The 114,350-nt window shown below is 47.0% G+C and carries 110 protein-coding genes and 4 tRNA genes (2 of these 114 running past the window's edge); 79 read left to right on the top strand and 35 right to left on the bottom strand.

What is annotated here, in order from left to right; all coding sequences use genetic code 11:
* From ACO08K_RS06710 to ACO08K_RS06695, 4 genes are all read left to right on the top strand, one after another.
* Nucleotides 1-805 carry the 3' portion of an acyclic terpene utilization AtuA family protein gene (locus tag ACO08K_RS06710; RefSeq protein WP_421795616.1) on the top strand. The gene continues 521 nt to the left of window position 1, outside the view, so only the last 805 of its 1,326 coding nucleotides appear in the window; its start codon lies off the left edge, out of view; it ends in the stop codon at nt 803-805.
* Nucleotides 806-1,092: 287 nt separating this feature from the next.
* Entirely contained in the window at nt 1,093-1,392 is a 300-nt protein-coding gene (locus tag ACO08K_RS06705; RefSeq protein ID WP_421795615.1) for an AtuA-related protein, read from the top strand.
* Between the two features lie 24 nt (nt 1,393-1,416).
* The gene (locus tag ACO08K_RS06700) at nt 1,417-2,109 is read left to right on the top strand and encodes a galactosamine-6-phosphate isomerase (protein ID WP_421795614.1); all 693 of its coding nucleotides are present in this window, start codon (nt 1,417-1,419) and stop codon (nt 2,107-2,109) included.
* Between the two features lie 207 nt (nt 2,110-2,316).
* A complete protein-coding gene (locus ACO08K_RS06695) occupies nt 2,317-2,838 on the top strand; it encodes a YfiT family bacillithiol transferase (RefSeq protein WP_421795613.1) in 522 nt (173 codons plus the stop codon).
* Between the two features lie 116 nt (nt 2,839-2,954).
* Here the strand turns inward: ACO08K_RS06695 and ACO08K_RS06690 are convergent, their stop codons facing one another.
* Nucleotides 2,955-3,377 carry a hypothetical protein gene (locus tag ACO08K_RS06690; RefSeq protein ID WP_421795612.1) on the bottom strand — a complete coding sequence of 141 codons (423 nt, stop codon included), beginning with the start codon at nt 3,375-3,377 and terminating at the stop codon, nt 2,955-2,957.
* Nucleotides 3,378-3,504: 127 nt separating this feature from the next.
* Nucleotides 3,505-4,242, bottom strand: a complete 738-nt coding sequence (locus ACO08K_RS06685; RefSeq protein ID WP_421795611.1) for a hypothetical protein — start codon at nt 4,240-4,242, stop codon at nt 3,505-3,507.
* A gap of 294 nt (nt 4,243-4,536) precedes the next feature.
* Here ACO08K_RS06685 and ACO08K_RS06680 point away from each other — a divergent pair, with 294 nt between their 5' ends.
* The 3 genes from ACO08K_RS06680 (at nt 4,537) to ACO08K_RS06670 (ending at nt 8,902) form a co-directional block, all read left to right on the top strand.
* Nucleotides 4,537-6,018 (top strand): magnesium chelatase, encoded by a 1,482-nt coding sequence (locus tag ACO08K_RS06680; RefSeq protein WP_421795610.1) that lies wholly within the window; start codon nt 4,537-4,539, stop codon nt 6,016-6,018.
* Nucleotides 6,019-6,433: 415 nt separating this feature from the next.
* Nucleotides 6,434-7,873 (top strand): nuclear transport factor 2 family protein, encoded by a 1,440-nt coding sequence (locus ACO08K_RS06675; RefSeq protein ID WP_421795609.1) that lies wholly within the window; start codon nt 6,434-6,436, stop codon nt 7,871-7,873.
* Between the two features lie 258 nt (nt 7,874-8,131).
* A complete protein-coding gene (locus tag ACO08K_RS06670) occupies nt 8,132-8,902 on the top strand; it encodes a hypothetical protein (protein WP_421795608.1) in 771 nt (256 codons plus the stop codon).
* Between the two features lie 117 nt (nt 8,903-9,019).
* On the opposite strand, the gene ACO08K_RS06665 is transcribed toward ACO08K_RS06670, so the two are convergent.
* Nucleotides 9,020-9,091: transfer RNA gene (locus ACO08K_RS06665), tRNA-Arg, on the bottom strand.
* 247 nt (nt 9,092-9,338) lie between these two features.
* Between ACO08K_RS06665 and ACO08K_RS06660 the strand changes: the two genes are divergently transcribed.
* From ACO08K_RS06660 to ACO08K_RS06640, 5 genes are all read left to right on the top strand, one after another.
* Nucleotides 9,339-10,088 (top strand): DUF1080 domain-containing protein, encoded by a 750-nt coding sequence (locus ACO08K_RS06660; RefSeq protein ID WP_320027524.1) that lies wholly within the window; start codon nt 9,339-9,341, stop codon nt 10,086-10,088.
* A 212-nt stretch (nt 10,089-10,300) separates the two neighbouring features.
* Complete coding sequence (locus tag ACO08K_RS06655; RefSeq protein WP_421795607.1) at nt 10,301-10,888, top strand: c-type cytochrome; 588 nt, start codon at nt 10,301-10,303, stop codon at nt 10,886-10,888.
* Between the two features lie 265 nt (nt 10,889-11,153).
* Entirely contained in the window at nt 11,154-11,729 is a 576-nt protein-coding gene (locus tag ACO08K_RS06650; RefSeq protein ID WP_421795606.1) for a DUF6992 family protein, read from the top strand.
* 137 nt (nt 11,730-11,866) lie between these two features.
* Nucleotides 11,867-12,385: a glycine-rich domain-containing protein gene (locus tag ACO08K_RS06645; protein ID WP_421795605.1), complete on the top strand. Its 519-nt coding sequence runs from the start codon at nt 11,867-11,869 to the stop codon at nt 12,383-12,385.
* Between the two features lie 132 nt (nt 12,386-12,517).
* The gene (locus tag ACO08K_RS06640) at nt 12,518-13,342 is read left to right on the top strand and encodes a hypothetical protein (RefSeq protein WP_421795604.1); all 825 of its coding nucleotides are present in this window, start codon (nt 12,518-12,520) and stop codon (nt 13,340-13,342) included.
* Here the strand turns inward: ACO08K_RS06640 and ACO08K_RS06635 are convergent.
* Complete coding sequence (locus ACO08K_RS06635; protein WP_421795603.1) at nt 13,339-15,222, bottom strand: helix-turn-helix domain-containing protein; 1,884 nt, start codon at nt 15,220-15,222, stop codon at nt 13,339-13,341. The two genes, ACO08K_RS06640 and ACO08K_RS06635, sit on opposite strands and share 4 nt — an antisense overlap.
* A gap of 196 nt (nt 15,223-15,418) precedes the next feature.
* Here ACO08K_RS06635 and ACO08K_RS06630 point away from each other — a divergent pair, with 196 nt between their 5' ends.
* The 3 genes from ACO08K_RS06630 (at nt 15,419) to ACO08K_RS06620 (ending at nt 18,182) form a co-directional block, all read left to right on the top strand.
* A complete protein-coding gene (locus ACO08K_RS06630; RefSeq protein WP_421795602.1) occupies nt 15,419-15,907 on the top strand; it encodes a hypothetical protein in 489 nt (162 codons plus the stop codon).
* Between the two features lie 35 nt (nt 15,908-15,942).
* The gene (locus tag ACO08K_RS06625) at nt 15,943-17,334 is read left to right on the top strand and encodes a phosphatase PAP2 family protein (RefSeq protein WP_421795601.1); all 1,392 of its coding nucleotides are present in this window, start codon (nt 15,943-15,945) and stop codon (nt 17,332-17,334) included.
* A gap of 131 nt (nt 17,335-17,465) precedes the next feature.
* Complete coding sequence (locus tag ACO08K_RS06620; RefSeq protein ID WP_421795600.1) at nt 17,466-18,182, top strand: Crp/Fnr family transcriptional regulator; 717 nt, start codon at nt 17,466-17,468, stop codon at nt 18,180-18,182.
* Nucleotides 18,183-18,318: 136 nt separating this feature from the next.
* Here ACO08K_RS06620 and ACO08K_RS06615 read toward each other — a convergent pair whose 3' ends face one another.
* The 3 genes from ACO08K_RS06615 to ACO08K_RS06605 form a co-directional block, all read right to left on the bottom strand.
* Nucleotides 18,319-20,907, bottom strand: coding sequence for a M14 family metallopeptidase (locus tag ACO08K_RS06615; protein WP_421795599.1), 2,589 nt, complete (start codon nt 20,905-20,907; stop codon nt 18,319-18,321).
* A gap of 203 nt (nt 20,908-21,110) precedes the next feature.
* Nucleotides 21,111-21,464 carry a hypothetical protein gene (locus ACO08K_RS06610; RefSeq protein WP_421795598.1) on the bottom strand — a complete coding sequence of 118 codons (354 nt, stop codon included), beginning with the start codon at nt 21,462-21,464 and terminating at the stop codon, nt 21,111-21,113.
* 218 nt (nt 21,465-21,682) lie between these two features.
* Nucleotides 21,683-22,366 carry a hypothetical protein gene (locus ACO08K_RS06605; RefSeq protein ID WP_421795597.1) on the bottom strand — a complete coding sequence of 228 codons (684 nt, stop codon included), beginning with the start codon at nt 22,364-22,366 and terminating at the stop codon, nt 21,683-21,685.
* A 121-nt stretch (nt 22,367-22,487) separates the two neighbouring features.
* On the opposite strand from ACO08K_RS06605, the gene ACO08K_RS06600 reads away from it, so the two are divergent.
* The 3 genes from ACO08K_RS06600 to ACO08K_RS06590 all read left to right on the top strand — a co-directional run bounded on the left by ACO08K_RS06600 (nt 22,488) and on the right by ACO08K_RS06590 (nt 27,100).
* On the top strand, nt 22,488-23,480 hold the full coding sequence (locus ACO08K_RS06600; RefSeq protein WP_421795596.1) for a DUF2279 domain-containing protein: 993 nt from the start codon (nt 22,488-22,490) through the stop codon (nt 23,478-23,480).
* A gap of 143 nt (nt 23,481-23,623) precedes the next feature.
* On the top strand, nt 23,624-25,660 hold the full coding sequence (locus tag ACO08K_RS06595) for a glycoside hydrolase family 65 protein (protein ID WP_421798296.1): 2,037 nt from the start codon (nt 23,624-23,626) through the stop codon (nt 25,658-25,660).
* A 105-nt stretch (nt 25,661-25,765) separates the two neighbouring features.
* Nucleotides 25,766-27,100 (top strand): vanadium-dependent haloperoxidase, encoded by a 1,335-nt coding sequence (locus ACO08K_RS06590; RefSeq protein WP_421795595.1) that lies wholly within the window; start codon nt 25,766-25,768, stop codon nt 27,098-27,100.
* A gap of 100 nt (nt 27,101-27,200) precedes the next feature.
* Here ACO08K_RS06590 and ACO08K_RS06585 read toward each other — a convergent pair whose 3' ends face one another.
* A complete protein-coding gene (locus ACO08K_RS06585) occupies nt 27,201-27,947 on the bottom strand; it encodes an acyl-[acyl-carrier-protein] thioesterase (RefSeq protein WP_421795594.1) in 747 nt (248 codons plus the stop codon).
* Nucleotides 27,948-27,979: 32 nt separating this feature from the next.
* Complete coding sequence (locus ACO08K_RS06580) at nt 27,980-33,457, bottom strand: T9SS type A sorting domain-containing protein (RefSeq protein WP_421795593.1); 5,478 nt, start codon at nt 33,455-33,457, stop codon at nt 27,980-27,982.
* Between the two features lie 306 nt (nt 33,458-33,763).
* Between ACO08K_RS06580 and rpsL the strand changes: the two genes are divergently transcribed.
* The 40 genes from rpsL (at nt 33,764) to ACO08K_RS06380 (ending at nt 60,752) form a co-directional block, all read left to right on the top strand.
* The gene (gene rpsL, locus ACO08K_RS06575) at nt 33,764-34,138 is read left to right on the top strand and encodes a 30S ribosomal protein S12 (protein ID WP_013767110.1); all 375 of its coding nucleotides are present in this window, start codon (nt 33,764-33,766) and stop codon (nt 34,136-34,138) included.
* Nucleotides 34,139-34,172: 34 nt separating this feature from the next.
* The gene (gene rpsG, locus ACO08K_RS06570; protein WP_421795592.1) at nt 34,173-34,640 is read left to right on the top strand and encodes a 30S ribosomal protein S7; all 468 of its coding nucleotides are present in this window, start codon (nt 34,173-34,175) and stop codon (nt 34,638-34,640) included.
* A gap of 42 nt (nt 34,641-34,682) precedes the next feature.
* Nucleotides 34,683-36,812 carry an elongation factor G gene (gene fusA, locus ACO08K_RS06565; RefSeq protein ID WP_421795591.1) on the top strand — a complete coding sequence of 710 codons (2,130 nt, stop codon included), beginning with the start codon at nt 34,683-34,685 and terminating at the stop codon, nt 36,810-36,812.
* Nucleotides 36,813-36,960: 148 nt separating this feature from the next.
* The gene (gene rpsJ, locus ACO08K_RS06560) at nt 36,961-37,269 is read left to right on the top strand and encodes a 30S ribosomal protein S10 (RefSeq protein ID WP_013767113.1); all 309 of its coding nucleotides are present in this window, start codon (nt 36,961-36,963) and stop codon (nt 37,267-37,269) included.
* Between the two features lie 76 nt (nt 37,270-37,345).
* On the top strand, nt 37,346-37,972 hold the full coding sequence (rplC, locus tag ACO08K_RS06555) for a 50S ribosomal protein L3 (protein WP_421795590.1): 627 nt from the start codon (nt 37,346-37,348) through the stop codon (nt 37,970-37,972).
* Between the two features lie 37 nt (nt 37,973-38,009).
* Nucleotides 38,010-38,633: a 50S ribosomal protein L4 gene (gene rplD / locus ACO08K_RS06550; protein ID WP_421795589.1), complete on the top strand. Its 624-nt coding sequence runs from the start codon at nt 38,010-38,012 to the stop codon at nt 38,631-38,633.
* Between the two features lie 34 nt (nt 38,634-38,667).
* Nucleotides 38,668-38,967 (top strand): 50S ribosomal protein L23, encoded by a 300-nt coding sequence (gene rplW / locus ACO08K_RS06545; protein WP_421795588.1) that lies wholly within the window; start codon nt 38,668-38,670, stop codon nt 38,965-38,967.
* A 108-nt stretch (nt 38,968-39,075) separates the two neighbouring features.
* Nucleotides 39,076-39,909 (top strand): 50S ribosomal protein L2, encoded by an 834-nt coding sequence (rplB, locus tag ACO08K_RS06540; RefSeq protein WP_421795587.1) that lies wholly within the window; start codon nt 39,076-39,078, stop codon nt 39,907-39,909.
* Nucleotides 39,910-40,002: 93 nt separating this feature from the next.
* Complete coding sequence (gene rpsS, locus ACO08K_RS06535; protein ID WP_421795586.1) at nt 40,003-40,272, top strand: 30S ribosomal protein S19; 270 nt, start codon at nt 40,003-40,005, stop codon at nt 40,270-40,272.
* A gap of 6 nt (nt 40,273-40,278) precedes the next feature.
* Nucleotides 40,279-40,677 carry a 50S ribosomal protein L22 gene (rplV, locus tag ACO08K_RS06530; protein ID WP_421795585.1) on the top strand — a complete coding sequence of 133 codons (399 nt, stop codon included), beginning with the start codon at nt 40,279-40,281 and terminating at the stop codon, nt 40,675-40,677.
* Nucleotides 40,678-40,697: 20 nt separating this feature from the next.
* Nucleotides 40,698-41,585 (top strand): 30S ribosomal protein S3, encoded by an 888-nt coding sequence (rpsC, locus tag ACO08K_RS06525; RefSeq protein WP_421795584.1) that lies wholly within the window; start codon nt 40,698-40,700, stop codon nt 41,583-41,585.
* A 288-nt stretch (nt 41,586-41,873) separates the two neighbouring features.
* Entirely contained in the window at nt 41,874-42,293 is a 420-nt protein-coding gene (gene rplP / locus ACO08K_RS06520) for a 50S ribosomal protein L16 (RefSeq protein ID WP_421795583.1), read from the top strand.
* Between the two features lie 115 nt (nt 42,294-42,408).
* On the top strand, nt 42,409-42,669 hold the full coding sequence (rpmC, locus tag ACO08K_RS06515) for a 50S ribosomal protein L29 (protein WP_421795582.1): 261 nt from the start codon (nt 42,409-42,411) through the stop codon (nt 42,667-42,669).
* Nucleotides 42,670-42,674: 5 nt separating this feature from the next.
* Entirely contained in the window at nt 42,675-42,929 is a 255-nt protein-coding gene (gene rpsQ / locus ACO08K_RS06510) for a 30S ribosomal protein S17 (protein ID WP_421795581.1), read from the top strand.
* Nucleotides 42,930-43,050: 121 nt separating this feature from the next.
* Complete coding sequence (gene rplN, locus ACO08K_RS06505) at nt 43,051-43,416, top strand: 50S ribosomal protein L14 (protein WP_373552937.1); 366 nt, start codon at nt 43,051-43,053, stop codon at nt 43,414-43,416.
* Between the two features lie 35 nt (nt 43,417-43,451).
* A complete protein-coding gene (gene rplX / locus ACO08K_RS06500; protein WP_421795580.1) occupies nt 43,452-43,805 on the top strand; it encodes a 50S ribosomal protein L24 in 354 nt (117 codons plus the stop codon).
* Nucleotides 43,805-44,365 (top strand): 50S ribosomal protein L5, encoded by a 561-nt coding sequence (rplE, locus tag ACO08K_RS06495; protein WP_421795579.1) that lies wholly within the window; start codon nt 43,805-43,807, stop codon nt 44,363-44,365. Before rplX ends, rplE begins: the two co-directional genes overlap by 1 nt.
* Nucleotides 44,366-44,371: 6 nt before the next feature.
* Nucleotides 44,372-44,641 (top strand): 30S ribosomal protein S14, encoded by a 270-nt coding sequence (rpsN, locus tag ACO08K_RS06490; protein ID WP_013767127.1) that lies wholly within the window; start codon nt 44,372-44,374, stop codon nt 44,639-44,641.
* 100 nt (nt 44,642-44,741) lie between these two features.
* A complete protein-coding gene (gene rpsH, locus ACO08K_RS06485; protein ID WP_421795578.1) occupies nt 44,742-45,152 on the top strand; it encodes a 30S ribosomal protein S8 in 411 nt (136 codons plus the stop codon).
* 22 nt (nt 45,153-45,174) lie between these two features.
* On the top strand, nt 45,175-45,732 hold the full coding sequence (gene rplF, locus ACO08K_RS06480; RefSeq protein WP_421795577.1) for a 50S ribosomal protein L6: 558 nt from the start codon (nt 45,175-45,177) through the stop codon (nt 45,730-45,732).
* A gap of 142 nt (nt 45,733-45,874) precedes the next feature.
* Nucleotides 45,875-46,228 carry a 50S ribosomal protein L18 gene (gene rplR, locus ACO08K_RS06475; RefSeq protein ID WP_421795576.1) on the top strand — a complete coding sequence of 118 codons (354 nt, stop codon included), beginning with the start codon at nt 45,875-45,877 and terminating at the stop codon, nt 46,226-46,228.
* Nucleotides 46,229-46,250: 22 nt separating this feature from the next.
* On the top strand, nt 46,251-46,769 hold the full coding sequence (gene rpsE / locus ACO08K_RS06470) for a 30S ribosomal protein S5 (RefSeq protein WP_421795575.1): 519 nt from the start codon (nt 46,251-46,253) through the stop codon (nt 46,767-46,769).
* 50 nt (nt 46,770-46,819) lie between these two features.
* The gene (gene rpmD / locus ACO08K_RS06465) at nt 46,820-47,005 is read left to right on the top strand and encodes a 50S ribosomal protein L30 (RefSeq protein ID WP_421795574.1); all 186 of its coding nucleotides are present in this window, start codon (nt 46,820-46,822) and stop codon (nt 47,003-47,005) included.
* A gap of 88 nt (nt 47,006-47,093) precedes the next feature.
* Complete coding sequence (gene rplO, locus ACO08K_RS06460; protein ID WP_421795573.1) at nt 47,094-47,540, top strand: 50S ribosomal protein L15; 447 nt, start codon at nt 47,094-47,096, stop codon at nt 47,538-47,540.
* Nucleotides 47,541-47,549: 9 nt separating this feature from the next.
* Complete coding sequence (secY, locus tag ACO08K_RS06455) at nt 47,550-48,917, top strand: preprotein translocase subunit SecY (protein ID WP_421795572.1); 1,368 nt, start codon at nt 47,550-47,552, stop codon at nt 48,915-48,917.
* 122 nt (nt 48,918-49,039) lie between these two features.
* Nucleotides 49,040-49,873 (top strand): type I methionyl aminopeptidase, encoded by an 834-nt coding sequence (gene map, locus ACO08K_RS06450; protein WP_421795571.1) that lies wholly within the window; start codon nt 49,040-49,042, stop codon nt 49,871-49,873.
* 91 nt (nt 49,874-49,964) lie between these two features.
* Entirely contained in the window at nt 49,965-50,183 is a 219-nt protein-coding gene (gene infA, locus ACO08K_RS06445) for a translation initiation factor IF-1 (RefSeq protein ID WP_013767136.1), read from the top strand.
* A gap of 42 nt (nt 50,184-50,225) precedes the next feature.
* Complete coding sequence (rpmJ, locus tag ACO08K_RS06440) at nt 50,226-50,342, top strand: 50S ribosomal protein L36 (protein WP_044234117.1); 117 nt, start codon at nt 50,226-50,228, stop codon at nt 50,340-50,342.
* Nucleotides 50,343-50,377: 35 nt separating this feature from the next.
* A complete protein-coding gene (gene rpsM / locus ACO08K_RS06435) occupies nt 50,378-50,755 on the top strand; it encodes a 30S ribosomal protein S13 (protein ID WP_421795570.1) in 378 nt (125 codons plus the stop codon).
* A 120-nt stretch (nt 50,756-50,875) separates the two neighbouring features.
* Nucleotides 50,876-51,265 (top strand): 30S ribosomal protein S11, encoded by a 390-nt coding sequence (gene rpsK / locus ACO08K_RS06430; protein WP_013767138.1) that lies wholly within the window; start codon nt 50,876-50,878, stop codon nt 51,263-51,265.
* A gap of 22 nt (nt 51,266-51,287) precedes the next feature.
* Nucleotides 51,288-51,902: a 30S ribosomal protein S4 gene (rpsD, locus tag ACO08K_RS06425; protein WP_421795569.1), complete on the top strand. Its 615-nt coding sequence runs from the start codon at nt 51,288-51,290 to the stop codon at nt 51,900-51,902.
* Nucleotides 51,903-52,077: 175 nt separating this feature from the next.
* On the top strand, nt 52,078-53,076 hold the full coding sequence (locus ACO08K_RS06420) for a DNA-directed RNA polymerase subunit alpha (RefSeq protein ID WP_421795568.1): 999 nt from the start codon (nt 52,078-52,080) through the stop codon (nt 53,074-53,076).
* Between the two features lie 222 nt (nt 53,077-53,298).
* The gene (rplQ, locus tag ACO08K_RS06415; RefSeq protein ID WP_421795567.1) at nt 53,299-53,820 is read left to right on the top strand and encodes a 50S ribosomal protein L17; all 522 of its coding nucleotides are present in this window, start codon (nt 53,299-53,301) and stop codon (nt 53,818-53,820) included.
* Between the two features lie 231 nt (nt 53,821-54,051).
* Nucleotides 54,052-55,167, top strand: a complete 1,116-nt coding sequence (gene carA, locus ACO08K_RS06410) for a glutamine-hydrolyzing carbamoyl-phosphate synthase small subunit (RefSeq protein ID WP_421795566.1) — start codon at nt 54,052-54,054, stop codon at nt 55,165-55,167.
* A 99-nt stretch (nt 55,168-55,266) separates the two neighbouring features.
* Entirely contained in the window at nt 55,267-56,556 is a 1,290-nt protein-coding gene (eno, locus tag ACO08K_RS06405; protein ID WP_421795565.1) for a phosphopyruvate hydratase, read from the top strand.
* A 74-nt stretch (nt 56,557-56,630) separates the two neighbouring features.
* Nucleotides 56,631-56,939 (top strand): FtsB family cell division protein, encoded by a 309-nt coding sequence (locus ACO08K_RS06400; RefSeq protein ID WP_421795564.1) that lies wholly within the window; start codon nt 56,631-56,633, stop codon nt 56,937-56,939.
* 106 nt (nt 56,940-57,045) lie between these two features.
* On the top strand, nt 57,046-57,918 hold the full coding sequence (gene sucD / locus ACO08K_RS06395) for a succinate--CoA ligase subunit alpha (RefSeq protein WP_421795563.1): 873 nt from the start codon (nt 57,046-57,048) through the stop codon (nt 57,916-57,918).
* Nucleotides 57,919-58,082: 164 nt separating this feature from the next.
* Nucleotides 58,083-59,300 (top strand): TCR/Tet family MFS transporter, encoded by a 1,218-nt coding sequence (locus ACO08K_RS06390; RefSeq protein WP_421795562.1) that lies wholly within the window; start codon nt 58,083-58,085, stop codon nt 59,298-59,300.
* Between the two features lie 14 nt (nt 59,301-59,314).
* Nucleotides 59,315-60,271 carry a glycosyltransferase family 2 protein gene (locus ACO08K_RS06385; protein WP_421795561.1) on the top strand — a complete coding sequence of 319 codons (957 nt, stop codon included), beginning with the start codon at nt 59,315-59,317 and terminating at the stop codon, nt 60,269-60,271.
* Nucleotides 60,272-60,350: 79 nt separating this feature from the next.
* The gene (locus ACO08K_RS06380) at nt 60,351-60,752 is read left to right on the top strand and encodes an SET domain-containing protein (RefSeq protein ID WP_421795560.1); all 402 of its coding nucleotides are present in this window, start codon (nt 60,351-60,353) and stop codon (nt 60,750-60,752) included.
* Nucleotides 60,753-60,764: 12 nt separating this feature from the next.
* Here the strand turns inward: ACO08K_RS06380 and ACO08K_RS06375 are convergent, their stop codons facing one another.
* Together ACO08K_RS06375 and ACO08K_RS06370 are read right to left on the bottom strand one after the other, a co-directional pair.
* The gene (locus ACO08K_RS06375; RefSeq protein ID WP_421795559.1) at nt 60,765-62,288 is read right to left on the bottom strand and encodes a hypothetical protein; all 1,524 of its coding nucleotides are present in this window, start codon (nt 62,286-62,288) and stop codon (nt 60,765-60,767) included.
* Between the two features lie 478 nt (nt 62,289-62,766).
* Nucleotides 62,767-63,810: a UDP-glucose--hexose-1-phosphate uridylyltransferase gene (locus ACO08K_RS06370; protein WP_421795558.1), complete on the bottom strand. Its 1,044-nt coding sequence runs from the start codon at nt 63,808-63,810 to the stop codon at nt 62,767-62,769.
* Nucleotides 63,811-64,044: 234 nt separating this feature from the next.
* Between ACO08K_RS06370 and ACO08K_RS06365 the strand changes: the two genes are divergently transcribed.
* Complete coding sequence (locus tag ACO08K_RS06365) at nt 64,045-65,217, top strand: glycosidase (protein ID WP_421795557.1); 1,173 nt, start codon at nt 64,045-64,047, stop codon at nt 65,215-65,217.
* A 102-nt stretch (nt 65,218-65,319) separates the two neighbouring features.
* Nucleotides 65,320-66,519 (top strand): AGE family epimerase/isomerase, encoded by a 1,200-nt coding sequence (locus tag ACO08K_RS06360; protein ID WP_421795556.1) that lies wholly within the window; start codon nt 65,320-65,322, stop codon nt 66,517-66,519.
* 77 nt (nt 66,520-66,596) lie between these two features.
* Here the strand turns inward: ACO08K_RS06360 and ACO08K_RS06355 are convergent, their stop codons facing one another.
* From ACO08K_RS06355 to ACO08K_RS06345, 3 genes are all read right to left on the bottom strand, one after another.
* Nucleotides 66,597-67,262: a hypothetical protein gene (locus ACO08K_RS06355; RefSeq protein ID WP_421795555.1), complete on the bottom strand. Its 666-nt coding sequence runs from the start codon at nt 67,260-67,262 to the stop codon at nt 66,597-66,599.
* A 10-nt stretch (nt 67,263-67,272) separates the two neighbouring features.
* The gene (locus tag ACO08K_RS06350; RefSeq protein ID WP_421795554.1) at nt 67,273-68,250 is read right to left on the bottom strand and encodes an SH3 domain-containing protein; all 978 of its coding nucleotides are present in this window, start codon (nt 68,248-68,250) and stop codon (nt 67,273-67,275) included.
* Nucleotides 68,251-68,524: 274 nt separating this feature from the next.
* Entirely contained in the window at nt 68,525-69,391 is an 867-nt protein-coding gene (locus ACO08K_RS06345) for a sigma-70 family RNA polymerase sigma factor (protein ID WP_421795553.1), read from the bottom strand.
* Nucleotides 69,392-69,797: 406 nt separating this feature from the next.
* Here ACO08K_RS06345 and ACO08K_RS06340 point away from each other — a divergent pair, with 406 nt between their 5' ends.
* Entirely contained in the window at nt 69,798-70,760 is a 963-nt protein-coding gene (locus tag ACO08K_RS06340; protein ID WP_421795552.1) for a polysaccharide deacetylase family protein, read from the top strand.
* Between the two features lie 296 nt (nt 70,761-71,056).
* On the opposite strand, the gene ACO08K_RS06335 is transcribed toward ACO08K_RS06340, so the two are convergent.
* The 5 genes from ACO08K_RS06335 to ACO08K_RS06315 all read right to left on the bottom strand — a co-directional run bounded on the left by ACO08K_RS06335 (nt 71,057) and on the right by ACO08K_RS06315 (nt 78,280).
* Nucleotides 71,057-73,375 carry a polyribonucleotide nucleotidyltransferase gene (locus tag ACO08K_RS06335; protein ID WP_421795551.1) on the bottom strand — a complete coding sequence of 773 codons (2,319 nt, stop codon included), beginning with the start codon at nt 73,373-73,375 and terminating at the stop codon, nt 71,057-71,059.
* Between the two features lie 236 nt (nt 73,376-73,611).
* Complete coding sequence (gene rpsO, locus ACO08K_RS06330) at nt 73,612-73,887, bottom strand: 30S ribosomal protein S15 (RefSeq protein ID WP_421795550.1); 276 nt, start codon at nt 73,885-73,887, stop codon at nt 73,612-73,614.
* Between the two features lie 181 nt (nt 73,888-74,068).
* Nucleotides 74,069-76,183 carry a glycoside hydrolase family 97 protein gene (locus ACO08K_RS06325; protein ID WP_421795549.1) on the bottom strand — a complete coding sequence of 705 codons (2,115 nt, stop codon included), beginning with the start codon at nt 76,181-76,183 and terminating at the stop codon, nt 74,069-74,071.
* Nucleotides 76,184-76,257: 74 nt separating this feature from the next.
* Entirely contained in the window at nt 76,258-77,568 is a 1,311-nt protein-coding gene (locus ACO08K_RS06320; RefSeq protein WP_421795548.1) for a hypothetical protein, read from the bottom strand.
* Entirely contained in the window at nt 77,561-78,280 is a 720-nt protein-coding gene (locus tag ACO08K_RS06315) for a class I SAM-dependent methyltransferase (protein ID WP_421795547.1), read from the bottom strand. The genes ACO08K_RS06320 and ACO08K_RS06315 overlap by 8 nt, the downstream gene beginning before the upstream one ends.
* A 135-nt stretch (nt 78,281-78,415) precedes the next feature.
* On the opposite strand from ACO08K_RS06315, the gene ACO08K_RS06310 reads away from it, so the two are divergent.
* On the top strand, nt 78,416-81,475 hold the full coding sequence (locus ACO08K_RS06310) for a WD40/YVTN/BNR-like repeat-containing protein (protein WP_421795546.1): 3,060 nt from the start codon (nt 78,416-78,418) through the stop codon (nt 81,473-81,475).
* A gap of 69 nt (nt 81,476-81,544) precedes the next feature.
* Here the strand turns inward: ACO08K_RS06310 and ACO08K_RS06305 are convergent.
* Both ACO08K_RS06305 and ACO08K_RS06300 read right to left on the bottom strand, forming a co-directional pair.
* A tRNA-Glu gene (locus ACO08K_RS06305) sits at nt 81,545-81,616 on the bottom strand.
* A 62-nt stretch (nt 81,617-81,678) separates the two neighbouring features.
* A tRNA-Glu gene (locus tag ACO08K_RS06300) sits at nt 81,679-81,750 on the bottom strand.
* Between the two features lie 348 nt (nt 81,751-82,098).
* Here ACO08K_RS06300 and gap point away from each other — a divergent pair.
* Together gap and ACO08K_RS06290 are read left to right on the top strand one after the other, a co-directional pair.
* Entirely contained in the window at nt 82,099-83,085 is a 987-nt protein-coding gene (gene gap, locus ACO08K_RS06295) for a type I glyceraldehyde-3-phosphate dehydrogenase (protein WP_320027419.1), read from the top strand.
* Between the two features lie 125 nt (nt 83,086-83,210).
* Nucleotides 83,211-84,419: a phosphoglycerate kinase gene (locus ACO08K_RS06290; protein ID WP_421795545.1), complete on the top strand. Its 1,209-nt coding sequence runs from the start codon at nt 83,211-83,213 to the stop codon at nt 84,417-84,419.
* 35 nt (nt 84,420-84,454) lie between these two features.
* On the opposite strand, the gene ACO08K_RS06285 is transcribed toward ACO08K_RS06290, so the two are convergent.
* On the bottom strand, nt 84,455-84,934 hold the full coding sequence (locus tag ACO08K_RS06285) for a hypothetical protein (RefSeq protein WP_421795544.1): 480 nt from the start codon (nt 84,932-84,934) through the stop codon (nt 84,455-84,457).
* A gap of 74 nt (nt 84,935-85,008) precedes the next feature.
* Between ACO08K_RS06285 and ACO08K_RS06280 the strand changes: the two genes are divergently transcribed.
* The 4 genes from ACO08K_RS06280 to ACO08K_RS06265 all read left to right on the top strand — a co-directional run bounded on the left by ACO08K_RS06280 (nt 85,009) and on the right by ACO08K_RS06265 (nt 90,460).
* Nucleotides 85,009-86,187, top strand: coding sequence for a glycosyltransferase family 2 protein (locus ACO08K_RS06280; RefSeq protein ID WP_421795543.1), 1,179 nt, complete (start codon nt 85,009-85,011; stop codon nt 86,185-86,187).
* A gap of 40 nt (nt 86,188-86,227) precedes the next feature.
* Nucleotides 86,228-87,172 (top strand): peptidase, encoded by a 945-nt coding sequence (locus tag ACO08K_RS06275; RefSeq protein WP_421795542.1) that lies wholly within the window; start codon nt 86,228-86,230, stop codon nt 87,170-87,172.
* Complete coding sequence (locus ACO08K_RS06270) at nt 87,169-88,332, top strand: hypothetical protein (protein ID WP_421795541.1); 1,164 nt, start codon at nt 87,169-87,171, stop codon at nt 88,330-88,332. The genes ACO08K_RS06275 and ACO08K_RS06270 overlap by 4 nt, the downstream gene beginning before the upstream one ends.
* 85 nt (nt 88,333-88,417) lie before the next feature.
* Complete coding sequence (locus ACO08K_RS06265) at nt 88,418-90,460, top strand: OPT family oligopeptide transporter (protein WP_421795540.1); 2,043 nt, start codon at nt 88,418-88,420, stop codon at nt 90,458-90,460.
* Between the two features lie 105 nt (nt 90,461-90,565).
* Here the strand turns inward: ACO08K_RS06265 and ACO08K_RS06260 are convergent, their stop codons facing one another.
* Together ACO08K_RS06260 and ACO08K_RS06255 are read right to left on the bottom strand one after the other, a co-directional pair.
* On the bottom strand, nt 90,566-91,276 hold the full coding sequence (locus ACO08K_RS06260; RefSeq protein ID WP_421795539.1) for a hypothetical protein: 711 nt from the start codon (nt 91,274-91,276) through the stop codon (nt 90,566-90,568).
* Between the two features lie 124 nt (nt 91,277-91,400).
* The gene (locus tag ACO08K_RS06255) at nt 91,401-93,794 is read right to left on the bottom strand and encodes a glycoside hydrolase family 95 protein (protein WP_421795538.1); all 2,394 of its coding nucleotides are present in this window, start codon (nt 93,792-93,794) and stop codon (nt 91,401-91,403) included.
* Between the two features lie 133 nt (nt 93,795-93,927).
* Between ACO08K_RS06255 and ACO08K_RS06250 the strand changes: the two genes are divergently transcribed.
* The 3 genes from ACO08K_RS06250 to ACO08K_RS06240 all read left to right on the top strand — a co-directional run bounded on the left by ACO08K_RS06250 (nt 93,928) and on the right by ACO08K_RS06240 (nt 96,443).
* Nucleotides 93,928-94,386: an RDD family protein gene (locus ACO08K_RS06250; RefSeq protein ID WP_421795537.1), complete on the top strand. Its 459-nt coding sequence runs from the start codon at nt 93,928-93,930 to the stop codon at nt 94,384-94,386.
* A gap of 279 nt (nt 94,387-94,665) precedes the next feature.
* Nucleotides 94,666-95,877: an ROK family protein gene (locus tag ACO08K_RS06245; RefSeq protein WP_421795536.1), complete on the top strand. Its 1,212-nt coding sequence runs from the start codon at nt 94,666-94,668 to the stop codon at nt 95,875-95,877.
* Between the two features lie 128 nt (nt 95,878-96,005).
* Nucleotides 96,006-96,443, top strand: coding sequence for a CBS domain-containing protein (locus tag ACO08K_RS06240; protein WP_421795535.1), 438 nt, complete (start codon nt 96,006-96,008; stop codon nt 96,441-96,443).
* Between the two features lie 95 nt (nt 96,444-96,538).
* Here the strand turns inward: ACO08K_RS06240 and ACO08K_RS06235 are convergent, their stop codons facing one another.
* Nucleotides 96,539-97,066, bottom strand: a complete 528-nt coding sequence (locus tag ACO08K_RS06235; RefSeq protein WP_421795534.1) for a YceI family protein — start codon at nt 97,064-97,066, stop codon at nt 96,539-96,541.
* A 151-nt stretch (nt 97,067-97,217) separates the two neighbouring features.
* Between ACO08K_RS06235 and ACO08K_RS06230 the strand changes: the two genes are divergently transcribed.
* Nucleotides 97,218-97,568 (top strand): ArsC family reductase, encoded by a 351-nt coding sequence (locus ACO08K_RS06230; protein ID WP_421795533.1) that lies wholly within the window; start codon nt 97,218-97,220, stop codon nt 97,566-97,568.
* 2 nt (nt 97,569-97,570) lie between these two features.
* Here ACO08K_RS06230 and ACO08K_RS06225 read toward each other — a convergent pair whose 3' ends face one another.
* From ACO08K_RS06225 to tsaD, 3 genes are all read right to left on the bottom strand, one after another.
* Nucleotides 97,571-97,819: a hypothetical protein gene (locus tag ACO08K_RS06225; RefSeq protein ID WP_421795532.1), complete on the bottom strand. Its 249-nt coding sequence runs from the start codon at nt 97,817-97,819 to the stop codon at nt 97,571-97,573.
* A gap of 22 nt (nt 97,820-97,841) precedes the next feature.
* Complete coding sequence (locus tag ACO08K_RS06220) at nt 97,842-98,333, bottom strand: hypothetical protein (RefSeq protein ID WP_421795531.1); 492 nt, start codon at nt 98,331-98,333, stop codon at nt 97,842-97,844.
* 136 nt (nt 98,334-98,469) lie between these two features.
* Nucleotides 98,470-99,486 carry a tRNA (adenosine(37)-N6)-threonylcarbamoyltransferase complex transferase subunit TsaD gene (tsaD, locus tag ACO08K_RS06215; RefSeq protein WP_421795530.1) on the bottom strand — a complete coding sequence of 339 codons (1,017 nt, stop codon included), beginning with the start codon at nt 99,484-99,486 and terminating at the stop codon, nt 98,470-98,472.
* Nucleotides 99,487-99,603: 117 nt separating this feature from the next.
* Between tsaD and ACO08K_RS06210 the strand changes: the two genes are divergently transcribed.
* From ACO08K_RS06210 to ACO08K_RS06180, 7 genes are all read left to right on the top strand, one after another.
* Nucleotides 99,604-99,993: a bactofilin family protein gene (locus ACO08K_RS06210; protein WP_421795529.1), complete on the top strand. Its 390-nt coding sequence runs from the start codon at nt 99,604-99,606 to the stop codon at nt 99,991-99,993.
* A 22-nt stretch (nt 99,994-100,015) separates the two neighbouring features.
* Entirely contained in the window at nt 100,016-100,858 is an 843-nt protein-coding gene (locus tag ACO08K_RS06205) for a DUF3822 family protein (protein WP_421795528.1), read from the top strand.
* A 59-nt stretch (nt 100,859-100,917) separates the two neighbouring features.
* Nucleotides 100,918-101,490 (top strand): RsmD family RNA methyltransferase, encoded by a 573-nt coding sequence (locus ACO08K_RS06200; protein WP_421795527.1) that lies wholly within the window; start codon nt 100,918-100,920, stop codon nt 101,488-101,490.
* Nucleotides 101,491-101,539: 49 nt separating this feature from the next.
* Nucleotides 101,540-101,974: a hypothetical protein gene (locus ACO08K_RS06195; RefSeq protein ID WP_421795526.1), complete on the top strand. Its 435-nt coding sequence runs from the start codon at nt 101,540-101,542 to the stop codon at nt 101,972-101,974.
* Between the two features lie 223 nt (nt 101,975-102,197).
* Nucleotides 102,198-103,307 carry a hypothetical protein gene (locus tag ACO08K_RS06190; protein ID WP_421795525.1) on the top strand — a complete coding sequence of 370 codons (1,110 nt, stop codon included), beginning with the start codon at nt 102,198-102,200 and terminating at the stop codon, nt 103,305-103,307.
* Between the two features lie 62 nt (nt 103,308-103,369).
* Nucleotides 103,370-104,398 (top strand): hypothetical protein, encoded by a 1,029-nt coding sequence (locus ACO08K_RS06185; protein ID WP_421795524.1) that lies wholly within the window; start codon nt 103,370-103,372, stop codon nt 104,396-104,398.
* A gap of 509 nt (nt 104,399-104,907) precedes the next feature.
* Nucleotides 104,908-105,135 (top strand): hypothetical protein, encoded by a 228-nt coding sequence (locus ACO08K_RS06180; RefSeq protein WP_421795523.1) that lies wholly within the window; start codon nt 104,908-104,910, stop codon nt 105,133-105,135.
* 250 nt (nt 105,136-105,385) lie between these two features.
* On the opposite strand, the gene ACO08K_RS06175 is transcribed toward ACO08K_RS06180, so the two are convergent.
* From ACO08K_RS06175 to ACO08K_RS06145, 7 genes are all read right to left on the bottom strand, one after another.
* Nucleotides 105,386-108,139: a M14 family metallopeptidase gene (locus ACO08K_RS06175; protein ID WP_421795522.1), complete on the bottom strand. Its 2,754-nt coding sequence runs from the start codon at nt 108,137-108,139 to the stop codon at nt 105,386-105,388.
* Between the two features lie 150 nt (nt 108,140-108,289).
* Nucleotides 108,290-109,765 carry a S41 family peptidase gene (locus tag ACO08K_RS06170; RefSeq protein WP_421795521.1) on the bottom strand — a complete coding sequence of 492 codons (1,476 nt, stop codon included), beginning with the start codon at nt 109,763-109,765 and terminating at the stop codon, nt 108,290-108,292.
* A 259-nt stretch (nt 109,766-110,024) separates the two neighbouring features.
* A tRNA-Ser gene (locus ACO08K_RS06165) sits at nt 110,025-110,109 on the bottom strand.
* Nucleotides 110,110-110,182: 73 nt separating this feature from the next.
* Nucleotides 110,183-110,953, bottom strand: a complete 771-nt coding sequence (locus ACO08K_RS06160; protein WP_421795520.1) for a TatD family hydrolase — start codon at nt 110,951-110,953, stop codon at nt 110,183-110,185.
* 139 nt (nt 110,954-111,092) lie between these two features.
* The gene (locus ACO08K_RS06155) at nt 111,093-111,941 is read right to left on the bottom strand and encodes an HAD-IIA family hydrolase (RefSeq protein ID WP_421795519.1); all 849 of its coding nucleotides are present in this window, start codon (nt 111,939-111,941) and stop codon (nt 111,093-111,095) included.
* A gap of 6 nt (nt 111,942-111,947) precedes the next feature.
* Complete coding sequence (locus ACO08K_RS06150) at nt 111,948-112,988, bottom strand: hypothetical protein (RefSeq protein ID WP_421795518.1); 1,041 nt, start codon at nt 112,986-112,988, stop codon at nt 111,948-111,950.
* 109 nt (nt 112,989-113,097) lie between these two features.
* Nucleotides 113,098-114,350: the 3' portion of a glutamine synthetase family protein gene (locus ACO08K_RS06145; protein WP_421795517.1), read on the bottom strand. It continues 103 nt past the right edge of the window; the window shows 1,253 of its 1,356 coding nt (coding positions 104-1,356); its start codon lies beyond the right edge, outside the window — the gene reads right to left on this strand; the stop codon is at nt 113,098-113,100.

Below are 114,350 nucleotides of genomic sequence, written 5' to 3'. Positions count from 1 at the left end.
GTTTCTGGCGCCAATGATTCATGAATTTGGCTGGAAAACGGATGATTATGATTTGCTGGGCAAAGGGACAGTCATTGGCCATTTGCTGGAATGTGCGGGGCATATCACTGGGGGGTATTTTGCTGATCCACTAAAAAAACCAGTGCCAGGGATGGCTGAATTGGGACACCCTTTTGCCGATGTGTTTCCGGATGGTTCCGCCGTGATCAGCAAAGTGGAAGGCACTGGCGGCGTGGTTAATTTACAAACCGCGAAGGAACAACTCCTTTACGAAGTCATTAACCCTTATGAATATTACACCCCCGATGTCATTGCGGATTTTACCACGGTTTACCTCAGTGAATCCGGACTGGATCAGGTGAGTGTGCGTGGAGGTAGCGGAAAAAACAAACCAGCGACCTACAAAGTGAGTGTGGGCTACAAAGCCTTTTTCCTGGGTGAGGGGGAAATTTCCTACGCTGGTTCGGCGGCTCTAGAACGTGCGGAATTGGCGGGAGAAATTTTGACTCAGCGGCTGAAAGATCAGTTTCCCGACCTGCGCATTGATTTCATTGGCAGTAGCTCGGTGCACCGTGGCAATTTTGGACATTCGGCAGCGCCTTATGAGATCAGGGTACGGGTGGCGGCTAAAGCAGCTTCGGCCAGTCAGGCCGCTTTGATTGGAGAAGAGGTGGAAGCCTTGTATACCAATGGCCCGGCGGGTGGGGGAGGAGTGCGCAAAGGAGTGAATGAGGTGATTGGCATTGTGTCGGTTTTATTGGATCGGGGAGTGGTGGAACACAAAGTTAGTATTTTTACAATATAAGCTTTATGCGAGTTCTGAGCTGTTGGATTTTTTTACCGCAGAGTTTTATAGAGTGCCCGCAGAGTTTCGCGGAGTTTTTAGTTTTTAGGAGTTTTGCCACCTTTGGTGGCTGGAGGTCCGACACTATTAAATTTTGTTTGTTTGTAATAGTGTTCATTCAAGTCGGCTCTGAGTAATCTTAGCCACCAAAGGTGGCCTAAACTCCGCGAAACTCTGCGGGCACTCTGTAAAACTCTGCGGTAAAAAATGTTGCTTTGGTCGCATTTCAGTACTATTAACTTTAACCTATGAAACTCTACAACATCGCCCACAGCCGTGCCGGCGACAAAGGAAATACCCTCACCCTGTCCCTGATCCCGTATCAAGAGACGGATTACGATATGCTCTGCAACCAAGTTACTGCAGAGCGGGTCAAAGCCCACATGAAAGATATCGTCGTTGGGGAAATCACCCGCTACGAGTTGCCCAATATTCACTCCTTGCTGTTTGTCTGCCAACAGGCCTTAATGGGGGGGGTGACTACTTCGTTAGCAATGGATACGCATGGCAAGGCATTGAGTTATGCACTATTGGAAATGGAGATTTAATCAGTTTGGGAAAAAACCACCCTTATGCACATTCAACGTTTTGACTCAGAAACAGCCCTTGCCGCCGCCGTCAGCCAAGTCATCATCCAGGCCATTCAAAAGAAACCAAATCTGTTGCTTTGTGCGGCTACGGGTAATACACCAACTTTAACCTACCAAGCGCTGGTAGCCCAAAAATCCCTTTTCTCTGCTGACCAATTGCGCATTTTTAAACTGGATGAGTGGGGTGGCGTTCCCATGGAGCATCCGGGAACTTGTGAGTCCTACCTTCAGGAACACTTGATTCAACCTTTAAACATTCCTGCGGATCGTTATTTTTCCATCCAAAGCAATCCCGCTGATCCAGAACAAGAGTGCGCCAGGGTTCAACAATTGTTGCAACAGGAAGGGCCAATCGATTTGTGTGTGTTGGGACTGGGAGTCAATGGGCACCTGGCTTTTAATGAACCTGGCGCCTTTTTGCAGCCGCATTGTCACATTGCCCAACTTACGGATGATTCACTGGGGCACAGCATGGCTAAAGACATGCGTGATGTGAAATTGTATGGCCTCACCCTGGGAATGAGTGATGTTTTGGCGGCCAGGGAAATTGTATTGCTCATTACTGGGCCAGCAAAAGTGGAGATCACCCAACGCTTGTTGGAGGCAAAAATCAGCAGTCAGTTGCCTGCTTCCTTTTTGTGGTTGCATTCCAATGTGAAAGTTTTAATTCAGTGATTGGGGTGCATGACAATATTTAGGCAATGCAAAAATGACGGATGATGCCGGATTGTAGAGACGCACGGCCGTGCGTCTCTACCGTGCGTTGCCTCAAAATTGCCATGTATTCCAATGATTTTTCTATAGCTCTTGCTTTATTGCTTTATTTTTTAAAATTTTGAAGTCCCATCTGTAATTGATAACACCCAAACATACACTCAAACTATGTCTACAGACCTAACTTCTCTGCAGTACCCGGTTGGCAAATTTGTCAAGCCGGAAACGGTTACACCCGCCATGATTGAAGAATGGATTGCCTACCTCGAAAAATTCCCGCAGGTATTTCGCCAAACCGCCGAATCTTTAAGTGAAACACAGTTGGATAGCCCCTATCGGCCCGATGGCTGGACGGGGCGACAAGTAGTGCACCACATCGCCGATAGCCACATGAATGCCTACATTCGCTTCAAGTTGTCCTTGACCGAAGATTTTCCGACCATCAAACCTTACATGGAAGACCGCTGGGCGACCTTGCCGGATTCAAAATTGCCAATCGAGGTGTCTTTGCGGATACTGGAAGATGTCCACACCCGCTGGGTCTGTGTTTTAAAGGACATCAAAGATTGGGAAAATCAGGGCTATTATCATCCTGAATTTGGAACAGTGAAAAACCCCTTGGGGAAGGTATTGGCGCTGTACCATTGGCACAGTCGGCACCATTTGGGGCATTTGGAATTGTTGAAATAAAGGGCACAAAGCATTTTTAAGCACAAAGGACACAAAGGCAGCACAAAGGACACAAAGTTAGATGTTGACGACGCTTTGTGTTTGTGCGGTCTTTGTGTTCTTTGCGCTTAAACCATTTAAGTCCAGGCCTGACCGATGGTCACCTTGATCTCCGGGGTAATCTTGATTTTCATACGAACAATCAGCGGATCATTCAGTGGGTTTCCGGTACTGCGGTACAGGGAATAAGTACTTTTGATAGTGGTAAAAACGGATACCATCGCGGCACTACCTTTGTTTTCTTTCAGGATTTCATCCAGTCTTTCAAGTGAAAAATCTTCGTGTTTGCCGCGCATTTCCACTTCCAGGGACGGGCTCAGGGCTACCGTCAAGGAAAAGTTGACCATTTCCAGTCCATACGCTTGCATGCGGGGAAAAATGCGCAGCCATTCTTCAATCATTTGGTAGCCACGTTCTTTGGCGTTTTCGCCCAGGTTACCTGCTTGTTCCATGATGGCATCGGAGGCCTCTTGGAATGCTTTTTTCAGTCGGTCGATCATGGTTGATGGTTGAGGGGTTTAGATGTGGAGGAGTTGAGAAGTTGAGGTTACCCCGAGCGACTTAGATAAGATTCTTGTCAAAATCGCTCGCGGTAACCTCAACTCCTCAACTCCTCAACCTCTAAACTTAAAAACTTATTTGTCCTTCCAATTTGGCTTTACCTTCCATGATGTCCAGCATGGAGTTTTCAACGGTTACGGTATTGCCGTCAATTTTGGCGTTGGCCATTTTGACTTTTTTCACCCGATTGGGGAGGTTGTAGATGGTGGTGTACTTGGCAGTGCCCAGGAACATCTTCATCATCTCCATATCTTCACCACTTGGCTGGTTTTCGGCTTTGGGCGTAGGGAGACGAGTGAGCGATTTTTTGGCCAGTTTAAAAGCCACACCGGCAGGCGTCAAACCTTCAGTCGGCATTCCACCCATTTCACCGGCCCCTTCTTTCATGACCGTACCCAGATTTTTGTAGAAAAACTCAATGTCTTCCATTTTGTCAAAATCCAGGCTCATTTGCATGACCAGCTTTTTCTCGGATTCGCTCATTTTCATGGTCATTTTGGCTTTGTCCCAAAACTTGGCATCTCCGGTTTGTGCCTTAAGGTCGGCGGGCATGTCCTTGAAGTAGATGGTGGTGTCTTTTTCCATCTTGTCCATACCGAGTTTTTTCTGGGCCTCTGCATCGGCCCCAGCCTGGTTCATCAAGTCTTTGAGCGAACCCAATTGTAGGATTGAACTCATGTCGATGGTGATGGAGTACAATCCTTTGCCACTTTTATTAAGGGTCAGTTCCTCAATGACGTTGATGCAACCCGATAATAAAAGTGAAACAGAGAGCAGCAATCCAAAGACTACTAGTTTTTTCATGTCAGTTTGTGTTTAATGGTGGTGAGCTACCACTTTTGTTTTTGGCAATTTAGTAACGCAGAAAAATTAACTTCCCGATTTTGGTTTTGAATAGGAAGTCGAACGCTTCATTTCAAGTGAGCTTCCTATTCAAAAGCCTCAAAAAAAATCGGGAAGTAATTTTTTGCGTCATAGAAGGTTTAAAATTAAAGTTTTTGCAGCAGAAATGTCGATAGTTTAGACTGAGGTCAAAACTATATCGATTTTCAATCGTTTTCTTTTCTTCTAACAAGCTTTTTAAACGCTTCCGCACAGATGAATTCCATTACTACACTAGGTGCCTTAAAGGCCAGCAATTATCGTGCAAAATCGGTAAAAGAAGAACTCCGGGCCAACCTGATCGACAAAATCAAAAAACGGGAAACAGTTTTTGAAGGGGTGATTGGTTTCGAGGATACGGTTTTGCCCGACATCGAACGGGCAGTGCTTTCCCGGCACAATATTTTGTTGTTGGGTTTGCGTGGCCAGGCCAAAACCCGGATTGCCCGCCTACTGGTCAATCTCCTGGACGAGTACATTCCCGTAGTTGCCGGAAGTGAACTGAACGACGATCCACTGAATCCCATCTCGCGTTACGCCCTGGATTTGATCGCTGAAATGGGCGACGATACGCCCGTGGAGTGGTTGCACCGCAGCGCACGCTATGTGGAAAAATTGGCTACACCCGACGTAAGTGTGGCCGACCTGATTGGGGATGTAGACCCCATCAAGGCTGCTACCTTGAAAATGGCCTACTCAGATGAGCGCGTGATCCACTTCGGGCTGGTCCCAAGGGCGCACCGCAGCATTTTTGTGATCAACGAATTGCCGGATTTGCAGGCGCGGATCCAGGTTTCCTTGTTCAATATTTTGCAGGAGGGCGACATCCAGATCCGGGGTTTCAAACTGCGTTTGCCGCTTGACATTCAGTTTCTGTTTACGGCCAACCCTGAGGACTATACCAACCGGGGCAGCATCATTACGCCGCTGAAAGACCGGATTGAAAGTCAAATCCTGACCCACTATCCGAAAACCATCGAAATCGCCCGTAGCATCACCCAGCAAGAAGCCCGTCTGACCGCGGAGCAACGCGCCCAGGTGTATGTGCCAGATTTGCTGCAAATTTTGCTGGAGCAGATTGCTTTTGAAGCGCGGGACAGCGAATTTGTGGATTCAAAGAGTGGGGTTTCCGCTCGTTTGACCATCTCGGGTTATGAAAACCTGGTCAGCACGGCCGAACGCCGCTTGTTGATCAACCGGGAAAATAAAACCATCGCCCGCCTCACCGATTTTTGGGGTGTGGTACCCGCCATTACCGGGAAAGTCGAGTTGGTATACGAAGGTGAACAGGAAGGCCCTTACCTGGTGGCCATCAATCTGCTGGGTAAATCATTGAAAAAGTTGTTTCTCGACCATTTCCCTGACCCGGACAAACTGCGTAAAGGCCGCGATCGCGATCCATACGGCGTGATGCGCGCCTGGTTCAGCGGCGGCAACGCGGTAAACCTGTTCAACGACATGAGCGACAAGGACTACCGGGCTGCATTGGATGGGGTAGCTGGTCTACGCAAATTTGTAGAGTCAAACCTCGAACAAGTACAAGGCGACGAGCTGTACTTGTACATGGAATTGGTGCTGCATGGCCTGGCCGAATTCCAGGTGATCAGCAAGGATATGTTGGAAGCGAAGTTGTCGTTCCGGGATACCTTGGCGGATATGCTGGGTTCGGATGATTTGTTTGATGAAGATGATGAATAAATAGAGGGTAGGGCGCCAGTTCAGGGAGTATGACCAAGGACTGGCGTCCCACATGTATATCAGTCAAAATTTCGCAATAGATTTACTTAAACGCTAAGTAGGATTTAATAGATCAAACATTTTAGTCAATAGTGTTGAAATTCAATATTTTAATAAAAATAAAGCCTGAATATTGTCAGCTTATCTGTGTCATATATGGTTATATTTGATGCTATAATTTTCAATAGAATAATGTAAATTTGCTATACTAGAGAAAAACAAACCCCTGATCATAATCATAGCAGATAAAATAAAATTCAATTCATTTATTCTCATTTCCAGCCAACCGTGCGGGATTAGAACGTCTGGCATCTTGCCAAACAGATACGACTTTGTATTACCTCCATTTTATCATCCATTAATTTTTACTTCACACATGAATGCATTAATGTCCCCTCAACAAAGAACGCCCTATGCTTTGTACATTCATTTGAATGAGTATGAAAATATCTGGGGCAATGATTCAAATTCTCTCATGCGGGCCTTGTATTGCGCGGAGCTGTTGTTGCAGCAAAACGCCCGTATGAATGAATCGGACCCCCGACCTTACATTGACAAAGAAAAAAAGCGTTCGATTTTTAAAGAAACCATGCTCGCCTTTGTGCGGGATACCGCCTGCCTGCGCAAGCTGATGCAGTGGCCAGCCCTGAACGACGCGGAAAAACAAGACATTGAGGCGAAAATAGCCGTACTGCGGGCAGAAAACAAGTATGGTCAGGAAGATACTTTGTTTGCCAGTGTCCATTTAATCGCGGAAAGTTGGTTCACCGTAGTTCATGACATCCTCAAAAAGTGCTACGATCAACTGAGCTCCCGGCAGACTGCCGATTTTTTGAAGCTGGTTGCCCGGATCATTGACTCGCAGCAGCAGTTTGTGCGGATTCTAGAGTACATGTCGCACCGCGACTACCATCGCCTGCGCATCAATTTGAGGGATGCAAGTGGCGCACAATCCCGCCGCATCTACGAGGTGCCAGCCCTGGCCAGAAAGGTGTTCGAGGGCTTTTGGGCGCAGCTCAAAAAGATCGGCATACCGCCCCTGATGGTTCTAGACAATCAGCATGAACATGTTGGTCTGTATCGCTTGCTCTCCGCCTTTCAAGACCTCACGCGCAGCTTCCAGGCCTTTTTGTTTAATCATTATTTGATGGTGGGCAAAATACTGGGTGCCTCCAGTTTGGGTTCCCTCGGTGCCCAGGTGAACGGTCTGGTGGGGCATGCCGCAAATTCGATTTTTCCGGAGTTGGATCAGTTGTTTTTTGACTACACTCAGATCACCAACTTCCGGTACGGCCATATGAGCGGCAATGTCGTGATGGAAAAGGAATTGCAGTGGCAGGTGGCCGATTACCGCCCCTACGAAGCAAGCCACGAGCTGGAGCCAGAGCGGGTGAAGGAGGTGATCGCTCAATACTTTAGGTGCATTGAAACGCAGGATATCCGTGGCTGGGTGCTGCTGTTTCATCCCGAAGAAGGGCAAATGTGCGATGCGCCGGGCAGCAGGCCGTTTAAGGGCAGCCAGAAGCTTGCCATTTTTATGAAGAATTTTTACAAGGCCTTCCAGTCGGTTGTGCCACAAATACTGGACTTGACCATCGAAAAAAATACGGCGATCTGCCACTGGAAAATGAACGCCCGCACCTACAACGATACTTTGCTCAGCTTCTCCGGGGTGGAAACCTTTCGACTCAACCCCCAGTACCAGATCATGTACGCACTAGCCGATTACGACGCCGAAGCATTGGCTGCTGATTTGTTGATGGGTACCGCCGGGATGGATTATCCAAAACCGGTGCAGTTTGAGCTGTACCATTGAGGTGTGGAGTGATGGGGGTGACGCTGATCAGGCTGGTGGGTTTGGTCAGCGTTGCTGTTTTGGGGGTGGAATGAGTTTAAAAAAACACAAAAAATTTTCTAAAATAAAAATAACAAACTTTATATTGTGGTCTAATTTGCTTTTATGGCCAATAACTAAGACCGGATATTCAAAGAAAACATCGAATCCCTCTTGTTGCCTTTGTTGAATAAACTATTGGGACTCAAACCGCCAAAACTTGCGCCTATTGATGCGAAAATGCAGGTCACTCAAGAAGCAGAAATGGACCACATCCGCAGAGTGGTACACGACGACCCAGAACAGGACTATGGACTGCAAATTGAATTTCACATTACGGACGAAGATCTGCGCAAGCGAAACCTGCTGCATTATGCGCTTTTTCACCACATCACTGGCTTATCATTGAGGCAAATAGTAATCTATGGCGGCACTTTATCCAATCCGAATCACATCCACCAAAACCAATTGACGCTTAGTGGGCTTGACTTGGAATACGAAGTAATTGTCCTCAAGCAGATTCCAAAGGAGCAGTTCCTACATTCGGAAATTCCAGAAGAGGTAGTATTGGCCATTCTTTGTGACTTTGGAGAAGACGCCCCTGCAAAAGTGGTAAGGGATATATTGCACTGCCTGAAACGAATCCTACGCAAGTCCAATCGAATCAAAAAGTTTCAAAAACAATTGTTAATTTTATCACGTTTAAGAAAAATGGAACTTATCGTAAAAACCGAAGTGGAAGCCATGACGATTCACTATGACATCGAAACTGACGGCCTTTTTTTGAAAGGTATCGAAGAAGGCATCGAGAAGGGTATCGAACTGGAAAAACAATTATTCGTACACAAACTCTGGTCACTCCAGGAGTTTTCCCTGGAGAAAATAGCCCTGCTGGTAGATGTCAGCCCCGAAAGACTGCTAGAAATGCTGCTTGCCCACCTACAAGCAGAAGGACAAACCGAGGCCGAGGCGGTACGGACGATTGAGGCTTATCGGGAGAGGGTTGGGTAGGTTTTTGGGTGACAAATAATAAACGCATTGGTTATGGAGATAATGTAAACATTGCCCAAGCAAATGTGGTGGTCTACCAGCGAACCAATAAAACAACGATCTATCCAAATCAATTTGTGGTCCCAACAGGAATCGAACCTGTATCTAGAGTTTAGGAAACTCCTATTCTATCCGTTGAACTATGAGACCCATTCAAAACGCCTGAGCAAAAGTAGAAAATACTTCAAAAACCCAGGATAAGATTTTTTCAAAAAGCTGGGCTTTAGCTTAGGAACAGTTCCGCAATCGTGGTAGTTCCCCGTACGTTTATCTTTGGCAGTTGCAGGAATAGCGGATTTTTGTTAATCTAGCAGCTCGAAAGACTTTATGCAAACAAGGTTGCAGCACATAAAGTCTAATTATAAACAAACGTCATAGAACTCAAAAAACAACAACAATGACCAGACTTTTTTCAATGCTAGTTTGTTTCCTGGGGCTGAGTGTAGTGGCCCTGGCTCAAATTGCGCCAAACCAACAGCCTAAGCCTGAGCTTACCGAAGTATGGGAACCAGAGCCCCGCGTGGTGACACCTGGCGCAATGGCCAAACCACCATCAGATGCCATTGTTTTATTTGACGGCAAAAACCTGGATGAGTGGGTCGCTGCTGCGGACGGCAAACCTGCGGGCTGGAAAACCGACGGTACTGCCATGACCGTAGTCAAAGGTACTGGCGCTATTCGTACCAAAAAAGAATTTGGCGACATCCAGTTGCACATCGAATTTCGCCCACCAGCAGTGGTGGAAGGTAATGGCCAGGGACGTGGCAACAGCGGGGTCTTTTTGCAAGGCCGCTACGAGTTGCAGGTTTTGGACAGCTACAAAAACCGCACCTACTCCAATGGCCAGGCTGGCTCGATTTACAAACAATCCATGCCATTGGTGAACGCCTGTTTGCCTCCAGGTGAGTGGCAAACCTACGACGTAATTTACACTGCCCCTCGCTTCAACGCAGATGGCATCAAAATTACTCCGGCGTACATTACCGTAATCCAAAACGGTGTGCTGGTGCAAAACCATACCGAAATCCGCGGCACCACCGAATACATCGGCATGCCCAAAAACGTGGCCCACGGCAAAGGCCCACTGGAATTGCAGGATCACGGCAACCCAACCAGTTTCCGCAACGTGTGGGTCCGCGAACTGTAGGGATAACCCTGTGTGGTTATCCCTACGGCAACCACACAGGATTGCCGCCACGTTGTTTCTCCTGCGCAAGGGCAACCACGTAGGGTTGCCCCAACGATAGCCCGGAAATGGCATCCAATTCATTTTGGATGCCATTTCCATTTTTCCAAAAAAATTCCCCTGCCTGCCACCTCCCTCCGCTCCCCGCTGTCTAACCCCCAAAACACCTAAAAATGAAACCGTACTCAATTGTACTGCTGCTTTGCGCCAGCCTACTTGCGCTATTGTGGTGCACCCCCGACGTCAAAACTGACCTGGTAGAAGTCAAAGCGCCCACCCAGGCCGAACTGGTCAAACGAGGTGAATACCTGGTGTCCATCAGTGGTTGTGACGATTGCCACACGCCCAAAGTGATGGGACCAAACGGACCAGAATTGGACATGAAGCGCCGCCTTTCCGGCCACCCACGCGAAATGCCCTTGCCCAAAGTGACCAATCCAGAAATGGCCAAACCCGGCGAATGGGTTTTGTTTGGCCCGATGTTGACGGCTGCTGTTGGCCCGTGGGGGACTTCCTTTGCGGCCAACCTTACCCCCGATGACACCGGGATCGGCAGCTGGGATTACAAGCAATTTGAAAAGTGTATCCGCGAAGGCAAATCCAAAGGGATGGACGGTACCCGCCCGTTGTTGCCACCAATGCCTTGGTTCAACTTTGCGAAGATGAGTGATGAGGATTTACAGGCGGTATTTGCGTATTTGAAGTCTTTGCCAGCGGTGAATAACGCGGTACCGAATCCGATTCCGCCAGGGAAGAGTTGAGGAATAACCAAAGCGACACATTTTAGCACAAAGGACACCAAGGGGGGCACAAAGAGCACAAAGAATTCGTCAACGTCTAACTTTGTGCCCTTTGTGCCTTCCATTGTGTCCTTTGTGCTAAAAAATGCCGCTTTTGTTTTTGACCAAACAAAATCATTTATGGTCTTTCTAATAAAGCCCTCAGTACCAACAAAATCATTGTGATTTACTACGAAAAATCACTGCAAGAACTTTGCGGCCGCCCGATTTTTGCCTCAAAAAGCACATGAAACTCCACCATACCCGCTACCTCATCTCTGCTTTTACCACTCCACTCCACTTGAATGAACCCTTTGATGAAATCGTGGATTTCGACCGTCGGTTTCGGGGTATCCTGCGCCGCCATTTGGCCATTCTGGCCTGGTGGAGCATTTTGAACATCCTGTTTGGCCTCCTGGCCTTGTTGTTTCTGCACGGTCAATTGTACTATTTTGCGATGATGAACATGGTTTGGGGGCTGATCAACTTGCTTGTCGCCATGCTGATTTTTTACCATGCTGTTTTTCGCCACTTTCAAAAAGGCAATGCTTTTGAACGTTTTGAGGCCCAACGGCACGTGGAAAAGATTCTTTTGCTCAATATAGGCCTGGATTTTGCCTATTGTTTCATTGGCTTGTTGCTGCGTGACCATGGCCTGATTGATGGAATAAATCTCCCTGATTTATGGTGTGGATTTGGCTGGGCGGTAATTGTGCAAGGGATTTTTTTGTTCAGTCAGGATGTGTGGGTATATCGATTACACGCGGCCAATTTTGAGAAAGCAGCACCGTTTTTGCGGGAAGTAATCATGGAGGAAGATTAATCGATAAGCATTTTCATCGGGTAATTACTATCATATCCCTTTAATCCGATCATTTTAATCGAAAATAACTTAGACTTAAAGTGCAATTCTAGCATAAAGCGAGCCAATCGACGTAGTTTTAGGGTAAACTCGTGCCAATGAATCCAGTTCAGCAAGCCTTATGGGAAAAAATCCTGCACTTTGAACTCAACGACCCGCAGTCTGCGTTCCCTTTTGTGCAGCGCCTCGCTTTGGAGAATGGCTGGAAATTGGACTTTGCCTTTCGGGCCATTCTGGAATACAAGCGATTTATGTACCTCTGTTGTGTAGCACCTAGCCCCATGACGCCCTCCGATGAGGTGGATCAGGTGTGGCATTTGCACTTGATTTACACCCGTTCTTATTGGCACGATTTCTGCCGTGACACCCTGCAGCGCGAGATCCACCATGGCCCCACCAAAGGGGGAAAGACCGAGGACACCAAATACAACGACTGTTACAGCAATACCCTGAAATTGTACGAAGAGCACTTTACACAAGTGCCACCCGCCGATTTGTGGCCACCTGCTGAAATCCGTTTTGCACCACTGAATTTTCGTCGAATCAATTTGAATCAATATTGGCTACTCCCTAAGAAGCCGTTTGAGTTGATGTCGCGAAAGCGAAAAGGAGGCTAATTGAAGTCAAATGAGGCACGAAAAGCGGAGTTTAGCAGCGCTAAATGAGCATTTTCGGAACGAAATTTGACTTCAATTAGACCCTTTGCAGCTCGCGACATCAACTCAAACAGCTTCTACAATCTTCAAAAAATGATACCAGACATCAAACAACTTTCGCCCGCTGAACTGCTCTTTTTGCAACAACCCAACCGCCTGTATGGCCGACAAATGATGCGGGTAACCCTCCTTGACTTGATCATGAAGGAGGTCTTACAAGTTCATAGTGTAGAACCCGGGGCGGCAAAACCCGTTTATTATTTGACCACCGGGCCGTATTTTGTCCAATACCCACCACTGGTGCACGAAGAGCCATTTTTACTGCCCTTTCAAACCGGAGAGCAAAAAGTGGAAATGACTTTGCTGATCAACTTGGTGGCTCAAAAAACAAAATCCTATTACGGCTACCAATACAATTTTGTGCGTAAAACGCCCAAGATTCAATCCATTATGCCGGCCAGTTTTTGGAATGCCTTTCACAGCTTTCCGCTGACTACCGAAGGCAAAGAGTTGCGCAGAGACCTTAAACAACGCCTCTTGGAAGGCCAGCAAACCGTAGCCGCTTCCTTGAAGCAAGACCAATCAGATTTGGCCCAATTGCCCGCCTTATTGGGTTCTGGACTTCTGCTGATCGGTAGTTTAGAGCAAACCCTCAGAGGCGGGACTTATACCGAAAGTTGGTTGAATGAACTCACCAGCGCTTACGAACCCCTGGGCCGATTGTTCAACCGGGAAGACAAGGATGGAGGTATAATTGGTGGCTGTGGGGCATTTGCAGGCGTAAGCGACTCCTTTGGCGGTTGTGGCAGTGGTGGCTGTAGCGGCAGCGGATGCAGCGGCGGCTCTGGTTGCAGTGGAGGAAGTGGCTGTGGTGGCGGCGGCGGTTGCGGAGGAGGAGGTGGTTGTGGTGGAGGTTAAGCCTTCACCGATTGAAAAAATTCACTCGGCGATTGGTTGGTGATTTTTTTAAAAGAACGATTAAACGCCGTTTTGGAATTGAACCCTACCTCAAAAGCAATGCTCAACAAGGTGTAATGCTGGAAATGGGGATCTTCCATCCGGCGTTTGAATTCCTCAATCCGATAGGTGTTGATGAAATCAAAAAAGTTGACATCGTAGCCCTCGTTGATCACTTTGGACAACAAATAGGGCGGCATTTTGAGCATACTGGCCAATTCATTGAGGGTGAGTTTGGGGTTGGTAAAGGGTTTGTGTTGGGTCATGTAGGCCTCCAGTTGCTGCTTGAGGCGTTGCAAATTTTCGTCGCTGAGTTCTTCACTCTTTTTCTCGCTCAAATGGCCCGCTTTCACCTCTTCTATGGGAATTTCCGGAATGGTATTGAACAGGGAAACGGGTTGGGCCACTTTAAAAATCTCCGGTTGATGAATGGCAAAATAACCCAGAAGGTGGGGAATGATGGAAAAAATCAGCCAGATCAGATCCGCACTTTTTTCGGTAAACAACCAAATTTCATTGTTGCTGAGAAAACCAATCCCGGCAACCACCAAGGTGAAAGCCCAAAGCAATAAACAAACGCCCATGATGATCAAGACGGTGAGCAAAAAATGTAGGTTTTCCTCGAAAGAATAACTGCGTTGAGACTGTTTGCGGTAGCCCTGAATGGCATGTAGTGAGAGGTAGGTATAAAATGCGTTGGAAAACCAGCCGAAAACGGCCACCGCATTTACAGCCCACCAGCCCTGGGCATCGTGGCTCACTACATCTACTTTGAGGGCGGCTACTTCCGCCAAGAAGAAAGGCGTATAGGCAAAAATTTGCAACGAACTGGGAATAAAATGCAGCAATACCCGGGCAGAAAATTGATCACTTTGGAACAGTAGTCGCCGCACGTACAGGTAAAAAGCTGGAGGGTAGGCCAGCAGCAAAAAGTCAGGCACAAACTGCAAAAAAGGAAAAATTTGCGCAATGTCCCGCTGATTGCCCAGGGTACGAATCAAGAGAATGGAGGATACAAAAAACAGCAAAAAGACCAGCCAGCGATTGGCCTTGCGGTTAAAATCCTGAATGGTGGGGATGGCCAAAACCAGCAAAAAGCCTTGCAAGGCGGCAAACAATATGATGATGTCGTACCAGGCAAAAGCCAACAAATTGCCCGACCCGGATAGGTCTTCCCAGGTGGCAATTTCAAACTCGAGGGGTTGATTGGCCTTGATTTGACTGCGGAACAAAACCCGGTTGGGCCGCATGCGCCCATTTTCCTGCCCTTCTACCGAAGCCCAGGTGCCGCGGGTGAACTTGAATTCAATGCGCTCCAGTTCGGTGGAAAAATTGACGCGGTAAGTACCATTGGGCTGGCGGTACAGGCGATGTGCTTCATCGCGTGGATTCCAGTTGTTGAAGTTACCGACAAGGTAGAGGGTGGCATCGTGGGGCGTGTTGGTCGGGATTTGTTTGATGACCATTTGGTAAAAAGCCCGTTTTTCCCAGCCCACTACCTCGATTTGGACAAGTTGTTGCTGTGGCGAAAAATCGTACTTGCGGCTGGGCATAAAGGTACCCGTGGAATCTCCTTCTACGTAGGCCCAACTTCCCTGGGTGATCTTGTACTCAAAATGTAGGAGTTCCTGATCCAGTTCAATGTAATACAGCTTAGGGGATTGTTGGCTGAGCTTGAATACGGGGTCTCCCGGATTCCAATTGTTGAAACTTGCGGCCAAATACAAACCTGACTCCGGCAAGGGTAGGGGAGCACTAACCCTCACCTCAAGGCGGATTTTGCCGTACACAAAAGCACTACAACTCAGCAATAGAAGGGTTAGGAAGCCTACTCTTTTCATAGTTGGGACTGTTGAGCGAAAGATAGGGAATTGTTGGGGCAATTAAAATACTCACATTACGTAGGCTGACAATAAAAAAATGCAATGTTTGACTTTTGTCAAACATTATCTCCCGGGATCTTCCAATCTTTGTTTTACCTCCCTTACGAAGCAATTTGCATTAAAAAATCAATTGTATTTTCTGGATCAATTTCCCATGAAGAAGTACGCTAACTCCATGGTAGCCATTGCTTTGCTAGGCACCATGCTCACACTCTTTGCTTGTACTACGAGCAACCCAAAAGAAGCTTTGTTGCAACAGGCTCTGGCCCTGGAGCAGCGCCATTGCCAACTCAATGCCAGTATCGACAGCTTGTGGGATGCTACCGCGGCTCAACTCAAAAGCGCCATGCCTGCTGATTTTCCAGCCATTGATCGGGATATCTTTTTAAAAGCCCGCAATGCCAACCACATTCGTATGTTCATGTCCTTCAAACAGTTGGATTCCAAGTGTCAAGCACTGGTCAATCAGGCCGGGCAATACGATGAGGTGCTAGCTGCCAAAGTCTACCACCTAATGGCGGAGAAGCAACAATTCGAAGCGCAAAAAAATCAATTCCTACAACAATTGGCCAAAAAAGACCTGGCGGGCAGTCAGGCTTTTGCCCAAAAAATCCGTGAGGCTACTACATACACTTGCTTGTAATTTTTTTCTCTAACTCTATAAAAATTAATCATCTCATGCAAAAAATGCCACACGCTTTTGCAAAATGGTTCGTCATGGCCGTTTTGGGGCTGGCCTTGTTTTCAGCCTGCCAACGCGAGAATGAACCCTCCATTTTACCGTTAACCGAGCTTACCGAGTCTTATGACCACGAAGTGGTGCTCAAATGGAACAACCTCTTGTTGGAAGTTGAACGTTTTACGCCGGGGTATTTGCCTCCGGTTTCTGCACGGTCTTTTGCCTACATCGGCTTGGCCGTTTACGAAACAGCAGTACCTGGAATGCCGGATTACAAGTCTTTGGGTAACTATTACAGCGGGTTGAAGTTGCCTGGGATAGATGCCAGCAAAAGTTACCACTACCCCGCAGCATTGAACAGCGCTTATGCTACGATGATTGAAAAGTTGTACCCCACGGTTCCTGCTGCCCAACTCTCTCAGGTGATTGCATTGGAAAACTACTTCAACAAAAAGTACGAAGCCGAACTCAGCCCTGAATTGTACGGGAACTCCACGGCCTGGGGCAAATCGGTAGCCAATGCGGTGTATACCTGGTCACAAACAGATCCTGCAGGCCATGATGGCTACAAACACAACACTGACCCCAACTACGTGCCACCCAGTGGCCCCGGACTTTGGCAGCCTACCTATCCCAATTATGGCGCCGCATTGTTGCCACATTGGGGGGATGTGCGGACTTTTGCTGCTACCAACGACGACAAATGTAAAGCCCCCCTTCCCTACAGCAAGGATGAGAGCAGCGAGTTTTACACCCAGGCCAAGGAAACCGAAAACAAGGTGAACCTGATCCGAAAAGGGCAAAACTACGAGGACAAGTGGATCGCCGAGTTTTGGAGCGACGATTGTGCGGCGCTCACCTTTAGCCCAGCCGGTCGCTGGATTGCCATTGCCAACCAGGCTATGGAAAGCGCCGATGCCAACCTTGAAAAAGCAGTAGTTGTAACCGCGAAAGTAGGCATGGCCGTATGTGATGCGGGGATACGAGCCTGGGGCGAAAAATACCGATACAATACCCTTCGCCCGGTTGATTACATTCAGGGCGAAATGGGGCACAAGCAGTGGAATTCAATCATGTGCCCCGATGGCGCAGGGCAGTTTTTTACTCCGGCTTTTCCAACTTATCCTTCCGGGCACGGCACTTTTGGTGCGGCGGCGGCAGAGGTGCTAACGGCTGAGTTTGGCAACAATTTTGCCATGACCGACCAATGCCACAGAAACCGGGTAGAATTCATTGGCACACCCCGCTCATTCCATAGTTTTTATGAAATGGCGCAGGAAAATGCCTATTCCCGTTTGCCAATCGGTGTGCATTTCCGCATGGATTCAGAAGCTGCGCTGGATTTAGGGTTTAAGGTGGGCCGCCGGGTCAATAAGTTGCCTTGGAAATAGCCCTTGAAGTGATTTTTGATCAGTTTTAATAGATACCCTTGGTATGAGTCACCACCATTGTTTGGGGTGACTCATTTTTTGTTTACCTTTAGAAATTAACCATCAGTTTTAGAAAAACGCAACCGAATGTGATGACTGATCAGAACCTGCGCATGGCCCGGGTTACTCAGCCCTACCTTTTTCAGAATCATTTTATTTTGACCGATCTCCCGGTTAAAGACCTGGCGGTATTGCAGGAACAAGTCATACCTGAGGCCAAAAAACGCGGCGAGGTGCTGTTTCGACAAGGGGGCTACCCCAAAGGTGCCTTCTGGCTGATCAGCGGGAAAGCCAAAATATTCCAGGAAACCTCGGATGGTCAGCGCCAAACTCATTACATCTATTCCAACGGCGACCTCATCGCTTACCGCCAACTCATTGCCGAAGAAGTCCATCCCGTATCTGCTACCTTGTTGGAGGATTCCACGGTAGGCTTTATTTCCGCCGAAGTTTTTCGGGGGCTGCTGAACAACTCCCCTTTTTTTGCCCGCAATATCCTCACTGCCTTGGCGCGGGAATTCACTGTGTGGATGAACCGGATGACGGTTTTTACCCAATTTTCGGTGCGCAATCGAATCATCCTGGCCTTGCTCATCCTGCACGAGCAATACCGTTTGTCGGGCTCGCCATCTGGAGTCGTTACCATGACCAGGAGTGAACTAGCCGAGTACGTAGGCGCATCATTAGAAACGGTTGTGCGCGGCTTGAATCATTTGAAAGGACAGGACTTGGTGCGGATTCATGGGCGGCGGATTGTGCTGCCGAATTTGACTGGTTTACTGGAGATTTTGCACTTGGAGGAAAATTGAGAGAATACGCCAAACGTTATGAAATAATGCGAATAACTACTAAGGTGCTTCTTGAGTGTCCTAGGTTTCTTAGGTGGTGAAAAGAAAAAAAATTCTCACCACCTAAGAATCCTAAGGCACTATAGGTCCACCTTAGTTACTCCCTCCGCTCCGACTCCAATCCTGCCCCACTCACCAAATTCCCGAAAAACACCGCATTCAGGAACAAACGATTTGTCCCATACCAATGCGCCCGGAAATTTGGATTGTCCGCCATATAAATCACCCGACCAGCGCCAGAACCACTCACCACAATCCCGGCAGTACCTTTCACAATATCTGTATACTTGTGGTTCAGGTAACCAGCCATCAATGGGTTGGCGGTGTAAACCAGCGGAGAAGCATAAGGATTTTTTGATTTTTCCATAAAAACCTCACCATCCCGGAATACCGGTATTTTGCTGCGCTTCAAACCAAAAGCCAGGGGGTGGCTCAGGTCCAATTCCGCCTCAAAAATCGTCCCAGGAATTTCCTGCGCACCCAGGTCATCGGCGATTTCACCATAAGGGCGGCGGCCAGTCGCGGCATCCGCATTTTTGAATTCCTTCATGGCTGTGAAGCCGATTCCCTGGCTCTTCAACCAGGTCACCGCGCGTTGGATGCCGATGATGGTACCACCTGCACTGACCCATTCTTTCAACTTGCTCACGCCACCCGCGCTGATCGTTTGGAAAGTGCCATCTCCCAGCACAATCACGTTGTAACGGCTGAGGTTGGAGCGGGCAATGTCATCGGCTTCTACTTTGGATACGACCATGTCGAAACGGGTATCCAACAGGTGCCAGGCTTCGCCCGCGGTGTTGGGCCCCATACCTTCACCCACCACAATCATCACCTTGGGTTGGCGCAGGGTAAGGAAATTGTTGCTCCCCAAATCGATGCCTTCGGTTGTGAAGCCCGTGTTAACCGCATCGATGGGCACATTTAGTTCTTTGACAATCGCCGTTACCCATTCGTGGATTTCAGCCGGGGTAGCGCTTTGATTTTGTACCGGAATCATCACCGTGCCCATATCGTACTTTTTACCCTGCAAGGTGATGGGCTGCATGCCAACCTTGGTGCGCAAGCCCTTGCTTTGCAAAAACTGCAATGCCCGTGGCGCGTAATAGTCCTCCCATGGCAGCATATAGGCGTAGTTGCTTTGTGCGGGTGGGGTGACAGGTGTACGTTCAGGTTTGGGACCCGTTATTTTTGCTCCCATTACATTGCCTGCGGTACCTTTTTTAGGCAAAGCAGCATAAGGCACATTGAAGGCCAGGGGCAAAGCCCAACTGGAAATGTCGTAAAAAATGCTGTCTTCAAAAGAGGTGGTGGTTTCAAAAATGCCCCGGATCAGGCGGTATTGTTTTTGTTCCAAAGGCACCACAAAGGCCTGATTGGGCTCAAAAGTTTTGCCATCTACAGTGATTTTACTACCCAAATGATACAGCTCGATATCCTGACGGCGAATGATTTCAAACAAGCGGTCGGTACGCGCCTGATCGTGGGGGTCGCCGAACACAAAACCCATGCGGCTGTCATTGCGGGCTTCCTGTATAGCTGATTGGAAGAAGTTTTTTTGGTGCTCCAACAACTCCTGCCTGAGCTCTACCGCCGCTTTTTGAGTAGACAAGGCAGTGCGCACCTGATTGCGAATGGTGAACGGAAAAGTGAGCAGACCATTAGCCGTTTCTTGCACATGGCCACGTGAACTGGCTTGTTCAAACAAGATTCCGATACAACCTTGGGCGTCGGGAAAAGTGGAACCCTTACCGTAATAAAAGTCGTCGTAGCCTTCCTGCGAAAAATACAAAGACCCAATCTCATCCAGGTATTTGGTGTGGTATTGACCAATTTTGATGGTCAACTCCTGGTTTTGTTTAGGGGTAATGGGATTGACCCGTGAAGGTACTCCTGGCATAAAGAAGAAAGAGGAGTTGGAACCCATTTCGTGGTGATCGGTCAGGATGTTGGGTTTCCATTCGTGAAAAATCTTGGCTCTACCCCGTGATTCAGGATGTGCCCCGGATAGCCAGTCGCGGTTGAGGTCAAACCAGTAGTGGTTGAAACGACCACCAGGCCAGACTTCGCTGTACTCCCTATCCTGAGGGTCAGCAGTGAGGTGGCGATTGCGGTGTTGGTTGGCCCAGGTAGAAAAACGGTGGAAACCATCGGGGTTGAAACAGGGATCAAAAATGATGATCACGTCGTTGAGCAGTTTTTCTATTTCCGGACCTTGTCCTGCTGCCAGGTAATAGGCCACCAAAGGGGCAGCGTTGCCCCCGCTAGACTCGTTGCCGTGGATGGAAAAACCCTGGTAAATCACCAATGGGGCTGTTTTTAAATCAACCCGATCGGATTCTGCCGGGTTGCTGACTTGCAGGTGTTTGGCCTTTAAATCTGCCAGATTTTGGTGATTGCGTTCGGAAGTAATCGCAATGTAAACCAAAGGGCGACCTTCATAGGTGCGGGCGAATTCCGTGAGTTTGAAACGGGGCGAAAGCTCGGCCAATTTGCGCATGTAGGCCAATTGTTGATCGTGGCTGATGTGCCATTCTCCGATCTGATACCCCAGATAGGCTTCAGGGGTGGGAATTTTAGGGTCGTAAGTAATCTGTGGAAGGTAATACGACAAGGGTTGTTTGTCCTGCGCAAAACCCAGGTATGAATACAGCAAACCCAGGATAAGTATCCATTTTTTGCTCATAATTTGGTTTGTTTAGAGGTTTTAAGATGAAAAAAAAGCGGCTAGTTTATCGCACACAAACTAACCGCTTCCAAAAACCAAAAATAACAAAACTCAAATGAGCAACATGGAATACTTAATGATTCAATAATGTCTGAGGGCTTTATGAAGATGATGAACCGCTCTTAGGCGACAGATAACTTGCTGCGCCAAAGCTCAATTCATCAATCAGCCGCAATTTTGGAACACAAAATCGAATGTTGATCCACAACCAACACCTGGCGCAGGCTGCCATTGCCTTGCTTCACGCGGAGGATGTAACGGCCTTTGGGCAGCTCATTCAAATTCAGGCGTGCGCTGTAGCCATTGTGGTCATTGATTACTTGTTCGTGGAAGGTTTCACGGCTGTCGAGGCTTTCCAGCGTGAGTACAGTCTTTTCCTTTTGTAAATTGGCCAGTTGAACAACGAGGGCGCGTTCATCCACTCGGGTGCTCAATAGTACATTCTCAATCGGCGGAGTAGCAAGCAGTTGCAGCATAGGCAAAGCTAGCGCTAAGGACATTAATAGACGCTTCATAATATCAGGTTTAAATGTTAAAAAGGGCAACGCCAAGGGTGAATTGGCGTTGCCATGTCGGGTAAACTTCTTATCAGCAAAGACGAGTGAGGAGGGAAAAGAGTTGCTCGAAAAAGTGTTAAAATTGGCTTTGCTAGATGAAAAGCCATTTTTTGGTGACCAAATGGCCAAATTTTGGTATGAAATTGTAAGAGCTGGTTTTGGGCTTTTCCAAATCCCTACTTTTTGACGAGCTCAAAGCGAAAACGCATCGACAACACCGTAGTTGAACTCAAAGGATTGCCCCGTTGGATGTCGTAAACATGCTCATAGCTGCCTTCTTCTACCATGCCATAGTAGTCCAGTTCTTTTTTGTCCAGCTCTTCGGCTTCGAGAACTTTCCCCAAGGTACAATTCATGATGCCCGCCATTTTTTCTGCTTTGCTGCGGGCTTTGGTGTACAGCTTTTCAAATAGGTTGACTTCATCATTTTGAACAGGAGGGTAGACTTTATCCCCAATATTGCCTTCCACATAAGTCAATTGCCGCAACAGAACCAACAGGTTGTCGAGCTCAGTTTTGTTTGCTACCTTGATTTTAAAAATTGAAAAAGTCATGTCTTCCTGAGTGATGGCGTAATTGTCATCCCGATTTATGGTGTATTTTACTTTATTGGTTTCCAGAAATTGTTTGAGCTGCGTTTCATTTTCTTTGATGCGAGAGCGCATAACTTTGCGCTGGGCGTCAAAATCGCGATCAAGGTCGTATTCTCCACTTTCAGGATTTACCCGCAGGTGGTATTCCATTGAAATAGGCTGGCGTTCCAGGGATTCACTTACTTTTACATCCAAATAGGTGGGTGATTGAGCATTGAGCCCGCTCACACAAGCAAAAAGGCAGAGCGACAGGATCAGTTTTTTCATGTTGCGTTAGGTATTGATGAGATTTGAAAAGACGTTTATTTTGCAGACGTTTAAGCATTGAAACTGTATAAACGAACTTTTGTACCAAAATTAATAAACAAGTACCCAAAAAATTACACTCATGCGAATTACCCTGATGCTAATTTTTTGTCTGGCGATCATCAATGGTTTTTCGCAGGAAAAAAAGGCATGGCAATGGCTGGAACCGGCCGATACTTTTAATGCGAAACGCGCCCGTTTGTTGGGAATTGGTGGAGCGGCAGCTTACGGTGTTGCATCGGTTGGGCTGTATTCCATTTGGTACCGGGATTACGAACTTGGACCTTTCCATTTTTTCAACGACAAATTTGGCAACAACGACGAATGGGAAAAGGTGGACAAAGCCGGGCACGTCATCACCGCTTATGCAGAAAGTTACCTGGCTTTTCAGGGCATGCGCTGGGCAGGGGTGAAGCACAAACCTGCGGTATGGATCGGCGCCGGTGTAGGTACTATTTTGCAGGGCACCGTTGAGGTAATGGATGGTTTTTCGGCGGGCTGGGGTTTTTCCAAAATGGACTTTTTGGCCAATACCATCGGAGTCACCGCATTTGCAACCCAGGAACTCTTGTGGAAAGAACAACGCATGATGCTCAAGGTGTCGAATACCCGGCCCAATTACCCCAGTACTTTGATTCCAGGTAGAAATGGGGGCCCACCTCTAACTGTGCGTCAAATTGCCCATGGCCTTTATGGAGACAATTACCTGGAGGCTTTTATCAAAGACTACAATGGCATGACCGTTTGGGCTTCGATCAATCCATCCTCTTTTTTAAACCTTCCCGAAACCAGTCGTTTCCCCCGCTGGCTCAATGTAGCGGTTGGCTTCGGAGCGGATGGCGTATTTGGCGCCTACGGCAACGTGTATACCAATGCCAATGATAGCTATGGCCTAACCAATATCCCTCGGGAAAAGGAGTATTACCTCTCTTTCGATGTTGATTTGCGTCGGATTCGGACCCGCAGCCCGCTATTGCGTACGGTTTTCCAAGGCTTATCCTTTATCAAAATACCTGCTCCAACGCTGGAAATGAGTTCGATAGGCAAGCCAAAGTTTCATTTTTTTTATTGGTAAAAAATGTCGTGGGACCAGCAACAGGAGTTACTTCTCGACAAGGTGATTAAAATTACCCTAGTCAGCTAAAGGATTTATTTTAGATTTGCTGATTCCCGAATTTTAGCCCAATTAATTTTTTATGGGCCCAATAAAATGAAATGATGAAACGATTAGCACTTTTTTTGTTCTGCACTGGACTCGGTCACCTGGCCTGGTCCCAAAATCTGGCCGATTCGCCTTGGCATGTTCAAGCCCGAGACATTAATCCAAGCAAATACTTTGGTGTAACTGTCGCCAACGGGATGGTCGGTTTGGTCTCTTCGCCTGAGCCCATGCGCGTCAAAGACGTGGTGCTCAACGGAGTATACGATTATTATCAGCGGGGCAGGGTGTCCAACATCCTCAAGACCTTCAACCACATCAACATGAACCTGGATGTGGATGGCCGCCGGATGGGTCGCGCCGACATCAGCAATTACCAGCAAACCTTGGACATGCAAAAGGCGGAGCTGAGCACTACTTTTGAAGTGGGGGACAAGCTTAGCGTCAAACACACTTTGATGTCCTTGCGCCACTTGCCTTTTACCGCCATGAGCATCGTGGAATTTCGGGCCAAAAAGGACGTCACCATCACCCCGATGAGTGTCATCGAAGCGCCTGATCACCTCAGCGATGTCCGCAATTACTACAGCGAAATCGACCGGCCCCACGTCACCATTCCTTTGATGACCTCTGTGGCCAACAGCCCAAGTGGCAAACTCAAGGTGGCAGCATCCACCAGTTTTGTTTTTGAGGAAGCCCACGGACAGGAGCCCCGAATCATCCATGAGGACTGGGACTACAACATGCACCTGGCGAAGTTTTCAAAAAAACTCAAAGCAGGTGAAACCTATCGTTTTGCCCTGGTGGGTTCAGCGGTATCCTCCGCCCATTTTCAGGACCCTCAAAACGAAGCGGAACGCCTCACCATTTTTGCTAAACTGGAAGGGACTGCCCGTTTGCTGAAACGCCATGAAGCAGAATGGGCCAAATTGTGGGAAAGCGACATCATCATCGAAGGAGACCTGGAATCCCAACGGGCAGTGCGCTTTGCCGTATATCACCTCTATTCCTTTGCGCGGGAGGGGACTGCCTACAGCCTTTCGCCAATGGGTTTGTCGGGTTTGGGCTACAACGGACACGTATTTTGGGATACCGAATTGTGGATGTATCCTCCTGTGTTGATGTTGCAACCAAGCATCGCCCGTTCTTTGCTTGATTACCGCTTTGAACGCCTGGAAGCGGCCAAACGCAACGCTTTTTCACACGGTTACAAAGGGGCAATGTACCCTTGGGAGTCCAGCGCGGATGGATCCGAAGACACACCTGTGTGGGCACTTACTGGCCCTTTTCAGCACCACATCACTGGGGATATCGCCTGGGCCAACTGGAAATACTACCAGGTGACCAAAGACAAACTCTGGTTGCGCGAACGGGGTTGGCCAGTGATCAAGGCTGCTGCCGAGTTTTGGGCCAGTCGGGTAGAACGCAATGGCCCTGGCAAATACGACATCAACAACGTCATCGGTGCCAACGAATGGCAGGAGAACATCGACAATAATGCCTTTACGAATGGAATGGCCATTACTTCTCTGCGCATTGCTACCCAGGCCGCAAAAGAGCTGGGCTTGCCGGCGGACCCAGATTGGGAACATGTGGCTCAAAACATTCCGATTCTCAAATTCCCGGACGGCACCACCAAAGAGAATGCCACCTACGATGGTGCCATAATCAAACAGGCGGACGTGAATTTGTTGTCCTTTCCACTGGACATCGTCAAGGATGAAGCCAGCATTCGTAAAGATTTGACCTACTACGAACCCCGCATGGCTCCCGATGGCCCTGCGATGGGTGGATCAGTATTGGCAGCCCTTTACGGTCGTTTGGGCGATGCCGAAAAGGCTTATCAGATGTTCAAAAAAAGCTACCAACCCAACCAGGTGCCTCCTTTTGGGGTATTGGCAGAAACGGCGGGCGGGAATAATCCCTATTTTGCCACTGGTGCCGGGGGAATGTTGCAAGCCATCCTGGCGGGCCTTGGCGGCCTGGACATCAATGATCAGGGTATTGTACAACTAAAAACAAAACTGCCAAAGGCCTGGAAGTCGTTGACATTGAAAGGAGTTGGGGTGGAAAAAAAGACCTTTGTGGTCAAATAAATAAGGTTTCAAAGTTCCATCCGGTCACTGAGCGTAGTCGAAGTGCCGGATGGAACTTTGGAAGCCTGTAATTCTAGAACTTGGGACTTGGAAACTTACTTAAACATGAAACATACTTACGTTTTGTTGTGCAGTCTTGCACTCGGATTGTTGGCCTGTCAAAAAGACTACGACCAGGCCGAAGCCGAAAACCCCGAGTACCTACACCGCTCGGTTTACGCTTTGAATGAAATCATCATTCACGATATTTTTTCGCCACCCGTGGCTAGCCGGATTTATGCGTATTCCAGTTTGGCCGGTTTCGAAGCCGGACGTCATGCCGATTCAACTACTCAGTCCTTGGCAGGGCAAATCCCTTGGCTGACTCAACTCCCGCAACCGGAAGCAGGCCAGGAGTATTGTTTCCCATTAGCTGGCGTACATGCCTTTTTAACCGTGGGCAAAGCCTTGACCTTTTCCGAAGACATGATGGATGAGTTTCGGGAAGGGCTTTATGCAGAATGGAAGAAAAAATCGGGTATCCGTAAGGACGTATTCGAACGCTCGATTGCCTACGGTACAGCCGTTGGTCAGGCCGTGATGGAGCATACCAAAAAAGACAATTACAAAGAAACTCGGACTTTTCCAAAGTTCACAGTGGATGAAAGTGACCCTGCACGTTGGCAACCTACTCCGCCTGACTACAAGGATGCTGCCGAGCCGCATTGGAGCAAAATCCGGCCTTTTACCCTGGATTCGGCAGGCCAGTTTTTGCCGCCCCCTCCACCCAAATTTGACACCACTAAAGGCAGTTTGTTTTACAAAACGGTAGAAGAGGTACTTCATGCGCTGGATGGAGCTGATCGTGCAGAGCGTGAGGAAATCGCCTATTTCTGGGACGACAACCCCTTTGTGTCTCACCATGCGGGTCACGTGATGTTTGCGGATAAAAAAGTAACCCCAGGTGGGCACTGGATGAACATTGCCATGTTGGCCTCACGGATGGAAAAGGCGGATTACGTTAAATCTTCGGAAGCCTACTTGTACACCGCCATTGGTCTGCTGGAAGGCTTCATTAGTTGTTGGCACGCCAAGTACCACTACAACCTGGTACGCCCTGAAACCTACATCAACAAGTACATCAACCAGGACTGGCGGCCTTTCCTGCAAACGCCCGCATTCCCGGAACATACCAGCGGGCATAGTGTGATTTCGCGGGCTTCTTCTGAAGGTTTGACATACCTCTACGGCGACAACTTCGCCTTTAAGGATACCACCAATGTCGAATATGGGCGCACAGCTCGAAGCTTCAAGTCTTTCATTCAGGCATCGGATGAGGCGAGCATCAGCCGTTTGTATGGTGGGATTCACTACTTGCCTGCGCTGGATCTGGGCGCTGAGCAAGGAAGGAAGGTTGGATTGTGGATTCAACAGAAGATTCGGACGAGGAGAAAGGAGTAAATGAGTGATAAGTGAAAAGTGATGAGTGATGAATTGGATTATCACTCATCACTATAATATGCAGCTTCAAGGTTCCTAAAGCTTATTGTTAGTGTTTGATTTATTCCCAAATTGTACGAGCCGTCGCCAAAACCTTTTGGTCACCTTGCCGAACCAAACGATGTAGAAATACAGTTTCCTCCACTTGCTGAAACTCCGAATCAATCTCATCCTTTAAATTCCCTTCTGCCAAAAAAAGCAAATCCATCCGCTTGATTTGCTGCTTGCCCAAGACCTCAACAGGGGTGGCTTCCAGCATCCACTTGACAAAATGGACATTATTAAGGTGATTGATAAAATCCAGATCATACCAACCCACGCGATACGAATTATCTTGTAATGGTTCTTTCATCGCTGGCAGCTGATCCAGCGCATGCGGCAAACAACTTTCACTAGGCGGAAAATACCCCGAAAAACGCGCCAGCAACTCCGGAGGGATACGGCTCATCTGCCGGGTTTCGGTATTCATCAACAACCAGGTCGTACAGGCGCTGGCAATTTGTTCTCCCGCTTCATCATACACCCGAAAATCCCGGTAAGTAAACACCCGGTCGGCACCAGTAGGGTAGGAGTGGATGGAGATTTTTTCCCCCAGCAGTGGGCGGCGCTGCACTTCGATGCGTTTGCGGATGAGCACCCAAGCCAATTTATACTCCTCCAGATCCCAGACCGAAATTTTCAGATCGAGCACTTGTTGCATGGCCGTTTCTTGCATCAGGCGCACCAATGCTGGGATGGTCAGCTGCTTGTGGCAATCGATGTCGAAGGTGCGGATGGTATAAGATTCGAGTTGTGGTAGTGGGTTCATGGGCTAAAGATAAAGGATGTATTGGTTACAAATCATTTTCCCAGGAACACAATCTTCCTACTGAAAGCGCCAGTACTTGTTTTTAACACCAGTGTATACATTCCAGACTGGTGCACATCTGATTTTGAGATTTGTATTTCAGACCAACCCTTATCAACACTTGGCGCCAACACTTTTACCTGCCGCCCCATCACATCATAAAGTGTGAGTCTCAGCGCTCCAGCATAAGGGGCGTAAATCGGTATCTTGGTGAAGTCTTGAAAAGGATTAGGGCTATTGAGGCCTACAATGAACTTAGTATTTTGGAGATCCAATTGAAATTCAACGCTTTCTCGCAGGCGCTGATCTTGTGGCATTTCTGGTAGCTTAATGCCAACGCGGCTTCGATCAGGGTGGTTTACCTTTAGCTCAGGTTCCTGTAGACAATCTTTAAAACTCAATCGAAAACTATCCAATCCTACATTGCACTGTTGTGGAGGAACGACAGCCACTCCCAAAGGTGTTCCTAGGGAAAGGATGATGGAGTCTTGAATGCTCGCATCACGCGTGCGAACTTTGAGAATGGTATTGCGGCCAGGTTGAGTAACATAAAGGCTCTCTTCATTCGTACTTAGGCCGAATGCACTGGCAGGGCTGGTTCCACGTAATGGGCTCAAGACCAGATTACTGGCTTTGTGGTCAAAACTATAGACGCCTCCCGGTTGTAGCGAGAGGTAAGCCAAGTTGCCAATGGAAGGGATTTTAATCTCGGAAGGTTCCCCACTTAAATTGAGGCGTGCACTAACAGTTCCCGTAACTGGGTCTAGGCGATAAAGTTTTTTTTGACCTTTGTTCAAAACCAACAACTGATCATTGCCCGGGTCAATATGGCAATCGCTGATCCCATTGTCGAGGTTAATTCTCATACTTCGCAAGATTTGCCAGCTATGCGCGTCATATACGGCCAATTCGAAGCCCAATTCACTCAATGCATAGAGTTTATTTCCATCTGCGCTCAATGCAAGAGCTCCCACGATCATCCCGGTGCTGATGTTTCCAGTAATGCTATTGCTGCGGGTATCGATGATGGAAATGGTCGAACATTCCTTTTTACTGATAAAAATGAAGTTTCCATCCTTACTCAGTACTGCATGATTCAGGAAATAGCAGGTGCTGAACGTAGGATTGAGATCGATGTTCGCCAGTAACGCATGTCGCAGCGGATCAAAAACATTCAGCACGGTATTGTCTGGCGCTGCTGCATAAAGGCGACGGCCAGATGGGTGCATCAGCAGGTTGGCATTTACGATAGGATTAATGGCCAGATTTAAACTATTGTTGATGTTCTGTTTTTGTGCATCCAGCCAAGTGATCCACGCAGAACCATTGTCTGACCGATACGCATAGCTCAATTGCTCCTCAAAACTCTGGCGAAACTTGATGGTAGTGCTTTTACCAAGGGCATTGAGACTGGGGCGGAATGCCGGAATGTTTCCAATACCCTGTAGTGGCAGGCCAATAGTCTGATCCATCTGCCAGTGTACAAAAGCACCTTCAGGAACTTTTCCAAAATCGATAGGTTTGGTACTTTGTTCCCAACAGAATTCTTGATCCGGGATTTTATTGAGTTCGGGATTAGGTAACACAATGATGCGGAAAGACTCGGGTTTACCTTCACATTGGTTGAAAGAAAAAGGAGTTACCACGATGGTCATGGTATCGGCCCGACCAGAGGTATTAATAGGGATAAAGGGAGGCAAATAGGTCAATCCACTTGAAAGCAATCCCAAATCGGGTCGGTCATTGGTCCAGCGATAGCCCGTAAAGCGTACATTACTGGAAAACCCAATATTGAGACTTGGTTCACAAGTATTGAGTGTTAAATCCGCAAGAGGGCTGAGCTTGGGCCGAGCAACTACTCGCACATTAAACTCGGAGAATAAATCATCACAAAGTTCCTGATTACTCCCTTGTGCAAAAACGGAAAGTTTGATGACCGCATTTTCATCTCGAGAAGAATTAGCCTGAGTTTGAAAACTGGGGATCGAACCTTGCCCACTGGCAGGCAAACCAATGTTGGGGTTGGAATTGGTCCAGCGCAAATCAAATCCGCGAATATTGGTGTTGAAGATTACGCCCGGGAAAATCGCTCCTGAACATAAAGTATTGAACTGCTCTACAATCGGTAACACGGGCCGGGGGAATACTTTGACTTCAAACCGATGGGTATCCACTGCACAAACCTGGTCTGGATATTTTACCCATAACTTGAAGACTCCGCTATCGGGTTGTAGTCCCTCGTTGTTGCTGATGTAGTTCAGCGGGGCAACATCAGGATTAATCGGGATCAACAAAGACGGCTTTGAAAATTGTGCAAAAGAGTAAAACGGAGGGTAGGGATTGAGGTTGGCGTGCTCATTGTGGCAAAAGACCTTGTCGGTTTGAGGCTGTGGTATTGCTTTGATGCGAATGAGAATACTAAACTGGCGTTCTTTGCCCACGCTGGAATCTTGCCCTACATTGGCTACCGGAGTTATGGCAACCTTGATCACCTCATTCCGATCACCCCAGCCCGAACCGCGGTAGGCTCGGAAAGCAGGCAGGGCGTTCTCCCCGTTTTGCGCTACATTGTAGCCGGGGTTCTCTATAACGCGCCAGCGATACCGGGCTTGTGTTACAGGTCCTTTGAACTGAATGCGGGGTATAGAATCGCCATAGCAGATGGTAATGTTGGGAATCGAGTCTACACTGGGCACCGCGAAAGGCAGTACCCGGATCTGAAAACTTTTCGACGTGTCCTTACAAATGTTATCGGTGTTGAGCAAGATTTCCCGGCTGACCTTGAAGTTGGCCACTTGAGTTTGGCTGCTGCTGGGATTTTGAGCCACTATTGAAGGAATATCGTTGACTCCATTGGCAGGTAAACCAATACTGGGATTGTCATTTTTCCATTTCAAACGGGTAATTTCATTGGCATAAAAGCCGAGGTTGACGGCCTGGGTTTTAGCACCTACAGTGAGCAATTGGTTAGGAACATCAGGGATGCCATAAGCTCTAAAAGAACCAATAAAGTTGTAATGCAGCTTTAAACTTGGCATTACACATACGCTATCGTCTATTTTAAAACTTGGATACAGCTTGAACTCCGATTGGTACAGAAAGTTGTGATCCGAAGTGGGCGCTTTAAAAGAAGGAATAGTACCATACCCTGAGTTGGGAGCATCCGTATTGATGTCGCGAATCGAGTCGACCTTGGCCCAACGGAAATTAAGCCCTGGATACAATTCATTGAGTGCAATACTTTTGCTCATTACCCCTGGGCAGAGGGTTTGGGTGAGGGGGAGTTCTATTTGGGGAGGTAGGGGGTTCCCGCCTAAAGTGATTTTGAAAGTTTGGCCTTCATTTGGACAATCGTTGTAATCCAATAAAAGCAATTTTTTGGCAGCGAGAATAGGGAATTCATTGACTTGAATAAACGTATCTCGATAAGTATCCAGATAAGAAATGAATGGATAGGAATTGAAATACAGCAAATCACCTTGTTTATTGGGAAAAAATTCGTAGTTGCTGCCATTGTTGATACCTACCCCAATAGGAGTAAAAATTTTATTCAGTGTTTTTTTACTCAAATCAACCGAAATAACCTTCAGCAAAGCATCATCATAAATGTATAGTTTGTTCAAAACTTTGGCGTGTGCAAAAAACTTAAATCCAGGGCTTACCGCAAACCGGGCAACTATTTTGTTGCTGGCAAAATCCCATAAACCAACGTTAAGAGAATCCACAAAGCGCAGGGATAGACCAGTGCCATCCGGGAAAGGCAGCATGAATTGAATGCGACCAGGCATGTTTACGTTTTCTGTGTTATTCAAAGTTTGGGTCTGGAACACTTTCAAGGTGTTGTGCTCAAGCGAAGCAGTATAGATTTTTTGCCCATCTGGACTTAGTGCGGCATAACGAATAGCACCAGATGCGTCCGCCTGTATTTCTAGTTTTTGGGTGAGGGTATTGACTTTATAAATTTTGCCTTGCGTATAATTAATGGCGTATAGGGTGCTCCCTTCCTGATCAATTAATAAGGTATCGGCGGGTAAAGGAAGGGAAATGTCTTGATTGGGAATCTCTAACCAAGGAGTAAGGGGATGAGACAATACCTTGATTTTTGGAACATCATTGGCTAAGGCATACAAAGCTGTACTTTGTGGATGTAAGGCCAGAACATCACTATTTTCGAGGACGTTGATAAAATTCCAGCGCCAGACATTCCCATAATCCATCCGCCATATCGTTGGTTTTACCTGGGCAGAAACCTTTACCTGAGAAACCAAAGGGGAATTGTTGGTTTGTGACAGCAATCCGGAAGGAATATCTCCTATCCCTTGATTAGGTAAACCAGGTATAGGGGGGGATAAGCTCCAACGGTATTCAAGATTGTAGTCATTCCCCGTAAACTGAATGGGTTTGCTGATGGCACCATTACAAAACCAGGTGTCTGCAAAAGGGTTGGGGAGGGGGCTTGGTCGAATAATTAAATGATGAATGACGGTTTCGGAGATACACTTCCCACTCGCCTCGGCATGAATTAGAATTTTGCTACCAGAGGCAGCGCGATAGGGTACTATGAAAGATGGAAAAACACCACTCCCGGTATCTCTGGTAGCTGATTCAAGAGATGAGCCTAGTGTCCTCCAGCGTAATACGTAAGGGCCATCATGCGTAACGATTGGGTTTACCGGAGCTGTGGTATCTCCGTAGCACACAATCTGCAGGCCAGAAGATAAGCTTATCTTGGGTTGTTTTGCATGGGTAACTTTAATGGTTAAGCTACCATCAGTAACTGGGCATACATTGCGTCCGTCTTTCGCTACTACTTTCATGCTGATGGTAGCAACCTGGTCCTGGCCAGTAGTATTCGTAGCTACAAAACTAGGGATCTGGTTTTTTCCTGAAGCGGCCAGGCCAATATTAGGATTATCGTTTGTCCATACTTTATCATATACCAAATCGAATTCATGGTTAATCTGAATGGGCTTGCTGCTTTGACCGTTGCATAGAATTGGGTTTTCAAAAAGTCCAATACCACCAGGTTGCCGATAGGTAATGGTAAAAAAGGCAAAAGGTAAAGGAGTGCAAGAAGAGTTATCGGCAGGAAACAGGTCTAACAAAGCATGAATTTCAAAAGTTTTATTATCTAGTTGCCCCACCACCTTGAAAAGATCAATGATTTCGGGAAAAGTTGCTACATAAAGCGAATCGTTGATTTTGCTGAATTGAACGGGAGGGTGTAGTTGTGCAGTAGAAGGATAGGATCCAGTATATTCACCCCGATAACCAGGAGTATAGGTCAGTCTGACCCCGTAAGCATCAGTATTTGAAAATACCTTGATGCTGTGAAGCGTGTCACTGGTGCAAATGGCAGTATCACTAAAGGAAAACCATAGTTTGGGGCAAAAACTGCTGCTTTGACCAGTGAGTAGCGTCAAATAGGATGCAGAAAATAGAATAAAATAGAGGAGTCTTAGCTTTTTCATTGACAGGGCTGATTTGGGATTAAAATTAGGATGCATGTAATTTTTGGTGATAATCAAAAATACAACCATATTGTTAAAATTCAATCGCCAAAATTGAAATCCGCAAAAAATTAACATAGTTGCTGAAATGAAAACATCGATGAATTATTTTTTAAAAACCATTTGGTAATTCCCACGAATCATCGTACATTTGCCCTCGCTTTTGAGGGAAGGGTGTATCTACCCCCCTTCAAAAGCCCGTAATTGATTCTCCGCGAAGCAATTCGTGGATAAGTTCACAAAGGATTTTTTAAACGAAAACAGGATATGCCTACTATTAACCAACTGGTACGCAACGGCAGAGAAAAAGTGGTTGTAAAGAGTAAGTCCCGCGCCTTGAACGCATGCCCTCAAAAGCGTGGTGTTTGTACGCGTGTGTACACAACGACTCCGAAGAAACCAAACTCCGCTTTGCGTAAGGTGGCTAAGGTACGTATGGTGAATGGCATCGAGGTGATTGCTTACATCCCGGGTGAAGGCCACAACCTGCAAGAACACTCTATCGTGCTGGTGCGCGGTGGTCGTGTAAAAGACTTGCCGGGTGTGCGTTATACCATTGTGCGTGGCGCATTGGACACCGCGGGGGTTAACAACCGCAAGAAAAGTCGTTCTAAATACGGTACGAAAGCACCGAAGAAGTAATTATGTTTCAACTGGAAACCTCTAATTCAAGGTAATGAGAAAAAGAAAACCAAAAGTAAGGGTAATTGCACCGGATCCCCGTTATAATGATCCGATGGTTACGCAATTCGTAAACAACATGATGTGGGAAGGTAAAAAAAGTACCACCCTCACCATTTTTTACGATGCGCTGGATATTGTACGCGAACGCCTTAAGGCCGACGAGCACAACACCTGGAAAAAAGCACTCAATAACGTGATGCCAATGGTCGAAGTACGCAGCCGCCGGATCGGTGGAGCTACTTTCCAAATCCCAACAGAAATCCGCCCTAAGCGCAAAGTTTCTATCGGGATGAAATGGCTGATCCGCTTTGCACGCACCCGTAGCGGTAAAGGTATGGCTGAAAAATTAGCCGCTGAAATCATTGCAGCCAGCAAAAACGAGGGCAACGCAGTGAAAAAGAAAGAAGATACCCACCGTATGGCCGAAGCCAACCGTGCGTTTGCTCACTTCCGAACGTAATCTTTATCATCTTATAACCATAAACTCCATTGGAGTAAAGCCATGGCAACAGATCTTAAATATACCAGAAACATCGGTATCGCTGCCCACATCGACGCGGGCAAAACTACGACTACCGAGCGCATCCTTTACTACACCGGCGTTAGTCACAAGATCGGTGAAGTACACGATGGCGCAGCCACAATGGACTGGATGGAGCAGGAACAAGAGCGTGGGATCACGATCACTTCTGCTGCTACCAAAACCAAGTGGTTCTGGAAAGGTGAGGAATACCCCTTTAACATCATCGATACTCCAGGGCACGTTGACTTTACCGTTGAGGTAAACCGCTCACTGCGCGTATTGGATGGTTTGGTGTTCCTTTTTTGTGCAGTTTCTGGCGTTGAGCCACAATCTGAAACGAACTGGCGCCTGGCCGACAACTATAAGGTACCACGTATCGGATTCGTCAACAAGATGGACCGTTCCGGTGCCGACTTCTTCAACGTAGTAAAAGACGTTGAAACCAAATTGGGTTCTAAAGCCATTCCGCTGCAGGTTCCAATTGGTGCTGAAGAAAGATTCAAAGGCGTAGTTGACCTGATTACTGGCGAAGCCATCGTATGGAACGAGCATGACCAGGGTATGACTTACGAAGTAATTCCCATGCCAGCCGATTTGGTTGAAACTGTAGCGGAGTACCGCGAAAAACTGCTTGAAGCAGTTGCCGAGTACGACGATACGCTGATGGAAAAATACTTCGAAGATCCCAATAGCATCTCTGCCGACGAAATTCGTGCAGCGGTACGTCAGGCGGTATGTAACCTCGAGTTCGTACCGATGATGTGTGGCTCTTCGTTTAAAAACAAAGGGGTACAGGCTGTATTGGATGCGGTTTGTGCTTTCATGCCTTCTCCCCTGGATGTTGATGCCATCAAAGGTACCAACCCCAGAACGGATAAAGAAGAACTCCGCAGACCAGACGTTAATGAACCATTTGCTGCATTGGCGTTCAAAATCGCAACGGATCCTTATGTAGGTCGTTTGGCTTTCATGCGTGTTTATTCAGGTGCACTGGATGCAGGTTCTTACGTGTTGAACACCCGTTCCGACAACAAAGAGCGCATCTCTCGTTTGTACCAAATGCACGCCAATAAGCAAAACCCGGTTGACCGCGTAGAAGCAGGCGACATTGCAGCAGCAGTTGGTTTCAAAGACATCAAAACAGGTGACACCCTGTGCGACTTGGACAAACCAATCGTTCTGGAATCAATGGTCTTCCCTGAGCCGGTAATCGCCATCGCGGTTGAGCCTAAGTCTCAGAAGGAAGTAGATAAACTGGGTATGGCTTTGGCTAAATTGGCCGAAGAAGATCCAACCTTCCGCGTAAAATTTGACGAAGACACCAACCAAACCGTTATCAGCGGGATGGGTGAATTACACCTCGAGATCATCGTTGACCGTCTGCGTCGCGAATTCAAAGTAGAGTGTAACCAGGGTGCTCCTCAGGTTAACTATAAGGAAGCACTGACCAAAATGACATCTCACCGCGAACGTTTGAAAAAACAAACGGGTGGTTCTGGTTTGTTCGCAGATATGGAATTCGAACTCGGCCCAGCTGATGAGGAATTCCTGGAAAGCGACGACTTCAAGAACGGCAAAACCCGCTTGCAGTTCGTATGGGGTATCGTTGGTGGTGCCATCGATAAAAACTACGCCAAGCCAATTCAGGATGGTTTCAAAGCCATGATGGACAACGGTATTTTGGCCGGTTTCTCTCTCGATAGCATGAAAGTGCGCGTGTACGATGGTTCGATGCACGCGGTGGACTCTAAACCAGTCGCCTTCGAATTGTGCGCAAAAGAAGGTTTCCGTGAAGCTGCTCCAAAATGTAACCCTGTGTTGCTGGAGCCAATCATGAAACTGGAAGTAATTACACCAGATGAATACACTGGTTCTGTAATTGGTGACCTTAACCGTCGTCGTGGTTTGCCGAAAGGCCAGGAGCCACGTACCGGTGGTGCCATCTCTATCCAAGCTGAGGTGCCACTGTCTGAAATGTTCGGTTATGTTACTCAATTGCGTACCATCACCTCTGGTCGTGCCAACTCAACCATGGAATTCTCACACTACGCAGCAGCGCCTGCCGGTGTAGCGAAAGACGTGATTGAAAAGGCCAAAGGCAACAAATAAACTCGGCAACCCACGGTTTTAACCGTGGGAGCCACACCTGATCTAGCCCACGAATTTATTCGTGGGCCAGCTTCAGGATATAAAAAAAAAGCTTCAGCAAAAGCCGCTGAAGTTCATTCATTGACATACACAAATCAGATTTTCAGGCATGAATCAGAAAATCAGAATCAAACTCCGCTCTTATGACCACAACTTGGTGGATAAGTCGACGGAGAAAATAGTCAAAACAGTACGTAATAGTGGTGCCGTTGTAACTGGCCCGATTCCGCTGCCCACTGAGAAGAAAATCTTTACCGTGCTCCGTTCTCCGCACGTCAACAAGAAGTCTCGTGAGCAGTTCCAATTGCGGACCCACAAACGTCTGATTGAAATTTACACGCCTACTCAAAAAACAGTAGATGCGCTGTCCAAGTTGGAATTGCCTAGTGGCGTAGACATTCAGGTTAAGTTGACGTAATTGATTGCGTTAGTTTTTACATGCGTTATTGCATGCAAATTAATTAATTGCAATTCATTGTTAAAATCAAGAAGTGATGAACGGACTGATTGGTAAAAAAATTGGCATGACCAGTGTCTATGATAACACTGGTAAAAGCGTGGCGTGCACCGTCATTGAGGCAGGTCCTTGTGTAGTGACACAAGTGAAGACCGAGCAAACCGACGGATACACTGCCCTTCAGTTGGCTTTTGGCGACGCCAAAACAAACAACACCACCAAGCCTCTCAAAGGCCATTTCGAAAAAGCAAGTACTGATCCAAAACATAAGTTGGTTGAGTTTCGCGATTTCTCTGCTCCAGAGAAAGCCCTTGGCGAAATCATCAAGGTGGACGAAGTCTTCGCTGAAGGCGACATGCTACACGCTGTAGGTGTTACTAAAGGCAAAGGTTTCCAGGGCGTTGTTAAACGTTATGGATTCGGTGGTGTAGGTGGTCAGACCCACGGTCAGCACAACCGACTACGTGCCCCAGGTTCTATGGGTGCATCTTCTTATCCTTCCCGCGTATTTAAAGGCAAACGTCTTCCTGGTCGTACCGGGGGTGACAATGTGAAGGTGAAGAACCTCAAAGTACTCAAGGTATTTGCGGATCAGAATCTCATCTTGGTAAAGGGCGCAATCCCTGGACACAAAGGTGCTTACGTTATTCTGGAGAAAAAGTAATCGTTAACGGCCTCGTGGCGAGTTAAATTCAAGAAACATGAAATTGGATGTTTTCAATATTCAGGGCGAAAAGACCGGTAGAGCCGTTGACCTTCCAGATGACGTTTTCGGCGGCGAGCCGAATGAGCACGTGCTTTACCTCGCGGTGAAGCAATATCTGGCCAATCAGCGCCAAGGTACCCACAAATCTAAAGAACGCTGGGAAATCAGTGGTTCTACACGCAAATTGCACCGTCAGAAGGGAACCGGTGGTTCTCGTAAAGGTGACATTAATAGCCCATTGTTCCCAGGTGGTGCCCGGGTTTTCGGACCACGCCCACGGGATTATGAGCAGAAATTGAACAAAAAAGTTAAACGTCTGGCACGTAAATCTGCCCTTAGTGCTAAAGCTAAGACCGGTTCTATCGTGATCGTAGAAGACCTTAACTTCGAAGCACCAAAGACCAAAACTTTTGTCGATATGTTGAGCAAGCTCAATGTTGGCAAAAAATCATTGGTTGTCGTTGCAGAACAAAACGAAAATGCACACCTCTCTAGCCGCAACATCCCAAATACCAAGTTGGTGCGTGCTCAGGACGTGAACACTTACGAGATCATGTACGCGAATACACTGGTACTGTCCGAAGGTTCGATTCAAAAGATTGTTGAAACTCTGGCTTGATCCGTATCCGGGTAGCCGTAAGAATAGTTGAAAGATGGCAAAGAAAGATGTTCTCATCCAGCCGCTGATCACGGAAAAAGCAGAGAAATTGTCCAGTACGCTGAACAAGTACTCTTTTATCGTGCATCGGAAAGCCAACAAAGTAGAGATCAAGAAAGCAGTAGAAGCTTTCTACGGAGTAAACGTTGAAGCCGTTAACACCCTGGTGGTTCCTGGCAAAACCAAATCTCGCTCTACTCGTACTGGCGTGGTACGTGGCCGTGTACCGGCATACAAGAAAGCAATTGTTACCCTCGCTGAAGGCGAAAACATTGACTTCTTCGCAGAATTGTAATTAGTGCAGCCGTAGAATCCCTACTGTTGCCATTAACTAAGGTTCGTTCGGGTCGGCGAAACAATTATGGTGGTTTCGATCCGGCGATGAACGCCAAAGACCATAACAATGGCAGTTAAAAAAATGAATCCGGTTACTCCGGGATCGCGTTATCGGGTTGGTCAGACCTTTACTGAATTGACCACAGATACGCCAGAAAGAAGCCTGATGGCACCGCTGAAAAAGAGCGGCGGCCGCAATAACCAGGGCCGCTTGACCATGCGTCAACGCGGTGGAGGCCACAAGCGCCGCTACCGTGTCATCGACTTCAAGCGTGACAAGGAAGGAATGGTTGCAACCGTTAAAACTATCGAGTATGACCCCAACCGTACTGCGTTCATCGCGTTGGTTGAGTATGCTGATGGCGAAAAGCGTTACATCATTGCCCCTGATGGACTGAAAGTAGGTGCCGAAATTTCTTCAGGTGATGGTGCTGCACCCAATACGGGCAATGCGCTTTTCCTGAAAGACATTCCACTCGGTTCCAATATCCACGCCATCGAGTTGAACCCAGGTAAAGGTGCAGCTTTGGCACGCAGTGCAGGTACTTATGGTATCCTGAACGGTCGTGAAGGCAAATATGCAGTGGTGAAATTACCTTCTGGTGAAATGCGCCGCATCCTGCTCACTTGTAAAGCAACCATTGGTACTACCTCTAACGGTGACCACGGTCTGCAAGTATTGGGCAAAGCGGGTCGCAGTCGTTGGTTGGGCCGTCGTCCTCACGTACGTGGGGTAGCTATGAACCCTGTCGATCACCCCATGGGTGGTGGTGAAGGTCGTGCTTCCGGTGGTCACCCACGTAACCGCAAAGGTATGCCTGCTAAAGGTTTCAAAACCCGCGACAATAATAAGGCTTCCAACAAGCTCATTATTTCCCGGAGAAAAACTAAAAATCCATAAGCAGCTATCAGTTATAAGCCATCAGCTATCAGATGAATATTTTCACTGCCAGCTGATAGCTGAAAGCTGAAAGCTAAAAGCTGATATCTGACAATGGCAAGATCAATCAAAAAGGGACCATACGTGTTCCATAAATTGCTTGAGAAAGTTCTCGCATCCAAAGAGGCCAAGAAAAAAGGGGTTATCAAAACCTGGTCTCGGGCATCGATGATTATCCCCGATATGGTGGGAGAAACCATCGCTGTTCACAACGGCAAAACTTTCGTACCCGTTTTCGTTACTGAAAACATGGTAGGTCACAAGTTGGGCGAATTTTCCCCAACCCGTAATTACAAAGGTCACTCTGGCAACCGTAAGAAATAAAAAGACATGCAAGCTGTAGCAAAACTCAAAAATGTTACGATGTCGGCCCGCAAGATGCGTCTTGTGGTTGACAACATCCGCGGGCAGAAGGTGGAAGATGCCATCAACATCCTGCGCTTTACCAAGAAAGAAGCTGCGGTGTGGTTGGAAAAATTGGTTCGTAGTGCGGTTGCCAACTGGGAGTACAAACTGGAAGGTAACGAAAGTGCCGACGAATACAACCTCTACATCAAAACGGCTTTTGTTGATGGTGGTACCATCGTTAAGCGTTTCCGCCCAGCCCCACACGGCCGTGCGCACCGCATTCGCAAACGTACCAACCACGTAACGATCATAGTGGAAAACCGCATCGCGGTTCCTGGTGTCGATGATCAAGCGGTGGTGGTAGAAGAAGTAACTAACTAAAAATTCAACTACACCATCATATGGGTCAGAAGACAAATCCAATCGGCAATCGCCTGGGAATCATCAGAGGTTGGGAATCCAACTGGTTCGGAGGCAAGGATTACGCTGCAAAAGTAGTTGAGGACGAAAAAATCCGCAATTACCTCAATGCACGGGTAAACAAAGGTGGCATCGCTCGGATCGTTATCGAGCGTACCCTCAAGCGCATCACCGTAACCATCCACACTTCCCGCCCCGGTATCATCATCGGTAAAGGTGGTCAGGAGGTTGATCGCATCCGCGAAGAGTTGAAAAAATTGACGAGCAAAGACGTTCAGATCAACATTACGGAGATCCGTAAGCCAGAACTGGATGCCAATATCGTTGCTGAATCCATTGCCAAGCAATTGGAAGCACGTATCAACTATCGCCGTGCCATCAAAATGGCGATCCAGTCTACCATCCGTGCAGGAGGAGAAGGAATTAAAGTACGCATCTCTGGCCGTTTGAACGGTGCGGAAATGGCACGTACTGAAGAATACAAAGAAGGCCGTACACCATTGCATACTTTCCGTGCAGATATTGACTACTCCTGGAAAGAAGCATTGACTGTATACGGTAAAATCGGCATCAAGTGCTGGATTTGCAAAGGTGAAGTATTGGGCAAGCGTGAGCTGACTCCATCTACCGCACCTTCCAATACCACACAAGCCGGTGGACAAGGTCAGGGCCAGAATCGTCGCGATGGCGGCGGTGGCGGTCGTGGTCGTGGTGGCGAACGTGGCGAAGGCCGTGGCAACAACGATAGAAATCGTGGTGGCGGCGGTGGTGGCGATCGTCGTCGCGGTGGCGGCGGTGGTGGCGGCAACACTGGTGGCGGCGGCGGCAATCGCGGCGGTGCCGGTGGCGGTGGCCAGCGCAAACGCTAGGGGCAATAAAAGAATAAGTGTTCATTTTGCCAAAGGATTAGATATGCAAACGCTTCATTTCAAGTGTCTTATTTAACCCTCTGGCTTGAGAAAAGTGAACACTTATTTTTTCCCCACAGCTAGGCAAACGACTTAAGTTTTTTTTAGCAACAAGGTTTAACTTACTGCGAAAAAAAATTTAAAGCCGAGCTTAGAATATTTCAATCCAAAGCAGTACCTTTGCCAGACTTTTTCAAAAAGCTGGCGGGTTTTGGCTATTTAACTGAAATTCTGCTAAATACATAAGAAATGTTACAGCCTAAAAGAACGAAATACCGCAAGCAGCAGAAGGGCAGAATGAAAGGTCTGGCCATCAAAGGCGGTACAGTCGCGTTTGGGACCTTTGGTCTTAAGGCAATTACAGGTGCACGGCTTACCAACCGTCAGATCGAATCTGCTCGTATTGCGATGACTCGTTCTATGAAACGGGAAGGTAAAGTGTGGATCCGCATTTTCCCCGACAAACCAATTACCAAGAAGCCTCAGGAAGTGCGGATGGGTAAAGGTAAGGGTGCCGTGGATCACTGGGTAGCTCAGGTAAAACCTGGTCGCATCATGTTCGAGCTCGACGGGGTTACCGCTGAAGTCGCTCACGAAGCACTGCGTCTTGCTGCGCAAAAATTGCCAGTATTGACCAAAATCGTGACTCGTCCCGATGCTACCGTTTAATGCACTACGCATTTAGATAGTTGTCAGATATTAGTTTTGGCGCAATACCAATTGTAGTTGTGCGGAAACCCAATCTGGCAGCGATGCTTTATATCAAAATTAATTTTTTAAGCCAATGGCAAACAACAAGTTAACAGGGCTAAAAGAGTTGACAGAAGAGGATTTGCAAGCTGAACTTGAAAACTCCGAATCGCTCTACCGTAAAATGAAGTTTGAGCATGCCATCAAAGGGTTAGCAAACCCGATGGAACTGCGTGATCTTCGCCGTAATATTGCCCGGCTCAACAATGAGCTACGTAGTCGGCAGGTTGCTTCAATGAGTGCGGATGAGTTGGCACTACGTTCTAAAATTCGTGCAAGACGTCGTAAAAAGTAAGGAAGATGGAAAGGAATCTGAGAAAAACGCGTGTCGGCGTCGTGACAAGCAACAAGATGAACAAAACCGTTGCTGTAACAGTAGAGCGTAAGCTGCGCCACCCTATCTACGGTAAATTCGTGAAAAAGACCAAGAGTTTCATGGCCCACGATGAGAACAATGATTGCAGCATCGGTGATGTTGTAAAAATCATGGAAACTCGTCCCATGAGTAAACTCAAGCGCTGGCGCTTGGTCGAAATCATCGAAAGAGCGAAATAAACCCACGAATTCATTCATGGGCCGTTCAACGCCCCACAATGTTTCGATGAGGTATTTTCCGTGTGTTTACGATTTATTTTTCCTGCAAAGGAGATAAATCCTCTAAAACCAGACGTCAACCATGATCCAACAGGAATCCAGACTCAAAGTAGCCGACAATAGCGGAGCCAAAGAAGTGCTCTGCATCCGTGTACTCGGTGGTTCAGGCCGCCGCTACGCGTCCGTAGGCGATAAAATTGTCGTTGCCGTAAAAGATGCTTCCCCAGGGGGCATCAAAAAGGGTAGCGTTTCCAAAGCCGTTATCGTTCGTACCAAAAAGGAAATTCGCCGTAAAGACGGTTCCTATATCCGTTTCGACGACAACGCTTGCGTATTGTTGAACAACCAAGACGAGCCACGTGGAACCCGTATTTTCGGCCCAGTAGCTCGTGAGTTGCGCGAGAAGGAGTATATGCGTATTGTATCTCTTGCTCCTGAGGTACTTTAACCCAAGCGTCGCAAGCGCTATTAATTCGTCGAACAATGGCAGATAAAAAAACAAATACAAAAAGACACACTCCCAAACTTAAGATCAAGAAGGGAGACATGGTCTTTGTGATTGCTGGTGCCTATAAGAATCTCACTGAGTCTAAAGAGGTACTGGAAGTGTATCCGGCTGAAAACCGTGCACTGATCAAGGATGTTAACGTGCGCATGAAGCACCGCAAAGCTACGCAAGACGCAGCGGGCGGCATCGAAGAAATGCTGGCACCTATCCACATCTCCAACCTCATGATTGTAGACCCGAAAGAAGGCAAACCTTCTCGTGTAGGACGCAAAGAGGTTGATGGCAAGTTGGTTCGTTATTCTAAAAAATCAGGCGAAATCATTAAGTGATGAGTTACTTTCCTAGACTGAAGACAAAATACAAAGAGGAGGTGATCAATGCCTTGATGGAACAGTTCCAATATGGCTCCATCATGGAAGTGCCTCGCTTGGTTAAGATTTCAATCAACCAGGGTATCGGTGCTGCTACTCAGGACAAAAAGATGGTTGACAACGCGATCGAAGAAATGACGCGGATTGCCGGCCAGAAAGCAGTTCCTACCAGAGCGAAGACCTCCATCTCTAACTTTAAACTGCGTGAAGGCATGCCAATCGGCGCTCGGGTTACCCTGCGCGATACCCGCATGTACGAGTTTTTGGATCGTTTGATCTCAATTGCTCTTCCTCGCGTACGTGACTTCCGTGGCATCAACGACAAGAGCTTCGACGGTCGTGGCAATTATTCAATGGGTATTACCGAGCAGATCATCTTCCCGGAAATCGACATTGAAAAAATTACCCGGATGGCTGGTTTCGACATTACATTCGTAACTACCGCCAAAACCGATGCTGAAGCGCTGGCATTGTTGAAACTGTTGGGACTTCCATTCAAGAACCAGAAATCAAACTAATATACCGTGGCAAAGAAGTCGATTATCGCTCGGGAAGTAAAAAGAGCCAAATTGGTTGCTAAATACGCAGACCTGCGCAAGCAACTAAAGGAGGAAGGCAACTGGGAAGAACTGGACAAACTGCCCCGCAACTCTAACCCTATTCGTATGCACAACCGTTGTCAGTTGACCGGTCGTCCAAAGGGTTACATGCGCCAGTTTGGTCTTTGCCGGGTTAAATTCCGCGAAATGGCCCTTTATGGCAAAATTCCGGGAATAACCAAAAGCAGTTGGTAAACAGCAATTTATTAACAGTTGGTCAGGTTCCGCGTTTATGGATAACTTGTTGAAAAACAGGTTTGACGAACGGAAAACCGGCTAGCGAAACATCATAACGATGGCATTTTCAGATCCTATCGCAGATTATCTGACGCGCATTCGCAACGCGCAGCAAGCGGGACACCGCATCGTAGATATTCCTGCTTCTAAGTTGAAAAAAGCAATCACCGAGATTCTTTACGAGCAAGGCTATATCCTGAAATACAAATTTGAGGAAAATGTAGGTAAAGGCGGTCAGGGTGTGATCAAAGTCGCATTGAAGTATGACCCGATTACCCGTAAACCGGTGATCCGTGAATTGGGCCGCATCTCTAAGCCTGGTTTGCGTAAGTACGCGAAAGCCGACGAGCTTCCTCGGATTATCAATGGTCTTGGTTTGGCAATTGTCTCTACTTCTCAAGGCGTGATGTCTGATAAAAAAGCACGCGAGTTGAATGTAGGTGGCGAATTGCTCTGCTACATTTATTAATTAACCACTCAAATCAACTAAGATGTCTCGAGTAGGTAGAGCTCCGATCGAACTTCCCAAGGGGATAGAAATAAATGTCAGCAAGGGCAATCTGGTTACAGTTAAAGGCCCTAAGGGTCAATTGCAACAACAAATTGATCCAGACCTGACGCTTGAAATTGGCGATGGCTCATTGGAAGTTAAACGTCCAACTGACCAAAAACGCCACCGGGAAGTACACGGTTTGTACCGTGCCTTGATCAATAATATGGTTCAGGGTGTTTCCACTGGTTATGTGAAAGAAATGGAAATTTTCGGGGTAGGTTTTCGTGCTGCCAATAATGGACAGTGGCTGGAACTGACTCTGGGTTATTCTCACCCCATTTTGTTCCGCATCCCACAGGAAATCAAGGTAGAAACTCGCCAGGATAAAGGTCAGAACCCAATCATCAAATTGGAGTGTATCGACAAAGAACTCCTGGGCCAGGTATGTGCCAAAATCCGCGGCTTCCGTAAGCCTGAGCCTTACAAAGGCAAAGGTATCCGTTTTGTTGGTGAAGCCATTCGCCGCAAAGCTGGTAAGACCAGTGGTAAGAAGTAAGGGTAACTCTGCGTGGTTACCCCTGGGTGCCCTTATGGGCAACCACATAGGGTTGCCTCAACAGGACACCCAAACGAAAATAAAAACAGGACCTTGGGTTTGGCTGCTTAGCCCTACACTAAGGTCGTAAACCAAAAGTGATATGAAACTCACTAAAGAGAATAAAAGACGGCGGATTCACCACCGCGTTCGTAAAAAAATTACGGGCACGGCAGCAAGACCACGTCTTTCTGTATACCGCAGCAACAAGTCAATTTATGCCCAGATCATCGACGATCTGACGGGTCATACCTTGACTTCCGCTTCCTCACTTGAAGAGGCAGTGGTAAAAACTGTGAACAAATCTGAGCAAGCAAAAGCTGTGGGTAAGATCCTGGCCGAGCGCGCAGCTCAGTTGAACATCAGCGCCGTTGTATTTGACCGCGGCGGTTATCTGTACCATGGTCGGGTGAAAGCGTTAGCCGATGGCGCACGCGAAGCCGGATTATCTTTCTAAAAACCATTAACCATACAAGATAATGGCTAAACAGAGTGCACACAGGGTAGCTCCTGCCGAAACAGAACTCAAAGAAAAGCTGGTACAGCTCAACCGTGTAGCGAAGGTTACCAAAGGTGGTCGTACATTTAGCTTTGCTGCAATTGTTGTAGTAGGTGATGGAAAAGGAACAGTTGGTCACGGCTTGGGTAAAGCCCGCGACGTTTCCGAGGCCATCGCTAAAGCTGTAGACGATGCCAAGAAAAACTTGGTTCGTGTACCTATTTACAAAGGAACAATTCCTCACGAAGTAAAAGGTAAGTTCAAAGCCGGTAGCGTTTTGATCAGACCTGCTTCTGATGGTACTGGGGTAATCGCTGGTGGTGCAATGCGCGCTGTACTGGAAATTGCCGGAGTACACAATGTATTGGCAAAATCTCAAGGTTCTTCTAACCCACATAACGTGGTTAAAGCAACCATCACTGCTCTTTCACTGCTGCGTGATCCAGGGGTAATTGCCAAACAACGGAATATTTCTCTGGAAAAAATGTTCAATGGTTGATCGGGCGCCATGTCCGCATCGTTTTGTTCATGTTTTAAAACAAGAAGATCATGGCTAAGATCAAAATCACCAAGGTCAAAAGCACGATTGATCGTCCTAAAAATCAAAAACTTACCATGACTGCCCTCGGGTTGAACAAGGTAAGCTCCAGCGTAGTTCACGAAGTTACGCCACAGATTTTAGGGATGGTACGTGTGGTAGCCCACCTCGTTAAGGTGGAAGATGTGAAGGAATAATTTCTTTGACGAATGGCAACTCTCAGCGGGGAATCGTTATTTTTTATAACTTGCACACTCATCGCTGATTTGCTCAAAACATAATGCAATGGAATTGCATAATTTGAAACCTGCACAAGGTTCTAACAAAAGTAGAAAACGCATCGCACGCGGCCAGGGCTCTGGCCACGGAGGTACTTCTACTCGTGGTCACAAGGGGGATGGGGCTCGTTCTGGTCACTATACCAAGCGTAACTTTGAAGGCGGTCAAATGCCACTTCAAATGCGTTTGCCAAAGGTCGGCTTTAAGAACCCGAACCGCGTAAGCTACGTTCCATTTAACTTAGGTCAAATTCAGGAAATCGCTGAAAAACACGGCGTGGATACCATTAGCGCGGAGTTTTTACTGGAGAAAGGCTACACCAGCCGGACTGAAAAAGTAAAGATTCTGGGTGCAGGTGAACTGACCTCTAAATTGAATGTAAGTGCTCACGCGTGTTCTGCATCTGCCAAGGAAGCCATCGAGAAACTCGGCGGAAGTGTAAACATCGCTTAATTCTGAACGATGAAAAGGTTTTTCACCACTCTTCGTAACATTTGGGAGATTAAGGAATTGCGTACGCGCATTTTGTTCACACTCGGAATGATCCTGATCTTCCGCGTTGGCTCCTTTATCGTACTCCCAGGCGTGCTTCCTTCAGTTCTGGAGGCGCAATCTCAAAGTGATGACAATTCACTCTTGGGTTTGATCAACGCTTTCACGGGTGGCGCCTTTAGCCAAGCCTCGGTTTTTGCATTGGGTATCATGCCCTACATTACCGCATCGATCATCATTCAGTTGTTGGGCTTTGCTGTTCCGTACTTCCAACGTTTGCAAACCAAAGAAGGGGAATCCGGCCGCAAAAAACTGAACTCGATCACCCGTTTGTTGACGGTGGCCATTACCTTGGTACAAGGTGGCGGTTACCTGCGCTACCTGTTCTTCTTAAAAGCAGTAGATCCCAATATTCCTCAAGGTATTTTCTGGTTCTCCAACATCATCATCCTGGCTGCCGGTACGGTATTCGCGATGTGGTTGGGCGAAAAAATTACCGATAAGGGTTTGGGCAACGGTACTTCTTTGATCATCATGGCGGGTATCATTGCACGTCTTCCTTTCGCTTTGGGCTTCGAATTCCAATCTCAATTGGACAGCAATGGTTTGTTGTTCTTTGTAGTGGAAATGGCGCTCTGGTTTGGGGTAGTCTTGCTGTCCATCATGATTATTCAGGCAGTGCGGCGAATACCCATCCAAATGGCTAAGAAAGCAGTAGGCCGGAACGATAGTGTAGGCATGCGCTCTGAGCAGGATTATATTCCGCTTAAGTTGAATGCTTCCGGTGTAATGCCAATCATCTTTGCACAGGCTTTGATGTTCCTGCCAACTACGGCAGCTCAATTCAGTGCAACGGGTGGTACTGCAACTACTGGTATTCTTGCTGCTTTGAACGACTTTACTAGTGTGCCATACAACTTGGTCTACTTCCTGTTGATCGTTGTATTCACCTATGTGTATACCGCTCTGATCGTCAATCCGCAAAACTATGCGGAGTACCTCAAGCGCAACAACGCTTTCATTCCTTCGGTAAAACCAGGGCAACCAACTGCTGATTACATCGATGCCATTACTTCCCGTATTACCCTGCCTGGTGCAGTATTTTTGGGAATCATTGCAATTCTGCCCGCATTTGCAGCTGGAATCGGCATCAACCGTAACTTCGCTGTGTTCTTTGGTGGTACTTCTTTGCTGATCATGATTTCCGTTATTCTGGATACGCTGCAGCAAATTGAAAGTCATTTGTTGATGCGCAAGTACGAAGGTTTGACCAAGTCTGGACGGATTCAAGGCCGTGCCACACAAAGTCGCCTTCAGGGTATTGGCGACTCAATCTAGACGAGTTTATCCAAAACTTCGCTCAATTAAAGGCGGTTGGTAAATTGGCCAGTCGCCTTTAATTGCTAGTGATCGAGTGCAATTGGTCATTTTTACTGTTGACCATACTCAATAATGACTCTATGGTATATTACAAAACTGATGAAGAGGTAGAATACATCCGCAAAAGTTGTCTCCTGGTTTGTGACGCTTTAGCACATGTAGCCTCTATCATTCGTCCGGGTATTACAGCCAAAGAGATTGATACCGCTGCCGAAACATTGATTCGCGATCACGGTGCAGAGCCAGCGTTCAAAGGATACCGTGGCTTTCCAGCTACACTTTGTGTTTCAATCAATGAGCAGGTAGTACACGGCATCCCTACGGGATCTATCGTTTTTAACGATGGCGACATCGTATCGGTGGATTGTGGAGTGCAGTGGAACGGTTTTTTTGGTGATGCAGCCTATACTTTTCCGCTCGGCAATGTCAGCGAAAAAGTAATGGAACTATGTCGGGTAACCAAAACCTCGCTTTACAAAGGTATTGAACAGGCAGTAGTCGGTCATCGCGTAGGCGACATCAGCTTTGCCATTCAAAACTACGTTGAGAAGGGTTTCAACTACGGGATAGTACGTGAATTGGTTGGACACGGAGTTGGTCGTAATTTGCACGAAGAACCCGAAGTTCCCAATTACGGCAAACGGGGCAAAGGCATCAAGATGTTAGATGGTTTGGTCATCGCGATTGAACCAATGGTGAACCTGGGAAAAAAAGAAGTGATGACGGCCAAAGATGGCTGGACGGTCGCCTCCAAGGACCGTTTGCCTTCGGCTCACTACGAACATACAGTAGTGGTCCGCCGTCAGAAAGCAGATATTCTTTCCAGCCACGTACCTATTGAGGCCGAAATTGCCAAAAATAGCGAAGTAAGGGAAGTAAGTTTGAAAGGCGCAGGGGTCTTACAACCCGCCTAAATGGACTTATTGCCCATTAACTGTAATTTTTTTCAAGGAATGAGGAGAAAGATCAACAAACATGTTTATCTTTGCACTCCGAAATCGGACCATGGCTAAAAAAGATTTGATCAAACAAGACGGAATTATTGAAGAAGCACTCTCTAACGCAATGTTCAGAGTGCGTCTCGAAAATGATCACCAGATCATTGCCACCATTTCCGGGAAAATGCGTATGAATTATATCCGTATTCTCCCTGGTGACAAAGTTTCGGTGGAAATGTCTCCCTACGACTTGTCGAGGGGGCGTATCATTTATCGCTACAAGTAATCGCCGTCCGCTGTTTGGAATACCTGATAAACAACTCGAACCATGAAAGTTAGAGCATCGGTTAAGAAGCGATCCGTAGATTGCAAGATCGTTCGCAGGAAGGGCAAAGTTTACATCATTAACAAGAAAAATCCTAAGCTGAAGCAGCGCCAGGGTTAATCCCCGTTGCTGCAAGGATTAAAAAGCACACGAAGATGGCTCGTATCGCAGGTATCGATCTACCCAGACACAAGCGCGGCGTTATTGCCCTTACTTATATCTTTGGCGTTGGTGCAACCACCGCGAAAAAAGTATTGGCTGAGGCTGGTGTAAGTGAAGACACGAAGGTAGAAGCTTGGACTGACGAAAACATTCGCGAGATTTCTCGCATTGTCACTTCCGAGTACAAGACCGAAGGTGAACTAAAAACAGAAGTTACGATGAGCATTAAGCGTTTGCAGGATATCGCCTGCTACCGTGGATTGCGTCACCGTAAAGGACTACCTCTGCGTGGACAACGTACTCGTACAAATGCTCGTACGCGTAAAGGACCACGTAAAACGGTGGCTAACAAGAAGAAAGCAACCAAGTAATATCGGCATAGAAGAGGTCGAAGCTTTTGGCACTCCCACGGTTGAAACCGTAGGCTGGAATTCACGCCAGATCAACTTCACTGTTCTTTTATGTGCCTGATTCAAAAACATTTTTATTAAATGGCAAAGGCGAATAAGAAAGTTAAGAAGCGCAATGTAAAAGTTGAATCGGAAGGGTACGCATTCGTACAGGCTACGTTCAACAACATCATTGTCTCGTTAACTAACAAAACTGGCCAGGTAATATCCTGGTCTTCAGCAGGTAAGTCGGGGTTCAAAGGTTCCAAAAAGAACACCCCTTATGCCGCTCAGGTGGCTGCGACAGATGCAGGTAAGGTAGCTTACGATGCAGGAATGCGTGTTGCTGAAGTTTTCGTTAAAGGTCCGGGCTCTGGCCGTGAAGCCGCTATCCGCGCGCTTGACCAAGCTGGCATCCGTGTTACGAAAATTAAAGATGTAACGCCGGTACCCCACAATGGCTGCCGCCCTCCGAAACGTAGACGTGTATAATCCTTAAAAGCAATTCATCACAATGGCAAGATATACGGGTCCAAGGACCAAGAAAGCTAGAACGTTCGGAGAAGCCATTTACGGTGCGGATAAGTATTTTGAACGCCGCAAATTTCCTCCTGGTCAGCACGGTGCCATGCGTAAGCGCCGTCAACGTTCTGATTATGCAGTTCAGTTAGCCGAAAAACAAAAGGCTAAATATATCTATGGTGTTTTGGAACGTCAGTTCCGTGGCACTTTTGAAAGAGCTACCGCGAAGCACGGGGTAACCGGCGAATGGTTGCTCAAATTGCTTGAAGCTCGTTTGGACAATGTGGTTTACCGCATCGGTTTGGCTCGCACACGTAGTGGAGCGCGTCAGCTGGTCAGCCACAAACACATTCTGGTTAACGGCATCCTTTCGAACAGCCCTTCTCACCAATTGCGTCCTGGTGACGTGATTTCGGTGCGTGGTAAGTCGCAAAGTATGGAAGTTATCCGCGATAGTGTTGCCAACCGCAGCCCAGAATCTCGCAGATTTACCTGGTTGGAATTCAACCCTGATAAACTCGAAGGACGTTTCATTGAGTACCCTACTCGGGACGTAATTCCCGAAAAGATCAACGAACAGCTGATCGTCGAATTGTACTCTAAGTAATCGCAACGTTTAGGTGCTTAAAGGTTTTATTTTATAGCTGGAGAATGAACAATTCGAGGGTATAAAATAAAGCCTTTAGGTGCTTCAACATACTTTGTTTGGAGATCAACGTTGGAAGACGTTCTGACGTGTAGAGACCGGTCAATTCATCCTTCTCAAAGTCCATTATCCGCATATGAGCATTCTTAATTTCCAGAAGCCGGACAAGATCGTAATGCAAAAAGCCAACGATTTTGAAGGTCTTTTTGAGTTTAAACCCCTTGAACCAGGCTTCGGTCAAACTGTAGGTAACTCCCTTCGCCGGGTGTTGCTCTCTTCCCTGGAAGGCTATGCAATTTCTGCAGTGCGCGTCGCTGGTGTCGACCATGAGTTCGGTACTATCCGTGGCGTTGTAGAAGATGTAGTGGAGATCATCCTGAACCTCAAGCAAGTTCGCCTGAAGAAAATGATGGGTGACGAAGACATTAGCACCGAAAAAATCTACCTGACCATCAATGGTAAGGAAGAGTTTCGCGCTGGTGACATCGAAGACCACACCAACGTTTTCCGGGTGATGAACCCTGAATTGTTGTTGTGCACCATGGAGCCATTCGTTAACCTGGAGGTGGAGTTAACCATCACTAAGGGGCGTGGCTACGTTCCTGCCGACGACAACCTGCCTAAAGATGCACCCATCGGCGTAATTCCGGTTGATGCCATCTACACCCCGATCAAAAATGTGTCTTATCGCATTGAGAACACGCGGGTAGGGCAACGGACCGACTACGAAAAGTTGACCATTGAGGTGAAAACGGATGGAACCATCCACCCCGAAGACGCCATCAAGGAAGCTTCCCGTATCCTGATCCAGCACCTGATGCTGATCACAGATGAAAATATCACCTTCGATGACGCTTCCAGCCGCGAAGACAACATTGTGGACGAGCACATCCTCCACATGCGCAAGCTGCTGAAAACTTCACTCGAAGATTTGGACCTGTCCGTTCGTGCGTACAACTGTCTCAAAGCTGCCAAGATCAACACTCTGGCTGAATTGGTACACTACGACACCCACGAGCTGCTCAAGTTCCGCAACTTTGGTAAGAAGTCTTTGGTGGAAATCGAAGAACTCCTCCAGGAAAAGGGACTTACCTTCGGCATGGACCTGTCCAAGTACAAACTCGACGAAGAGTAACTCTGGCAACCCACGGTTTTAACCGTGGGGGCCCACATACGGCTCAACCCATGGCTTTAGCCGTGGGAGCGTAACGTGGGAGCCTACATACACCACCCTCGCTTTAGTCTTGGGAGATGCTGTGGGTGCCTATATACATCACCAACCCAAGACTATAGTCCTGGGACCTTGCAATAACCGTCGCTTCCTGCGATAGTGTTGCGAAGACAAGAACTCAATAAAATGAGACACGGAAAAAAACACAACCACCTTGGCCGTAAGGCCGAGCACCGCCAGGCTCTGTTGATGAACCTGAGCATTGCGCTGATCACACACAAGCGCATCACCACTACTTTGGCCAAGGCAAAAGCACTGCGGGTGCATTTGGAGCCGCTGGTAACCAAAGCCAAAGACGACTCTACCCACAACCGCCGCGTAGTGTTCAGCTACCTCCAGAACAAGGAGGCGATCAAGGAGTTGTTTGATGTAATCGGACCAAAGGTAGGCGATCGCCCCGGTGGTTACCTGCGCGTCATCAAGATTGGCTTCCGTCGTAGTGACGCATCTGACATGGCGATCATCGAGTTCGTAGACTTCAACGAATTGTACAACCCAGGTGCTGAGGCTAAAGCGGACAGCAAACGTCGTCGCCGTGGCCGTGGTGGCAAAGCCAAAACTGAGGCTACGCCTGCAGCTACAACTACAGCTACCGAAGTTGTTGAAACAACTGAAGAAACTGCAACTGAAGCAGAAGATAAGGAATAAACCAATACGGATTATTCAAGGAAAAGGCGATGCTGGGGAAACCTGGTGTCGCCTTTTTTGTTGGGGAAAGTGGAAAATGAAGCTTTTTCCAAAGATAAGTTTACTTTCGACCCTTTTTTTGCTCTTGTTACCAATTAGAAGTCGTAATCAACAGAAAAAAAAACTATCAATCTTTCATTTTTCCTCCCCTTTTTCCCCATCAATCATTAATTTTGCACCCAAATTAAAGCAATGGAAGAGAAGTTCAGTAAAGAACCCAACTATACCCCCGCGATTCTATTACTGGAAGATGGTACCGTTTACCACGGGAAGGCTGCCGGAAAAATCGGCACCACCACCGGCGAAATCTGCTTCAACACCGGAATGACTGGCTACCAGGAAATTTTTACAGATCCTTCTTACTTCGGTCAATTGTTGGTGACCACCAATGCACACATTGGCAACTACGGCACCAAATCCAGTGAAGTAGAGTCGGGTAGCATCAAAATTGCCGGCCTAATTTGCAAAAACTTCACCGTTCAATATTCCCGCGACCAAGCCGACGACGATATCCAGGATTATTTCGAAAAAGAAGGCCTTGTAGGCATCTCCGACGTGGATACCCGTGCGATTGTGCGGCACATCCGCCACAAAGGTGCCATGAATGCCATTATTTCTTCTGAAATTTTGGATATTGTGGAATTGAAAAAAGAGTTGGCAAAAGTGCCTTCCATGGATGGGTTGGAACTGGCTTCCAAAGTAAGTACCACCGAGCCCTACTACGTGGGTGATCCCAATGCTAAGCACAAGGTGGCGGTACTTGATTTTGGTACCAAGCGCAATATCCTGGAGTGTATGTCCGAACGCGGTTGCTACCTCAAGGTATTCCCGGCTAAAACCACGTTGCCTGAGTTGCAGGAATTCAATCCAGACGGCTTCTTCTTTTCCAATGGCCCTGGCGACCCAGCTGCAATGGATTATGCCATCCAAACAGCCAAGGAAATCCTGAAGCAAGAAAAACCCATTTTCGGGATTTGTTTGGGCCACCAATTGTTGGCGCTGGCGCTGGATATTCCTACGTATAAAATGTTCAACGGCCACCGGGGCATCAATCACCCGGTAAAAAACCTGCTGACCGGACATTGTGAGATCACCAGCCAAAACCACGGTTTTGGGGTAGATCCACAGGCGATCCGGGACAAAGAAGCAACAGTAGAAGTGACCCACATCAACCTCAACGATGATACCATCGAGGGGATTCGGGTGAAGGGCAAAAAAGCTTTTTCTGTACAGTACCACCCGGAGGCAGCTCCCGGACCACATGACGCACGTTACCTGTTTGATGATTTTGTCAAACTAATGGAATAGACGATATAAACACAAACACCTGCCGGCATTGAAGTTGTTTTTTTATTGAAACAACTCCAGTTTTCGGCGTACCTTTTTCACCAAACAACACAAGGACTTATGAGTACCATTGTTGATGTTCACGCCCGGCAGATTCTCGACTCCCGCGGCAACCCAACGGTAGAAGTGGAAGTAACCACTGAAGACGGTTATTTTGGCCGTGCTGCCGTTCCATCCGGTGCTTCAACGGGCAAACACGAAGCAGTAGAGCTTCGCGACAATGACAAAAGCCAGTACCTGGGCAAAAGTGTAAACAAGGCGGTTAGCAACGTAATTGAAGAAATTGCGGATGAACTGATTGGCTTGGATGCAACTGAGCAAGTTTACATCGATAAACTGCTCATCGAGCTGGATGGTACCGAAAATAAAAGCAAACTAGGCGCTAACGCCATTTTGGGCGTTTCGTTGGCTGTTGCCAAAGCAGCGGCTGAAGCTTGTGGCCAACCACTTTACCGTTACATCGGTGGAGTAAATGCGGCTACGCTGCCCGTACCGATGATGAACATCCTCAATGGTGGTTCACATGCGGACAACAGCATCGACTTCCAGGAGTTCATGATCATGCCGATCGGTGCACCTACTTTCTCTGAGGCATTGCGTTGGGGAGCGGAAGTGTTCCACAACCTGAAAACGGTTCTCAAGAAAAACGGCTACTCTACCAACGTAGGGGATGAAGGTGGTTTTGCTCCCAACATCAAGTCGAATGAAGAAGCCATCGAAATCGTTTTGAAGTCGATCGAAGTAGCGGGTTACCGCCCCGGCGAAGACATCGTGATTGCGATGGACGCTGCAGCTTCCGAATTCTACAACGAAGAAGAAAAAGTATACCATTTCCACAAATCCAGCGGCGACAAGTTGACCTCATCTGAAATGGTGGGTTACTGGAAAAGCTGGGTGGACAAATACCCCATCGTATCTATCGAAGACGGTTTGGCCGAAGACGACTGGGATACCTGGGTAGAAATGACCAAAGTGTTGGGCAACCGCCTGCAAATTGTAGGCGACGACTTCTTTGTAACCAACACCAAGCGTTTGCGCGAAGGGATCGCCAGAAATGCAGCCAACTCGATTTTGATCAAAGTCAACCAGATTGGTTCTTTGACCGAAACCATCCAGGCGGTTGATTTGGCAACCCGTAATGCTTATACTTCCGTCATGAGTCACCGCTCTGGCGAAACCGAAGATACTACCATTGCCGATTTGGCCGTTGCATTGAATACCGGACAAATCAAAACGGGCTCCATGTCGCGCTCTGACCGGATCGCTAAATACAACCAGCTCCTGCGCATTGAGGAGGAATTGGCTGAAGCAGCGATCTATCCTGGTGCGGGCATTTTCCGTTGGCGGTAAGGGCAACCCTACGTGGTTGCCCCTACCACTGGGCGGCCACATAGGGCCGCCCCAACAATAAAACCTGAAAATTCATGAGCACTAATCCAATCCAACCCTTCATCAACCTGATTCCGGGGCCATTTCGGAACCGCTATATTTTGTTGCTGACGGTTTTTTTCTTTTGGATGATCTTCATCGACAAACACGATGTGATCACACAATGGAGATTGCAAAAAACCAAGGACAAGTTGGAGCAGGACAAGGAATACTACGCCAAAAAAATTCAGGAGGCCGAGCGGCAACGCAAAAACCTCCAGAAAAACGGCGAGCAGTTTGCCCGGGAAAAGTACTACATGAAGAAGGAAGGGGAAGATGTGTTCATCATTGAAGAAGAAAAATAAATAGCAAGGGTTCCATGGTCTCTGTTTAACACCAATCGACACTTCGGCTTTGCTCAGTGACCGATTGGTGTTAAACAGAAACTCCAACCCCCAAACACTTAATCACATGTCGGTTCTCGTTAATAAGAATTCCCGGATCATTGTACAGGGGTTCACAGGCAAGGAGGGCACCTTCCATGCCACACAAATGTTGGAGTACAAGACCAACCTGATCGGTGGAGTTACTCCAGGTAAAGGTGGAACAACACATTTGGACAAACCCGTTTGGGATACCGTTGAACAGGCGGTAAAGCAAGGGGGAGCCGACGTATCGGTGATTTTTGTACCACCTGCATTTGCTGCGGATGCCATTATGGAAGCTGCTGACGCAGGGATCAAAGTCATCATCTGCATCACGGAAGGAATTCCCGTACAGGATATGGTAAAGGTGAAGGCCTACATCGCCAACCGCGATTGCCGCCTGATCGGACCAAACTGTCCTGGGGTGATTACTCCTGACGAAGCCAAGTGCGGCATCATGCCCGGCTTTATCCACAAAAAAGGGACAATTGGCATCGTTTCCCGCTCTGGCACCTTGACCTACGAAGCAGTCGATCAAGTAACTAAAGCTGGCCTCGGACAATCCACTTGTATCGGCATCGGTGGTGACCCTATTGTTGGTACTTCTACCAAGGAAGCGGTTGAATTGCTGATGAACGACCCAGAAACGGAAGCCATCATCATGATTGGTGAGATTGGTGGGGGCATGGAAGCTGAAGCAGCCCGCTATGTGAAAAAATATGGTACCAAGCCTGTAGTTGGGTTCATCGCGGGCCAAACTGCACCCAAAGGCCGCAAAATGGGCCACGCAGGTGCCATCATCGGCGGTGCTGATGATACAGCTGAAGCAAAGATGAAAATTATGGAAGAGTGTGGTATTCATGTGGTACATTCACCAGCAGATCTGGGAAGTACCGTATTGAAAGCACTTGGAAGATAGTTGGATATAGATTCATTTATGCAAGAGCGTAAAGATGAGGAAATGCATCTTTACGCTCTTCTTGTTTTACCCGCTTATTTTTTTATCGTCCGTACTCATTTTTCACTTTTCGTTATCCGCTGCTTATCTTCACCACGTTAACTGACCGTCCAAATTCAACCTACATGAGTCAAAAACGCCAAAACTCTGCACTCACCTTTATTTTTATCACCATGCTCATCGACGTTACGGGCCTGGGGATCATCATTCCGGTAATGCCCAAACTCATCATGGAGCTGAGCGGAGAAAGTTTGAGTTCGGCGGCACGTTATGGGGGCTGGATGATTTTTGCTTATGCTTCGATGCAATTCATTTTTTCACCGATTTTGGGCGGATTGAGTGACCAGTACGGACGTAGGCCAGTGTTACTTTTTTCGTTGCTGGGGTTTGGGATTGACTATATCGTGCTGGGTTTTGCCCCAACGCTGGGCTGGCTGTTTGTGGGCAGGATTATTGCTGGCATTACCGGCGCTAGTTTCACTACAGCAGGCGCTTATATTGCCGATGTGAGTCCACCCGAAAAACGTGCTCAAAACTTTGGATTGATTGGCGCTGCGTTTGGCCTGGGCTTTATTATGGGGCCAGTATTGGGGGGCTTTTTAGGCGAATATGGGGCAAGAGTCCCATTTTTTGTATCGGCTGGCCTGACCTTGGTCAATTGGTTGTACGGTTATTTTGTATTGCCGGAATCTCTTTTGCCTGAAAATCGCCGTCCTTTTGAATGGTCGCGTTCCAATCCCATCAATTCCCTGCTGAATTTGCGTCGCTATCCCATCGTACTCGGATTGGTTTTCCCCAATGTGCTGATCATGATTGCAGGCTTTGCCACCCAAAGTACCTGGACTTTTTACTGCATGGGCAAATTTGGGTGGACGGAAAAAATGGTAGGCCTTTCTCTGGGTTTTGTAGGGGTTATGGCCGCTCTGGTGCAAGGTGGACTTACTCGTGCCATCATCCCTAAGTTGGGCAATTACCGGTCCATTTCGGTAGGTTTGATCTTGTATGGTATTGGTTTTGTGCTGTATGCCCTTGCTAACCAAGGTTGGATGATGTTTGCTGTCACGGCCCTCGCTTCTTTGGGAGGGATTGCGATGCCTGCTTTGCAAGGAGTGATGTCGAACCAGGTTCCAATGAATGAACAAGGCGAATTGCGCGGTGCACTCACCAGTGTAATGAGCCTTACCTCGGTGGTTGGGCCGTTGATCATGACCCAATTGTTTGGCTATTTTACCTCTGCGGCCGCTCCAATTCAGCTGCCTGCCGCGCCGTTTTGGTTGGCATCAGTGCTGATCTTTTTTAGTTGGCTGCTGATCGTTAATAGCTTACGCGGGCTAAAAATTTAAACATTGCTGATTCCATGAACACCGAAATCCACCCAAAGTTATTGTCGCTTCTTATTCCGGCCTTTAACAGTGAAAAACGACTCCGGCCAGCATATGAGGCATTGCGTGATTGTTTGGAAAAGGAAAATATCCCCTTTGAAATGCTCATCATCGACGATGGCTCCAAAGACAATACCTGGGAGTTGATGCAAACACTGGCTTCAGGAGACCCTCGGGTACGTCCTTTTCGCATGAGTCGCAACTACACCTCGCCATATGTGCATTTTGCTGGGATGTCGGTGTGCAAAGGGGCTTGTATCACTTTTATGCCCGACGATCTACAACGCCCTCTGGAAACCATGGTGGAATGTTACCGAATTTGGGAGCGGGGTCACAAGTTGGTCATTTCCTACCGTACTTCCCGCAACGATGGCTGGTTGAACGATCTTTTTTCCAATACCTATTACCGCATCATGAATGCCTTATCGGAGGTTACCTTTCCCCCGGGTGGTGCCGATGGTTTTTTGGCCGATCGAGAAATCATCGATATCATGAATAGTTGCATCCATCCCATCCATACTTCTTCGGTGGTGGAGGTACTGCGATTGGGTTTTGATCCGGTTTTTGTACCTTACGACCGCCCCTCACGCCCGGGTAAATCGCGCTGGACCTGGCAGAAAAAAGTTCGCCTGGCAATGGATACTTTTTTCTCCTCCTCGGCTTTTCCCATTCGAGCGATTACCTATCTTGGGCTGGGGATTTCGCTGCTCTGTCTTTTGGCTATTCCTCTGCTGGTTTATGCCCGCTTTTTTGCTGAAAGTCAATTGTTTGGTTTTGCGATCCCTGGTTGGACAACCATCATTACGCTGGTTGCCTTCTTTAATGGACTCGTGCTCTTTTGTTTGGGCATCGTAGCCGAATACATCTGGCGGATTTATGAAGAAGTAAAAGGGAGGCCAGGTTTTTTGTTACGCAAAGAAGACAAAGAATAAAGATGAAAGATAAAAGATGAGTGATGAAAGCAGTAACTTTTCACTCTTCTTCACTTTTCACTTTTCACTTAAGATAACTATGCAACGCATTCCTTCGATCTATTTTGGGCCCAGTGAATTGGGTGGACGTGGAGTTTTTTCGACTGAACCCATTCAGGCTGATTCCCTGATTGAAATTTGCCCGGTTATTGCTTGCCCTAAGGAAGACTTGCCGGTTATCCATAAAACCTTCCTGCACGATTATTATTTTTTGTGGGGTGAAAACGACGACGAGTGTGCGATCGCACTGGGGTTTGGCTCCTTGTACAACCATTCGCGGCAGTCTAATGCCCGGTATTGGTGTGATCCGGACAATGCCATTATCGAAATTTGGAGCATTCGGGACATTGAAGTAGGGGAGGAGATTACCGTAAATTACAATGGGGATCCGGAAATACAGGATCCGGTGTGGTTTGAGGAAGGGGGTAGTAGTGAACTATAAATTGGTCAACATTTACCCCAACGTAGCCAATTGTTTCAAAATCCATGACCGATAGGACAAAGGAGCATTGTTGTCTATCAGCTTTTGGATGTCCTGGAGAATGGCTTTTTTCTCCTCTTGTTTGGCTTTGCTTTGTAACAAGAAAAGTTTGGAGGCGACAATTCGAAAATTTTGGTGTTGAGCAGCTCTATCTTCGCTCAAGCGATTGCTTTCGATTAATCGTTGACAAAATTTCTTTAGGTTGTCAATGTTTCGTTCCAGTTCATCTACTGTATCGCCGTCTTTTTGTCTCATTAACATGATATCATAACTGAGCATGACCCTCAACTCCTTGGCGCGTAAATCGTATTTAAGGCTTTTTTTAGAATTCAATGGAAAAGTATTATTCAACAAGGCTAGGGCTTCCACTATTTTATTCTCTTTTTGCAATGCAGAGGTTTGACACAAACTCAATACCTGGTCTTTGACTTTTTGATCCAGCATTTTGGTGTACGTCTCTTGAAAGAAGCTTAGCTCTTTATTTTTCCCCAAGGCGAGAGCAATCAAATAAAAATTCATGTATTCATCCTCTGAGGTTGTTCCATCAAGGCCATAGAGCCCTTTTTGGCTAATGTATTCATACCACTCAAAAACCTCATCTAGCCAAGGGCTACCCAGCTGAGTATAAACGATATAGAGGTAATTACTGCAGGTTTTGGCCAAAATCAGCTGATCCACCTTGGCCAGTTCATATTGTCCATTAAAAAAGGTTTTTTTAAAATCGAAATAATCAGGAGAAGGTATTTCATCTGTGCATTTCAAAATCTTGATCAGGGTAATGTACAATTCGATCAAGGTGGGAAATTTAGCCTGTGTGGTCAAAATGTGTTCAAGGGCAAGATTAAATTGTGCAATTAGTGGCTCATTTGGCACATTGCGATTGAGCATTTCCAGGTAATTTCTGAGGAAAGTAACTTGATTGAACGTGTCAAAGGCGGCGATGTTGCGGTCAAAAATGCTTTGAGCTGAAGAGTGATCGGTATACTTGTGATAATAACACTGATGTTCCAGCCACCATTTGTCAGCAGCTACCATAATAGTAAGCTGGCTTTTATTGAGGCTTGTACGAAAATCGGTCGCTGCCTTTAAGAATAAGTCATTGTTTTTGCGCTCCTTAAGGCTTTTGACCAGCAAGCGTTGGTATACAAGTTTTTCACCCATGACTTGTTGATAAACCAAAAAATGCTCGATCAAGCCAATTAAGGTCTTTAATTGTTCAATAAATTTGGACCAATGGGTCGACAAATGCTCGGCCTTTCGTCCAGATGAGTATTTCCTGATCAGGGCTTCATTAGTAAATTTTACATTTTTATTGTTTTTAAAATGGGTGCTGAGGTATGTGCTTAGGTCTAGAACTTGCTGATTGCAAGCGTGCATAGGGCTATTCATAAAATCCTTTAAAAGTACCCGCTCTGAGGTGCTTAGCCCTAACCAATAGGAATGATATTGCTCAATTAGGTTTTCTGCATCCTGCTCAAATGCTTCAGATTCGGTCATAGGAAATTAAACTTTGATTAAACTTCTTCAATTTGTTGACAAATAGACAGTTGTTTTGTGTTGAGAGGTGTAAAAATTTTGTTCAAAAATCAAACAAGACAATGGCGTCTTTTTGGTTGTTGACCCAAGAATCTACCTTTGTATCAACACAAAAGAAATGGAACCAAAGTTTATCCTCTTCCAAGAAATACGGCATAGCTCCGTCCATCCTGGCTTAATCCAAGAAGCCCAGACTAATTCCCCGTCGAACGGAGTTCTGCTTGCTCTCCTCATTCTTGGAGCTAAAACAAATTAAACTTTGGTGTTCGGGAGCCAGAGAACCTTGGGGTTCTCTTGGTTCCCATTTAAAAGTAATTTTTTTTTGTAAAGCACGCTCAAAATTATCGCTCAGGTCAAACCAATTTTGCCAAATTGTTAAAAAGACCTGGGCCTTCGGGCCGAGGTTGCTGATCAGCCTTCGGCTCTTTTTTTATCTATTTCAGGCCTCTGAATAATGAAGTCCTGACAGGTTTCTCAATCGCTCTGCTGCGTACTCTGCTGTCACATCTCGTTGGGGTTCAGCAAAAAGCTCATAACCCACCATGAATTTTTTGACTGTAGCCGAACGCAACAGCGGCGGATAAAAACTCATGTGCCAATGCCATTCGGGATGTTCCTGGCCATCGGTAGGGGCTTGATGGATGCCTGCAGAATAGGGAAAAGAAGTTTCAAATAAATTGTCGAAACGGATGGTCAAGGCTTTCAGGATTTCGGAAAAAGCATGTTTTTCCTCTTCAGCCATCCCCGTGATGTCCCGCATCTGGCGACGGGGGATGATCATGGCTTCGTAAGGCCAGATGGCCCAAAAAGGCACCAGGGCAACAAAATTCTCGTTTTCCAGCACAATCCGGCTGCCTTCCTTTAACTCTTGAGCGAGATAATCACCCAACAAGCTACGCTGATTATCATGCCAGTACTGGTCTTGCTGGATGGTTTTTAGCCGTGTCTCTTGAGGAATTGTAGATTGAGCCCAGATTTGGCCATGCGGATGAGGGTTGCTACAACCCATAATTTCACCTTTATTTTCAAAAATCTGCACGTGTTGGATAAAATCGATGGCACCCAATTCCTGGTACTGCGCTTGCCAGAGTTCAATTACTTTGCTGATGGCCGACACCTCCATTTGTGGCAAGGTGAGCCCATGATCTGGGGAGAAACAGACTACTTTACAGATGCCGCGTTCTCCTTTGGCCTGGAGCAGTCCCTCTTGAAAAGGCGCATCAGATGAAACTTCCAACAAGGCGGCAAAATCATTGGTGAAGACAAAAGTATCAGGATAATTGGGGTTTTGGCCCCCCCCCACGCGCTCGTTGCCTGGGCAGAGGTAACAAGTGGCATCGTAACTTGCTTTACGACTGGTATCCGCTTTTTCAACTTTGCCCTGCCAGGGGCGTTTGGTGCGGTGGGGCGAAACCAGTACCCACTCACCGGTGAGGATATTGTAGCGACGGTGGGGATGTTCGTAAAAGTCTAATGATTGCATGTTTATTTCTTTGGTGCAAAAATACACATTGACCAGCGCTTGAATAAGCTTTTTTCACAAATAACCGTTACAATTGTCCCCGTCAATTGTGACCACATACAACCCTTGTTTTACAATAGATTGTTCACTTTTGCTCTTGCAAGAAAACAATCGCCTGTAAGCGGGTTAAAGATCACAACAAACTCTTGATTTGGGATGAGGCAAAGGTGCCTCATCCCAGAAAATCAAACTAAAATGAGTACTTTTTTTCAGCAACGTTTGGCTCAATTGGAGGCCCAACACCAGGAGTTGATCCACACCCCCAATCAGGCAGTTATTCCTGGCAATGGTATTTTTGAGCGCCACCAAAACCCGGTGCTTACTGCTGCCCATACCCCCCTGTTTTGGCGTTACGATTTGAATCCACAAACAAACCCTTTTTTGATGGAGCGTTTTGGAATCAATGCAGTATTTAACGCCGGTGCCATCAAGTGGCAAGGGAAATATTTGGTAGCTGCACGGGTGGAAGGTATGGATCGAAAATCATTTTTTGCCATTGCCGAAAGCCCCAATGGTATAGATCAGTTTCAGTTTTGGGATTATCCGATCACCATGCCTGAAACCGCCGATCCCGATACCAATGTGTACGACCTACGCCTGGTGGCTCACGAAGACGGCTGGATTTACGGGCTGTTTTGCTCCGAACGCAAAGACCTTTCGGTCCCGGCTTCGGATACTTCTTCGGCAGTTGCACAGGCTGGTATGGCTCGCACCAAAGATTTGATCAATTGGGAACGGCTACCTGACCTAAAAACCGGGTCAGCTCAACAACGAAACGTGGTGTTGCATCCCGAGTTTGTCAATGGAAAATATGCCTTTTACACCCGCCCACAGGATGGTTTCATCAGTACAGGCACGGGCGGAGGCATCGGTTTTGGGTTGGCCGATAGCATGGAAAATGCAGTAGTCGAAAGTGAGACCATCATTCACGAGCGGCGTTACCATACGGTTTACGAAGTAAAAAATGGCCAAGGTCCGGCACCGATCAAAACTCCCTTTGGCTGGTTACATCTGGCGCATGGGGTGCGCAATACTGCGGCTGGATTGCGCTACGTCTTGTACCTGTTTATGACCGATTTACAGGATTTGACCAGGGTCATTCACCAACCTGCCGGGTATTTCCTGGCACCAGAAGGCGCTGAAAGGGTAGGGGATGTATCCAATGTAGCTTTTTCCAATGGCTGGATTCTGGATGATGACGGGACGGTTTTTATCTACTATGCTTCTTCCGATACCCGCTTGCACGTAGCTACTTCTTCGCTTGCTCGTTTGGTAGACTATTGCATCAACACTCCAGAGGATGGATTCCGCTCGGCAGCGAGTGTAGAAACCCTCAAGGCCATTATTCAAAGGAATAAGGCTTTATAGCAAAGTTTGATTTCGATTACGTCTAAGTTTGTTATACGCAAGGGCGAAGCACGGACACCCCGGAGTTCGGGGCTTCGCTCCTCGCTCTCATAACTTGAAAAAATGTTCTCCAAGGATAAAGCCATTTTCCATCAATTTGACGCCGAGCTCCAAAGTGAGTTGACCGAAATTCTGCATTTCTGGGCAACTCAAACCATCGACCATCGGCAAGGTGGATTTATTGGCAAAATGGACAACCAAGGTCTAGTGGATTATACGGCGCCGAAGGGGCTGGTGCTCAATGCCAGAATTTTATGGACTTTTTCTGCAGCTTACGCCAATCTCCATGATCCGATGTATTTGGCGGTAGCGCAGCGAGCCTTCGGCGTTCTTTCCACTCATTTTTATGATGCTCAATTTGGTGGCTTCTATTGGTCCGTTTCATCGGATGGATCTGCCCTGAATACCCGCAAGCAAATTTATGGCCAGGCTTTTGTATTGTATGCCTTGGCGGAGTACCTGCGGGTGTTGGATGAGGAGCAACAAGCGGAAATTTCACAATGGGCCGTCGATATTTTTAAGTGGATCGAAAAACACAGCTTTGACCCTCAAAACAATGGGTACTGGGAGGCGGTAGCCCAAGATGGCTCAGCCCTGGAAGACCTGCGTTTGAGCCCTCGCGATCGCAATGATCCCAAAACCATGAACACCCACCTGCACATTTTGGAGGCTTACGCCAATTTTTACCGCAGTTGGCCCGATCCGGAATTGCATCAGCAGCTCAAGAACCTGATTGATTTGTTTTTGGATAAAATCATCGATGCTCAAACGAATCACCTGATCTGTTTTTTTGATGCCGAGTGGAATCCCTCTCCGGCGCCTGTATCCTATGGACATGACATAGAAACAGCCTGGTTGTTGTTGGAGGCCGCCGAGATCGCAGGATATCGACTGGAGGATGCCCGCCGAATGGCCGTAGCGGTAGCGGAAGCCGCAGGGGAGGGTTTTGATGCCCAAAATGGAGCCTTGCTGTACGAAGACCATTTGCCTGAAAAACACTGGTGGGTAGAAGCGGAGGCTATGGTCGGTTTTTTGAATGCCTGGGAATTGACCCGTGCGGAGCATTTTTTTGGAAAATCCTTGTCCTGTTGGGCCTATATCCAAAATCATTTAAAGGACAAACTACATGGAGAATGGTTTTGGGGAATTGACGCGCAAGGAAAAATAATGTCGTCCGAAGACAAAGTGGGCTTTTGGAAATGCCCTTATCACAATACCCGCGCTTGTTTGGAAGGGATGCAGCGTATTCGCAAGTATTTATGAGCGAGAAAAGACTGTTTCATACATAATCAATAGTGTGTTAACCAGCCGCTTGGGAGTAAATCCTGACGGCTGGTTTTTTATACTTTTCGCTCCACCATTTCAAAAATGGCGATGGCCAACAAAATGGCTTCTTCCTCTTTGCTCAAATCATTGCGCACAAAGTCGAAACAACGCTGGCTCAAAGTGTCCTTGGCACCTGGCCGAGGAACCACGATATTCCCAACTGCCCGCCCCTGGATAGTCATCTCCATTTTTTCAGGCTTGGACTTGTCCAGTTTGGCAATCATTTTTTGACTACGCGCACCGATGAGTACCCCTGTTTTTTCGTTGTAAACGCCGAGTTGCTGCTGGTCAATCGCCAGATTGATTTCATCACCTTTGATCCAATAATTGTATTCGTGGTGATAGGTTTTGGCAAAAAGCAGGGCGTCCCGTTTGTTGGATAGATACTTGCGGTAATAATAAGCCGCAGCGGGTTCTTCAAAAATGGTTACAAAAACCCCGCGCTGATCGGTGGTGGCTCGTTTTTTGACACTTTTATCCATTTCCTTAGAGGACAGAGACTCCAGGTCTTCAGTGCGCAAGGGGGTCAGGTCGGGCATGGTTTTGAGCACTTCCTGGCGAATTGCCTTGAGGTCGGCCTGAATCTTTTTTTCTCCCGGCTTAAAATTGGGGAAGCTTTGTGAAAACAAATAAAAGCCTGCCCCGGCTACCATAATGGCTGAAATTGCGAGTATGCCCATTCTTTATTGTTTATTTCGTCCTACCTGACTGCACATCCGTTTGAAGGCCATAGGTTTCTGGCCTCTGGAGCTGTAGCAAGCGGGTTTCGAGTGCAATTTTATCCGCTTTAGTCAAGATCACCAAATCTGAGCGGCAGATTTGTGTCAATTCGGCAATAATCTTTTTCCGCGTCTCCCAAAAGGCGGCGCGAGAAGCAGTAATATCGTCAATGCAACGATTTTTAGCAGCAATAAGATCATCGCCAAAGGCCGTTTTTCGACGGTACAAGGCGTCCAACTGTTGAAGTGCTTGAAAATGCAGACCACGGCCCAGCAGGCTATGTGCTACATCGTGTTCGGTTTCGATGAGGTAATTGGGGTAAAGGTATTCAATGCTGTCTTGTGGAAATTGCTGGATGCACCAATCAAAAAAATCGTCATCACTTTGCCCTTTGGTTTGTTGTGATTTTCGCTGGTACACGCCAAAATGAGCGAAAAAATAGTAGTCATCCCGTTTCGGATTCATTTGAGGAACGACCCCTGGCAGTAACTGGGGCAACCAGGACAAATTGGGCAGGGTATAAGTAGGGTCTACCGCCACTGCGAAAGAAGTATGCAAGCCCATTGAATCCAGGATCTCGCGGAACTGATGGTAAGCCTGGGCCAATTCCAGGTCAGTTTGAGCTGCCTCAAAATTGTGTTTGTATTGATCCGTTTTTTGAGCTAAGGAAGTACCAAAAAGTGCAGCCAGGCGCTTGGATAGTACCTGTTGGGAGGCCTGCTCCTGTTGATTGTACAAAACGGCACCGTAAACCCAGCCGATTTCCCCTTTTTGCGTTTGCACCTTGAGCCAGGGCTCGATGTATCCCTGGCCATTCAGGGACAAGGGAGTCAAAAACGGACTGACCTCACCAAGATCTTGCAGCACCTCACCGTGTTTGAGCTTACGCAAAGCTTTGCCTTGGCTACCCGGGCTGGAGAACAGGCGTAAACCTGGTTTAAAAACCATGATTTGTGAAGGGCCCGTTGGAAAAGAACCGGATTTGGAAGAGCAGGAAAATAAGGTGAAAAAGAGAACAAGGCAGCATAGCGATTGGACAAATGCCTTAAAAAGGAGCTGCATATTGGCAGAGATTTGATCGGCGCAAAAAAAATAGAGATGGGGACAAAAGACAGTATTCAGTGGTTCTTCACTTCTAGCCGCACAATCAGTAATTACTGATGCCTCTCGTCCCCTCTGTTACAACAAAAAGGTTGCTGCACAGGGGCAACAACTCACCCAATTAGCCTAAATAAGATCTTAAATTGTTGCGGTTGTATGATTTGCGCAAGCGGCGAATGGCGCGCTCTTTGATTTGGCGTACCCGTTCACGGGTCAAACCATACATCTCACCAATTTCTTCCAGGGTAAGCGGTTTTTGGCCCTCCAGTCCGTAATAAGCTGAAAGGACTTCAACTTCGCGGATGTTGAGGATCGACAAACCTTGTTTCACTTCGTCCTTGAGGGATTGTTCCATCAGGCGGAAGTCGGGGCCCATGTCGTCTTGATCAATGATGACGTCCAACATGGTTGAATCACCTTCTTCGCCACTCAATGGAGCATCCACACTCACGTGGCGGCCGTTTCCTTTGAGCATATTCCCCACTTCTTTGGGGTTCATTTCCAGCAAATCGGCCAGCTCTTCGTTCGTTGGTTCACGTTCGAACTCCTGAATAAAGGCGAGATACGCTTCATTGACTTTATTGTATGAGCCTACTTTATTCAGTGGCAAACGAACAATGCGCGAATATTCTACAATCGCTTGCAGGATGGATTGGCGAATCCACCACACGGCGTAGGAGATGAATTTAAATCCTTTGGTTTCGTCAAAACGTTTGGCGGCTTTCATCAAACCTACGTTGCCTTCGTTGATCAAGTCACTTAGGGAAAGTCCCTGGTTTTGATACTGCTTGGCTACGGACACTACAAAGCGCAAGTTGGCACGGGTCAATTTGGCCATAGCATCGTCGTCGCCTTGTCGAATACGGCGTGCCATTTCTGCTTCGTCATCGGCAGTAAGCATAGGAATCTTACCGATGTCGTTCAGGTATTTGTCGAGGGCCAAACTTTCGCGGGCCGTAATCTTGTTCGTAATTTTTAGCTGACGCATAACTTAGGAAGTTTTGGAATTAAGTTTTAACAATGGGGTTGAATACTTTGGTTAAACAATGAGTGAGGAATGCTTCCGGGTACAACGATAGTGTTGCTCACTTTACATTCTACTCCCTTTATCATACGCTTTCCTCTTAAAAATAGTTTCAAAATTTGAGAAAAACTTGATTTTATGAGGAAAAAATTGCAAATCAGAGTTTTTTTCTATGATCTGCACTTTTTACAGTTATTTAGACGCAAATTGTACGATAAAGGTGTGAGGAAAAGTATAACAAATAAAGAAAGTTACACTCCTATGAGACTAAAATAGCAGGATCACCTACCGAATTGGAGCTTATTTCGACAAAGTGGAAACCTTAGCTGTATGCAATAGAAAAAGTTAGCTTCGTTTTAAATAAAAAACCATGCATCCAATCAAGTACAGGCCTGGAATTTTGCCTTTTTTATGGTTTACTGCTGTTGGTAGCTTGATGTTTTCTTTCCAATCCAATCCTCAACCGGAAAAAGAGGACAGCAAACCCAAAATCTCTTTCACCTTTGACGACGGCTCGATCAATGATTTTGGCGGATACAAACTGGAAACCTGGAACCAACGCTTGCTGGACAACCTGAACAAACACCAACTCAAGGCCATCCTGTTTTCAGCAGGAGCGAATAAATCGACCGAAAAAGGGAAATATGTATTGAGTTCCTGGAACAATGCCGGGCATTTCATTGCCAACCATACCATGTCTCATGTCAATTTCAACAGCAAAACCACCAGCCTCGAAGCCTTTAAATCGGAATTGAGTAGAAACGACGTGATCATCAAACAATACTCGAACTACATACCCTATTTCAGATTCCCCTTTCTTAAAGAGGGTGATACCAAAGAAAAAGTGGAAGGTTTCAGAGCCTTTATGAGCCAAAAAGGCTACAAAAATGGCCACGTTTCTATTGATGCTTCGGATTGGTACATCCATGGCCGATTGGTAAAACGGCTACAAGAAAATCCGAAGGCGGATGTTTCGGGCTTTCGCGAATATTACAAAGACCATTTGTTGAATCGAGCCCAATATTATGACTCTCTGGCTTACCAATTGACCAATCGACGGATTAACCACGTTCTCTTATTGCATCACAACCTCGCTGCAGCTTTATTCCTGGATGACCTGATTCAACATTTTAAGGCCAATGGTTGGGAAGTAATCGATGCGGACAAGGCTTTTGAAGATAAAATTTATCAGGAAGTACCGAATGCCATCCCCGCGGGCGAAAGCCTGATTTGGGCTTTGGCGAAGCAATCGGGTAGATTTGAGAAGGTGTTGAGGTATCCGGCAGAGGATGGGGAGTATGAAAAGGTAAGGATGGATAAGTTGGGGCTTTGAGTCAAGTTTAATTGACTTTAAGCGGTTTAAAATCAATGACTTGTGCGAAAATCTAAAGCCCATCCTCGAAAGTTTTAAACTTTCGAGGATGTCAAGCAAAGCACTGTTTCGTTGCTTAACCTCTCCGAAAGTCTAAAACTTTCGGAGAGGAGTTTCAGATGGTGCATAAGCTCACTAATGATTTGTCAATTCACCTCAAGTCGCTTAAACCTTCAAACCAGAACTACCCCAACAAAAAAAGCCTTCCGCTCATTACAAGCAGAAGGCTTCTTTTTTATTGCTACACAGCATCAGGACTAATCCCGATCCCGGTTGTTGCCCCAATTGCCACGGTCGCCTCCGCGATCGCGATCACCGCCGCCACGACGATCACCGCCACGGTCGCCACCACCACCTCTGCGGTCGCCACCACGGTCGCCGCCGCGATCACCACGGTATTCGCGTCTTTCGCCGCCGCCGCCATTGTCGCCGCCGCCGTTGTCTTCCATTCCTGGAGGTCTGGGCAACAAGGATTTGCGAGACAAGCGCATTTTGCCGGTCTTTTTGTCTACTTCAACCAGTTGGACTTTGATCTCGTCGCCTTCTTTCAGCACATCTTCCACATTGTCGATGCGGGTATGGCTGATTTCGGATACGTGCAAAAGACCACTCTTGCCGTTGAAATCGACAAAAACGCCATAAGGCATTACCGACTTCACCACGCCGCGGAACACGTCACCTACCGTTGGGTTGAAGGTGATGCGGTTGACCCACTCAATGGCTTTGTCGATGGCATCTTTATTGGCTGAAGCGATGGTCACGTGACCTTTGTCGCCTTTTTCTTCGATGTTGATTTGTGTACCAGTTGAAGCCTGGATTTCCTGGATGACTTTACCACCCGGGCCGATTACAGCACCAATGAAGCTCTTGTCGATGATGATTTCCACAATGCGTGGTGCGTGTGGTTTGTAATCTTCACGAGGCGCTTCGATGGTCTTTTTCATCTCGTTGAGGATGTGCAAACGACCTTCGCGAGCCTGATTGAGGGCACGGATCAACAAGTCGTAAGGCAGACCATCAATTTTGATGTCCATTTGGCAACCAGTGATCCCGTTTTCGGTACCGGTCACTTTGAAGTCCATATCGCCCAGTGCATCTTCATCTCCAAGGATGTCGCTCAGGATCGCTACGCGGTCACCTTCCTTGATCATACCCATCGCGATACCGGATACTGGTGCCTTGATTTTTACCCCGGCGTCCATCAGTGCGAGTGTACCTGCACAAACAGTAGCCATAGAAGAAGAACCATTGGATTCCAGAATGTCTGATACAATCCGCACAGTATAAGGCAAATCAGCAGGCATTACTTTGCGCAAGGAGCGCGCTGCCAGGTTGGCGTGACCCACTTCACGACGGCCAGGGCCACGGGAAGGCTTCACTTCACCTACCGAGAAGCCCGGGAAGTTGTAATGCAGGATGAATTTTTCGTGGTACATCTCTTGCGAGTTGTCGATCATCTGCTCGTCCGTCTTGGTGCCCAAGGTCAAAGAGGTCAATGACTGGGTTTCACCACGGGTAAAGATGGCAGATCCGTGGGTAGAAGGCAGATAGTCTACTTCGCACCAGATTGGGCGAATTTCGCTGAGCCCACGACCGTCCAAACGAATGCCATCCAGGATGACTTCACGCACGGTTTTTTTCTTCAGTACGTCGAAATAACGTTTGAAGAAGGGTTTTTTCTCAGGCCAGGCCTCTTCGCCATAAGCTTCGGATAAGGCCGCTTCCGCTTCTTTTTTAACCTCTTCAAATTTCTTTTTGCGGGCATTTTTTTCCGAAGCACTACTGGCTACGGCGCGAATTTTGTCCACAACCAGTTCTTTGAGCTTCGCCAACACTTCTTCGTCTTCGGGAAGTGGTGGTACTTCACGTTTGATCAGCGCTTTGTCGCCTACCAGTTGGGCCAGGGCGATTTGGGCGTGGCACTGTACCTTGATCGCTTCGTGGGCAATGCGCAGGGCATCAATCATGGATTCTTCGTCCATTTCCTTGGCTTCACCTTCAACCATGGTGATGTCTTGCAAAGTAGCTGCTACGATCAAATCGATGTCAGCTCCCTTTAACTCTTCTTTGCCAGGATTGATGACGAATTCGCCGTTGATGCGGGCAACCCGAACCTCAGAGATAGGCCCCTGGAAGGGAATATCCGACACACTCAGCGCAGCTGAAGCAGCGAGTGCTACAAATGCGTCGGGCATTTCGTTTTTCTCCACCGAGATCAAGTTGATAATGATCTGGGTGTCGTTCATGTAGTGATCGGGGAAGAGCGGGCGGATGGCGCGGTCAACCAAACGAGAACACAATATCTCGTAATCGGAAAGTTTGGTTTCCCGACGGAAGAAGTTGCCTGGAATACGACCTGATGAGGCAAATTTTTCTTGATAGTCCACGGATAGTGGAAAAAAATCTTGTCCAGCGCGGGCTTCTTTGTCTGAGGTAGCTACAGCAAAAATCATGGTATTGCCGCAACGTACCACTACCGAGCCGTCGGCTTGGGTAGCTAACTTACCTGTTTCGATGATCACTTCACGACCATCGGGCAAGTTGAAAGACTTCGTGATTGGAATCTGTTGTCCCATAAATTGAAATCGCTTTTTGAATATGTCTTAACCTTCTTGTATCCTATGTGGTTGAAGTGTTGAAGCGTTAAATGCAGGACGGACAAAAAAGTTGAAAAAAAATGAGGAGGAGAGGATTGCTCATCAAAAAAAATTGCTCTTTGACCTCAAAAATCAGTCTGCACAGCATTAATACATACACCTCAAAACAAAGGAAGCGCCCTCGAAAAGAGAACGCTTCCTTGTTCGTGTGGGAATTACTTACGAATACCCAATTGTTCGATCAGTTCGCGATATTTGACAATATCCCTTTTAGCAAGGTATTGCAACAAACGCTTTCTTTTACCAACGAGCATCAACAATGTGCGCCGGCAAGCGTGATCTTTACGGTTTTCGTTCAAGTGCTTGGAAAGCTCCTGAATCCGATAAGTAAAAAGTGCCACCTGGCCCTCGGTAGAGCCAGTGTTTCCGGCGGCTCCGCCATACTGAGTGAAAATCTCAGCCTTCTTCTCTTGAGTTAAATAAACTGCCATTGTATTGGAATTAATACCGTTAGTGATCACAAGAATCAGTTACAGCGCCGCAAAGGTAAGGGTTTTGAAGAAAAGAACAAAAATAATTTTGGAAATAAGCAGCTACTTTTTAAGCTCAGGGGTGATAAAAAAATAAGTGCTCATTTTTCTGAGTACTTATTTTTGCCCCACTACTTATGCCCTATTCCTTTGGAATCAAACTTACCGCTGCACCTCCACCAGCCGCCAACTTTAGCGCCAACACACTTTGATTGCTTACTTCAATGCTGCGAATTTTGTAGGCCGTTGGGTTGTTTTTCCAATGTGCATCCGGCGCATCTTCGTAAATCTTCGCAACATAGGTTTTTCCAGCTGGTAAAAAACTAAGTTTGACGCTTTGGTTGCGGGGCAACTCATCGGTAATGGCACCCAAAAACCAGTTCTCCGAGCCCTTTGCCTTCCGCGCAGTAACGATGTAATCACCAATGGCTGCCGCCAAAATTTTGGTATCATCCCAGTCGACCGCCACATCCTTAATGAATTGAAAAGCATCCAGGTGTTTTTGGTAGTGCTCGGGCAAATCGGCGGCCATTTGAAGCGGAGAATACAAGGTCACATACAAGGCCAATTGTTTGGCCAGGGTGGTGTGCACCTGGTATTCGTTAGGACTGGCTTTGTATTCTGAAAATTTGATGTTAAAAATCCCAGGTGTGTAGTCGATAGGCCCACCCAAGCCACGCGTGAAGGGTAGGATGGTTTCATGTTCTGGTGGATTCCCCTTGCTCCATGCGTTGAATTCATTGCCCCGGGTGGCTTCTGATGCTAGGAAGTTGGGATAAGTACGATGCAATCCCGTAGGCCGCACGGGCTCGTGGGCATCCACCATGATGCGTTTGGCTGCTGCTTTTTCCAGCACCCGGTTGTAATGGTTGATCATCCACTGGCCATCGTGCCACTCACCTTTGGGGATGATGCGCCCGACATAACCCGTCTTGATGGCGTGCAAATCCAGAGATTGTATCAAGTCAAATGCCTTATCTATGTGTTTTTCATACCCGGTAGCCGATCCCGAGGTTTCGTGGTGTACGATAATTGGTGCGCCTTTTTCAAGCGAATACTTGGCCAAACCCGGTAAATCATAATCAGGGTAGGGGGTTTGAAAATCAAAAACATCCTCTTTCCATTTGCCAAACCAGTCTTCCCAGCCAATGTTCCAACCTTCGACCAAAACCCCTTTAAAACCGTGTTCCGAGGCAAAATCAATGTACTTGCGGGTATTTGCAGTAGTGGCCCCATGTTTGCCATGTCCCGCTGTGCCTTGTGCGCTTGATCCATTTTGGGAGCCAGAGAAGTCCCAAGTAGCTTTGTTCAGGTGCATTTCCCACCAAATTCCTACATATTTTACGGGTTTGATCCAGCTTACATCGGTAATTTTGCAAGGCTCATTCAGGTTGAGGATCAATTTGGAAGCCAACAAACCGGGAGCGTCGGGGCTGATCAGGACTACCCGCCAAGGCGTTTGAAAACCAACTGGTACGCTGGCTTTGCGCCACAAATCTTTGCCCGGCACCAAAAACGCTCCAAAGGTTCGGGTGGCATTGTTCACCTTGAGCTGCATGGCCGGGAAATTGACCAAAGCAGCTTCGTGAATGGCCAGGTGTACGCCCGTGGCAGTCCGCATCGCCAAGGGCGTCTGGCAAGCCCGGTAATCGGGAATGAATTGGGTAGAAATGGAAGTTTCGTTTAAGTACTTTTTGCCGTCGATCCCAGAAATGAGGCTCGTAGTGTAAGTGTGTTCGTTGCTGTCCCAATCACCGGGTTGCCACCAGGTGGTGTGGTCGCCGGTCATGGCAAATTCACTGACTTCTTCCATTACACTGAGCTCTCCGCTTTGGCCCACTTTTCCCAGTAAGCCGTAGCGAAAGCCAATGCCATCATCAAAAACCCGGAAAGTGATTTCCAATTGCCCGGTAGCATTTTCGAGCACAACCTTTAGTTCATTGTAGCGGTTGCGGATATTGGCCACCTCTCCCCAAACCGGTTGCCAGGTTTCATCAAACTGGCGGGTATTTTGCTGAACCAATTTAAAACCCTGATTGAGTTGACCACTTTCGAGGTAAAAGCCCAGTTTGGATTTTGCCACAATCGGTTTGCCCCAAAAATCGACTCTGTAGTTGGGTTCCCCTTGAGCAGAGAGTTGAAAATGTAAGGCAATTCTGCCTGATGGTGAGCTTTGGGAATAGCTTGTCCCCTGGGCAAACGCCCATTGCCCTATGCCGCTCAGCAGCATCAGGGCGACTAAGTTTTTAAGTTTCATACATTGTTGTTTGAAACGCTAAACTTAGGGTTAATTGGTGAGCGAAGCAATGATTCGACTGGCCAAAAAGAGTGCTATTTGGCACTGTACCAAAAGGGGATGAAACTTTCGCGTTTTTTGCCCTCATAGCGATACTCTGACCGAATGTAGATTAGATTTTCACCAGATAAGAGCAATGAATCGGGAATGTAGGCCAAAAATCCATACTCATTGGCATTGTGGTGATTGTAGGAGCGAAGTTGATTGGGTACAAATTTCTGACCATTCAACTCAATATGAAAGTATTTTTTGCCTTGTTCTTTAAACTGGGCACGACGCCTGATCAGGTTTTGGCTTTCGTTGAGTGTAGTATCCACTTTATACTTACCATATTTTTCATTCAAAACGACCTCTTCGCGAGTTGGAAGTGGTAAAAACAGCTTTACCCCAACTCCTGTTATTTCTGAACTTGGGATGATCGGGTTTTGAATGAGTTGATCGGTTTTGAGGTGGTCTTCATAATGAACAGAATAGAAGCGGTCTTCTCGGTCAGCATTGCTAAAGTAGTATTGCTGGTTGGTATATATTACATTGCTTTGTAGAAAAACGACGAAAAATACCGGTAAAACCAGTAACAGGTAGCCCACCATGCCTAATGTATATGCTCTTTTTTTGAGGTTGGTGATAAAGGTACTGTTGATGTAAAAAATGGGTTGATGTAAAAAATTGAATATGATTAGGCTACTGCTTTTGACCATCAGGGGATAATGAATTTTTTGTACCCATGCTTTGTCGCGCAATTTTTTTGTATTCAACAGGCCCCCAATTACTCCTGGTATCATTAATGTGGATAAAGTAACCATAAAAATGTTGTTTATGGTAAACTGCGGTAGCAACTGATGAATGCCATAGGCGATGCCTGCCAAAGCCAATACAATTGAGGCAATACTGGTAAAGATCATGGCCACACTGAAGGAAAAAGCAAACATGATGCTACAAGTTCGGTCAACTCTTGCCGCATAACTGCGCAGGTCCCCAAAATCAGCTTTTAGTTGTTTCAAATAATGCCGGCTGTAGTTCTCACTTTCCTCATTGACACCTTGTGGATAAACCGAAGATAGGCCAAGCAATCCTACCCAAATCGAGCGCAGGATAAAATGTAATATAAAATTGATCATCAAGATCGTGATGGCAAAAGTGACGTAGGTGAAAAAGAGGTAAAGAATTCCAAGGATATCGTCACTGAAGTTCAATAAACTGTAATTGACCATTTTAGTGAGCAACCAAGGCAGTTGTAATGAGCCGTAAATGGCGGCTCCGGAGATGATCAACTCTGCTGACCAGCTTTCTTTTTCGAGTTGTTCAAACCAGCTCTGTTGGTTCGAACCGGGTTCTAGGTTATCCATTTTCTTGGGTGCTTTTGCGGAATCGGTATAAGTATTGGGTGCGGTTTTTTTTGTCCTCTTTGACGATCAGGGTTTGGGCTTCAAACACAAATCCACAGCGTTGAACCATCTTTTTTAGAGTTTCTGGGCTGTACATTAGGTGTTGGCAGCCAGGGTGCAGGTCTTTGGCATTCCGGGGTACCAATTCACTGATGTACAAGCGCCCATTGGCATTTAAACTGCGGTAAATATCGCGCAACATCTCATCGGGATGGCTAAATTCATGAAAAGTTTGGAATAAAATCACTTTATCCATCTGCCCGTCAGGCAAACCCGTTTTTTTGACACTTCCCAGGGAAGTACTGATACTATTGCTCAACCGTTGGCCTTTGACGATGGAGTAGTACCGCTGCACATAACTGGCCTGCTGGGCATTGCAACAAGAAGAGTCGATGTCCACCGCATAAAATCTGACCCCTTCGGTAAACAAAGACAATGCGCCTTCCCAGCGGAGCGCTCCCGCACCAATGTCGGCGACTTTTTCGCCCTTTTTTAAATTCAGGCCTTCAATGTGTTTCATCAAATGTACATCCGCTTTGGCATCAGCCAGTGAGGTATGCTGATAAAAGTAACAAGCATTAAAATCCTTGCTCCCGCTCTGGCCTTTTTGGCCACACAACAGCGTTGGGAGCAATAAGACTACAATAAGTAGGTAAATCCGGTATGTTGGCATTGATTCGTCGACGGTGTTTGATGTCTAAACAAAATAGGCAAATAATGGATTAAAAAACTGCTACCTTCATTTAAATTTCATTCGCCAGGGCAAAATTAATGAATTGAGGATATGATCACTCAAAAGCTGCTAAATATGAAGAAGATTACAAGTAAGCTGCTGCTTATCATGGTTTTATTAGGAGTTGTTCAAGCTGTAAGGGGGCAGAACTACATTGACCCTAAACTCCTCACCAACCTTGAATACCGCAGTGTCGGTCCTACCCGTGGAGGGCGGGTTACCAGTGTGGCTGGACACCCCAATACTCCCGGGGTGTTTTTTATGGGATCAACGGGGGGAGGCCTTTGGAAAACCATCGATTACGGCCACAACTGGAACAATGTTTCGGATGGCTTTTTTAACACCCCTTCGATTGGTGCTATCGGCATCGCCCCTTCCAAACCAGACGTGATGTACGTTGGCACTGGTTCTGATGGCCTGCGCAGCAACGTAATCGCGGGCAAAGGAGTGTACAAATCCACCAATGCCGGCCGCAGCTGGGAAAAAGTAGGTTTGGAAAAAACCGGTCACATCGGTGCAGTTGAAGTACACCCAAGCAATCCTGATATCGCCTTTGTCGCCGCCATCGGTAGTGCCTTTGTACCCAATGTGGATCGTGGGGTTTACCGCACCAAAGACGGTGGAAAGACCTGGGAAAAAGTCCTTTTTCTGAGTGATACCATCGGTTTTTCCGACCTGGAATTTCACCCAACCAATCCTCAAATCATCTACGCTGGTGCCTGGCGCGCCCAACGCACCCCTTGGACCATCATCAGTGGAGGCAAAGTGGGAGGGGTGTACAAATCGGAAGATGGCGGAAGTACCTGGAGGCAAGTTACCAAAGGTCTACCAGCTGATTTGATTGGCAAAATTGATTTTGCCGTTTCCCCAGCCGATCCGCAACGGGTCTATGCCTTGATCGAAGCACTACCGGGTGGTGGCTTATACCGTTCCAATGATGCCGGGGAGTCCTGGTCTCTGATTAGCTCCAGCCGTTTTCTGCTCGATCGACCTTTTTATTATTGCAACGTCACTGCCAATCCTTTGAATGCGGATAACGTTTTTGTGAGCGCAACCGGATTTTGGCGTTCCAACAATGGTGGACGCACCTGGACGGCACTCAACACCCCTCACGGTGACGACCACGACTTGTGGATCAACCCCCGGGATACCCTGGAATGGATTGAATCCAATGACGGTGGTGCGAACATTACTCGTGACGGGGGAAAAAACTGGTCGACCCAGCTCAATCAACCTACCGCTGAATTGTATCAGGTTGAAATAGATGATCAGTTTCCCTATTGGTTGTATGCGGGGCAACAAGACAATGGCACTGCCATTACGGTACCCAGTTTGCCACCTTACGATTCACCAGTAGGCCCCATGGGCTATTACCTGCCCGCCGGAGGTTGTGAAACTGGCCCGGCAGTGCCCAAACCTGGCAACCACAACATCGTTTATGCCAACTGTAAAGGTTGCTTCAGTGTATACGACAAACGCAGTGGGCAGGAACGCAACTACTTCATTGGCGCCACCAACATTTATGGCCATAAGCCCAATGACCTCAAGTTCCGCTTTCAACGGGTGACCCCCATCCACGTTTCACCCAACAACCCTAAAGTGGTATATTACGGTTCGCAATATTTGCACCGCACGCTGGACGAAGGGGCGACCTGGGAAACCATTTCGCCCGACCTCACCGCCAATGAACCCGATAAGCAGGTGATTTCGGGTAGCCCGATTACCCGCGACGTAACCGGTGAGGAATATTACAGCACCATTTACGAAATTCGGGAATCCAACAAACTGCCTGGCCTGATTTGGGTAGGTTCCAATGACGGACCCATCCACGTCACGCGCAACAATGGCAAAAGCTGGCAAAATGTGACTCCGGTCGGTATGCCCAAAGGCGGTAGAGTAGATTGTATTGACCCTTCCCCGCACCGCCCCAATAAGGCGTATGCTGCAATCCTCTTGTATCAATTGGGAGACTGGCGGCCTTATTTGTACAAAACCGAAAACTACGGTCAATCCTGGACCTTGATCACCAAGGGGATTCCCGAAGATTACCCGGTGCGTACTGTTCGGGAAGACCCCAGCCGGGAGGGATTGTTGTATGCAGGTACCGAATATGGCATGTTTATTTCTTTTGACGACGGCCAGAATTGGCAACCTTTCCAACAAAATTTGCCCATCACCCCCATTACAGACATCAAAGTACACCAGGGAGATTTGGTTATCTCTACTATGGGGAGAGGGTTCTGGATTTTGGACAACTTGTCGGCACTGCATCAATTGGCCAAACCAAATCTGGCCCAATCAGCTGTCCTCTTCAAACCCCGCGATCAGTACCGCCTGCGTTATTTCCCCAATCGCAAGGGCAGCGAACCTCATTATCCCAGCCCGGGTATCCAGATTGATTATTGGTTAAAAGAGGCACCGCAGAGCGCAATCACTTTGGAGATCCTCAATGCCCAAATGCAAACCATCCGGGCATTTACTTCCCAAAACAACCCAAGGGATACCGTGAAAATACCCAGCAAGGCGGGTATGGCCATGGGCTTTGTGATTGCTGGCTTTAGCGAAGCACTGCGCACTACACCTGGAGTCCAGCGCTTTGTTTGGGACTTACGGCATTTGGGCCCTTGGGATCGCAGTGGAGTTCGTACCAGCCGGGGAGCTCCGATGGCTGCACCTGGACAGTATTTTGTTCGCCTGACGGTAAATGGTGTGGCATCTTTACAAGGCTTCAAGGTGTTGCCTGATCCTCGCCTGATCAATGCGGGGGTGACGAGCAAAGATCTTCAGCAGCAGGAAGCTTTGTCTTTACAGATCATCGAACTGGATAGCCGCAGCCGGATCCTCGGTGCAACCATCACACAGGAACGCGCGAGTGCACAGCAAAAAAGCGATAAGGTGCTTAGTACATTTTACGATGAGCTGTACGGCGAATTGTTTACTGCCGAAGGCCGGTACATGACGCCACGTCTGATTGACCAGATTACCTATTTGCGCGGCATGCTGGATCAAGGTGATCAACGCCCCGGTAAGGATGCCTATGCACGGTATGAAGAATTGAAGAGTTGGTATAACCGCCTGGCCAAACAAGCCGTGGATAAGGTAGGAAACCGCAAGGAATTTAATTTAATCGATTGATATTCGTAGGGGCGGCCCTCTGTGGCCGCCCTAAACGAAAAAAGGCGATCAAAATGATCGCCTTCGTTGCAGCCCGTACGGGAATCGAACCCGTGTTACAGGAATGAAAATCCTGCGTCCTGACCCCTAGACGAACGGGCCATCTAGGTAAATTTTCTTATGAAACTCGGACAAGTGAAAAAAAGTTCCAGCTTGTGGAGAAGTAGCCCGTACGGGATTCGAACCCGTGTTACAGGAATGAAAATCCTGCGTCCTAACCCCTAGACGAACGGGCCATTGGAGGCATCAAACCCTGAAAAAGTGACTTCAATGTTTGTGTGCTTCCCAATTGGGACTGCAAAGATAAATTCGACTTGCTGAATTACACAAGAACTCGAGCAAATTTTTTTTCATTTTTTTCATTTTGCCTATTTTTCAACCAGATTTAAGTAGTGACAAGGGTGAAAATGAGGAAATTGCCGCATGAAAAAAAACTTAAACAAGCACTTGAAAAACGATAATGAATATTTTTTTACCTTTGCGCTGCATTTTTTGCCCTTACCAACCGAATACCTAGCTGAACAAGCGCAAATGAGTGTTCACTATACACCAACTTTTACTCATCAAATCAAACACATCCACTCATGGCAAAAAGAATTGCTATCAACGGATTTGGACGCATTGGCAGAATTACCCTGCGCAATCTATTGAAAATGAGCGACGTTGAAGTCGTTGCCATCAATGACTTGACTGACAACCTAACGCTGGCTCATTTATTTAAGTACGACTCTGCCCAAGGGAAGTTCGATGGCACTGTAAGTGCTGATGATAAATACCTTCACATCAATGGAAAGTCAATTTTGGCTTTGGCAGAAAAAGATCCAACCAAATTGCCTTGGGGCGATCTGAACATTGATGTGGTCATTGAGTCAACTGGTCGTTTCACCACCAAGGATGAAGCTGGATTGCACCTGACTGCTGGTGCCAAAAAAGTAGTTATCTCTGCTCCAGCCAAAGGTGACCTGCCTACCATCGTTTTAGGTGTAAACCAGGACAAAATCAGTGCGGACCACCACATTTATTCCAATGCTTCTTGTACCACCAACTGCCTTGCGCCAATGGTGAAAGTATTGGACGATCTGCTGGGCATTGAGACTGGCTTCATGACCACCATCCACGCATACACTGCTGACCAGCGTTTGCAGGATGCTCCACACTCTGACCTGCGTCGTGCGCGCGCCGCTGCGGTTTCCATTGTGCCAACCAGCACTGGTGCTGCTTCGGCTGTAGGTTTGGTATTGCCACACTTGAAAGGCAAATTGAATGGTAACGCAATGCGTGTACCAACCATTACTGGTTCGGTAACCGACTTTTCTGCAGTGGTAAAAAAGACTGCTACGGTAGAAGAAATCAACGCTGCTTACAAAGCTGCTTCTGAAGGTGCCCTGAAAGGTATCCTGGAATACTGTGTAGACCCAATCGTTTCTGCGGACATCATTGGTAACCCACACTCCTGTATTTTTGACATGGACATGACCATGGTCAGCGGCAATCTGGTTAAAGTTGTAGGCTGGTACGACAACGAAGCAGGGTATTCTGCCCGTTTGGCTGATCTGGCAACACGTATTTAATAAAGGCTCCGAGGTTCCAAGTTTCCGGGTTCCAGCGTTGGGGGCGATCACTTCGGCTTCGCTCAGTGACCGACTACCCTGAAACTTTGGAACCCTGGAATCCTGGAACCTTCGAACCTTTAACCATGCAGAACATCAACTTCTCCAATAAAAAGGCATTGGTACGGGTGGACTTCAACGTGCCACTTGACAAAAAGACCTTCGCCATCACGGACGATACCCGCATTCGGGCGGCAATTCCTACCATCAAATACATTTTGGACCAAGGTGGCTCAGCGATCCTAATGTCGCATTTGGGTCGTCCTGATGAAAAACTGCTCCCCGATGGCTCCATCGATGTGGCGCGTTTTACCATGAAGCATACGGTAGCCCATACTGCTGAATTGTTGGGGGCACCTGTATTGTTTTGTGAAGAGTTCGTCGGCCCCAAGGCTGCGGCCATGGCTGCGGCCCTACAACCCGGGCAAGTGTTGATTTTGGAAAATACCCGTTTCCTCAAAGGAGAGGGCAAAGGAGACGTAGAACTGGCTAAAACACTGGCTTCTTATGGCGACGTGTACATCAACGACGCCTTTGGTTCCGCCCACCGGGCACATGCTTCCACCACCACGGTTGCTCAGTTTTTTAGCCCTGAAAACAAAGGCTTTGGCTTTTTGATGAAAGCCGAATTGGACAATGCCGACCGGGTATTGAACAACCCAGACCGCCCACTTACTGCGATTGTTGGCGGTGCAAAAGTGTCTGATAAAATCCTGCTCTTGGATCGGATGCTCGATTATGTAGACAACCTCATCGTTGGTGGAGGTATGGCTTATACTTTTGTCAAGGCACAAGGTGGCCAAATTGGCAATTCCTTGTGTGAAGATGATCGTCTCGAATTGGCCAACCAACTCATCGCCAAAGCAAAGGCCAAAGGGGTGAAATTACTTTTACCTGAAGATTCATTGGTTGCGGATGCTTTTAGCAACGATGCCAATCGAAAGGTAGTTGCCAGCAATGCCGTAGAACCCGGTTGGATGGGTTTAGACGTAGGCGAAAAAGCTTGTGCTGAATTTAGCGCAACCATTCTGAATTCCAAAACCCTGCTTTGGAATGGCCCAATGGGGGTTTTTGAATTTGAAAACTTTGCCAAAGGCACCAAAACCATTGCTGAGTCTGTAGCCAAGGCTACTGCAAATGGCGCCTTCTCTCTGGTTGGTGGGGGTGACTCCGTTGCGGCAGTGAATCAAATGGGTTTGGCCGATGAGGTCAGCTATGTATCTACTGGCGGTGGCGCTATGTTGGAACTGCTCGAAGGCAAGGTTTTGCCTGGGGTGAAAGCGATAAAGGAGTAAAATTGAGGCCTCGTTTGCCAAGCGTAGCCGAGGCCTCAACTTGTTCCCAATAAAATCCGCAATGCGTATACCGAGAATCCCGCACATACCACCATGGGAATGCCGAACAACAATAGATTGAGTTGGCTTGGATTGGCATTTACGATCCGCAACATGATGCACATGCAGGGAAGGGCTATGATAAAAGCCCTAAACTTGTTCCACTCATCAATAGAGATTCCTTGTAAAGTATATTGCTGAACTTGAGGTGGTAAGAAGACGAAAAGCAATACAACTGCAACAATTACAGTCAAAACACCCAGGGCAGTTTGTCGGTCATGAGATGAGGATGGGATTTTCCAAACGATATACAAGGCAACGAGTGGCACCAAAATATACCATTCTAGGCCCTCCACTTTTTGAGCCATGAGCAATGCACCCAAGGCTGAACTAAGCAAAACAACAAAGTAGGCTAAGTTGGCTGGGCTAAGCTGTACGCCACGAGCCAAAGAGGTGTTTGTAAATAGGAAGTACATGTGCGTTCATTTAGGGTACAACAAAGCTAAGATTTTATGCTTACCTTGGTCAAGATGAATTAATTTTTTATATTATGCTTGAATTGTTTTTTTGGCTAAATATTCTGATCGTCGCCTATACCTATTTGGGATATGGGCTCATTTTGCTGATACTCAATTTATTATTTTTTAAAAAGAAGCAATCCACAAAAACAGAGAACCCCGAAGTAAGCATCTTGATCGCCGCTTACAACGAAGAAGACTGGATTGTTGAAAAAATCAACAACACCCTGTCCCTGGATTATCCCGCCGAATTATTGAAAGTGATTGTAATTACAGATGGCTCTACAGATGGAACGTTTCAAAAAGCTAAAAGTTGCTCTGTTCCGGCTGGAATAAGCTTTGAGGTCTACCATCAACCTGAACGAAAAGGAAAATTGGCAGCGATAGAACGCATCATGCCTCTAGTAAAAACCCCTGTGACCATTTTTACTGATGCCAATACAACACTCAATCTTCAGGCTATCCGGCAACTGGTTTGTCATTACAACAACCCAAAAATTGGGGCAGTAGCTGGAGAAAAACGGGTCAGCAGTGCTAACAAAGACGAAGCCAGCAGTGCCGGGGAAGGCATTTATTGGAAATACGAAAGCCTCCTCAAACGTTGGGATGCCAATTTGTATTCGGCAGTAGGGGCTGCCGGAGAGTTGTTTTCCATTCGCACCGCCCTCTACGAAAGTATCCCAGCAGATACCTTGATCGAGGATTTTTACCTCACCATGACCGTGCTGCGCAAAGGTTACCGGATTGCCTATGCTGCTGATGCCTACGCTTCGGAAGGAGCATCTGCTTCGGTAGGGGAGGAGCTTAAACGAAAAATTCGCATTGCAGCAGGTGGCATACAAGCCTCCTGGCGTTTGCGAGACTTATTGAATCCGTTTCGTTACGGTGTGTTTAGTTGGCAATTTTTATCACACAAAGTATTGCGCTGGACCTTGGCACCCCTGGCTTTGCCCATCGTATTTTTATTGAACCTCTTGCTGGCTTTTTCGATGAAGCCCTGGTACATCAGCTTGTTTATCTTACAAATCCTGTTCTATCTATTGGCTTTATTGGGCTGGATTTTTGAAAAAAAACAAATCAAAATCAAGGCTTTTTTCATCCCTTACTATTTCTGTGTGATGAATTTTTCGGTTTTTATGGGCTTCGCCCGTTTGTTGAAGAATCAACAAACAGTATTGTGGGAAAAAGCGGAGCGCAAGCGGAACCAATAAGCACACTTGCCAGTTTTACGGTCACAAAATCCAGCAAGCCATGATTCACGGGACCTTAAAGAACTTGCCAACAGAAGACATTTGTATTCATTTGAGCATCGATAACCACGCCAAGCAATACCTGTGCGAATGTGGCAGTGCCAGCCTCTTGGGAAAAAAGGATTGTTTGAACCTGGCGGCCATTTTTATCAGCCATACCCATATCGATCATTTTGTCAATTTTGATACCGTTCTTCGGCACCAACTTGGGAGTGGCATGCAGGTAACCCTTTGCGGCCCGAAAGGAATCGCCAAACAGCTTCAGGCCAAATTCCGCGCCTACAACTGGAACCTGATCGCTGAAAACGAACTGCAATACGAAATTCGGGAAATTCAAAACGAGCGCTGCATCAAAATTTATCAAGTAAGTCCTCCAAAATGGAACTTGCAAGTGATTGCTGACTTAGAAGGGCCAGTGCTGTACCAAAATGAGGCAGTGGAGGTTCGGTTTACCATCCTGGATCACGGCACTCCTTCCGTTGCTTATTCCTTTCAAGAGCCCGATGCTGTAAATTTTTTGCAAAACGAATCACCATTCGCGCCCGGTCCCTGGGTTAAAATGGCCAAGGCTGCTTTTTTGGCCAATACCCCTGAGATGTCGATCAACATTCAGGGACAAAATTACCCGGCAGCTGAATTATTTCCCTATTTTCGACTCAAAACCGGGTATCACCTGGGGGTAGTGATGGATCATCTGGCTTCTGAGGCCAACCATGAGAAAATCATGAAGACCTTTCAAAATGCTGATCAGGTCTTTATTGAAACCTATTACCTCAACGAGGACAAAGAACTGGCTTTGCAAAACCGGCACAGTTATGCACAGGCTTCAGCAGAAGTCCTACGCAAGGCAGGAGTGAAAAATGCCACACCGGTTCATTTTTCAAGGCGTTATACGGAGGAGGAAATTCAGGTTATTCAACATCAATTCAAAGTGGCTTTTGGATGAAAAAAATCGCCCTGCTTGAATTACAGGAACATCAGGAGGTATTGTATGGCTTGATTGACCTACTCCTGATACAAGCAGTCGAAATTTATGTTTGTGCACCCGCCTACATGCATGAGCAGCTGAAACCTGAATGGCTGGAAAATGAGCAGCTGCATTGGACCAATAAATTACCGGAAGAAAACATTCCCCAATTTATCCGGCGAGTAAAAAACCAATTGGAAGTAGTCGACCTGATTGTATTCACTACCTTGGTTAATCATTTTGCCTTTTTTGCCCAACAAAGTTTTACTCCGCCAACTGTTTTACTCATCCACAAAGGCAACGCTTTTTTTGCGCCTCAATCCAACTTGAGCATTCGAAATCTTAAAGATGTTTTGCGATTTTTGCGCAGCCTTTGGCGAAGAGAGGATTTTTTCAGAAAAAAGTTATTGAAAAAAAACACCTATTTGAGTTTTACCGATCCACTGATTGAAGCCTACATGCTGCCTTTGGTGCCAGCTTTCGCCCAACTTATGCCAGCTTTGCCTTTTACCTATTTCACCCCAACTTTACCCCAATTGAACACTCCCATCCAAATCATAGTGCCAGGAACTGTATCGGCATTGACCCGCGATTTTGACCTGCTTTTTGCCGCCTTACAAAAAGCCGATACCCGATTGAATACATCCATAACCCTGACTTTTTTAGGCAATGCAAGTGGCCCACGGGCCGTGCTGCTTTTTGATTTAGCCCAAAATAATCACTTCCAAAACATCAATATCCAGACTTTTAGCGAAATGTTGCCCGAGCAGGAATACCAAAAAAAGCTACAAACTGCCGATTTTTTGCTCTTGCCCTTGAAGGAACAAATTCAATTTGGCACAACCCGGGAGTGGTACGGAAAAACCAGCATTAGTGGCGGAGTCAACGATATGCTGCGTTTTGGAAAACCAACCCTGCTACCCGCTTTTTATCCACTTGACCCGGCCTTACAAAGTCTATCTGAGCGTTTCCTCAATGCTGAAAATTTAGCCGATTTATTGCTCAAATGGGTAAATGAACGCTACTACCTCTCCCTTGCCGGGCAGGCCCCCGTACTTCTTACCACCTATACCAAAGCCCAACGCAGCCATACTTTGATGGAAATACTTAAACCCGCACTTAATTTTATTAAAAAATGATATTATCTTTTCCACCGAAAAGACCAAATCCAATTTGGTTAACAATCTAGTTGGGTATAAACACCTTAGTCCTAACCATTAACTCATGGAGAACCATAGCCACGATCAAATCAAGCCGTACATTCCGGCTGAAGTGACCAATGTCAAAGAATTTACCGTACGTGCCATTGTTTTGGGCGCAGTTTTTGGGATTATTTTTGGTGCCGCCACTGTTTACCTGGCCCTCAAAGCAGGTTTGACGGTTTCAGCCTCTATTCCGATTGCGGTGTTGGCCATATCCTTAGGCCGACGCTTTTTGGGCACTACCATTTTAGAAAACAACATCATTCAAACCACTGGATCAGCGGGGGAATCGATTGCGGCCGGGGTAGTCTTTACCATTCCTGCCTTTTTGTTTTTGTCTGATCCTGCAGTAGGTGATCAATATTTCAAATACACCACCATTTTCACCTTGGCTGTATTTGGGGGCGTTTTGGGCACCTTGATGATGATCCCACTGCGACGATCCCTCATTGTGAAAGAACACCACAACTTGCCATACCCGGAAGGAACCGCCTGCGCTTCGGTGCTGATTGCGGGCGAGAAGGGAGGCGATTTTGCCAAAACGGCTTATCAGGGTTTAGGGGTAGCATTTTTATACGCGCTACTTCAAAAGGTCTTCCATGTCATTGCTGAAACGCCGGCTTGGGTGACCAAAGCGACCCACAAATACTTTCCAGCGGCTACCGTCAATGGTGAAATTACCCCGGAATACATGGGGGTAGGTTACATCATCGGCCCAAAAATTGCTGGTGTATTGGTTGCGGGTGGTGTATTGGCTTGGCTGGGTTTGATCCCATTATTGGCAACCTTAGTACCTACTGAAATCATTGCTGCGCAATTGGTTAAACTAGGTTACCTCTCCGATCTTGCTTCAGCGGGTGGTCCAGGTGCCTGGGACCCTGCGACTAAAACCTTTGGTAATATCGCCGCCGCCATTTACCGGGCTTATGTACGCCAAATTGGGGCGGGTGCGGTAGCCGCGGGTGGTTTTATCACTTTGCTCAAAACCATTCCTACCATTGCAGCTTCATTCAGCGAGAGCATAGAGTCTTTCAAAAATCGTTCCGCATCAGCAAGTCGCGCACGCACCGAGCAGGATTTGTCAATTGCTGTAGTGGGTATTGGTAGCCTTGCCCTGGTTATCCTGATGCTGATTTTGCCACAAATTCCTGGTAATTCTTTTGGTGGGAAATTGCTGATTGGCCTACTGGTGATCGTTTTTGGGTTTTTCTTTGTGACCGTCTCCAGCCGAATTGTAGGCTTGATTGGCACCAGTTCCAACCCGGTTTCGGGTATGACCATTGCTACCTTGATGGGTACAGCGCTGATTTTTATCGGCTTCGGCATGACGGGTAAAACTTTCGAACCAATGGTTTTGGTTGTAGGAAGTATGATCTGTATTGCTGCTGCCAATGCCGGGGCAACTTCGCAAGATCTAAAAACGGGTTACATCATTGGGGCGACGCCAAAATACCAGCAGATTGCCCTGTTTGTGGGTGCTATCGTTTCGTCGATTGCCATTGGAGCTACTCTGCAAATCCTGGATACACCTTCACCGGAACAGGTTTCTCAGGGCATCCAGCATGCCATTGGCAGTGACAAATACCCTGCACCACAAGGTACCTTGATGGCTACTTTGATCAAAGGTTTGTTGAGCTTTAACCTCGATTGGCAGTTTGTATTGGTCGGAGCTTTTTTATCGATTACAATTGAACTGTGCGGCGTAAAATCACTCTCTTTTGCCGTAGGTGCTTATTTGCCTTTGTCTACTACACTCCCGATTTGGGTTGGTGGGGTCATCCGTGGCATCGCTGACAATGCAGCCAAGAAAAAAGGCAAAGCGGTAGAAGAGGAAGACTTGAGCAAAGGAAACTTGTTTGCAACTGGCCTGGTTGCAGGCGGGGCTCTGATGGGGGTAATTGTAGCGATCTTGTCGGTCAATGAGGGCATCGCTGCAAACATTGCCAAACTTAATCTGGAGCCCATGCTGCACGGTGCTTTAGGAGAAGGTGGCTTCCAAATCCTGGGGGTATTGTTCTTCGCCGCAATGGGCCTGATTTTGTACCGGATTTCCAGGAAGGATTAACATAAAACAGCAAAATAGTGCTTTGCTCGACCGCCCCGAAAGTCTGAAACTTTCGGGGCGGGATTTTAGATCATACAAATCCTCACTAATTGTCTGGTAATCAATCTACCACAAGGCTATTACTCGACGATAAAAAAGCCAGGCTCCCAATAGGGTAATGCTTGGAACCAGCAATGGTATTTGAAAACTTTGCAGACCAAAATGGACCACAGCAATAATGAACAACACCGTTGCCAGGTGCCCAAAATAGCTGGTTTGAACTCTAAAAGATTGCATCAAACACCCAATCACAACTGCGATTCCTATCAATAAAACCAAGATACGCAGGAATAAGTCGAAGCTTGGAGCCGCTGAGTAAAACAACAAACCTGCTCCCATTCCCATTAGCCCAATATAGAGCCACCTGTAGAACGCATTAAAATCGGGCGCGCAGTCAAACCCTTTGGCAGGAGGGCGACTATTGGCGATGATGCGGCGATTGTAGGTAATGATTTGGTACAAACAAAAGATAAAGGCACGGAATAAACGCATCCGGAACAAAGGCCTAAAGATGGGAATAGCCTCACCTAGGATGAAAAACAGCGCTTCTTTCCCATAAAGGGTTTCACCTGTAACACGGTCATAAAGGGGAATTTCATGGCGTGCCCGGTCAATATCAATCCGTCCAATCAATTCTGTAGGCGCTTCGGCAAAACCGACCCGGTTTTCAGGGCGCAGCCACCCCGCACGGACAAATCCGCTGGTATAGGCTTTACAAAGCGGGCAGACATCGTCATAAATAATGACCTTTGAATCCAGGTTTTTTGAATGTTCCATATCCTTTGGGTTTGAGAAGCTTTAGAGCTGTTTTACAGCTCTAAAGGCCTCTTCGATGGTAACCCAAAGGTATGCCATTGTTTTTGAAAATTCAATACTTTCAATAATAATTGAAAATAAAAAATCACCACACCAACACTTTACTTCCTTTTGCTGCCAGGCGCACATCCTGGCTTTTCCCATTATAAACCACCTTTGTCTGTCCACCTCTTGGTGAACTGATCTCGGTTTTGCTCAATTTTCCATTGACCCAGGTCAAGTTCAATACAAACCCGCCGCGTGCGCATACACCGCGCACCGATCCGTTGGCCCAAGCGTCGGGCAAGGCGGGCAAGAGGGTAATTTCGTTGCTGCGCGACTGCACCAACATCTCCAATACTGCCGCGGTGCCCCCAAAATTGCCGTCGATCTGGAAAGGAGGGTGAGCGTCCATCAGGTTGGGGTAGGCACCACCACCGCCATTGTAACGCGTATCAGGGGTAGGGCTGACGTAGCGCATCAGCTCCCGGTACATTTTGTAGGTGCGGTTGCCGTCGCGCAGACGGGCCCACAGATTGGTGCGCCAACCTTTGGACCAACCAGTGGTTTCATCACCTTTTACCTCCAGGGTTTGTTTACAGGCAGCCGCCAGTTCCGGCGTTTGGTCCACGCTGATGTGGTGACCGGGATACAAACCAAAAAGGTGGGATTGGTGGCGGTGTTTGGGGTCTTCATCGGCCCAATCGTGGTACCATTCCTGCAAGTGCCCTTTTTTGCTGATTTGATAAGGGTACAATTTGCCCAGCGCAGTACTTAGCTTTTGCTGATAATCGGCATCCAGGTTGAGGGTTTTGGCTGCGGCAATGGTTTGGGCAAAAAGCTCACGGATCATCCCCAAATCGGCCGTAGCTCCGTAAAGTGTAGCACCTTTGTATCCGGTAGTGGTGATAAAAATGTTTTCGGGCGAGGTGGAAGGGGAGGTAACCAGGTTGCCTTTTCCGTCATCTACCAAAATATCCAAACAAAACTGGGATGCGCCTTTGAGTAATCCATAACCATAGTTTTTCAGCCATATGGTGTCGCGGGAATAATCAAAGTGTTCCCACAAGTGGGTCGCCAGCCAGGCTCCGCCCATGTTCCAGTTGGCCCAACTGGGTGAACCTTCTCCAAAATGCCCTACCGGATTGCTCATCGCCCAAATGTCCGTATTGTGGGCAGCACACCAACCACCTGCATTGTAGAAGGTTTTGGCGGTGACGGCACCCGTTTTGGCCAGGTTGCCCAAAAAGCCCAGGAGTGGCTGATGCAACTCTGAAAGATTGCAAGACTCCGCAGGCCAATAGTTCATCTCAGTATTAATATTTATGGTGTAATTGCTGCTCCAGGGTGGGCGAATCTGGTGATTCCAGATGCCTTGCAAATTGGCGGGTACATTGGGCGTACGCGAACTGGCAATCAGGAGATAGCGGCCAAAATTGAAGTATAATATTTCCAGATCGGGGTCTTTGGCGCCTTCGGCAAAACGTTTCAACCGTTCATCTGTAGGCAAACTGGCATTGCTGCTGCGACCCGCCAATTGTAGTGCTACCCGATTAAAAAAGCTTTGATGGTCTTTAATATGTGCAGCTCGAAGGTTGGCGTAGCTGATTTTTTCGGCTTTTTTTAGCCAGTCATTGGCCAGGGCTACTTCATTTTTGCCATTGGTAGCCGGATTTTGGTCAAAACCATTAAAACTGGTTGCAATGGAAACCATGATGACGGCTTCCCGACCGCCCTGAATCCCGATGGTGCTGTCGGTTCGGACTACCTTTCCATCCGCTGCGATGATTTTAGCCAAAGTCAAAAAGCGCATGCTTTTTTGGGGGTCATACTGCAACGGATTATCGGAGCGCCGATAGTTGGGTTCGGCATGAGAAGGCGCTTTTCCACTGGCGCTAAATACATTGGCTTCGGTTTTGACCTGATTGGGCAACAGACTATTGAAACGGAGCTTAAAACTTAGTTTACCAGTCTGGCTTGCGCTCAATTTGATCAGCATCACCTGCTGGGGGTAGGAAATGAAATACTCACGGGTATAAGTGACACCAGCTTGCTGGTAAGTGGTACTCGATATGGCCGTGCTGAGGTCTAATTGCCTGCGGTAATTGCTTGTTTCTGCCCCATGGCCCATCTCAATGTACATGGTGCCTAAAGGAGCGTAAGACTCGGAGTATTTCCCTTGCAAGTGCCTCCGATTGAGGCTATCCGCCAATCGATAGTTTTCTTGCCGTAAGGCTTCACGTACTGCCGGTAAGTGTTTGTAGGCTTCGGCATTCATGTAGGGATCTACCGGGCTTCCAGCCCAAAGCGTGGCTTCATTGAGGAAAATTTTATCAGATTGAACACCTCCATGCACGGTAGCTCCTATGCGGCCATTTCCTAACACCAATGCTTCTTCAAAATGATTTGCAGCTTGGGAGTAGTACATCGTGCGGTCGGGCGCTTGTGCCCAGATGATTGCTGGAACCATTACCCACAGCAAGAGTAAATAATTTTTCATATAAAGAATGGTTTGCGAAATGAAATTGGATGATGCCAAATGTAGTAATTTCACCTAAGTCCTGGGTTTTAATTTTTTTTGTTTTGAAACCTATGGTTATATTTGGAAGTACATCAAAACTAAAACACTCAATATGCAAAATGAAGACGAACTCCTCGACGATTTTAGTTTCGAAGAGCAGAGCGAACAGAACACCCAGTTGATTACAGCCTCGACGGGGAAAAGATTTTTAAATAATTTGATTGATGGGATTGTTATTCAATGTTTCGCGGTACCTATTCAACTGGGAATGAGTATGGCCAACGACAATCTAACCAGTCTTGTGCTCACCTTTGGAGTACAGTTTGCCTATTACACATTGATGGAATCGCAAAACAATGGAAAAACCCTAGGGAAAATGGCAACTGGAACCAGAGTGGTTTCCGATTACGGTTATCAAGCTGAAGGCGGGGCCATCGCAATAAGATCTTTGTGCCGTTTTGTGCCCTTCAATGCTATTTCCATTTTCTTTAATGACAACAGCATTATGTGGCACGACAAATGGTCCTCCACCATTGTCATTGATGAAAAACAATCCACTCTACCAGAATAATGTCCATAGGGTAATAAAAAAAATGCCATATCCTCAAGGGTATGGTATTTTTTTTTAATATATAGCTGCGGATTGAAGAAAAAATGATAAAATTGAGACGGAATATGGCATTTGAGGCACCATAGGTTACCTCTTTGCCAAAAGATGAATTAATTTCAAGCCCTGAAACAGCATTTTTGCCAATTTAGAAACGGTAATCTAAAAGAGGTAGTCTTGCTCAAATCAATAATGGTTCCTGAGCCCAAAAAGCACCTTCATCATCTTTGATCTTTGTTTGTTATGGCAGAAGTAGAAGACCTCAAGGCGTCGATTATTGACATCAAAAAAAGTCGCCTTAAACGCAGTATCCTCAGTGAATTGTATTTTTCTGGATCGAGCACCCTTGCTGAATTAAGCCGCTTGTTGAATACAAGTGTCCCTTCTACAACGACACTTGTGAAAGAGCTAACGATTCAAGAACATTGGATTGTAGAAAGTGGAATCGGTGCGGCTAAATTTGGCCGTAAACCCATTTTTTATTCCTTGAATCCAGACTACCATTGGATCCTGATCCTCGATATTTCAACTCATGCGACCAAGCTGATGGCTTTTAACCTGCAAAATGAAGTATTGCAGGAGAAAGACATCAATTTGCCCATCGAACGCAATCCTGATTTTTCCAATCGCTTGCGTGAAGAAATAGCCGACTTTTTGGAAGACCTGCGTCTGCCTCATCCTTCCTTAAAAGCGATTGGTGTGTCGATGCCAGGCTTGATTAATCCCGAAACTGGTCAAAACTACACCTACCCCATTGTACAAGGAGGGGGGGCTATCAAATCAGAACTAGAAGCACAATTTGGGGTGCCGACCTATGTCATCAACGACTCTAAAGCAACCGTACTCGGAGAGCATCGTTTTGGCCTGGGCCGGGGCAAAAAACACGTATTGGCCATCAACATTGACTGGGGAGTAGGTTTGGGGATCATGGTCAATGGAGAGCTACTTAATGGAGCATCCGGGTTTGCCGGGGAATTAGGGCACATTCAAATGGACCCGGACGGGGAGTTGTGTCAGTGCGGGAAAGTCGGGTGCTTGGATGTCATTACTTCGGCTTCAACCCTGCTTCGAAAAGTAAAAGAGGGCATTAAACAAGGCAAGGCGTCTAAGCTAGCCAATTTGGGTGATGCTAAGGTCAATATTGAAACAGTAGTGGATGCAGCCAATGAAGGAGATGGTTTTGCCATTGATTTGTTGCACCAAATTGGCATTCAGCTCGGGCGTGGTTTGTCCATTGCCGTACACCTTTTTAATCCTGAGATTATTGTAGTGGATGGTGTACTAGCGAAAGCAGGTCGTTTTTTCATTAACCCCATTGAACAAGCCATCAATAAATATTGTCTGGTGGACTTTAAAAATGACTTGTCTATTCAGGTTTCTGAACTGGGTGACCGTTCCAAATTACTGGGTACTTTATCTTTTGTGATGGAAGGTATTTTGGAGGAACTGGTTTAAATCAGGCTCAAATTTTGGTAAATTTTTCTACGGCTCTTTTTCAATTGTCAAAAAATAACTATTATTGGAAGGGAGTAAGGAACCTTTATTTTTTATCGCCCCTTTGCACACACTACAAATTTACCGGAATGAAAGTACAACAGATTTTGGATCGAAAATTGAGAAATGAGATTTTAGCCATTTCGCCGGATGCTTCGGTATATAAAGCACTTGAAGAACTGGAGCGGCACAATATTGGGGCACTGCTGGTAATGGAAGGGCCGAAATTAGTGGGTATTTTTTCAGAACGAGATTATGCTCGTAGAGGGATTTTGAAAGGGAAACCTTCCCGCGAATCCTTGGTCAAGGATTTGATGACTTCTCCGGTTATCACGGTAGCGCCCCACGCCAAAATTGAAGAATGTTTGACCATTATGACCGAGAAACATTTCCGGCACTTGCCTGTAGTGGTTGACGATCAGGTTTTAGGCATGATTTCCTCTTCGGATATCTTTCAGGCTATCCTAACCCAATACCAGAATTTGGTATCTTCTCTGGAGGGGTATATTTCAGGGAGACCGATGTAATTTAAAGATGAGAAATGAGAGATGAAAGATGCTACCGCAGCGTTTTTGACGCTGACCTTGTCTAAGTTTCATCTTTCATCTCTCATCTCTCATCTTTAACCTTTCGTCATCTGTACATCCAGTTCCAGCTTCACTTCGTCGCTCACCACGATTCCACCTGCTTCAGTAACTGCGTTCCAGCTTAAGCCGTATTCGAGGCGATTGATACTGCCTTTGATGTCAAAGCCAGCTTTGGTATTGCCGTAGAAGTCTACCATTGAGCCGGTATATTCTACATCAAGTACAACTGGTTTGGTGGTGGCACGAATCGTGAGGTCACCGTGCAGTTTGTATTTTTTATCCCCAGCTTTTTCAAGTCCGGTTGATACAAAAGACAGTTTGGGGAATTCTTCAGCGGCAAAAAAATCGGGTGATTTTAAGTGTCCATCGCGTTGTTCGTTGCCTGTGCTGATGCTGGCTACATCTGCACTGAAGGTAACTTTTGCATCGGCAAAGTCGTTGCTTTCATCGCCTTCCAAACTGGCGTCAAATTGACTGAAACTACCTTTAACTGTAGAAATCATCAGGTGACGTACTTTGAAAGTGATTTCAGAGTGGGATGGATCGATGGTCCAGGTTGCCATATCTTTTTGTTTTAATGGTTGCAAAATTGATTGATGCTAAGATAACGTTGTAAAGACAATTAATGTTTATACATTGAATTATTTTTTTTTAATTTTTTTTTCCGGCTTACCTTTGGAGCTTTCTCAGTGTCAACTTAACAAGGTGAAAATCATGCTAACAGTTTACGGAATATCCAATTGTGATACAGTCAGAAAAGCACTCAAATGGTTGGATAAAAAAGGATTAAGTTACACCTTTTGCGATTATAAAGCGCAAGGACTTTCCAGTACACAATTGGAGCGCTGGATGCAACAAAAAGCCTGGACGGAAATTTTGAATACCCGCAGTACAACCTGGCGGGAATTGCCCCAAGCACTAAAAGATACGGTAGTGGATGCCCAGAGTGCCATCAAAGTGATACCTGAAAACTTTTCCATGATCAAGAGACCCCTGGTGGAGCAGGATGGCAAAATTATTTTGCTGGGTTTTGACGAAAAACAATGGGAGACGGCCCTAAAGTAAACCTAGCGGTCAAAGAAATAGAGGATCAATACAATTAAAAGCGGTAGAGTGGCTAGCAGTACACTCAACAGTGGCCATTGTAACACATAACGAACCACAATGCTGCCTACCAACACGAGCATTAGCACTAGGGCATAAGTGAAATTTTCATTGTTGAAAGCCCCGGCGTTTTCCCTGTACACTCCAGCCAAAACGACCACGAAGGTCAGGAGTAAGTCAATTACCCATAACACCCAAAATGCGATATCCATGATTATTAATTGAACCAGCAGGTTAGTTTTTTACACTATTCGCCGCTTCGGCGTGAGTCGGATAACGGATCAAAGAACTACGATCGTCCCAGAAAAATCCACGCACTACAGCCCCAGGACTTTCGGGCGTATTGGTAAAACTCCGGCCTAAATCACCTGGATGAGCGGGCTGCCCAGGGTCAAGAATTTTGGCAATTGACCAAATTCCTTTGCGGGCTTGGCCCTGGTGGACGATTTCACTTTGACGGCCCGAAATCGAAACATCAAAAATGAACAACAACAAATACCCTTTGGGGCCTTTGGTGGGCATACTCAAGCCATTGGCTGAAAACTGACTGATGTTGATGTAGCCTACGGGTAACAATGGTAGGTCTCCATCACGCCCTGGTTTGCGAAGAGGAATGTTAACGTTGGCATGATTTTGGGGATTCACACTCCACTCAACACCGCCTTGTGCAAAAATTGTGGTGGTAGTGATAAGTACGCCGAGGATAAAAATGATGGCTTTCTTCATGTGATTACAATTGAGAACAGTGATCTAGTCAAGATGAATAAAGTATAAAGATATTGAGAGAAATTATACTTTATTCGATTTCTAACGCAAGCCCTTGCATTAAAGTACAAATAAAGATAGAGAATAACATTGAAATTTACAAAACCGGGCTTGAAAGCTCCCACCTGGCCACAGGAGACACATCCTGCCCAACAAATTTTCCCTGCAAAAATTTATAATATCCCGTGATGCCGATCATGGCGGCATTGTCGGTACAATATTCAAATTTAGGGATATAAGTATTCCAGCCTTTCCGCTGACCTTCCTCGACAAGTGCTTGCCGCAAACCCGAATTGGCGGATACTCCTCCGGCCAGGGCTACTTCCTTTATCCCGGTTTCTTCAGCGGCCAAACGCAATTTATTCATGAGAATACTGACAATACGCGCTTGTACCGAAGCGCAAATGTCCGCCAGGTTTTCCTCGACAAATTGTGGGTTTTCCGTTACCTGTTTTTTCAAAAAATACAAAATGGACGTTTTGAGCCCACTGAAACTGAAGTCCAGCCCAGGAATTTTGGGCTCGGGAAAAGTAAAACGCGGCGTTCCTTCCTTGGCCAATTTGTCTATAATCGGACCAGCAGGGTAGTCCAGGCCCAGCATTTTGCCCGTTTTATCAAAAGCTTCACCCGCCGCGTCGTCGATGGTTTGGCCAATGACTTCCATGTCGAGGTAATCTTTGACAACCAGGATTTGAGTATGCCCACCTGATACCGTCAGGCAAAGAAAGGGAAATTGGGGTTTGGGGTCTTCGGCAAAATGCGCCAATACGTGGGCCATCATGTGGTTGACCTCAATCAGGGGCAAATTGCGGCTCAGGGCAAAACCTTTGGCAAAAGAGACCCCTACAATCAAAGAGCCGATCAGCCCGGGCCCACGGGTAAAAGCTACCGCGTCGATTTCGGTCTTGTCGATATCCGCAGCCCGAATCGCCATTTCAACTACGGGTAAAATGTTGATTTGGTGCGCCCGTGAAGCAGCTTCAGGCACCACTCCACCGTAGATTTGGTGAATCTCCTGGTTGGCGGTTTTGTTGCTCAGTACCTGCCCGTCGCGCACAATTGCGGCAGAAGTATCATCACAAGAAGACTCAATGGCTAAAATTGTAAGCGACATAGGTACAGATTATTAAAAATTGGCCTTAATTTGCCAACGATATTGAAATCATTCCCAAGAACATCGGATTTGACTGAAAAGATGTCATTTTCAAAAAAATCCTAAAAACACTGTTTTATGTCTACGGCAGCAAGCAAAGTCAGAAAAGACAGCCCAAGCATGTCCTATTCCAACATTACACCAAGTGATGGTTTTAGTAGCTGCGTGATTGCACAAGGCACAAAAATAGAAGGAAATTTTCAATCTGGTGAAAACGTTCGCCTCGACGGAGTGGTAATCGGTGACTTTTCCTGCGAGAAAAAACTGGTGGTTGGTAAAGAAGGCCGGGTAGAAGGCCACATCAAAGCCCGCGACGCCATGATTATGGGCTTCGTGAGTGGTGATGTAGAAGTGTCAGGCCTACTCCAATTGGACAAAACCGCAGTCGTTACCGGCAATATCACCGCAGGTAATTTGGCCATAGAGGATGGCGCTCGTTTTGATGGATTGTGTAAGATGGGAAAATAATTAAACCTTTAATTGCAGGCATTTGGCTAGTATCAAGTACGACATCGTTGAGGACAACTACTCGCCGCACATCTCGGCACTGTGCAAGTTATCCATCGTTTTTGGGACGGACAGCTTCAGCTATGCGGTGGTGGACAACCAGCTCAAAATCCAGGCTTATCAGCATTATCTATTGGATCGCGACGCCCAGGGGCAACTGGATTGGGCTATGTTTTTGGGCAAGCTGAGCGCTCCCCGCGAGATTTTGACCCGCAATTATCGGTCGGTTCGCGCTGCTGTGGTTGCACCCACTTTTACTTTGGTACCCTCCCAGTGGTACCGGGCGGAAGAGCGCAGCACTTACCTCCAGCACCTGACTACTACGGACAGCAAGGCATTGGTCCACACGGATGTCATCCCGGGTTATCCGGTCAATGCCGTGTATGAAATCCCCCAGGTTTGCCACGACTGGCTTACTGGTATCCAAGCGGAAGCAGAATACGTACACTGTGTGAGTGCCTTGGCACCGCTGTTGCGCAGCCGGCTAGAAACCCCACACAACATTGCAGCCTATTTTATGCCCAACCGGGTATTCATCTTTTATTTCCACGAAGGGCAATTGATTTTTTGCAATTCGTTTTCGTATCAAACTCCACGAGACGCGCTGTATTTTTTACTGTTGGTATTTGACCAATTTCGTTTGGGCACCGAATATACCCCCTTGTGGATTTGTGGACATTACCACGAACAGACGGAGTTGCACCGCCAGATCAAACGTTACATCAAGTCCTTGCACTATGTAAAATTGCCCGCGGGGTTTCGCACCGGAACCAAATTGAGTGCGATCCCCGAACATCTGTACCTGGATTTAGTAGCTGGAATATAGAGCATGTTTAATTTTTTTCGCTAAAACAAAAAAATCAAACATGCTCACAATCAATCACCATGCGCATTATTGGAGGAAAATTTAAGGGGCGGCGTTTTGATCCACCTGCCGACAACTGGCCTACCCGCCCAACTACCGACTACGCCAAAGAAGGCCTGTTCAACATCCTCAACAACAACATTGATTTTGAGGAAACCAAAATGCTGGACTTGTTTGGCGGCACAGGCAGCCATTGCTACGAATTCATTTCACGGGGTTGTACCGATGCAACCTACGTAGACAAGTTTCAAGCGGCCATTAATTTTGTAAAAAAGACCGCCGAAACCTTAAAGATCACCGAAAATATCCGCATCATTCGTTCGGATGTTTTCCGCTTTATGGAAAGCTCAGGAGAGGATTACGACTACATCTTTGCCGGGCCACCTTATGCCCTGGACACCATGGATACCATTCCCGATTTGGTGTTCAAATACAAACTGCTGCGGCCGGAAGGTTGGTTTGTGATGGAGCACAATCCACACCATACCTATAAACATCACCCCAATTATTTTCAGGAAAGACACTACGGGAAGACCATTTTCAGTTTTTTTCATCATCCAGATCAAGCACATCAAGCAAGTGAGGAAGAATAAATTTAAATTGAGTCGTTCTGTTCATAAAGTCTAACGCCAAACCTGAAATATGAAGAATCTGATACTACTGGCCTTTTTGAGTTTTAGCCTGGCCCTATCCGCCCAAAACAATGAATTGAATGGCAAATGGGTTGGAGTGCTGACCCAACAAGAGGGTGGATTTCGCCAAAAATACTACTGCGAAATAACCATCCAACAAAAGGGCAATAAAATCACCGGCACCACTTATGTCAGTGTGGAAAAAGTCCACGCCGAGATGGCTTTTACGGGTGAAGTGAAAGGCAATACCGTTGTATTTAAAGAAAACCGCATCATCCAATATTCCAAACTCGAAGACATGGCCTGGTGCCTCAAATGGGGCAACCTCACCCTGAAGAAAAAAGACACGACCTGGTACCTTGAAGGGATGTGGGATGGGCAGTCGGTGTATGGGCCTTGTATCCCGGGGAAGGTGTTTTTGCAGAAAGAGGTGCCGAGGGCGTAGATGTGGTTGTTTCACTAAGCTATGTGGACCAAAGCGACACATTATCACAAAGAACACAAAGAAGTGCACAAAGAACACAAAGAGTCGTCAACGTCTAACATTGTGTCCTTTGTGCCCTCCTTGGTGTCCTTTGTGCTAAAAAATGTCGCTCTAGTGAAATTAAAAACCTGCGACTATTCGTTTCCAAAAACATAAAAACAATCATTCTGAACTTAGTACTCCTATGAAAAACCTATTTTTCCTTCTGCTCCTTTGCTGCTCTTTCTACCTGCAGGCCCAAAACAAGGCGGTCAAACCCAAACCCGTCGAAGTATGCGACCTCAGTTTGCAGTTCTCCAACAAAGAAGAACAAGAGCTGTTCTACGGCTTCGCTACGGGCGATAAAATCGTCTTCAGCTTCAGCGAAAACGTAGGCGCAATGCTGGCGGAGGTTGAAATCACTGAGTTTCCCAGCAATGTCAAGTTCAAGGAAGTGAACACCGCAGCGGTGAAGGAAAAAACCATCGAAGTACCCAGAGCGGCCGTGTACCGCTTCCGCTTCCGCAGCGATACCAAAAAAGACCGCACCATCAAGGTGCAAATCAAACGGATCCCCCAAACGGACAAGACCCAAACCTTTGTCACGGCAGTAAAATGGGTGGAGAAGTTTGACACCGTATACCAAAACAACGAAACCCGGTTTGAAAAACAAATGGTGAAACAAACCCGTCGGGTGTTGGCACGTACAGATACTGCCATCGTGAGTTTGGCCGATAAAACCGAACGCATTGCGGCCAAAGCCAGTTGGTCCGGCTCTACCTCCAGCAAAGTGCCCATCACCTTGCCCAGCAACAAATACGAAACCGACCGCTCTTACGAAGTCATCGCCTGGGCCTATTGGATCGGCTCGGGAGAGCAGGCCGAAAAACAATACAGCGAAGCCAATCGTCTGGCTACCCTGGGCAAATCTGCCGTAAGTGCCGCTGGCAAATTGGGCTATCTCGCTGGGCCCTACGGCGCCCTTGCTTCCCTGGCCCTGGATGGCGTGAGTTACTTCACCGTACCCCGTGGCGGCAACAACATCAAGTACCGCGTGATGAACAAAGACGCCAAAATTCTCGACCAAGGCGATGGCCCGGCCGCCTACGCCCGGCACAACACCTACACCCAAGGCACCCTGACCTTTGAAATGGCCAACGACAATTACATCGAAGCGATTGATGCCCGGGTGCGGATCATCGCGGTGGCATTGGTGAAAACGTATCGGCAAGAGGAATATCTGGAGGAAAAGGAAGTGCCGGTGGCAAGGAAGTTTGAGGTGAAGGTGAGTAAGGTGCCGGTGTTGGGGAAGTGAAATGGTTAAAATAACTTGGCTTAAAAGAATTGACATCAGTCCAATTTTTCAAATCTCTTGATATGAAGTCAATTCATACAACCATCTATCTTTTTTTTATTGCTCACTTCGCCTATGGTCAGACTTCTGACTATCGTATTTACCATCGCTTAATCAATCACGCTGAAGAATGTTTCTTTGACCACAAAAAGATAGACAGTGCATTTTATTATTACGATCAGGCATTTTCTTCATTCGATTATATTTTTGCCAAGGATGCCATTAATGCTGTCCAGTTAGCGCTTCATAGTAAAAAGCCCTTCATGGGGTATCTGCTGAAAGGTTATGAAAACGGGTTAAGACCTGATTATTTTAAAAACATCAAGTTAACTCAAGATTTGTATACCCAACTGGTCACCGATACGAGCATGATTCGGGCATATCAGACCCATAGAGCCAAATATTTAAAGAAAGTGAATTTTCAATACCTTCAAACAGTATATGGACTATCAATGGAAGATCAATTGAAAAAGAACTCAAGTGATCTCGAATACTCAGAGTTCCAAAAAATGTGCTTAAATGCGATAAAAATAGGGATTAAAAAATATGGAGGCTTTCCAGGTGCAAAACTCTTGGGCATTGCTGATAGTACTGTATTTAAGGAAGTAGGGTTTCCTAATTTTGATTGGAATAAGCGTAAGCAAAAATATGGAAATCTACTTGATTACTTTAAAATCGATGATGATTTGGCCTCAAAATTTACTCTTGTTGTATTGTTGCACAACAGCTGTGCTTTTTTTGAATTGGAAAATGAGCTCAGAACCGCTGTATCAAAAGGAGAGATTCATCCCAGGGAGGTGGGTTTACTGTATGATAACATCTACCGAAAGGTTAATTCGAAATACAATAAATGCACAATCCCAGAAACAAAAAACGGTCTTTTTGTACTCAATAAATTCACAGATTACCGAAATATCCCCGTATCAGATCAAGCAGTGAATGCATTACGGGCTATTTGGGATATTGTTCCTTTAAGAATAGATGGTTTGAAAGAGGAATTTGAAGATCAATATGGTGCAAAACTATTTTGGGGGTTTTGGAAATGCATGTGATTCTGGAGGGTTACTGGAGATCAATAGAGTGTAAGTGTTGTCTATGAGAGTTTTAAAATATTGTTTTTCAATAGTTTAAATGCTATTGTTTGCTTTTTCAAACCCCGCCCCCTGTGAGGCAGGGCCGATTGGTCTTGGTTTGAGCAACGATTTAAGCCCCGCTAGGGGCGAAATATGGGTAGGATATCGCAATACCCAGGGTTTTTCTGAGTCTCGTAGGGACGAAATGTGGGTATCATAGCCATCTAAATACCCACATCACGTCCCTACGGGACTCGGGAAAACATCGGGGCTGTTGTTTTCTACCCATATTGCGCCCCTAGCGGGGCTCCCGTTGCGCGAAAAAACAGAACCAATATAAAGGCTTCGTAGCTTTTATGAATTTGTCCCACGTACTGATAGCTTGTATCTTGACGCCGATGGGAACTATATAATCCTAGATCCGTTGACATGTGAGATAGGACAAATTGCACCCAACACATTTCTTTATTAACTGTAAAGATTGAACCATGAAAGTAGGAGAGCAAATACACGTTTATGTCAGAACCTTTCCAGGCGGAGAATGGCTTTTTGAATTTGAACCATTGCAAGCTAAGGTCGAAAACCTACAACCACTGATCTGTACCATTACTGAAGAACCAGACGAAGAGTCTGAAGCAGAATTCTCCTCAGGCAGTAAAATATATGTTTTGAAAGACGAAAGGCTTGGTTTTATTGGTGCTTTTCAGCTCAATTGATTTCAATCGCTTCGCGATTAGATTAAGGCTCTTATCTCAAAAAAATTGTAACTATTTAGCAGCCGCCTGCGGTGGAATTTTTTACCACAAAGGCACAAAGGCACAAAGACATTAAGATCTGAAATGTTGTGCCTTTGTGTCTTTGTGTCTTTGTGGTAAAAAAAATTGAATATAAAATCCACCGCAGGTGGATGGGTGCTAAATAGTTACAAAAAATTAATTGCTTGATAATCAAATCGCCTCAAGTCCATCAATTCTTCACCCCCTGATACAACTCATTGAACAAAAACTTAAATGTCTTCTGCGTTTGCCCCCTGAACGTAATTTCAGGCCCAAAGGCATACAATTTTCCTGTACCTACCTTCGCCACAAAAGCGGCTACCCCATTGCGCAAATAGCCTTGGCCCCAGGCCCAACCACTGCGCAAGGTTTTAGCCGAATCAAACCAAGCAATGGGCGTCACCATTCCTTTGGAAAGCGCCTCTGGTGAAACGTGGAATACTGGACTGCTTTGAAAGAATACATCTGCTTCCTTACCCACACCCCAGGCTGCTGGTTGTGTCGCATCTACTTTTATCTGCATCACGCTGCCCGGAATATAGAACTTTTCGCCAGGCAAGGTCCGTTCTTTTCCATCCACCACTTCAACCAGGGCATTGCGCACCGGCAATTTCAAATGGTACGCCAGACTGGTGCTGCTGCCAATGGTAACGATATTGCCGCCAGCCTCTAAAAATGCTTTGAGCGATGGGATGGATTTATCTGCCGTGATTCTGCCGTAATGATCCCGGAACTCTGCTGGGATGTTGGCTGGAATGGTGTCTCGCGTGGTGCTTTTGGAAACATTAGCAGGAATTGCGCCACCCACAAACACAATCACATCGTATTTCTGCTTCAGGCCGCCCGCATCAATTTCCTGGGCGAAAATGCGCTTAAAGGGGAAATGGTATTGCTCCATCAGCCAGCGCACCCAGCCCGAGGGCATGGAACCGCCGTATACATCCCACAAGGCAATGCGCAAGGGGGCAACTTTTTCCAAACCCGTTGGTTGTTTGGCCACCGCACTGATCTGCAAATTGAAATCGGCAGCCGCCTTTTCTAACCTTGCCTCAGGCTTGCTTGTGGCCGGGACAAAAAATGAACCCTGGGCGATGTTGTCGTTGGTCGCATTCGTAACGCGATGTACTACGACACCCGCTTGCAAAAGATCATTCACGGCAATAAAGGAATTGTTGGAACGTGCATCCAGGATGTACCCGGCTACAGTACTTGCTTTTTGCAAACTCCCTTTTGGCGCTTGAATCGCACCATAAGGAACCGCTTCAAAAGGTCCACTAAACCCATTCAAAATGCGGTCGAATTTAAAACCCATGGTGAAAGCGGGTGTCCAGCCTGCGGCATCGTAAGGACGAACAGGTGGGCCACCGGGATACAAAAAGTCATTGGGGTGATCCTGTGGTTCAAACATATCCAGTACATGCGGGCGAAATGCCTGATTGGTCAAAACCACATAAGAACCAGCAGGGTATTTTTTCCCTTCCACCGTAAAGTCGGCAGTAGCCCGGTGTACTTTAATACCCGATTCGATCAAGGCATTCAGGAATTTTACGGCTACGGCAAAATCGGGTTGATCCGAGGGAAGGATATAGCCTCGGGCATCCCGCAGCGTAGAGTCTTTGAACACCAAATCATAGTATTTGACAGGGGTAGTTGGCCTACCGCCAAACGGGTTCTCCTCATTTGCTGCGCCTGCGGTATTACTGCGGGCAGGTTCTTTTTTAGCAGCACTGCTGACCGAATCGATGAGGCTGGGTGAAAGCGTCCAGTTGTTGCGGCTTCCCTTCTCAATGGAGTTTTTCCCCATGAGGTAAATGTTGTACAACAAATGTTCGCTGTTGCGGGCAGCATGATCCAATACGGCGTAATTCAACGAAACAGAATAATCGATGGACTGCTTGTACAACCATTTTTGCGGCGTAACCGGAAATGGGGTGGCAGCGTTCGGTAAAAGCCGTTCGGGTACCAGGGGTACACTGGCCGGAGTGGGGCTACCGATGATTTCGGTCAAGATGCCCACGATGTTGTGAAAATATGCGGTGGTGCGCAGGCCCCCGTTCCACCAGGTGGAAAAAACCGAGCCATTGCGTTGGGTGTAACCGGGCTTTCCTTCTGCATTCAGGCGATTGATCATCGCCGCACCCACGGCGTCAAGGCTGGTCACTACGATCGGATCGTATACATAATTGAACGGATCACGATAAGGTGGCCCTGCTACCACGGATCCAGGAGGGCCGGTCTGGTGGTGATTGTACAAGATCTGAGGGAGCCACTCGACATACAACTGGCGACTGATGTTTTTGGACTCGCTCATGTTGTTCATAAAAAAGTCGCGGTTGTTGTCGTGCCCAATGTACTTTTCGTACAGGCGAGGTAGTTGGTTCAAGGACCTTTTTAGGGTATCTGGTTCACGCATGTACCAGTTGGACACCAGTTCCTGTCCATCGGGGTTGGCGTGTACAAAAAGGATGATCACCTTGTCCAGTAGGCGCAGGGTTTCAGGGTCTTTTCGGCTAACGGTTTGCCAAATGGATTCGATCAATTGGTGGGTGCCTACCGTTTCGGTGGCGTGCAAACCGCCATCAATCCAGACTACTGCCTTGCCTTCATCTGCTAGCTTTCGTGCCTCCGCAGGGCTGAGGTTTTCTGCTCTGGCCAACTTTTGGGAAATGCTTTTGTACTTCTCCAGGTTTTTGATGTTCTCTGGCGAAGAGACGATCATCATGTACTGGGTACGGCCTTCTTCGGTTTTGCCAATGTCCACCAGCTTGGTTCGGTCGGAGGCGGCAGCGATTTTTTTGAAATAGGCTTCGGTTTGGGTGTAATTGGCGAGCCGGTAATTGTCGCCGATGTTGAATCCGAAATGCTCTTTGGGTGAGGGTATACTTTGCCCAAAAGATCGGATTGCGAATAGAGCAAGGATCAAAAATAGAGTAGTGGTACGCATGAATTTGAAGGGTAAATTAACAGAATAGGGGGTAATATAATTCAAATATTGAAAAGCAGGTTACCTGCTGAGCTGGATTGTGAGGAGTTGACCAAATGGCGACGTTAGGGGAATGATGTTTGGTATTGCTCTTCATTAAATTCGGGATGTCTACTTTTTGGCCAATTCAATGGCTTTGTTCTTTTGGGCGTCAATTCCTTGGATCAAGTCATTTATTGTATTGTCGACCAGATAAGCCGGGATAACTCCTCTGCCTTTTTGGTGATTTTTAATGGCATTCCAATAGCCATACATGTGGATTTTAACGTTCAACCCAGAATTGGGCATTACTATTTTTGCATTTAGTCCAGAAGTATTGCCTTCACTGGTTCCCCCCGTTTCCTCACCTACAAAAATCGCTCGTTTTAAGGATTGAAGTATGGCACTCGCATCAGCTGCTGTGGAAAATGTACCTCCATTAACCAGTACAATAAGTTTTCCTTTGAAAGGATGACTTGCAGGCATTTGATTGCCGATTCCATCGTGAAGTTTTTCGCTTACAAGGTATTCCCCTTTACCATCGGGGAGGGTTCCATTTTTCAAGTCCTCATAGGTTTTAGGTTTCCACTTGGTAAAGGAGGGGTCAATTGACTTTAGATGTATGCTTTCAAAATAGCGAAAAGAATGATCAACGAACTGAGCAACCAGATAGGCGCCGTATTGATCCACTCCACCACCATTGCCACGCAAATCAAGGATTAAAGCTTTAGGGGCTTTATTCCGAATCGTTTGCATGGCCGAATCAAGTTTTGGCTTAAAATCATCAACATCAAAAGACCGAACGCTCAGATAGGCGATTTTTTCGTCTTGTAAAAAATCCAGGTTGATGTTTATTTTTTGCGTTCCTGGAATAATGAAATTGCTGAGTGCGGCTTTATTTACGGGGTTATTGCTGCGGTTCAGAGCACGTTCTTTGTTGAGGACGCCATCCAGTTTGATCATTAGTGAGGAGTTGTCCTGCTTTCGTAGGGTCAATTCAAAAACGGGTGATTGATCCACAAATAACCAATAATACGTCGCAAAACTGCGCTCCAGGTTTCTAAGTTTACCCGTTTCAACAAAACCATCACCCCCGATCTTTTTAAGCATAATGGAAACAAGCTCAGGAATGGCATGCCCATTGATGGCCACCAGCTCCATCCCCGGCTGAACACCATTGTCTTGAGGTGTATCGTTAAAAACGACGATTGCTTTTTTGTCTTCAATCGCTAAACGTAAAGGAAAAAGGCGTGCACTAGCTAGTTCGGCATAGGTTTGCTCATCGTATTCAAGTCTTAAATGCCCATCTCTGACTTCTGCCAATGTTTCGGAAAGGATGGAAATAAACTCCAACTGGCTTTTGGAGGCATTTATTTTTTGCTTGTGTAGGGCTAGCCGTTTGTCCAATTCTGCGGCACTTACAAAACGATGTAAGCCCCCGTGTACTTCTTTGAGTGCATTGACCAATACGTTGAAGTCGGCTTCCATTGCCGATTTTTCAAGCATTTTTTTTGCTGAGCTAGTAGTCTGGTTTACCACAGGCGTTTGAGCCTCAAACTTTGGAGAAAGCAGTAAGAGCAAAGCGATCCATAATAGAGCTGTTTTCATAATGAGTTTTCGTTAGGGTAATTTTACAAGGGATGGATTTTTGATTAAAAAGTTGCATTGTTGGTCATGCTACACAACTTTAAAAATCAACTATCTTCCATGAAAATTGCCTGTTCCGCAAACAAACAGCTCGTTATATTAAATTTGCAAAAGGCCAGCTTTGCAGCGATAGGGGATGGCGAGTCTTAAAATTTATAATGTCTTGGCAAAAACGAAAAGAGCCGATTCATCAAATTTGACGAACCGGCTCTTATTCTTGCAGAGAGGAAGGGATTCGAACCCTCGATACCTTGCGGTATATACGCTTTCCAGGCGTACCTCTTCAACCACTCGAGCACCTCTCTGTATGTGCTTGCAATTAAAGTGGGGCAAATTTACAGTCTTCCCCGCGTACTGACAACAAAAACACAGATTTTTTTACAAAGTTCCAAAAAGCTGCAAGGCGTTTTGGGTTGTGACCTCGGCTACTTCGTTCACACTCACCCCTTTGACCTCGGCCAGTTTTTCCGCCACCTTAAGCACATAACTGCTTTCGTTGCGTTTGCCGCGGAAGGGAGTGGGGGCGAGGTAGGGCGCGTCGGTTTCCAAAACCAGGTGTTGGAGCGCTATTTCACTCAGCACAGCATCCAGACCCGATTTTTTAAAAGTCAAAACGCCACCGATGCCCAGGAGAAAGCCCATTTCGATGGCCGCTTCCGCTTGTGGTACCGAGCCGGAAAAACAGTGGAAAATGCCCCGCAAGCGTGGATGGCGCACGGGTTGCAAGAGCTCCAAAATCATATCCATCGACTCCCGGGAGTGGATGACGATGGGCAGATCGTATTGTTTGGCCCATTCAACCTGGGTCAAAAAAGCCTCTTCCTGTTCTTTGACGTGGGTTTTGTCCCAGTACAAATCGATGCCAATTTCGCCGATGGCCGGAAAGCTGCGTTTTTCCAACCAGGATTTGACCAGTGCCAACTCCTCCTGGTAGTTCTCCTTTACGTAGCAAGGGTGTAGCCCCATCATGGCCAGGCATTGTCCGGGATGTTGTGCTTCCAGGGCCAGCATACCCTCAATCGAAGTGCTGTCGATATTGGGCAAATACATCCGGGTGACGCCTGCCTCCAACGCGCGTTGAATCATTTCCGAACGGTCTTCGTTGAATTCTTCGGAGTAGAGGTGGGCGTGGGTATCGATGAGTTGCATGTGTGTTTTTGTTTCGGGCGCAAAGGTAAAAAATAAGTTGAGGAGTTGAGGAGTTGAGGCTACCGCAGCGACTTGGGCGCTGGCTACTCTCAACTTCTCAACTTTACCAGCGACCAAAGAGAAAAAGGTATTTCCCAACTTACCCCCCAATCGACTCACAAATGTAATCCGGAATAATCCCCGTAGAACGGATATTCATTTCCATCTCGCTGGCGCTGGTATTGCCACTGAGCACCAGGGCAGTTTTGATGCCAAACTTGTTGCCACCCAGGATATCCGTATGCAGCGTATCACCTACCATCAGGATTTCCTCCTTGTTGTACTCGCTGTAACGGTTGATGTCTTCAAAAGCGAAGTTGAACATCTGGGTATCGGGCTTGCCGAAGTGGATGAATTTTTTGTTGATGATGCTTTCCACCAGTTTGGCGATGCCGCCGGTGGCGATAGATACGTCGTTGTGTGAAATCGGGTATAGGTTATCCGAATTGGCCACGATGATGGGCATGTTTTTTTTGCGGATGAGGTTGACTGTACGGTTGATGTCAAAATTCCAGTCGAAACCCTCATCATCCAAAAAAACCATAGCCTGGATATCGTTGAGGTCGTGTTTGTCCAGGTCGGCGATGGCGACACTCTCCAGGTTGGCCTGCATGATGTAGTGGGCGGCGTTGGCGGTGCCCAGGTACGCCACTTTTCCACCTTTGATTTTAAGTTGCAGGTATTGTTTGGCCATCATGCCCGAGGTGACGATCTTTTCCGCGGGAATACCCTTCAGCCCCAGGCGCAAAAAGGACTCCGCCTGTTGCTCCTGACTGCGGGAGGCATCATTGGTGAGGATGCGAAACTCAATGCCGCGGGCCTGAATAAAGTCCAGGGTTTCCTGCACGCCTTCGATAAGTCCCCGGTAGTTTTTGATCACTCCATAAGAATCCAAAAAAACGGCCTTGAAGCCAGACACCACTTCCAAAAACGAATCCTTTTTTTCCATACCACCTTACAATTTTAAAGCCTTGAGTAACTTGTCGGGATCGAAGCCTTTTTCAATAGAGGGAAAATGCACTTCGAAAGCCTCTTTCTGCAATTTGGTTGAGTAGTTTTGGGCAAAAAAGTACGTGCCATAATCGACAACGTAATGCAACAGGAAGAAGCGGTAGACCTCTTTCAGGCTGCGGATTTCGGTTTCGGTCAGGGGGTAATGGGCGTGGTACGACTTCAGGAACAGCAAAAAACGCTCTTCCATCAGTGGCCCAATGTTGTAGGAAAAAACCGTACGATCACCTATATCGGAGGCGACCCGACTGAAAAAATAAAAGTCCAACATGCGATTACTGATGCGGAACCAGTCGTAATCCCAGCGCGAAAATAAACGAAAAGTGGAACTTACCGAAAAATTGCCAATGTTCCAATCCACAAAAACGGGGATACGGTCCAGGCGGTGCAAGCGCAATTGGTCTTCATTTTCGTAAAAAAGGTCGCACTGCCGTTTGAGTTCCTCCTTGTCGACATGGGCACCTAGGTGGCTGTTTTTTCGATTAATGGCTTCCATTAAATGATCCACATCGGTGTGCAACGTTTTGGAAGAATTGGGCAACGTATTGCGGATGCTGTGGCAGGCTTTGTGGAATTGGGCAAACTCCCGGCCAAGTTTGGTGATGTGCTCTTCTTCCAGGCGGCGGGGCAGCCGGGTTTTGATGCGTACGGCCCGATAGAACACCACCCATACATCAATGTCTTCGTGGATGTAGCGGTGCACAAAAAGGCTGGTACCCTTGATTAGCGAACGTGCCAGCAGGTTTTCAAAGGGTGCGGGCAGGTTATTGGCCAGTACGTTGATGATGCGGTGGTCCTCCACAAAATGTTCGTAGCGCCCAAAGTAGGACAACTTCGCGATCACAAAACTTTTGTCCGTAAACGTCACCTTGTAAACATGGTTGGTAGAGACCCTGGCACTGATGTCAGTGGTGGATTCGATTTGGCGCGAGGGGTCGTAAGCGGTCCAGGCGTAGCGGATAATGGCGTGGTAATCGGGCAACATGAATTGAAGTTGAGGAGTTGAAGAGTTGAGAAGTTGAGGAGTTGAGGGGAGACCGCGTCTAAGTCGCTTGCGGTAGCCTCAACTTCTCAACCTCTCAACTTCTCAACATTTAAATAATCTCAAAATACCGCTTTAGTTCCCATTGGGTTACCGCCTGGCTGAACTGTCGCCATTCCCATTCGCGGGTGCGGATGAAATGGTCGCAAAATTCAGCTCCAAACAATTCAGCCGCCAAGGTAGAACTTTTCATCAAATCCACCGCCTCGTATAGTGAAGTAGGTAGCGGTGGGTTGCTACTATTGTCGTAGGCACTACCACGCACCGGGTCAGGCAGGCTCAGGCGATTTTTAATGCCGTAGAGGCCCGCCGCCAAACAAGCTGACATGGCCAGGTAAGGATTGGAATCAGCCCCGGGCACCCGCGTTTCGAGGCGCATCGACTTGGGTCCGTGGTTGATCACCCGCAGTGCAGTGGTCCGGTTCTCAATGCCCCATGAAGCACTCACTGAAGCCCAGGAACCTTTGACCAAACGTTTGTAACTGTTGACATTGGGAACAAACATGGGCAAAATGTAAGGCAAACAATGCAGTTGACCCGCCACGTAGTGTTGCATCAATTCGCTCATCTTTTCGGACCCATCGGCCTGGTAAAAGAGGTTTTGTTTTTGTTCAGGGTCCCACAAACTCTGGTGGATGTGCCCGCCACAGCCTGGCAATTCTTCACTCCATTTGGCCATAAAAGAAGCCATGATGCCATGGCGATAGGCAATTTCTTTTACCCCGGTTTTGAAGAGGGTAGCCCGATCAGCAGATTCCAGAATATCATCAAAAATGATGGCTGCTTCGTATACCCCTGGCCCGGTTTCGGTATGCAAACCTTCGAGCGGAATGCCAAAGGCTTGTAAGTCATCAAAAAGCTGGTGGTAAAATTGAGGATTGACCGATGGCCGTAGAATGGAATACCCAAACATACCCGGTGTGAGTGGAGTAGGGGAGTGGTAGTCCTTATCGTGCCAACTTTGCGGGGTTTCTTTGAAATTGAACCACTCAAACTCTTGCGCAAACATGGGGGTGTACCCCAAATCCAGGCACTCCTGCCGAATCCGCCGCAACAAGGTGCGGGGGCAAGCGCTGCGCACTCCCGGCTCAGCCTGGCTAAAATCACCCAGGAAAAAGGGAATGTTGTCTTCCCAGGGCACGTAGCGTAGGGTGCTTAAATCGATATTACAAATGGCATCGGGATAGCCGGTATGCCAGCCACTGGCGCGGGTATTGTCGTAGCAGACATCGTTGGAGTCCCAGCCAAAAACCACGTTGCAAAAGCCCATGCCTTCGTCCAGCCCTTTCAAAAACTTGCTGCGGT

This window comes from Haliscomenobacter sp., assembly GCF_965225875.1.
GTDB lineage: Bacteria > Bacteroidota > Bacteroidia > Chitinophagales > Saprospiraceae > Haliscomenobacter.
The sequence above is the reverse complement of the archived record's forward strand: the minus strand, read 5'-3'. Positions and strand labels throughout refer to the sequence as shown.

What these genes read in the sequence shown, in the direction of transcription:
- ACO08K_RS06705 (WP_421795615.1), top strand. Translation starts at nt 1,093, where the DNA reads ATGAAACTCTACAACATCGCCCACAGCCGTGCCGGCGACAAAGGAAAT.
- ACO08K_RS06700 (WP_421795614.1), top strand. Translation starts at nt 1,417, where the DNA reads ATGCACATTCAACGTTTTGACTCAGAAACAGCCCTTGCCGCCGCCGTC.
- ACO08K_RS06695 (WP_421795613.1), top strand. Translation starts at nt 2,317, where the DNA reads ATGTCTACAGACCTAACTTCTCTGCAGTACCCGGTTGGCAAATTTGTC.
- ACO08K_RS06690 (WP_421795612.1), bottom strand. Translation starts at nt 3,377, where the DNA reads ATGATCGACCGACTGAAAAAAGCATTCCAAGAGGCCTCCGATGCCATC.
- ACO08K_RS06685 (WP_421795611.1), bottom strand. Translation starts at nt 4,242, where the DNA reads ATGAAAAAACTAGTAGTCTTTGGATTGCTGCTCTCTGTTTCACTTTTA.
- ACO08K_RS06680 (WP_421795610.1), top strand. Translation starts at nt 4,537, where the DNA reads ATGAATTCCATTACTACACTAGGTGCCTTAAAGGCCAGCAATTATCGT.
- ACO08K_RS06675 (WP_421795609.1), top strand. Translation starts at nt 6,434, where the DNA reads ATGAATGCATTAATGTCCCCTCAACAAAGAACGCCCTATGCTTTGTAC.
- ACO08K_RS06670 (WP_421795608.1), top strand. Translation starts at nt 8,132, where the DNA reads ATGCAGGTCACTCAAGAAGCAGAAATGGACCACATCCGCAGAGTGGTA.
- ACO08K_RS06660 (WP_320027524.1), top strand. Translation starts at nt 9,339, where the DNA reads ATGACCAGACTTTTTTCAATGCTAGTTTGTTTCCTGGGGCTGAGTGTA.
- ACO08K_RS06655 (WP_421795607.1), top strand. Translation starts at nt 10,301, where the DNA reads ATGAAACCGTACTCAATTGTACTGCTGCTTTGCGCCAGCCTACTTGCG.
- ACO08K_RS06650 (WP_421795606.1), top strand. Translation starts at nt 11,154, where the DNA reads ATGAAACTCCACCATACCCGCTACCTCATCTCTGCTTTTACCACTCCA.
- ACO08K_RS06645 (WP_421795605.1), top strand. Translation starts at nt 11,867, where the DNA reads ATGAATCCAGTTCAGCAAGCCTTATGGGAAAAAATCCTGCACTTTGAA.
- ACO08K_RS06640 (WP_421795604.1), top strand. Translation starts at nt 12,518, where the DNA reads ATGATACCAGACATCAAACAACTTTCGCCCGCTGAACTGCTCTTTTTG.
- ACO08K_RS06635 (WP_421795603.1), bottom strand. Translation starts at nt 15,222, where the DNA reads ATGAAAAGAGTAGGCTTCCTAACCCTTCTATTGCTGAGTTGTAGTGCT.
- ACO08K_RS06630 (WP_421795602.1), top strand. Translation starts at nt 15,419, where the DNA reads ATGAAGAAGTACGCTAACTCCATGGTAGCCATTGCTTTGCTAGGCACC.
- ACO08K_RS06625 (WP_421795601.1), top strand. Translation starts at nt 15,943, where the DNA reads ATGCAAAAAATGCCACACGCTTTTGCAAAATGGTTCGTCATGGCCGTT.
- ACO08K_RS06620 (WP_421795600.1), top strand. Translation starts at nt 17,466, where the DNA reads ATGACTGATCAGAACCTGCGCATGGCCCGGGTTACTCAGCCCTACCTT.
- ACO08K_RS06615 (WP_421795599.1), bottom strand. Translation starts at nt 20,907, where the DNA reads ATGAGCAAAAAATGGATACTTATCCTGGGTTTGCTGTATTCATACCTG.
- ACO08K_RS06610 (WP_421795598.1), bottom strand. Translation starts at nt 21,464, where the DNA reads ATGAAGCGTCTATTAATGTCCTTAGCGCTAGCTTTGCCTATGCTGCAA.
- ACO08K_RS06605 (WP_421795597.1), bottom strand. Translation starts at nt 22,366, where the DNA reads ATGAAAAAACTGATCCTGTCGCTCTGCCTTTTTGCTTGTGTGAGCGGG.
- ACO08K_RS06600 (WP_421795596.1), top strand. Translation starts at nt 22,488, where the DNA reads ATGCGAATTACCCTGATGCTAATTTTTTGTCTGGCGATCATCAATGGT.
- ACO08K_RS06595 (WP_421798296.1), top strand. Translation starts at nt 23,624, where the DNA reads ATGAAACGATTAGCACTTTTTTTGTTCTGCACTGGACTCGGTCACCTG.
- ACO08K_RS06590 (WP_421795595.1), top strand. Translation starts at nt 25,766, where the DNA reads ATGAAACATACTTACGTTTTGTTGTGCAGTCTTGCACTCGGATTGTTG.
- ACO08K_RS06585 (WP_421795594.1), bottom strand. Translation starts at nt 27,947, where the DNA reads ATGAACCCACTACCACAACTCGAATCTTATACCATCCGCACCTTCGAC.
- ACO08K_RS06580 (WP_421795593.1), bottom strand. Translation starts at nt 33,457, where the DNA reads ATGAAAAAGCTAAGACTCCTCTATTTTATTCTATTTTCTGCATCCTAT.
- rpsL (WP_013767110.1), top strand. Translation starts at nt 33,764, where the DNA reads ATGCCTACTATTAACCAACTGGTACGCAACGGCAGAGAAAAAGTGGTT.
- rpsG (WP_421795592.1), top strand. Translation starts at nt 34,173, where the DNA reads ATGAGAAAAAGAAAACCAAAAGTAAGGGTAATTGCACCGGATCCCCGT.
- fusA (WP_421795591.1), top strand. Translation starts at nt 34,683, where the DNA reads ATGGCAACAGATCTTAAATATACCAGAAACATCGGTATCGCTGCCCAC.
- rpsJ (WP_013767113.1), top strand. Translation starts at nt 36,961, where the DNA reads ATGAATCAGAAAATCAGAATCAAACTCCGCTCTTATGACCACAACTTG.
- rplC (WP_421795590.1), top strand. Translation starts at nt 37,346, where the DNA reads ATGAACGGACTGATTGGTAAAAAAATTGGCATGACCAGTGTCTATGAT.
- rplD (WP_421795589.1), top strand. Translation starts at nt 38,010, where the DNA reads ATGAAATTGGATGTTTTCAATATTCAGGGCGAAAAGACCGGTAGAGCC.
- rplW (WP_421795588.1), top strand. Translation starts at nt 38,668, where the DNA reads ATGGCAAAGAAAGATGTTCTCATCCAGCCGCTGATCACGGAAAAAGCA.
- rplB (WP_421795587.1), top strand. Translation starts at nt 39,076, where the DNA reads ATGGCAGTTAAAAAAATGAATCCGGTTACTCCGGGATCGCGTTATCGG.
- rpsS (WP_421795586.1), top strand. Translation starts at nt 40,003, where the DNA reads ATGGCAAGATCAATCAAAAAGGGACCATACGTGTTCCATAAATTGCTT.
- rplV (WP_421795585.1), top strand. Translation starts at nt 40,279, where the DNA reads ATGCAAGCTGTAGCAAAACTCAAAAATGTTACGATGTCGGCCCGCAAG.
- rpsC (WP_421795584.1), top strand. Translation starts at nt 40,698, where the DNA reads ATGGGTCAGAAGACAAATCCAATCGGCAATCGCCTGGGAATCATCAGA.
- rplP (WP_421795583.1), top strand. Translation starts at nt 41,874, where the DNA reads ATGTTACAGCCTAAAAGAACGAAATACCGCAAGCAGCAGAAGGGCAGA.
- rpmC (WP_421795582.1), top strand. Translation starts at nt 42,409, where the DNA reads ATGGCAAACAACAAGTTAACAGGGCTAAAAGAGTTGACAGAAGAGGAT.
- rpsQ (WP_421795581.1), top strand. Translation starts at nt 42,675, where the DNA reads ATGGAAAGGAATCTGAGAAAAACGCGTGTCGGCGTCGTGACAAGCAAC.
- rplN (WP_373552937.1), top strand. Translation starts at nt 43,051, where the DNA reads ATGATCCAACAGGAATCCAGACTCAAAGTAGCCGACAATAGCGGAGCC.
- rplX (WP_421795580.1), top strand. Translation starts at nt 43,452, where the DNA reads ATGGCAGATAAAAAAACAAATACAAAAAGACACACTCCCAAACTTAAG.
- rplE (WP_421795579.1), top strand. Translation starts at nt 43,805, where the DNA reads ATGAGTTACTTTCCTAGACTGAAGACAAAATACAAAGAGGAGGTGATC.
- rpsH (WP_421795578.1), top strand. Translation starts at nt 44,742, where the DNA reads ATGGCATTTTCAGATCCTATCGCAGATTATCTGACGCGCATTCGCAAC.
- rplF (WP_421795577.1), top strand. Translation starts at nt 45,175, where the DNA reads ATGTCTCGAGTAGGTAGAGCTCCGATCGAACTTCCCAAGGGGATAGAA.
- rplR (WP_421795576.1), top strand. Translation starts at nt 45,875, where the DNA reads ATGAAACTCACTAAAGAGAATAAAAGACGGCGGATTCACCACCGCGTT.
- rpsE (WP_421795575.1), top strand. Translation starts at nt 46,251, where the DNA reads ATGGCTAAACAGAGTGCACACAGGGTAGCTCCTGCCGAAACAGAACTC.
- rpmD (WP_421795574.1), top strand. Translation starts at nt 46,820, where the DNA reads ATGGCTAAGATCAAAATCACCAAGGTCAAAAGCACGATTGATCGTCCT.
- rplO (WP_421795573.1), top strand. Translation starts at nt 47,094, where the DNA reads ATGGAATTGCATAATTTGAAACCTGCACAAGGTTCTAACAAAAGTAGA.
- secY (WP_421795572.1), top strand. Translation starts at nt 47,550, where the DNA reads ATGAAAAGGTTTTTCACCACTCTTCGTAACATTTGGGAGATTAAGGAA.
- map (WP_421795571.1), top strand. Translation starts at nt 49,040, where the DNA reads ATGGTATATTACAAAACTGATGAAGAGGTAGAATACATCCGCAAAAGT.
- infA (WP_013767136.1), top strand. Translation starts at nt 49,965, where the DNA reads ATGGCTAAAAAAGATTTGATCAAACAAGACGGAATTATTGAAGAAGCA.
- rpmJ (WP_044234117.1), top strand. Translation starts at nt 50,226, where the DNA reads ATGAAAGTTAGAGCATCGGTTAAGAAGCGATCCGTAGATTGCAAGATC.
- rpsM (WP_421795570.1), top strand. Translation starts at nt 50,378, where the DNA reads ATGGCTCGTATCGCAGGTATCGATCTACCCAGACACAAGCGCGGCGTT.
- rpsK (WP_013767138.1), top strand. Translation starts at nt 50,876, where the DNA reads ATGGCAAAGGCGAATAAGAAAGTTAAGAAGCGCAATGTAAAAGTTGAA.
- rpsD (WP_421795569.1), top strand. Translation starts at nt 51,288, where the DNA reads ATGGCAAGATATACGGGTCCAAGGACCAAGAAAGCTAGAACGTTCGGA.
- ACO08K_RS06420 (WP_421795568.1), top strand. Translation starts at nt 52,078, where the DNA reads ATGAGCATTCTTAATTTCCAGAAGCCGGACAAGATCGTAATGCAAAAA.
- rplQ (WP_421795567.1), top strand. Translation starts at nt 53,299, where the DNA reads ATGAGACACGGAAAAAAACACAACCACCTTGGCCGTAAGGCCGAGCAC.
- carA (WP_421795566.1), top strand. Translation starts at nt 54,052, where the DNA reads ATGGAAGAGAAGTTCAGTAAAGAACCCAACTATACCCCCGCGATTCTA.
- eno (WP_421795565.1), top strand. Translation starts at nt 55,267, where the DNA reads ATGAGTACCATTGTTGATGTTCACGCCCGGCAGATTCTCGACTCCCGC.
- ACO08K_RS06400 (WP_421795564.1), top strand. Translation starts at nt 56,631, where the DNA reads ATGAGCACTAATCCAATCCAACCCTTCATCAACCTGATTCCGGGGCCA.
- sucD (WP_421795563.1), top strand. Translation starts at nt 57,046, where the DNA reads ATGTCGGTTCTCGTTAATAAGAATTCCCGGATCATTGTACAGGGGTTC.
- ACO08K_RS06390 (WP_421795562.1), top strand. Translation starts at nt 58,083, where the DNA reads ATGAGTCAAAAACGCCAAAACTCTGCACTCACCTTTATTTTTATCACC.
- ACO08K_RS06385 (WP_421795561.1), top strand. Translation starts at nt 59,315, where the DNA reads ATGAACACCGAAATCCACCCAAAGTTATTGTCGCTTCTTATTCCGGCC.
- ACO08K_RS06380 (WP_421795560.1), top strand. Translation starts at nt 60,351, where the DNA reads ATGCAACGCATTCCTTCGATCTATTTTGGGCCCAGTGAATTGGGTGGA.
- ACO08K_RS06375 (WP_421795559.1), bottom strand. Translation starts at nt 62,288, where the DNA reads ATGACCGAATCTGAAGCATTTGAGCAGGATGCAGAAAACCTAATTGAG.
- ACO08K_RS06370 (WP_421795558.1), bottom strand. Translation starts at nt 63,810, where the DNA reads ATGCAATCATTAGACTTTTACGAACATCCCCACCGTCGCTACAATATC.
- ACO08K_RS06365 (WP_421795557.1), top strand. Translation starts at nt 64,045, where the DNA reads ATGAGTACTTTTTTTCAGCAACGTTTGGCTCAATTGGAGGCCCAACAC.
- ACO08K_RS06360 (WP_421795556.1), top strand. Translation starts at nt 65,320, where the DNA reads ATGTTCTCCAAGGATAAAGCCATTTTCCATCAATTTGACGCCGAGCTC.
- ACO08K_RS06355 (WP_421795555.1), bottom strand. Translation starts at nt 67,262, where the DNA reads ATGGGCATACTCGCAATTTCAGCCATTATGGTAGCCGGGGCAGGCTTT.
- ACO08K_RS06350 (WP_421795554.1), bottom strand. Translation starts at nt 68,250, where the DNA reads ATGGTTTTTAAACCAGGTTTACGCCTGTTCTCCAGCCCGGGTAGCCAA.
- ACO08K_RS06345 (WP_421795553.1), bottom strand. Translation starts at nt 69,391, where the DNA reads ATGCGTCAGCTAAAAATTACGAACAAGATTACGGCCCGCGAAAGTTTG.
- ACO08K_RS06340 (WP_421795552.1), top strand. Translation starts at nt 69,798, where the DNA reads ATGCATCCAATCAAGTACAGGCCTGGAATTTTGCCTTTTTTATGGTTT.
- ACO08K_RS06335 (WP_421795551.1), bottom strand. Translation starts at nt 73,375, where the DNA reads ATGGGACAACAGATTCCAATCACGAAGTCTTTCAACTTGCCCGATGGT.
- rpsO (WP_421795550.1), bottom strand. Translation starts at nt 73,887, where the DNA reads ATGGCAGTTTATTTAACTCAAGAGAAGAAGGCTGAGATTTTCACTCAG.
- ACO08K_RS06325 (WP_421795549.1), bottom strand. Translation starts at nt 76,183, where the DNA reads ATGAAACTTAAAAACTTAGTCGCCCTGATGCTGCTGAGCGGCATAGGG.
- ACO08K_RS06320 (WP_421795548.1), bottom strand. Translation starts at nt 77,568, where the DNA reads ATGGATAACCTAGAACCCGGTTCGAACCAACAGAGCTGGTTTGAACAA.
- ACO08K_RS06315 (WP_421795547.1), bottom strand. Translation starts at nt 78,280, where the DNA reads ATGCCAACATACCGGATTTACCTACTTATTGTAGTCTTATTGCTCCCA.
- ACO08K_RS06310 (WP_421795546.1), top strand. Translation starts at nt 78,416, where the DNA reads ATGAAGAAGATTACAAGTAAGCTGCTGCTTATCATGGTTTTATTAGGA.
- gap (WP_320027419.1), top strand. Translation starts at nt 82,099, where the DNA reads ATGGCAAAAAGAATTGCTATCAACGGATTTGGACGCATTGGCAGAATT.
- ACO08K_RS06290 (WP_421795545.1), top strand. Translation starts at nt 83,211, where the DNA reads ATGCAGAACATCAACTTCTCCAATAAAAAGGCATTGGTACGGGTGGAC.
- ACO08K_RS06285 (WP_421795544.1), bottom strand. Translation starts at nt 84,934, where the DNA reads ATGTACTTCCTATTTACAAACACCTCTTTGGCTCGTGGCGTACAGCTT.
- ACO08K_RS06280 (WP_421795543.1), top strand. Translation starts at nt 85,009, where the DNA reads ATGCTTGAATTGTTTTTTTGGCTAAATATTCTGATCGTCGCCTATACC.
- ACO08K_RS06275 (WP_421795542.1), top strand. Translation starts at nt 86,228, where the DNA reads ATGATTCACGGGACCTTAAAGAACTTGCCAACAGAAGACATTTGTATT.
- ACO08K_RS06270 (WP_421795541.1), top strand. Translation starts at nt 87,169, where the DNA reads ATGAAAAAAATCGCCCTGCTTGAATTACAGGAACATCAGGAGGTATTG.
- ACO08K_RS06265 (WP_421795540.1), top strand. Translation starts at nt 88,418, where the DNA reads ATGGAGAACCATAGCCACGATCAAATCAAGCCGTACATTCCGGCTGAA.
- ACO08K_RS06260 (WP_421795539.1), bottom strand. Translation starts at nt 91,276, where the DNA reads ATGGAACATTCAAAAAACCTGGATTCAAAGGTCATTATTTATGACGAT.
- ACO08K_RS06255 (WP_421795538.1), bottom strand. Translation starts at nt 93,794, where the DNA reads ATGAAAAATTATTTACTCTTGCTGTGGGTAATGGTTCCAGCAATCATC.
- ACO08K_RS06250 (WP_421795537.1), top strand. Translation starts at nt 93,928, where the DNA reads ATGCAAAATGAAGACGAACTCCTCGACGATTTTAGTTTCGAAGAGCAG.
- ACO08K_RS06245 (WP_421795536.1), top strand. Translation starts at nt 94,666, where the DNA reads ATGGCAGAAGTAGAAGACCTCAAGGCGTCGATTATTGACATCAAAAAA.
- ACO08K_RS06240 (WP_421795535.1), top strand. Translation starts at nt 96,006, where the DNA reads ATGAAAGTACAACAGATTTTGGATCGAAAATTGAGAAATGAGATTTTA.
- ACO08K_RS06235 (WP_421795534.1), bottom strand. Translation starts at nt 97,066, where the DNA reads ATGGCAACCTGGACCATCGATCCATCCCACTCTGAAATCACTTTCAAA.
- ACO08K_RS06230 (WP_421795533.1), top strand. Translation starts at nt 97,218, where the DNA reads ATGCTAACAGTTTACGGAATATCCAATTGTGATACAGTCAGAAAAGCA.
- ACO08K_RS06225 (WP_421795532.1), bottom strand. Translation starts at nt 97,819, where the DNA reads ATGGATATCGCATTTTGGGTGTTATGGGTAATTGACTTACTCCTGACC.
- ACO08K_RS06220 (WP_421795531.1), bottom strand. Translation starts at nt 98,333, where the DNA reads ATGAAGAAAGCCATCATTTTTATCCTCGGCGTACTTATCACTACCACC.
- tsaD (WP_421795530.1), bottom strand. Translation starts at nt 99,486, where the DNA reads ATGTCGCTTACAATTTTAGCCATTGAGTCTTCTTGTGATGATACTTCT.
- ACO08K_RS06210 (WP_421795529.1), top strand. Translation starts at nt 99,604, where the DNA reads ATGTCTACGGCAGCAAGCAAAGTCAGAAAAGACAGCCCAAGCATGTCC.
- ACO08K_RS06200 (WP_421795527.1), top strand. Translation starts at nt 100,918, where the DNA reads ATGCGCATTATTGGAGGAAAATTTAAGGGGCGGCGTTTTGATCCACCT.
- ACO08K_RS06195 (WP_421795526.1), top strand. Translation starts at nt 101,540, where the DNA reads ATGAAGAATCTGATACTACTGGCCTTTTTGAGTTTTAGCCTGGCCCTA.
- ACO08K_RS06190 (WP_421795525.1), top strand. Translation starts at nt 102,198, where the DNA reads ATGAAAAACCTATTTTTCCTTCTGCTCCTTTGCTGCTCTTTCTACCTG.
- ACO08K_RS06185 (WP_421795524.1), top strand. Translation starts at nt 103,370, where the DNA reads ATGAAGTCAATTCATACAACCATCTATCTTTTTTTTATTGCTCACTTC.
- ACO08K_RS06180 (WP_421795523.1), top strand. Translation starts at nt 104,908, where the DNA reads ATGAAAGTAGGAGAGCAAATACACGTTTATGTCAGAACCTTTCCAGGC.
- ACO08K_RS06175 (WP_421795522.1), bottom strand. Translation starts at nt 108,139, where the DNA reads ATGCGTACCACTACTCTATTTTTGATCCTTGCTCTATTCGCAATCCGA.
- ACO08K_RS06170 (WP_421795521.1), bottom strand. Translation starts at nt 109,765, where the DNA reads ATGAAAACAGCTCTATTATGGATCGCTTTGCTCTTACTGCTTTCTCCA.
- ACO08K_RS06160 (WP_421795520.1), bottom strand. Translation starts at nt 110,953, where the DNA reads ATGCAACTCATCGATACCCACGCCCACCTCTACTCCGAAGAATTCAAC.
- ACO08K_RS06155 (WP_421795519.1), bottom strand. Translation starts at nt 111,941, where the DNA reads ATGGAAAAAAAGGATTCGTTTTTGGAAGTGGTGTCTGGCTTCAAGGCC.
- ACO08K_RS06150 (WP_421795518.1), bottom strand. Translation starts at nt 112,988, where the DNA reads ATGTTGCCCGATTACCACGCCATTATCCGCTACGCCTGGACCGCTTAC.